The 115343-nt window shown below is 35.9% G+C and carries 84 protein-coding genes, 2 tRNA genes and 1 pseudogene; 51 read left to right on the plus strand and 36 right to left on the minus strand.

Features of this window, described 5'->3' with window-relative positions; genetic code table 11:
* The first annotated feature begins 418 nt into the window (after positions 1–418).
* Positions 419–997 (plus strand): TIGR00730 family Rossman fold protein, encoded by a 579-nt coding sequence (locus tag CG11_RS05085; protein ID WP_052593801.1) that lies wholly within the window; start codon positions 419–421, stop codon positions 995–997.
* Positions 998–1176: 179 nt separating this feature from the next.
* Here the strand turns inward: CG11_RS05085 and CG11_RS05090 are convergent, their stop codons facing one another.
* Positions 1177–2073: an amino acid--tRNA ligase-related protein gene (locus CG11_RS05090; RefSeq protein WP_076784499.1), complete on the minus strand. Its 897-nt coding sequence runs from the start codon at positions 2071–2073 to the stop codon at positions 1177–1179.
* Positions 2074–2330: 257 nt separating this feature from the next.
* Positions 2331–3269, minus strand: coding sequence for a dihydroorotate oxidase (locus CG11_RS05095; RefSeq protein ID WP_052593803.1), 939 nt, complete (start codon positions 3267–3269; stop codon positions 2331–2333).
* A gap of 98 nt (positions 3270–3367) precedes the next feature.
* On the opposite strand from CG11_RS05095, the gene pyrF reads away from it, so the two are divergent.
* A complete protein-coding gene (gene pyrF / locus CG11_RS05100) occupies positions 3368–4774 on the plus strand; it encodes an orotidine-5'-phosphate decarboxylase (RefSeq protein ID WP_052593805.1) in 1407 nt (468 codons plus the stop codon).
* Positions 4775–4818: 44 nt separating this feature from the next.
* Here the strand turns inward: pyrF and CG11_RS05105 are convergent, their stop codons facing one another.
* From CG11_RS05105 to CG11_RS05115, 3 genes are all read right to left on the minus strand, one after another.
* Positions 4819–6003, minus strand: a complete 1185-nt coding sequence (locus tag CG11_RS05105; protein ID WP_052593808.1) for a TlpA disulfide reductase family protein — start codon at positions 6001–6003, stop codon at positions 4819–4821.
* Positions 6004–6466: 463 nt separating this feature from the next.
* Entirely contained in the window at positions 6467–6841 is a 375-nt protein-coding gene (locus CG11_RS05110) for a hypothetical protein (RefSeq protein ID WP_052593810.1), read from the minus strand.
* A 1-nt stretch (position 6842) separates the two neighbouring features.
* Positions 6843–7145, minus strand: a complete 303-nt coding sequence (locus tag CG11_RS05115) for a DUF4286 family protein (RefSeq protein WP_052593811.1) — start codon at positions 7143–7145, stop codon at positions 6843–6845.
* Between the two features lie 260 nt (positions 7146–7405).
* Between CG11_RS05115 and CG11_RS05120 the strand changes: the two genes are divergently transcribed.
* The gene (locus CG11_RS05120; RefSeq protein WP_063833015.1) at positions 7406–9514 is read left to right on the plus strand and encodes a carboxy terminal-processing peptidase; all 2109 of its coding nucleotides are present in this window, start codon (positions 7406–7408) and stop codon (positions 9512–9514) included.
* Positions 9515–9635: 121 nt separating this feature from the next.
* Here CG11_RS05120 and CG11_RS05125 read toward each other — a convergent pair whose 3' ends face one another.
* Both CG11_RS05125 and CG11_RS05130 read right to left on the minus strand, forming a co-directional pair.
* Positions 9636–10886: a hypothetical protein gene (locus CG11_RS05125; RefSeq protein ID WP_052593815.1), complete on the minus strand. Its 1251-nt coding sequence runs from the start codon at positions 10884–10886 to the stop codon at positions 9636–9638.
* Positions 10887–10897: 11 nt separating this feature from the next.
* Positions 10898–12067 (minus strand): T9SS type A sorting domain-containing protein, encoded by a 1170-nt coding sequence (locus tag CG11_RS05130; RefSeq protein ID WP_052593817.1) that lies wholly within the window; start codon positions 12065–12067, stop codon positions 10898–10900.
* Between the two features lie 273 nt (positions 12068–12340).
* Between CG11_RS05130 and CG11_RS05135 the strand changes: the two genes are divergently transcribed.
* Positions 12341–13039, plus strand: coding sequence for a VanZ family protein (locus CG11_RS05135; protein WP_197043781.1), 699 nt, complete (start codon positions 12341–12343; stop codon positions 13037–13039).
* 63 nt (positions 13040–13102) lie between these two features.
* On the opposite strand, the gene CG11_RS05140 is transcribed toward CG11_RS05135, so the two are convergent.
* The 4 genes from CG11_RS05140 to CG11_RS05155 all read right to left on the minus strand — a co-directional run bounded on the left by CG11_RS05140 (position 13103) and on the right by CG11_RS05155 (position 19793).
* Positions 13103–13483, minus strand: coding sequence for a nuclear transport factor 2 family protein (locus CG11_RS05140; RefSeq protein ID WP_052593820.1), 381 nt, complete (start codon positions 13481–13483; stop codon positions 13103–13105).
* A gap of 154 nt (positions 13484–13637) precedes the next feature.
* A complete protein-coding gene (locus CG11_RS05145) occupies positions 13638–14582 on the minus strand; it encodes a YafY family protein (RefSeq protein WP_052593822.1) in 945 nt (314 codons plus the stop codon).
* A 222-nt stretch (positions 14583–14804) separates the two neighbouring features.
* On the minus strand, positions 14805–16124 hold the full coding sequence (locus CG11_RS05150; RefSeq protein WP_081909467.1) for a T9SS type A sorting domain-containing protein: 1320 nt from the start codon (positions 16122–16124) through the stop codon (positions 14805–14807).
* A 291-nt stretch (positions 16125–16415) separates the two neighbouring features.
* Positions 16416–19793 carry a methylmalonyl-CoA mutase family protein gene (locus tag CG11_RS05155; protein ID WP_052593826.1) on the minus strand — a complete coding sequence of 1126 codons (3378 nt, stop codon included), beginning with the start codon at positions 19791–19793 and terminating at the stop codon, positions 16416–16418.
* 472 nt (positions 19794–20265) lie between these two features.
* On the opposite strand from CG11_RS05155, the gene CG11_RS05160 reads away from it, so the two are divergent.
* From CG11_RS05160 to CG11_RS05225, 14 genes are all read left to right on the plus strand, one after another.
* Positions 20266–23988, plus strand: a complete 3723-nt coding sequence (locus tag CG11_RS05160) for a T9SS type A sorting domain-containing protein (RefSeq protein WP_052593828.1) — start codon at positions 20266–20268, stop codon at positions 23986–23988.
* A gap of 333 nt (positions 23989–24321) precedes the next feature.
* Positions 24322–25317: a hypothetical protein gene (locus CG11_RS05165; RefSeq protein WP_052593830.1), complete on the plus strand. Its 996-nt coding sequence runs from the start codon at positions 24322–24324 to the stop codon at positions 25315–25317.
* A 252-nt stretch (positions 25318–25569) separates the two neighbouring features.
* Positions 25570–27921 carry a hypothetical protein gene (locus CG11_RS05170; RefSeq protein WP_052593832.1) on the plus strand — a complete coding sequence of 784 codons (2352 nt, stop codon included), beginning with the start codon at positions 25570–25572 and terminating at the stop codon, positions 27919–27921.
* Between the two features lie 285 nt (positions 27922–28206).
* Positions 28207–29235, plus strand: coding sequence for a hypothetical protein (locus CG11_RS05175; protein WP_052593834.1), 1029 nt, complete (start codon positions 28207–28209; stop codon positions 29233–29235).
* Positions 29236–29239: 4 nt separating this feature from the next.
* Positions 29240–30877, plus strand: a complete 1638-nt coding sequence (locus CG11_RS05180; protein WP_052593836.1) for a hypothetical protein — start codon at positions 29240–29242, stop codon at positions 30875–30877.
* Positions 30874–31767 carry a hypothetical protein gene (locus CG11_RS05185; RefSeq protein ID WP_052593839.1) on the plus strand — a complete coding sequence of 298 codons (894 nt, stop codon included), beginning with the start codon at positions 30874–30876 and terminating at the stop codon, positions 31765–31767. Before CG11_RS05180 ends, CG11_RS05185 begins: the two co-directional genes overlap by 4 nt.
* Positions 31768–31998: 231 nt before the next feature.
* Positions 31999–34728 (plus strand): caspase family protein, encoded by a 2730-nt coding sequence (locus CG11_RS05190; protein WP_052593841.1) that lies wholly within the window; start codon positions 31999–32001, stop codon positions 34726–34728.
* 128 nt (positions 34729–34856) lie between these two features.
* Positions 34857–35927 carry an alkaline phosphatase D family protein gene (locus tag CG11_RS05195; protein WP_052593843.1) on the plus strand — a complete coding sequence of 357 codons (1071 nt, stop codon included), beginning with the start codon at positions 34857–34859 and terminating at the stop codon, positions 35925–35927.
* A complete protein-coding gene (locus CG11_RS05200; protein ID WP_052593845.1) occupies positions 35914–37284 on the plus strand; it encodes an SDR family NAD(P)-dependent oxidoreductase in 1371 nt (456 codons plus the stop codon). The genes CG11_RS05195 and CG11_RS05200 overlap by 14 nt, the downstream gene beginning before the upstream one ends.
* Positions 37285–37519: 235 nt before the next feature.
* Positions 37520–37592 (plus strand) — tRNA-Ala (locus CG11_RS05205).
* A gap of 267 nt (positions 37593–37859) precedes the next feature.
* Positions 37860–37930: transfer RNA gene (locus tag CG11_RS05210), tRNA-Met, on the plus strand.
* A gap of 328 nt (positions 37931–38258) precedes the next feature.
* A complete protein-coding gene (locus CG11_RS05215; protein ID WP_052593846.1) occupies positions 38259–39296 on the plus strand; it encodes a GTP pyrophosphokinase family protein in 1038 nt (345 codons plus the stop codon).
* 76 nt (positions 39297–39372) lie between these two features.
* The gene (locus tag CG11_RS29040) at positions 39373–40755 is read left to right on the plus strand and encodes a VOC family protein (RefSeq protein WP_063833016.1); all 1383 of its coding nucleotides are present in this window, start codon (positions 39373–39375) and stop codon (positions 40753–40755) included.
* Positions 40756–40811: 56 nt separating this feature from the next.
* Positions 40812–41795: an alpha/beta hydrolase gene (locus tag CG11_RS05225; protein ID WP_255351919.1), complete on the plus strand. Its 984-nt coding sequence runs from the start codon at positions 40812–40814 to the stop codon at positions 41793–41795.
* Between the two features lie 112 nt (positions 41796–41907).
* Here CG11_RS05225 and CG11_RS05230 read toward each other — a convergent pair whose 3' ends face one another.
* Positions 41908–42624 (minus strand): RluA family pseudouridine synthase, encoded by a 717-nt coding sequence (locus CG11_RS05230; RefSeq protein WP_052593851.1) that lies wholly within the window; start codon positions 42622–42624, stop codon positions 41908–41910.
* A gap of 682 nt (positions 42625–43306) precedes the next feature.
* Here CG11_RS05230 and CG11_RS05235 point away from each other — a divergent pair.
* Complete coding sequence (locus CG11_RS05235; RefSeq protein WP_052593853.1) at positions 43307–44605, plus strand: aminotransferase class V-fold PLP-dependent enzyme; 1299 nt, start codon at positions 43307–43309, stop codon at positions 44603–44605.
* Here the strand turns inward: CG11_RS05235 and CG11_RS05240 are convergent, their stop codons facing one another.
* Positions 44606–44971 carry a hypothetical protein gene (locus CG11_RS05240; protein WP_052593855.1) on the minus strand — a complete coding sequence of 122 codons (366 nt, stop codon included), beginning with the start codon at positions 44969–44971 and terminating at the stop codon, positions 44606–44608.
* A 131-nt stretch (positions 44972–45102) separates the two neighbouring features.
* Complete coding sequence (locus CG11_RS05245) at positions 45103–45696, minus strand: bifunctional nuclease family protein (protein WP_052593857.1); 594 nt, start codon at positions 45694–45696, stop codon at positions 45103–45105.
* Positions 45697–46574: 878 nt separating this feature from the next.
* Here CG11_RS05245 and coaE point away from each other — a divergent pair.
* A complete protein-coding gene (gene coaE / locus CG11_RS05250; RefSeq protein WP_052593859.1) occupies positions 46575–47186 on the plus strand; it encodes a dephospho-CoA kinase in 612 nt (203 codons plus the stop codon).
* A 25-nt stretch (positions 47187–47211) separates the two neighbouring features.
* On the opposite strand, the gene CG11_RS05255 is transcribed toward coaE, so the two are convergent.
* Positions 47212–48282 (minus strand): FAD-binding oxidoreductase, encoded by a 1071-nt coding sequence (locus CG11_RS05255; protein WP_052593861.1) that lies wholly within the window; start codon positions 48280–48282, stop codon positions 47212–47214.
* Between the two features lie 392 nt (positions 48283–48674).
* Between CG11_RS05255 and CG11_RS05260 the strand changes: the two genes are divergently transcribed.
* From CG11_RS05260 to asnA, 3 genes are all read left to right on the plus strand, one after another.
* On the plus strand, positions 48675–50240 hold the full coding sequence (locus CG11_RS05260; RefSeq protein ID WP_063833017.1) for a sialidase family protein: 1566 nt from the start codon (positions 48675–48677) through the stop codon (positions 50238–50240).
* A gap of 54 nt (positions 50241–50294) precedes the next feature.
* Complete coding sequence (locus CG11_RS05265) at positions 50295–51341, plus strand: aldehyde reductase (RefSeq protein WP_052593863.1); 1047 nt, start codon at positions 50295–50297, stop codon at positions 51339–51341.
* Between the two features lie 462 nt (positions 51342–51803).
* Positions 51804–52838 carry an aspartate--ammonia ligase gene (gene asnA, locus CG11_RS05270; protein ID WP_052594218.1) on the plus strand — a complete coding sequence of 345 codons (1035 nt, stop codon included), beginning with the start codon at positions 51804–51806 and terminating at the stop codon, positions 52836–52838.
* 97 nt (positions 52839–52935) lie between these two features.
* On the opposite strand, the gene CG11_RS05275 is transcribed toward asnA, so the two are convergent.
* Together CG11_RS05275 and CG11_RS05280 are read right to left on the minus strand one after the other, a co-directional pair.
* The gene (locus CG11_RS05275) at positions 52936–53511 is read right to left on the minus strand and encodes a hypothetical protein (protein WP_052593864.1); all 576 of its coding nucleotides are present in this window, start codon (positions 53509–53511) and stop codon (positions 52936–52938) included.
* A 260-nt stretch (positions 53512–53771) separates the two neighbouring features.
* On the minus strand, positions 53772–54767 hold the full coding sequence (locus CG11_RS05280; protein ID WP_052593866.1) for a hypothetical protein: 996 nt from the start codon (positions 54765–54767) through the stop codon (positions 53772–53774).
* A 455-nt stretch (positions 54768–55222) separates the two neighbouring features.
* Between CG11_RS05280 and CG11_RS05285 the strand changes: the two genes are divergently transcribed.
* From CG11_RS05285 to CG11_RS05300, 4 genes are all read left to right on the plus strand, one after another.
* The gene (locus tag CG11_RS05285; RefSeq protein ID WP_052593868.1) at positions 55223–55669 is read left to right on the plus strand and encodes a molybdenum cofactor biosynthesis protein MoaE; all 447 of its coding nucleotides are present in this window, start codon (positions 55223–55225) and stop codon (positions 55667–55669) included.
* Between the two features lie 3 nt (positions 55670–55672).
* Positions 55673–56581 carry a bifunctional molybdenum cofactor biosynthesis protein MoaC/MoaB gene (gene moaCB, locus CG11_RS05290; RefSeq protein WP_052593870.1) on the plus strand — a complete coding sequence of 303 codons (909 nt, stop codon included), beginning with the start codon at positions 55673–55675 and terminating at the stop codon, positions 56579–56581.
* Between the two features lie 97 nt (positions 56582–56678).
* Positions 56679–56861, plus strand: coding sequence for a hypothetical protein (locus tag CG11_RS05295; protein WP_052593873.1), 183 nt, complete (start codon positions 56679–56681; stop codon positions 56859–56861).
* 10 nt (positions 56862–56871) lie between these two features.
* Positions 56872–57933, plus strand: a complete 1062-nt coding sequence (locus CG11_RS05300; protein ID WP_156039666.1) for a YncE family protein — start codon at positions 56872–56874, stop codon at positions 57931–57933.
* Positions 57934–58003: 70 nt separating this feature from the next.
* Here CG11_RS05300 and CG11_RS05305 read toward each other — a convergent pair whose 3' ends face one another.
* On the minus strand, positions 58004–58759 hold the full coding sequence (locus CG11_RS05305; protein WP_052593877.1) for an outer membrane beta-barrel protein: 756 nt from the start codon (positions 58757–58759) through the stop codon (positions 58004–58006).
* Positions 58760–58876: 117 nt separating this feature from the next.
* Positions 58877–59809, minus strand: coding sequence for an outer membrane beta-barrel protein (locus tag CG11_RS05310; protein ID WP_052593879.1), 933 nt, complete (start codon positions 59807–59809; stop codon positions 58877–58879).
* Between the two features lie 220 nt (positions 59810–60029).
* On the opposite strand from CG11_RS05310, the gene CG11_RS05315 reads away from it, so the two are divergent.
* The 3 genes from CG11_RS05315 (at position 60030) to CG11_RS05325 (ending at position 67151) form a co-directional block, all read left to right on the plus strand.
* Positions 60030–60443 (plus strand): hypothetical protein, encoded by a 414-nt coding sequence (locus CG11_RS05315; protein WP_052593880.1) that lies wholly within the window; start codon positions 60030–60032, stop codon positions 60441–60443.
* A gap of 183 nt (positions 60444–60626) precedes the next feature.
* The gene (locus CG11_RS05320; protein WP_052593882.1) at positions 60627–66149 is read left to right on the plus strand and encodes an alpha-2-macroglobulin; all 5523 of its coding nucleotides are present in this window, start codon (positions 60627–60629) and stop codon (positions 66147–66149) included.
* A gap of 231 nt (positions 66150–66380) precedes the next feature.
* Positions 66381–67151 (plus strand): tetratricopeptide repeat protein, encoded by a 771-nt coding sequence (locus CG11_RS05325; RefSeq protein WP_052593884.1) that lies wholly within the window; start codon positions 66381–66383, stop codon positions 67149–67151.
* 114 nt (positions 67152–67265) lie between these two features.
* On the opposite strand, the gene CG11_RS05330 is transcribed toward CG11_RS05325, so the two are convergent.
* Together CG11_RS05330 and CG11_RS05335 are read right to left on the minus strand one after the other, a co-directional pair.
* Positions 67266–68309 carry an agmatine deiminase family protein gene (locus tag CG11_RS05330; protein WP_081909468.1) on the minus strand — a complete coding sequence of 348 codons (1044 nt, stop codon included), beginning with the start codon at positions 68307–68309 and terminating at the stop codon, positions 67266–67268.
* Positions 68310–68404: 95 nt separating this feature from the next.
* On the minus strand, positions 68405–69250 hold the full coding sequence (locus CG11_RS05335) for a GyrI-like domain-containing protein (protein WP_052593887.1): 846 nt from the start codon (positions 69248–69250) through the stop codon (positions 68405–68407).
* 27 nt (positions 69251–69277) lie between these two features.
* On the opposite strand from CG11_RS05335, the gene CG11_RS05340 reads away from it, so the two are divergent.
* Entirely contained in the window at positions 69278–69721 is a 444-nt protein-coding gene (locus CG11_RS05340; protein WP_052593889.1) for a hypothetical protein, read from the plus strand.
* Between the two features lie 29 nt (positions 69722–69750).
* Here the strand turns inward: CG11_RS05340 and mnmD are convergent, their stop codons facing one another.
* The 5 genes from mnmD to CG11_RS05365 form a co-directional block, all read right to left on the minus strand.
* Positions 69751–70413, minus strand: a complete 663-nt coding sequence (gene mnmD / locus CG11_RS05345) for a tRNA (5-methylaminomethyl-2-thiouridine)(34)-methyltransferase MnmD (RefSeq protein WP_052593891.1) — start codon at positions 70411–70413, stop codon at positions 69751–69753.
* Positions 70414–70647: 234 nt separating this feature from the next.
* Complete coding sequence (locus CG11_RS05350; RefSeq protein ID WP_052593893.1) at positions 70648–71586, minus strand: hypothetical protein; 939 nt, start codon at positions 71584–71586, stop codon at positions 70648–70650.
* A gap of 132 nt (positions 71587–71718) precedes the next feature.
* Entirely contained in the window at positions 71719–72666 is a 948-nt protein-coding gene (locus CG11_RS05355; RefSeq protein WP_052593895.1) for a hypothetical protein, read from the minus strand.
* Positions 72667–72944: 278 nt separating this feature from the next.
* Complete coding sequence (locus CG11_RS05360) at positions 72945–73580, minus strand: hypothetical protein (protein WP_052593897.1); 636 nt, start codon at positions 73578–73580, stop codon at positions 72945–72947.
* 2 nt (positions 73581–73582) lie between these two features.
* A complete protein-coding gene (locus tag CG11_RS05365) occupies positions 73583–75301 on the minus strand; it encodes a 1-acyl-sn-glycerol-3-phosphate acyltransferase (RefSeq protein WP_081909470.1) in 1719 nt (572 codons plus the stop codon).
* Between the two features lie 759 nt (positions 75302–76060).
* Between CG11_RS05365 and CG11_RS05370 the strand changes: the two genes are divergently transcribed.
* The 4 genes from CG11_RS05370 to CG11_RS05390 all read left to right on the plus strand — a co-directional run bounded on the left by CG11_RS05370 (position 76061) and on the right by CG11_RS05390 (position 80510).
* The gene (locus CG11_RS05370; protein ID WP_052593899.1) at positions 76061–77818 is read left to right on the plus strand and encodes a tetratricopeptide repeat protein; all 1758 of its coding nucleotides are present in this window, start codon (positions 76061–76063) and stop codon (positions 77816–77818) included.
* Between the two features lie 304 nt (positions 77819–78122).
* On the plus strand, positions 78123–78815 hold the full coding sequence (gene ung / locus CG11_RS05375) for a uracil-DNA glycosylase (protein WP_052593902.1): 693 nt from the start codon (positions 78123–78125) through the stop codon (positions 78813–78815).
* A 659-nt stretch (positions 78816–79474) separates the two neighbouring features.
* A complete protein-coding gene (locus tag CG11_RS05385; protein ID WP_052593906.1) occupies positions 79475–79987 on the plus strand; it encodes an OmpH family outer membrane protein in 513 nt (170 codons plus the stop codon).
* 1 nt (position 79988) lies between these two features.
* Positions 79989–80510, plus strand: coding sequence for an OmpH family outer membrane protein (locus tag CG11_RS05390; RefSeq protein ID WP_052593908.1), 522 nt, complete (start codon positions 79989–79991; stop codon positions 80508–80510).
* A gap of 139 nt (positions 80511–80649) precedes the next feature.
* Here the strand turns inward: CG11_RS05390 and CG11_RS05395 are convergent, their stop codons facing one another.
* A complete protein-coding gene (locus tag CG11_RS05395) occupies positions 80650–82146 on the minus strand; it encodes an FAD-binding oxidoreductase (RefSeq protein ID WP_052593910.1) in 1497 nt (498 codons plus the stop codon).
* Positions 82147–82470: 324 nt separating this feature from the next.
* On the opposite strand from CG11_RS05395, the gene CG11_RS05400 reads away from it, so the two are divergent.
* Positions 82471–82989 (plus strand): OmpH family outer membrane protein, encoded by a 519-nt coding sequence (locus CG11_RS05400; RefSeq protein WP_063833027.1) that lies wholly within the window; start codon positions 82471–82473, stop codon positions 82987–82989.
* 57 nt (positions 82990–83046) lie between these two features.
* On the opposite strand, the gene CG11_RS05405 is transcribed toward CG11_RS05400, so the two are convergent.
* Positions 83047–85179: a response regulator gene (locus CG11_RS05405; RefSeq protein ID WP_052593915.1), complete on the minus strand. Its 2133-nt coding sequence runs from the start codon at positions 85177–85179 to the stop codon at positions 83047–83049.
* 412 nt (positions 85180–85591) lie between these two features.
* Positions 85592–87757, minus strand: coding sequence for a T9SS type A sorting domain-containing protein (locus CG11_RS05410; protein WP_081909471.1), 2166 nt, complete (start codon positions 87755–87757; stop codon positions 85592–85594).
* A gap of 976 nt (positions 87758–88733) precedes the next feature.
* Here CG11_RS05410 and CG11_RS05415 point away from each other — a divergent pair.
* The 13 genes and pseudogenes from CG11_RS05415 (at position 88734) to CG11_RS05475 (ending at position 99450) form a co-directional block, all read left to right on the plus strand.
* A complete protein-coding gene (locus tag CG11_RS05415) occupies positions 88734–89252 on the plus strand; it encodes an OmpH family outer membrane protein (RefSeq protein ID WP_052593919.1) in 519 nt (172 codons plus the stop codon).
* Between the two features lie 445 nt (positions 89253–89697).
* Positions 89698–91332: a S41 family peptidase gene (locus CG11_RS05420; protein ID WP_052593921.1), complete on the plus strand. Its 1635-nt coding sequence runs from the start codon at positions 89698–89700 to the stop codon at positions 91330–91332.
* Positions 91333–91417: 85 nt separating this feature from the next.
* Complete coding sequence (locus tag CG11_RS05425) at positions 91418–93067, plus strand: S41 family peptidase (protein WP_063833019.1); 1650 nt, start codon at positions 91418–91420, stop codon at positions 93065–93067.
* 66 nt (positions 93068–93133) lie between these two features.
* Positions 93134–93484, plus strand: coding sequence for a hypothetical protein (locus CG11_RS05430; RefSeq protein WP_052593925.1), 351 nt, complete (start codon positions 93134–93136; stop codon positions 93482–93484).
* A gap of 77 nt (positions 93485–93561) precedes the next feature.
* Positions 93562–94077, plus strand: coding sequence for a GNAT family N-acetyltransferase (locus CG11_RS05435; protein WP_052593927.1), 516 nt, complete (start codon positions 93562–93564; stop codon positions 94075–94077).
* 45 nt (positions 94078–94122) lie between these two features.
* Positions 94123–94692, plus strand: coding sequence for a DUF4199 domain-containing protein (locus CG11_RS05440; protein ID WP_052593929.1), 570 nt, complete (start codon positions 94123–94125; stop codon positions 94690–94692).
* Positions 94693–94826: 134 nt separating this feature from the next.
* Positions 94827–95390, plus strand: coding sequence for a DUF4199 domain-containing protein (locus tag CG11_RS05445; protein ID WP_052593931.1), 564 nt, complete (start codon positions 94827–94829; stop codon positions 95388–95390).
* A 38-nt stretch (positions 95391–95428) separates the two neighbouring features.
* A pseudogene (locus CG11_RS05450) lies at positions 95429–96379 on the plus strand (glycosyltransferase family 2 protein); the annotation flags it as partial.
* Between the two features lie 106 nt (positions 96380–96485).
* Positions 96486–96935, plus strand: a complete 450-nt coding sequence (locus CG11_RS05455) for an RDD family protein (protein ID WP_052593933.1) — start codon at positions 96486–96488, stop codon at positions 96933–96935.
* Positions 96932–97390: an RDD family protein gene (locus tag CG11_RS05460; RefSeq protein WP_052593936.1), complete on the plus strand. Its 459-nt coding sequence runs from the start codon at positions 96932–96934 to the stop codon at positions 97388–97390. Before CG11_RS05455 ends, CG11_RS05460 begins: the two co-directional genes overlap by 4 nt.
* A gap of 14 nt (positions 97391–97404) precedes the next feature.
* Complete coding sequence (locus tag CG11_RS05465) at positions 97405–97878, plus strand: RDD family protein (protein ID WP_052593937.1); 474 nt, start codon at positions 97405–97407, stop codon at positions 97876–97878.
* Positions 97875–99020 carry a glycosyltransferase gene (locus CG11_RS05470; protein ID WP_052593939.1) on the plus strand — a complete coding sequence of 382 codons (1146 nt, stop codon included), beginning with the start codon at positions 97875–97877 and terminating at the stop codon, positions 99018–99020. Before CG11_RS05465 ends, CG11_RS05470 begins: the two co-directional genes overlap by 4 nt.
* A gap of 52 nt (positions 99021–99072) precedes the next feature.
* Positions 99073–99450, plus strand: coding sequence for a TerB family tellurite resistance protein (locus CG11_RS05475; protein ID WP_052593942.1), 378 nt, complete (start codon positions 99073–99075; stop codon positions 99448–99450).
* A 68-nt stretch (positions 99451–99518) separates the two neighbouring features.
* Here CG11_RS05475 and CG11_RS05480 read toward each other — a convergent pair whose 3' ends face one another.
* From CG11_RS05480 to CG11_RS05495, 4 genes are all read right to left on the minus strand, one after another.
* Positions 99519–100931 (minus strand): hypothetical protein, encoded by a 1413-nt coding sequence (locus CG11_RS05480; protein ID WP_052593944.1) that lies wholly within the window; start codon positions 100929–100931, stop codon positions 99519–99521.
* 460 nt (positions 100932–101391) lie between these two features.
* The gene (gene rfbD / locus CG11_RS05485; RefSeq protein WP_052593945.1) at positions 101392–102243 is read right to left on the minus strand and encodes a dTDP-4-dehydrorhamnose reductase; all 852 of its coding nucleotides are present in this window, start codon (positions 102241–102243) and stop codon (positions 101392–101394) included.
* Positions 102244–102266: 23 nt separating this feature from the next.
* Positions 102267–102821: a dTDP-4-dehydrorhamnose 3,5-epimerase gene (gene rfbC, locus CG11_RS05490; protein WP_052593947.1), complete on the minus strand. Its 555-nt coding sequence runs from the start codon at positions 102819–102821 to the stop codon at positions 102267–102269.
* A 330-nt stretch (positions 102822–103151) separates the two neighbouring features.
* Positions 103152–104126 carry a hypothetical protein gene (locus tag CG11_RS05495; RefSeq protein WP_052593949.1) on the minus strand — a complete coding sequence of 325 codons (975 nt, stop codon included), beginning with the start codon at positions 104124–104126 and terminating at the stop codon, positions 103152–103154.
* Between the two features lie 237 nt (positions 104127–104363).
* Between CG11_RS05495 and CG11_RS05500 the strand changes: the two genes are divergently transcribed.
* Positions 104364–106595 (plus strand): prolyl oligopeptidase family protein, encoded by a 2232-nt coding sequence (locus CG11_RS05500; RefSeq protein ID WP_081909472.1) that lies wholly within the window; start codon positions 104364–104366, stop codon positions 106593–106595.
* Positions 106596–106686: 91 nt separating this feature from the next.
* On the opposite strand, the gene CG11_RS05505 is transcribed toward CG11_RS05500, so the two are convergent.
* Entirely contained in the window at positions 106687–107163 is a 477-nt protein-coding gene (locus CG11_RS05505) for a hypothetical protein (RefSeq protein WP_052593951.1), read from the minus strand.
* 543 nt (positions 107164–107706) lie between these two features.
* Between CG11_RS05505 and CG11_RS05510 the strand changes: the two genes are divergently transcribed.
* Positions 107707–108801, plus strand: a complete 1095-nt coding sequence (locus CG11_RS05510; protein WP_052593952.1) for a serine hydrolase — start codon at positions 107707–107709, stop codon at positions 108799–108801.
* 145 nt (positions 108802–108946) lie between these two features.
* Here the strand turns inward: CG11_RS05510 and CG11_RS05515 are convergent, their stop codons facing one another.
* On the minus strand, positions 108947–111787 hold the full coding sequence (locus tag CG11_RS05515) for a T9SS type A sorting domain-containing protein (RefSeq protein ID WP_052593954.1): 2841 nt from the start codon (positions 111785–111787) through the stop codon (positions 108947–108949).
* A gap of 264 nt (positions 111788–112051) precedes the next feature.
* Positions 112052–114871 carry a T9SS type A sorting domain-containing protein gene (locus tag CG11_RS05520; protein ID WP_052593956.1) on the minus strand — a complete coding sequence of 940 codons (2820 nt, stop codon included), beginning with the start codon at positions 114869–114871 and terminating at the stop codon, positions 112052–112054.
* Positions 114872–115343 lie beyond the last annotated feature (472 nt).

Below are 115343 nucleotides of genomic sequence, written 5' to 3' on the forward strand. Positions count from 1 at the left end.
CAAAGAAGTAAAGTCCTTCAGCGCCGATGGTACTGCCTTATGGTGGGAGAGTAGGTCACCGCCTTCTTTTTTTTTCTTAAAAAGTCTGTTAAAAAGTTAGGAACAATATGCCAAAAGCGGCGATAAGATCTATAGGATTTTATCGCCGCTTTTTTGTTATTAGATAAAACGAAGATAGATTTATTGTTTAGTATTTGTAACAAAATAGTCTTTTGTTTGTTACAAAATCAAATAATGAATTTTTAGCGGACATTATTATTTTATGCTTTACATGGCATTGTATAAGTGTAAACTATTATCAATTAAAAAGGAGAAACAATAGAATTATACTCTGTTGATAACCAACCATGCAGCACTCAGGAAGTAAAGTGATGCAATTTTTCTGCAAAGTAATGTATTATTAAAAAATAAGAATTAAATGAAAGTATGTGTTTATTGTGCATCAAGTACAAAAATTAATGCCGCTTTTTTTGAGGCAACTGATAAGTTAGCTAAAGCATTAGTAAAGGAAGAAGTACAAGTTGTATATGGAGGAGGTGGTGTTGGTTTAATGGGGCAGCTAGCGGATACTGTATTAGCAGAAGGCGGTCAGATACAAGGTATTATGCCTCAATTTATGAATGAGGTAGAGTGGGGACATAAGAAAGTATTAGATTTTGTATACACTCAAACGATGCATGAGCGAAAAGCAAAGTTAATTGATGGAGTAGATGCGGTGATTGCATTAGCAGGGGGAACGGGAACCTTGGAAGAGTTGTTAGAAGCAATTACGCTTAAAAAGTTAGGATTGTTTACCAAACCAATTATTATTTTGAACACGAATGGTTATTATGACCCTCTAAAAGAAATGCTAGAACGCTGTGCAGAAGAGCGTTTTATGAGTCAAGAACATATGAAAATGTGGTCTTTTGTTGATCAACCTGAAGATGTAATCCCTACAATTAGGAGTACAAAAGAATGGTCTAAAAATGCAATTAAGTTCGCTGCTGTGAGATAATACAACAATGGAAAGACAAAAAAGAGATTACCACATTTTGTGATAATCTCTTTATAGTTTAAATCGCAAATCATCTTTGAAAAGAAATGTAATTAAACTAGGAATAGGTTGACTATGGAGAATACATAGCCAACCTAGATTTTACCCTAGTTGAAAATAGCGTTTACTATTTTTTAGAATTATTCCTCAATCAAACCAGATAGTTGCATTGCACGAATCATTCTCGTTACTCCAATGCCTCCACCAGAACGAGGGAAGAAGTTTAGTTGTAAAAATTCTTCTAATTCTGCTTCAACGCGTTCTTTTCCAAATAGATCAAATAAGCGTTCTGCATATTTACCCTCTTCAATGGTGTAGAAAGTATCCTTCATTTCTTGTGGGTTACAGCTTCTTTCTGCTGAGCCAATTGTTTCCATGCCATGTAAAAGAACATCTACTTTTTCTGAAATATTAGAATCTTCTTCATTTCTTTTCATATTCCAAAATGGACTAGTGTACTCTGGAAAGTGTGTCAAGAAGAAAACAGGACCGTGGTCTTTTCCTATTTGAGTTTCCTCTTCTCTGTCTAGTTCTTTTACTCCGTATGCTTTGGCAACTGCATCGTACTTGCCTCCAGGAAAATCCGTTGCTTTTCCAAAACCTAAGTATTCCAATAATTCTCCTTCTACTTTTATCATTTCATCAATTCCCCCCTTCAATTCAAATTCAAACATTGGAAAAATAATACAGTGGCGTCCATCTACAGGATCTGGTTCATTACGGTAAGAAGTAGATACACAAAAATAACCTGGTACATCAGGTTTATCTAGTAATTCATACTCCAACCACATTTGTCCAGTTTGAGGAAGTGGCCATACATTGCCATGGTAATTGTAGCTAGCAATGGTTTTTGGGTCTTCGCATGCTGCCATAATGCTCAAACGATTTTGAGTGTGTACTTCTAGGAAACCCTTTTCCAAAAAAAAGAGCCTCATTTTATTCACGACTTGTGAAAATAAATGAGGCTCAATGATTGGATACAATGAAGATTCCTTTCGTTTCTTTTCTAAGATTGCCAGCGGCGGATTTGCGATCATGATAGTTCGTCTTTTTTCTGTTAAAAATGTTTGTTTGCGATTAAATTGGCACGAATGTATGGCGGCAAAATTGACTATACAAATTTTATTTATTTTCTTAACATTTTTTTAACATATGCGCCATTTTTATAAGATGTTAGTAATTGAATTTAATTCAAATGGCTTTAAGTGGCTGATTATTAGTGCTTTATTTTGAAATAAAAAAGGTTTTAGAACAACTCTAAAACCTTTTTTTTAAGTGTTTGATAAACAGTGGTTTATTTGATAGATTGCAATTTTCCTTGAAAATCTTTGATTGACGTATAATTTTTTTGGAGCATCAAATTTTTTAATTCTTTTTCGATTCGTTCAAAACAACTTGTTCCTTCTTTCATATATTGAGTTCCGATTTGAACTGCAGAAGCACCACAAAGAATATGTTCAAATACATCACTTCCAGTTTTTGCCCCTCCAGAACCAATGATATCAATATCATCTCTGAGCAGTAAATAAAACTGGCGAACATTAGCCAATGCAGTCGGCTTGATATAGTCTCCGCCAATACCTCCAAAACCATCTTTAGGTTTGATGACTACTTGTTCTTGGTCAATGTCAATAACCAAACCATTCCCAATACTGTTGACGCAAGTAACAAACTTAATAGGATATTGATTGATAATTTCAGCCATTTGACGGAAATGAATTAAGTCAAAATAAGGAGGTAACTTAATGCCTAGTGTGTGCTGATCGAACTGACAAACTTTGTCTAAAACGTGTTGTGTACGTTCAAAATCATAACCTGTTTGGGGTTTGCCAGGAACATTGGGGCAAGATAAATTTAATTCAATGGCATCAATGGCATCAACTGAACTAAGATCTTGAAGCATGGTTAGATTGTTTTCTAAAGAAAGTCCAGCAACCGAGACAAAATAGGGTTTATTGTACTGCCTCATGTTTTTTGCCAAGTCAGCATAAAATTGATACCCTTTGTTGGGCAATCCCATAGAATTGATACTTCCTAAGTCATTTTCATAATATCTAGGACTAGGGTTGCCCTCTCTTAATTCTAGGGTAGAACTCTTGGTTAAGATTGCCGCCGAAAAACTTTTTCCAATATTTTCAAGTTCTTCTTTTGTGGTACATTTCGGACCAGAAGCATTATAAATACAGCTGTTCAAGGCGATTCCACCAATAGTGGTATTTAAATTAATTGACATAATACTTAAAAAGTTGAGATTGTTATTTTTTGATTTTAGTAAGATTAAATTACCTTTGCGCCAATAAAGGTACATATCCTAACCGAAATTCAATACTAATGAACAAAAAAGAGCTTGCACTTAAACTATTTGATTTAGGTGTTCTCCAGTTCGGAGAGTTTACCCTAAAAAGCGGCCTCCAGTCACCGTTTTATCTTGATTTTCGTCGAATTGTTGCTTACCCAGACATCCTAAAGAACATCAGTGAGTTGCTTTGGGATTTGGTAGCCGAATCGGAATTTGATCACTTATGTGGTGTTCCTTATGCAGCATTATCTCTTAGCTCGACGATGGCTGTTCTTCATTCCAAATCTATGATTGTGAAGCGAAAAGAACAGAAAAAGCACGGTACCAAAAAAATGGTCGAAGGTATTTATGAAGACAATGATACTTGCGTAGTTATTGATGATGTAATTAGTAGTGGAATTTCAATGATAGAGACATTGGAAGCCTTAGAGGGAGAGGGATTAAAAATTAAGCATGTGTTATCAATTGTTGATCGAATGCAAGGTGGAGCTGTTATGTTGAGAGACTATGGCTACGAAGTACGAACAGTATATACTATTCGAGAAATTTTAGAAATCCTTAAAGAAGGTGGAAAAGTCAATGAAAAACAATACACTGATACACTCGTGTTTATTGAAACCAATAGAATTGACTTTGAACAGGTTAGAGAGCGTAGGAAGCAAAAAAAATCTTATAGTTATAAGAAAATAGGAAAGGATGCCAAGCATCCTGTTGCCAAGCGTTTGACAGAAATTGTTCTTAAGAAAAAAACTAATTTGTGTTGTTCGGCAGATGTAAATACGTCAGAAGAACTTTTAACATTAGCGAAGGCTGTTGGACCCAATATCTGTATGTTAAAAACACACACAGATAATTTAAATGATTTTACTCCTGAGCTTATAGAGGAGTTGAAAAGTCTGGCAGAAAAGCATAATTTTTTAATTTTTGAAGATCGAAAATTTGCAGATATAGGACATATCGTAATGCAACAATTCACTGCTGCGCCGTTGTGTATAGCTGATTGGGCAGATGTTGTGACAGTACATGTTGTAGCAGGCTCTTCTAGTATTGAAGCATTAAAGGCAACTGGTAAATTAGATACAACGGCATTGATTGTTGTTGCAGAAATGTCTACCAAAGATACCCTAACAAGCAAGCAATATACTACTAAAGCTATCGAAATTGCGGAGCAACATAGTGATATTGTATTAGGGACGGTTTCTCAAAATTATCGTTCTGAACATCCAGGGATTATGATGTTAACCCCAGGGATCAATACCGATCGCAAAAAAGATGGTTTAGGACAAACGTATAATCATCCTGATGAAGCTTTTTCTAAGCGTGGTGTGGATATTATGATTGTAGGAAGAGGCATTTATCAATCGGATAATCCTGCTTTACAATCCGAAATTTACAAGAAAATTGGATGGGAGAGTTACATGAAACGTGATAACGAATAAAAAAATATAGAGGCTGTTTGATGTATTGTCAAACAGCCTTTTTTTTATGGTTGAATTTTGATAACTTCGATTGGAGTTGTGGTGGGGACTAGCCCTAAACCATATTTTTTTTCTAACTGATTTTTAATGCCTGAGATACCTTCTTTTAGGTCGATTTGAAAATCATATCTCGTTTCAGTATTTAAAGGTTCTTTTAAAATTAGTGGACCATAATCTAATTCATTGAGTATGCTAACTAGGGTTGTAATTGGCTTGTTAATAATGACAATTTCATTGTCAGTATAATCAAATCCTCCATGCCCATCTTCTACTTGTAAGGTAGTCTTACGAGCTAATAAATCGCTATTCAAAACGGTCACATGAAACACTTCTTTTTCAGCAGTATAGGTGCTTGTTTGAATGTTGTAATGTGCAAGCAATTTGTGCAACAAAAAGTTGAAGGGTTGTTCTATCGAATCTGGATCGCATTTGAAATGAACGTAGTAAACAGTAGAATCTATGTTGGCATCACTCACCAGATTAAAATTTGATCGGTTGGATAAATCTTTGACTAAATTTCTGATAGAAACAGCTGTTCGTTTGTAACCAGATTGATCTTTTTTAGTAAAACCTGAAGATGAACCTTTGTTGGCTAAGCAGGTTGTAATTTGGTAGTGAGCCCCTGTAAGTGTATCGGCAATAATAGTTTGCTTGGTTGCCTTTTTAGGCTTAGGTGGCGCTTCCTGATAGGTTCCTGCGATTAAATGTTCTAACTTAGAATCGGTCAAAGAGTACGTGCCTCCACTCCATAATAGCTCACCATTGGGATGGATAACAACAGCATAAGGAAGATATTGAACATCAAATTTTTCAAAAGTTTTGCCTAAAAGAGAGTCTGATTGATCTATAGCAAAATGCACATTTTGAAGGGTTCTACCATTTAAGCGTTTGAGTATTTTTTGCTCTTCTTCTTCCGATAATAATACAAAAACGGCATTATCTTTAAATTTAGGGGTAGATGCCAGTGTTTCAAAGTGAGAGAACCCTTTGATGCAAGGAGCACACCAAGTTGCCCAAAAGTCAATTATGATAAATTTATCCTTAAAATTAACTTCACGAAGGTCGGTATGCACCAATTTGCTTGGATAAAATCGTTCGTTGAGTCCGTTGCTTTTTGAGCTTACTTTTGATGCAGGGGAACATGCGACTAGGTACATAGCAATGATTACATACAAGATGATTTTTGTCATTTTGTCAAATTTTAGTTAGTGGGATAATATAATAATGGAGCCCTTAAAAGGGCATTAGAATGCTATCATTAAGAGATTAACGATATTGGATTAACTTATTACTTTGTGGATTTTGCCTTGCATAGTAATTGTGAATAGCATAGTAATTTTATAAAGTAAAGAACACTATGCCGTAGTGCAGTTAAGTAGTATCATTAATATCTACATAACATTCCAAGAGAATGGAAGAGTGGTGGCTGCAATAGTAGTAATTAAATATGAATTCAACCTAATTTAGAAAGTTAAAGTATCCTAATTATTCTAATTAAGTTTGTTGACAGAAAATGATACTAAAAAATTATTAGTATTAGACTATTTCTTTTCCGAAGGTAAAACATCAAAAAACATCTTATTCCTTACCAAGGTGTGTTTAGTAGATAATTATCAGTTTTTTGATGTTTTGAGGTTTTATGTTTGCTGATTATTAATAATCTATATGGATAGAATCTTGGTAAATTGTATAGGTTAAATGATACCCACTTTCAATATATGCTTCAGGTGTAGAAAGTGTTTTTCCTGATTCAAAATAAATTGAAAAAGCGCAACTACCTTCTCCGCCATTGTGCTTGACTAGAATATGTTCTTGGGTGTAAGGTTTTAGATCAATAATTCCTGCGGTTGTTAATCCTATAGCCCGAATACTTTGAATTGTTTCTGGGGATTGGTTGATAAAATCAGCACGAACATACCCAGAAGGAACATTGAAAAAAGGAATATTAAAGTAACCTTTTTCTTGGTTGATTAGAACGAAACCTAGCACTATGAGTAGCCCTCCAATTATAAATAGAAAACGCCTCATGCTATACAATTTCTAAGAGCGTTCTGTAAGCAACAAATTTACCTTGAAAACGTTCGGCATGATCTTTTTGTAAGGCTGGCGCTTCAGTAATTGTATATTGGTGCAACGTCTTCATGTCTTCACACGTATACTGAATAGCATAGGTGATACCGTCCGATTCGTCTTGACCCAGTACTTTGGCGATTTGATTGCTTTGAAAACGACCAGTGCGCATCACGTCAGGCATGTGTACTTCTTTCATCCATGTTAACCATTCGTCGTGTGCCTCAGGGTTGATTTTTACGGTAACATTATAAATGATCATAATTATTTTTTTAATCTGTTAAGCAAAAGGATACTGTCTTTTTAGTATCGTGCAAAAAACAAAAAAAAGGAGAATATTGTTAATTGAAAGACAGAATAAATGTATTTTAGTCCTTATTTTGTTAAATAGTAGTTAAATATGTTTGTTTATTGTTTATAAAATTATTTAGTGGTATAATAATCTCTATAAGGTTAAGTATCTTGTATTAGAACAAACAAATAATCTTTTCACGCTTAATATAATGCGCTAAAAGTCCCAATATGATGTTAAATAAAAAATATTTATTCGGTTTGGCTGTGACTTGTTTTGCCGTTTTTGCATTCACAACAGCAGACACAGATCCTGATTATCCCAACAAGGAATCCTTATTAATTGATGTTGTCTTACAAAGCTTGCAATACAATCATTACAAACCTGCAAAAGTAGATGATGCGTTGTCTCATAGAGCGTATGATATTTATCTTAAGCGAGTAGACAATGGCAAGCGTTTTTTCTTGCAAGAGGATATTGATGGCTTTGCAAAACATCGTGATTTGTTGGACGATTATGCTATGAAAAAGGATTTTAGCTTCTTTGATGATTTGCATAAGATTAGAGATCAACGAATAGAATTGGTCAAGGAATATTACAAAAAAATATTAGCGAAGCCTTTTGATTTTGATAAAGAAGAGAAAATTGAAACTTCAAATGAAAAAATGGCTTATGCAAAAACAGAGGAGCAATTGTATGAGCGGTGGCATCAATTGTTGAAGTATAGAGTTTTGTTGGATTTGGAGATCAAGCTTAAACGTCAAGAAAAAGCAGAAAAGGATGGTGACAAATCTGTTGAAATCAAAACCATTGAGGAATTAGAGGCTGCTTCTAGAGAAAAAGTAATGAAACAGTTTGATCGTTGGTCGAAGGATATTAGCCAAGAGGACAGAGATGATAAAATTGCAGCTTATATCAATACGATTGCTAATGTGTTGGAGCCACATACTGGATATTTTCCTCCTTTAGAAAAAGAAAATTTTAATATTCGTATTTCTGGAAAATTAGAGGGAATTGGTGCACAATTGCGCCAAGAGGATGGTTACACAAAAGTTGTTCGCATTGTTCCTGGATCTGCTTCATGGAGACAAGGTGACTTGGAAGTGAATGATTTGATTATCAAAGTAGCACAAGGAGAGGAGGAGCCTGTCAATATCGTTGATATGAAAATGGACGATGTTTTGCCAATGATTCGTGGTGAGAAAGGAACAGAAGTGCGTTTGACAGTTAAAAAGACGGATGGTACGATTGCCGTAGTGCCTATTGTTCGTGATATCGTGGTAATGGAAGAAAGTTATGCTAAGTCAGCAGTGGTAGAACACAAAAAAACTAAAAAACGTGTTGGATTGATTGATTTAAGAAGTTTTTATGCTGATTTTCAAGATCCTAGAGGTAGACGTTGTTCTCGTGATGTGAAGCGAGAAGTTCAAAAGCTAATTGCGGAAGGTATTGATGGAATTGTAATTGACTTGCGTTTTAATGGTGGAGGCTCTTTGCGTGATGTGGTAGATATGAGTGGTTTGTTTATTGAAACAGGACCAATTGTGCAAGTAAAAGGAAGAGATAGTCGTCCACACCCGTTAGAGGATAGAGACCCTAGTGTGTTGTACGATGGCCCTTTGGTAATTATGGTTAATTCTTTCTCTGCATCGGCTTCTGAGATTATGGCTGCTGCTTTGCAAGATTATGGTCGAGCAATTATTGTAGGAACATCTCCATCCACTTTTGGAAAAGGTACTGTTCAACGTTTCTTTGAATTGGATGCTGTTGTACCACAACGTTATAAAGATTTAGGGGAGTTAGGTTCTATGAAAATTACCATTCAAAAATTCTTCCGTATCAATGGTGGCTCTACTCAACTAAAAGGTGTTATTCCAGACATTATTCTTCCTGGGGTGTATTCTTATAGAAGTATTGGTGAAAAAGACGAAGATTTTCCAATGGCTTGGACTGAGATTGATCCAATTTACTATAAGAAATCAAGCATTAAAAAATTAGATAAGATCAAAAAGAAAAGTGAAAAACGTGTCGCTGCAAGCGAAACATTTAAAATGATTGATGAACGAGCGAAGTGGTTCAAGAGTTTGCAAGAGGATACTGAAATATCACTAAATTTGGATGCATATCGTGCCCAGCAAGAAAAGTACAACAAAGTTTCGGAGCAATACAAGGGGATTGATAAAGATATTCCTGCTTTAAAAATAGATGTACTTGCAGCGGATGCAGCTGTTCTTGAAGCGGACACCATTCGTGCAGAAAGTATCAAGAACTGGCACAAGTCTTTAAAGAAAGATCCGTATGTAGAGGAGGTTGTTCAAATTATAGGAGATTGGGATTAATTCATAAAATACGAATTGCTTTTTAGCAAGCTTTAGGCTGTAGAGAAGGGATAAATTACTTGAATGTAGTTTATCCCTTTTTTCTTAAGAATTATCTGTGATTTGGCAATTAGAAATTTTCTTAGGGTATTTTTAGCCCTGTAAAGATTCCCGTAGAGTCAGGGGTATATACAAAAAGGTTGGGGGTTTTAAATTGGTAATTATAATCCTTTTGAGGAACACAAAACCCTGTTATATCACAAATATAATATACTTTTTTATGGTAGGTTTGTTCATAAAATTGCTCATTATCACGTAAGGTGAAAATATGAATTCTAGTGTTTTCTAAAAATTCCTCTTGATTGATAGAAATGAAACCAAATTTACTTGAATTTTTAGGAGGCCAAGCAATTTCAGAGACCCCTTCATAACTATCAAAATCGTTTAGAATAGGTTTGTTTTTTTGAAGTTCTATATCGTACAAACAGATGGCATTTTGTTCTAAATCAGTATAAATCAAATAGCGACCATTAGGGGATAAAGAAGTTACTTGAGAACACAATAATTCATCATGAATTTTTGAGGGAATATCTAAGACATGCCCTTGTGCATCTTCTAATAGGTAAGCCAAACAGCCTTCTTCATGAGCATTAACTTCAACCAAGGTCTTATTTCCTTTGATTTTGTGAATGATTCCTCCTTTGTTTTCTTCTTCTTCGGCTTCGTGTAACTCTTCGTCTAGAATCAGTAAAAATTCTTCATGTTCCTTGTTCCATTTGTATTCTAATAAGTGGTTTTCTCTATAATTAATAGTGCCTCTAATTAGGATGTACCCTTCAAAAAATTCATAAAAAGAATGATTTTCAATGCGTTTGCTGTGTTCTGGCAAACCATAGCGATTATCAAACGAATCGATGCTTTCCCAAACCTGTTCAAAGGGAAAGGAAAAAATTTCGTAAGCAGGATTGCCAAAAGGGTGTCTTAGAATCACAATTTCTCTAGCTTGATACGCTAAACCATAGTCAAAATGTAGTTCAATAACGAGTTCATAATCTTCATCATTAGTGACATTCTCAAAATCAACATGTTCTATAATACCCTCTGATTTATTATTCAAAGGGATATAATGCGGCAACTCATTGGGATCGCTGATGTGGTATAAAAATAAAACAGGTTTAGACATAACTGCATTAAAAGCAACAAACCATTCATCGTCCAACCCTGTTTGGATTTTCTTGACATGAACATGACTGGTATCTTTAATCGCATGAAAGCCCTTTTCTCTAAAATGCTTTACAGCTACTTCTTTTATATCGCTAACACTTAATTTTGCTTGTTGAGTGCAAGATACTACTGCAAAAAGAGTACAAAAAAAGAGCAATTTAAACGGCATAAAAAATCATTTTACTGTTTGATGAACGAACGACGATAGGATTGATAAGTATTGCTTAGTTGAATGACATAGGCTCCTTGGTGAAGTGCTTGAACGTCTATTTGTAATTGATATAGTCCTTCATGGGGATCAATCGTTTGTTGTTGTACAATTTGACCAAGCGTATTAAAAATGCTTAAGGTATAAGAATTTTCTGAGTTTGGAGATAAAAAATCAAGATTCAAGTAATTCTTTGTTGGATTGGGGTAAATATTAAATCCTAAGAGTTCTTCAACAGGGAAATTAACAGCTCTTACGTCAGAATATAAAATATTGTTATACAAATCTAATTGTTGTAATCGATAATAAAATAAACCTCCTTTTTTACCATTTTTGATAGGTAACTTTTTGTCAACAAAAGTATAATTAGTAATGTCCTCAGCATAATTAGCAGCAGGAATAGTAGCAATGTCTTCAAAGTCAATTCCATTCAGACTGCGTTGTAGGGTAAAGGATTCACTGTCTTGTTCGCGAGCCGTTTGCCAATCAATATTAGCAGCATATTTCTTTTTGTCAGCAAAAGCATTGAATGTTAGCAATTCTATAGGAAGTAATATGGTCGAACAGGGAGCAGATAGATTAAAACCATCAAAAGAAGCATAGTAAGCGTTGGCAGGAGAAGATCCTGCATGTTCGCATTGTAATGTCATTGTACTTGCTGTTGCTACGAACGGCAGTTGTAAAGGCACCCAAGTACTAGCTGCCATAGGAATGCTATACGTTTGCGAAGTAGTACCGACTCTTACTGTTGGTAAGACAGGACTTTGATTAAAAAGACTGGAACCTGTTCCAAAACTAGCTCCACAAAAGTATAAAATATAAGAGTTGCCAACTGTTAAGCCAGTAATGGTTGTTTGCGCACACTCGCCTGCATTAATAGAGGCTAAACCAAGCCAATTGCCACCATCTGGAGAGTTGTCGGGAGTAACTTGAGAGGTTGTTAAATAAGAAGGAAAAGTCGTATTGCACAAATCTGGCGAGCCACTGCATCGAGTCCAACCTGTCGCATTGGTAATTTGATTGTTACCTATTGGGCTGCCATTCAGAGAACCATTGTTAACGGTTTGTGCCGTAGCAAGTACTGAACATAAAAAAATAGATAGTAAGCTTAGAAAAAAATGGGAATATTGAAGTAATAACATAGTCCTATTGTTTTGGAAAGTGAAGGAATAAAAGGACAGATATTTTAATTGGTTGTTGAGTAAGTGCTTGTTTTAGAGTTTTTTATTTAAGGAATGAGGAATGTTGTTTAATTCAAGTTACGGATACTTTATGAATTTTAAAACTATATTTTTAACTTTTTCCGTTGAGAGAGAGGTTGTTAACATATTGTTTTAACTTTGAAGCATGAGAATGAATTTGTAGGCTTATGTATATCATTATTTAACACCGTTTGAACTATGAAAGGTATCGTTATGAAAATAGACTTAGAATTGTTACAAAAATACAGCCTGCCATTTTTATTACTTTATATGCTGCTCATCATAATAGGATCTTTGTGGCCTAGGCTATCACGACATTATCAAACAGGTGAAATTAGTTCTGGGCAAATTCCTAAAGAGGGAGATAATTTTAAAATGGTTAATGATCCAGCAGTTTATCGTTTAGAGGATGGAACTAGGCGGCAATACAAAAGCGATACAGCTTTTTTTAATCATAGTAATAACAAGCCTTTTGATACGCCTTATGAGGATGGAGGTATCTTAATCTGCGACAAAGAAGTTGTTCTGAGTTTTCCAATGGGCGATTACATGCCCAAAGAACCTGGAGAAAGGGGAGAAGCTTATTTTCATAAAAACACTTGGCAACAGCTAAAAGAAAGTATCTTTAGAAGGGATAAACTCAGTCATTTTTTGGCGTATGGAATATTGGCTATCTTATGTTTGTGGACATTCCAATATTACCGTGTAGCGAGCGTCTTTGTATCAAATATTGGTGCTCTATTGCTTGTTATTTCGTTTGGAGCGGGAATAGAAGAACTTCAATTCGCTTATATTCCTGGTCGAGACAAAGAATTGTTGGATTTACTATTTAATGTTTTGGGAGGGGGAATAGGTCTGCTCATATATCATTATTGGATAAGAAAGTATTGCCAACAAAAGGTAAGAAAATAAAAAAACTCGAAAAACAAGCTGTTTTTCGAGTTCTGCTAAGTATACGTTAAATTAAAGTGACATCTATTGGACTTCTTGTGGATCAGGTGTGTAGAAGAACTCTTCTTTTACAATTTTGCCGTTATTCACTGTATAAACACAGATTTCATCCATGTCAATAGCCTGTGTCATTCCTTTCATAACGACATTCATATACATACCACAAGAGAAGAAGTTTTCGGCAACAATAGGATCTGTTATTGTGCTAGAGTTTATTTTTTCTAGCATATCTTGAAAACGTTCTCCTTTTTTGGCGATAGCATCCAACCCTTGAACAATATGATCTGGCATACCTTCTGGCTCTACACTCACAATATCAGGAGAATAAAGTTCCTTAACTGCTTGCTCGTATTTACCTTCACGGCATAGTTCTATTAGGCGATTGGCTACTTCTTGTGTTGTCATTGTGCTTTAATTTTAAACGTTAATAATTGGGTAATTCCCCTTTGAATAATTGTTATGACAAATATAAAATATGGTTATGACAACAGTATGTCAGTAGGAACTAAGAAAGCTAAAAAATGTTTATTTTTTTTAGAAAGAAGAATTAAAACAATAATTATTGATAATGCTCATAAAGTTCTGTTGCCAATTCTTTGATTCTAGACTGTAATGCTTGAGGTGCCAAAACAGTAGCTTGATTACCAAATTGTAACAACCAACGAGCAACAATTTCCATCGAAGAATTTAAAAATTTCATTCGAACAACTTCCTTTTCTTCGACTTGTTCTACAAAACCAAAGTAATACTTTCGGTTTTCTGCATGTTGCAATACGGATCGATTAAAGGCTACTTCTACTTTTTGAAATTGTTGTTGTTCCTTCCATGCTTTAGTTTGTTGATCTATATACATTTGCAGACTAATGTGCTCGGCATCAAACTGTTGGTCTAGTGCACGCAATTGTAAGATTCGATTTATCTTAAACGTTCGATAAGCCTGCCTATTTTGACAATAAGCGACCAAATACCAGTTGCTGTATTGATAATAACAACCAATGGGTTCTAATAAGCGGTTTGAAATACTTTTGTCTGCCTTTTGGTATTCAATTTTAATAATTTTTTTAGCAGCAATACTCTTGAATAAATCTTGAAGATAAGATTTGTTTTCCCACCACTTGAAATGAGAAAAGGCAATAGAATCCTCTAATACTTCCAACGATTGCTTATCGGTACTTCTCAAAATAGCCTTGATTTTCATCATGGCTCCTGAATAAGATGATTGTGTAGTTTCGTCGGTAATATCTCCGATAAACTTTTCGGCTGTAAGCAGTGCTAGGGCTTCTTCTTCATTAAACATAATTGGAGGGAGTCGATACCCATCCATAATAGAATATCCTACCCCCGGATCTCCTATGATTGGAATTCCCGCATTTTTGAGTGTACTAATATCTCTATAAACGGTTCTCATACTAATTCCAAAACGCTCTGAAATACTAGAAGCTTTTAGAATCTTTTTGGTTTGTAACAAAATTAACGTAGAAATGACCCGATCAAACTTATTCATAATGAAATGGTACAATTTATAAGAGGCACTTAAAATAAGATTTTTCGTTTAGAGTAACGATCATATCACTAAAAATAATAGTTAAAAACTATAAGTCAATAGTTCGTTGAAACCATACAATAGCAGTGCAGCTAACTACTAATAAGTATAATTCAATAAGAAAAACGCCTCCCCATTAAAATCATGAAGAGGCGTCAAGCGTAAGTTTTTATAGTTTTTTGTTTAGTGCTTGATTAGCTTAACAACAGAGTATCGATCATCAGAAGCAACCGTAAGGAAGTAAACCCCTGCTGGTTGATCTAAATCTAATGTTACTACCTTTGTAGAAGATATAGTTTGTTGATAAACCGTTTTTCCATTAATATCTGTAATCAAAATAGCTGCATTATGATTAGTTCCTAGGTCGATCGTAAACTGCCCTTTAGTTGGGTTTGGATAAACGTTTATTGAGGCAGCATCGCTAAGCTGATTTACATTTGATAATACGAAGCTATAGCAAGATGACAACATGGTACAACCATTTGCAGTTACTTCAACCGCATAGTCACCATTGGCTGTTGGCATAAAGACACTGTCTGTTGCTCCAGCAATAGGGGCATTAGCATTGTTACAATCAACCCATTGGTATGCAGCACCGATTGCGTTGGCAGTAAGCGTTGTGCCGTTTGTTGTAACCGAAGTGTCAACACTATTGATGGTTAAGTTAATGGTATAAATACTATCACAATTGCCACCAAAAGCGACCGTATCTTGGTACGTTCCACTCATTGTCCATACAGCACCACTAGGAGCGGTATAGCTACCACAAGCCACTTCATTTAACGTAGCTGTTGGAGGAGTACAATAGACTACACTAAGATCATCAACCCAAAGTGTTGTACTAGAGTTGGCACTACCTGGGCTAGAACTAGCGGTAGCAATCAACAAAATATAAGAAGGTATATTACCATTGGTATAGTTAAAAGGAACTGCAAAACGAGTCCAAGTACTAGTGGTACCATTAGGAACATCAAAGATCGCTTCAGATATGATATGAGCAGCAGAGCCACCTTGGTCAGGATTAGAAACATCAAAACTATCGTGCAAAATAGCTTGAATACGACCAATGTCTGTTCCGCCTTGGTTAAACTTAAACCAACCGACCAAACTATCTGGACGACCTACAAATGGAGAGTTAAAATCAGGATTGGTTGTTAGGGTATTGATATAACCTGCCGAAGGGTTGGTAGAAGGAGCTTCAATTCTTCCTGTTGTAGCTGTTGCATTAACTGGTGTGCCAAAGAAGCTTCCATTGTCCAACTTTAGACAATAGGTACCAGAATGTGGATTGTTATCTTCTCTAAAACAAGTTTGAGGTCCTAGATTTGCAAAACCACCACCAGTTTTATTACCGTTCCAATTGGTTGGCTCCTCATCGGAATTACCCACATTTTGCCAATTCTCAAAGTCTCCATTAGGAATGGTTGTTTGACCCAACAATAGGGTAGTAGAGAACATGCTTAGAGTCGTTAGCAGCATGCTTGCTTTTGAACGTATTTTCATGATTTCGTTTTTAAATTCTCATTTTTTGGGATTGTGAGAATGCATGAACAAATAAAAAATAATAAGGGTTTTTGCTTTATGCGCAGCAAAGGTACATTTTTTTTTTTTATAAAATCAAGCCTTAACTTTTGTTACATTATGATGACCTCATTTACAAAGGGTTGTGCTTGTAAATAATTATTAATCAAATGGTTGAGTTTTTTGGTGGGGGCTATTTTATAATAAAAAAAGACCCAAATCTTAAAGAAGATTTGAGCCTTTTAGTTGTTATTGTTTAAGAAAATGAGGCGACTACATATTACGTCGATATTGCCCACCTACTTCATATAAAGCAGTTGTAATTTGTCCTAAAGAACAGCATTTAGCCGCTTCCATCAATTCTTCGAATAAATTCTCATTATTAATGGCTGCTTTTTGCAACCTCGAAAGTGCTTTGGGGCTTTTAGCTTCATTGGCACCTTTTAAGCTTGACAGTGTTTGGATCTGTGCTTCTTTTTCCTCTTGGGTAGCACGGATAACCTCGTCAGGGATAATTGTTGGTGATCCTTCTTTAGATAAGAACGTATTCACACCAATAATAGGGAATTCACCAGTATGCTTGAGCGTTTCATAATACAAGCTTTCCTCTTGAATTTTTCCACGTTGATACATCGTTTCCATAGCCCCTAAAACACCACCACGTTCTGTAATTCTATCAAATTCCATCATAATGGCTTCTTCTACCAAATCCGTTAATTCTTCTGTAATAAAAGAACCTTGCATTGGATTTTCATTCTTAGCCAAACCAAATTCGTGATTAATAATCAACTGAATGGCCATTGCGCGGCGAACAGATTCTTCTGTTGGTGTGGTAATGGCTTCGTCATAAGCATTGGTATGCAGAGAATTACAGTTGTCGTAAATAGCATATAAGGCTTGCAGCGTCGTACGAATATCGTTGAACGAAATTTCTTGAGCATGCAAAGAACGTCCTGATGTTTGAATGTGGTATTTTAGTTTTTGAGAACGAGCGTTAGCACCATATTTCTCACGCATCGCTTTTGCCCAAATCCGTCTAGCGACACGACCAATGACAGCATATTCAGGGTCAACACCATTAGAGAAGAAGAACGATAAGTTCGGTGCAAATTTATTGATGTCCATTCCTCTAGACAAGTAGTACTCTACAAAGGTAAATCCATTGGCTAAGGTAAAGGCAAGTTGTGAGATTGGATTTGCCCCAGCTTCGGCAATATGATACCCAGAAATAGAAACAGAGTAGAAGTTGCGCACATTTTTATTGATGAAATATTCCTGAACATCTCCCATCAAACGCAGTGAAAACTCCGTAGAAAAAATACACGTATTTTGAGCTTGATCTTCCTTTAGAATATCAGCTTGAACCGTACCCCTTACAGAGGAAAGTGCTTTTTGTTTTAATTCTGCATAAACACTTGGCTCCAAGATTTCATCTCCAGTAACTCCCAACAGCATTAATCCTAATCCATTGTTTCCTTCAGGCAATTCTCCCAAATACACAGGACGTTGTAAACCTTTGTCGTCGTATTTTTCTTTTTTTCTAGCCTCAACTAAGGCTTCTAAGTTATTTTCCTTGATGTACAACTCGCATTGTTGGTCGATAGCAGCATTCATAAAAAAGGCACACATGGCAGCTGCAGGACCGTTAATTGTCATAGAAACAGAAGTAGTTGGAGCGCACAAATCAAATCCTGAGTATAATTTTTTAGCATCATCCAAGCAACAAATATTAACCCCAGAATTTCCTACTTTTCCATAAATATCTGGACGATAATCAGGGTCATCACCATACAAAGTCACCGAATCAAATGCTGTTGATAAACGATGTGCGGGCATATCTAAAGAAACGTAGTGAAAACGTCTATTGGTACGTTCTGGATTTCCTTCCCCTGCAAACATACGAGTAGGATCTTCCCCTTTGCGTTTGAAAGGAAATACACCAGCTGTATAAGGAAACTCACCAGGTACATTTTCTTGTAAGACCCATTTTAAAATTTCTCCCCAACTTTTGTATTTAGGAGTAGCAACACGAGGAATACGAGTATGAGAAAGAGAGGTTGTAAATGTTGGAACACGAATTTCTTTGTTTCTTACCAAATAAACAAACTCATCGTTAGCGTAAGCTTTTACTTTGTCATCCCAGTTGTTTAGGATTTTTTTATTTTGACCATCTAGATTTAGTTCAACCTCATCGTATGCTTTTTGAACGGCTTCTAAAACACTTTTATCTGCTTCTCCTTGATTTTCTAATACCTCTAATGTTTTTTTGATGCCATAAAGTTTGCCCGCAACTTCAGATTGTTGTTCTGCTTTTTCGTTATAATTTCGAATGCTTTCCGATATTTCAGACAAATAGCGAGTACGCTTAGGCGGGATGATGTATATTTTTTCACTCATTCCCTTTGTGATTTCAAAGCTAGACTTTAGATCTGCATCGGTACGTTCTACAATGGTGTCAATAATGGCACGATACAATTGATTCATACCAGGATCGTTAAATTGAGATGCAATGGTTCCAAAAACAGGCAATTCCTCATCTTTGGCTTCCCAAAGGTTGTGGTTGCGTTTGTACTGTTTTTTTACATCACGCAAAGCATCTAGAGCACCACGTTTGTCAAATTTGTTCAAAGCAATAACATCAGCAAAATCAAGCATGTCAATTTTCTCTAACTGAGATGCGGCACCATATTCTGGTGTCATCACATAGAGAGACATATCGGAAAAATCCGTAATAGCGGTATCCGATTGACCAATACCAGAGGTTTCTAAAATAATTAAATCATATTCTGCTGCTTTTAAGATGTCAACGGCATCAGCAATATATTTAGAAATAGAAAGGTTGGATTGGCGAGTAGCTAACGAACGCATGTAGACGCGATTGTTTTTAATGGCATTCATGCGAATACGATCACCGAGTAAGGCACCGCCTGTTTTTCTTTTAGAAGGATCTACAGAAACAACGGCAATTGTTTTGTCGTCAAAATCGGTTAAGAAGCGACGAACCAATTCATCTACCAAGCTAGACTTTCCAGCACCTCCTGTACCCGTAATCCCTAAGACAGGTACTTTTTTAGTCGGCGCTTGTTGGCGAATATCCTCTAGCCAAGCATCAGCATGGTCGCCCGTATTTTCTGCCGCAGAAATAAGGCGAGCAATAGAATATTTATTTTTTTGTTTAAAATCGTTGAGTTCTCCATTGATATTTTGACCAGTAGGGAAATCACATTTTTCCAACAAGTCATTAATCATGCCCTGTAGCCCCATTGCACGTCCGTCGTCAGGAGAGTAGATGCGGGCAATACCATAATCGTGAAGCTCTTCGATTTCGGTTGGGAGGATAGTTCCACCTCCACCTCCAAAGATCTTGATGTGTCCAGCACCTTGTTCCTTTAATAGGTCATACATATACTTGAAGTATTCGTTGTGACCTCCTTGGTAAGAAGTGATAGCAATTCCTTGCACATCTTCCTGAATAGCAGTATCTACAATCTCTTGTACCGAACGATTGTGTCCCAAATGAATGATTTCTGCTCCAGAGCGTTGCATGATTCTACGCATAATATTGATGGCAGCATCATGTCCGTCAAATAATGCAGCAGCAGTCACCATACGAATTTTATGTTTGGCTTGATAAGGTGCGACTTGTTCCATAATATACTGTGAGTTTTTAATTTTTTTGATTCTCAACTCATACGAGTTGTAATAAACAACAGATTGGCTTTATCAACAATAAAAACAAGTTATTGTTTGGTTTTGTATGAATTGAGAGGTCTTGTAAGTTTGCTGCAAAGGTACATTTTTTTGTGCTATTTTGAGTGTTAATACTTCGTTGATTTTTTAGTTTTTCATAGGGAAATATAAAAAAGCATCTTGTATTGGTTTGATTATCAGATTTTTAGATTAGAAGTAGTTGGAATTGCATCTTGCTGATAATCAAATTGATACGTTTTTCAACGAAGTAATGGAGTGTAATAATTGAAGTGGAAATATATCCTTATTGACTTAAAAAGCTTTTTTTTATTGTATATTACTGACACTTCCCCCTAAAGTTTGCTTACTGTAAAACAACTCTTTACAAAGAAAGTAAACGAACCAATAACTTGTTTTATTAAAAATAAATGTGATGAAGTTATTCTATAGGGGCATTGTATTTTTTCTATTGTTATTGTCCATACAAACAACAAAACTTACCGCACAACATCTAACAGGATTTATACCTACTAATACTGCTACCCATACTGCTACCCAAAATGGTTCGTGGTTTGATCCGACGACTTGGAATACAGGAACTGTTCCTAGTGATGGGGCTATAGTGGTTATTCCTGCGAATATTACCGTTACGTATGAGGGGAATTCGACGGCACATATTTTTGCCATACGAGTAGATGGTACTTTTAATTGTATACAATCTAATAGCAGTCAAACCTCTCAGTTGATTTTTGATACATTTATAGGGATGAACACTTCTGTAGTGACATTTCGGGCAGGTAACCCAACTGATGGAGCGATAGCTGTTGAAATTCGACCTTTTGATATAGAAGCACATAAGTCAGGAACTAGCGGTTTTGCCCAAGTATGGAATGCCAATGCCATCAGTTATTACAGTGATGGTGAACCAACTTATGAGGTGACTTATAACGTAGGACCAGATGATCGATTTAATTCTTATGCAGATGCCTTGTTGGGAAATACTTCGGTAACCGAAATATCTAGAAATCTAATTAATGATGGTGTGGGGGTATTAGGACGTTATCTTTGGGATCCAGAGCAGTTGTCGTTAGGACTTGTTGTTATGGGAGAGTTGGAAATTGTTGGGCAGGAAAAAACAAACATGATCAAATTAGGGGCGGATGCTTTGAGAAATCAAGCGTTGATAGAGTTAGCTAGTACTCCAATTGGTTGGAATATTGGCGATAGTTTGGTGGTAACAAGAGGGGGCAATCAATCAACTTTGGCAAATGGTGAGGATTTGGTAGCGATTCAAGCAATCAATGGAACAACCATTACCTGTACCAATAATCTAACTAAAAATCACGAAGGAAGGGTACAGGATAATCTGCATTGTTATGTGGGAAATTTGAGTAGAAATATTCAATTTAAATCAACAGTTTCTACAATTATCCACCAACGAGGGCATTTGATGGCGATGCACAACCCAACCAATATTCAAATCAAAAATGCCGCCTTTGTGGATATGGGGCGAACCGATAAATCAAAACTACTCAATGATTTTTTGTGGGCAAATTGGGTACAGCCCAAAGTGTTTAAATCTAAAATATCTGCCTTAGGACAAGAATGTTCGGAGTTAAGAAAGGCTCCTGTAGCAGATATTACAAACATAAGAGGACGCTATTCTATTCACTTGCACCGCACAGGAGCAAATCTAGGGGCAAATATGGTTCATGTGACAGGGAATGTCGTTTGGGGGAATCCTGGGTGGGGAATTACACACCACGATTCACATGCCACGGTTTCGGATAATGTTGTTTACGATGTAACAGGTTCGGGAATTGTTTCTGAATCGGGGAGTGAAACAGGTTTTTGGGATAATAATTTGGTCGTAGATGTTAAAGACGGACACTCTACAAGTCCATATCATGCTGCTTTGTTTTATGACGATTATCTGTTTTCGGGGCAAGGTTTGGGGATGAAAGGGCGTGCGGTCGTTTGTCGAGGAAATGTTATTGCGAATGTCAAGCAAGGCGTAGGAGTAATGAATATGAATCCTGTTGTCAATCATTTGGACAGGGTAGATGCTAAGGCGCTTGCAAGTGTTAGACCGAACTATTTATTTGATCAGTTTCCTTTGTGTAGTGGGGGGTATAGTAAAGAAGGAGATGGAGTCATGCCCGTAGAAGTGGCTTTAATTTTAGAAAATACAACGGTCATTAGTTCTAATCAAGGTTTGCGCTCTATAGAGCGGGATATGGGAGTTAATCATGAATCTCGCTCGGTATTCGACGGTTTTATTGCTTGGGGGGTAAACCAAGGTTTATCCATCACTTATCAAGCCGATTATTCCTTCAAAGATGTGTTCATTTCTGGAAAGAATGCTAGCTCGATAGGTATGTATTTGTGGAAACATTCACACAATCATGTTTTTGAAAATATAAAATTAGTTGATTTGGGTTATGGAGTTACTGTTTCTAAACTAGTTGAAAGTGGAAATGGTGCCTTAAAAACTCGTAACAATGGTTTTACTCCTTGGTACTTTGTAGACCTAGTCTTAGAAAATGTGGGGGTATTTTATCAACTTGAAAAAGAAAATCCTGCCACCACAACTGTTTATGATGAGCACAGTGATAATCCGATTCATCTAAGTTCTTCAGAAATTACCAGTCGCCCAACAACATTTACGATTTTAGATAGTTCAGGTTTAGTGGTCGATTATAATACGGGGGATTTTCGATTTGAAATAGATGGTGTTATTACAGATGATTTGGGCAGTTACGACATGGGAATCAAGCAGGCTTGGGCGCAGGGGAATTTGCGCTTAGACTATCCTACTCGAATTTATGAGTTTGCTTCGCAACAAAAATTTGAAGATTATCTTAGTATCAATGGTGTTTATAAAGATACCGCAGATAATGATCAATTGTACTTTATTATCAATGAAATCCTCCCCAATCGACGAACGTACGACTATACTTCTTTTCCCGTGCGTGTAAAAATTATGAATGCTCCTTCTAGTTTGCTTTCAATGGCATTGATTGAGTCACCCGCTAATTTTTTGCCTACCAACCGTCTAATAAGCCGATTGGCTACAGTAACTCAAAGTAGTACCAACATAGGACTAACTTACAATGGAACGAGCATCAATGCTGGAGCAACAAAAGCGGTCGATGGTAATAACAATGGTCGCATCAATGCACAAATTTTTCAACGAGGTTTGGTGCCTGTCGGAAGTTTCTCTGAAACACTTGTAGAACAAGAGCCTTGGTATGATTTAGATTTGGGAGAAATTAAGCAAATTGATTTTATTGATATTTGGAATACAGTAGAATTAAATGGAGCCAATATTGAAACCTTATCTCCCCATTTTCAGAATTTTTATGTTTTAATTTCTGATTCTGCCTTTACATCGACAACAACTCTTGCCAGTGCACGAGCATTGGCAGATTATGAATATTTTAATGGAAATGGCGTTGCCCGAAAATTCTCATTAGATCACCTAAACGCTCAAGGCAGATATGTGCGAATTCAAGCAGTAGGCTTGAATAAAATTGCTCATGCAGAAGTAGAGATTATTGGTAGAAAATTACCTCCTCCTAGTGCTATCTTGCCAATAGAATGGATGTCGTTTGAGGCAAATCGTATTGATAGAGAAAGGGTAGATTTAGGCTGGGTTACTAGTTCTGAGTTTCATAATCAAGGGTTTGATATTGAGCGGATGTTGGCACATGAAACTATGTTTACCAAAATAGGGTGGGTAGAAGCTTCAGGGACAAGTACAACACCAACTAGGTATCATTTTGGGGATAAGAATGCCTATCAAGGGATTAGTTATTATAGACTCAAACAAATTGATTTTGATGGGGCAACAACTTATTCTGAAATTAGGGTAGTAGCGGGTATAGGGACTTTGGGCATAGGGTTTGGACTTTATCCGAATCCAGTTCAGGAGGCGTTTTTTATTGATTTGGGAGAGAAATCAAAAGGTGCTAGAAAGGCAACTGTATCCATTTTTGATGGGCGAGGACAACTAGTCTATCAAAGAAACCATTCCATTACAACTCAAGAATTATTAAAAATAACACTCGTAGAGGATATTCCAGCAGCAGTCTATTGGTTGTCTTTGAAGCTAGATAATGGGGAAGTGTTTAAGACTCGATTTATTAAACAATAACTAAGGTGGACAGAGCAAGAGTGTTTGCCAAAATAAGAGCTGAAATGAAACAGTCTGAACTTCAAACGATATTTTTTTGTTGAAAGAAATAAGGAAATGGATAAAAATAAGGCTGAAAAGTTCTAAGTTTAGAAATTTCGTTATATTAGTAATGTCTACAACTGGACTAGTTTTTGGTAAATTAGATACCAATTAAATATAAATAGACGTTATTAAAAGTAATCGTTCGTTGAACCCACGGAATAGCAGCGTAGCTAATACTTAATAATAACACAACTAGATCAAGCAATACATTAAGCATCTATTCTTGTTAGGTTAAAAACCCTGTATATTTTGAAAATAGAAATTTCTCACGATACACTAGCTAAGACGGTTTATGATAAGGCATCAGCAGAAGACAGAATGCGTCTTATGGTGCTTAATTTAATTCAAGCCAAACATCGATTTTTTAACGAAGAACATGCTTATTTGACTTCAGATGAGCTTAAGGTAATTGCCCCTTTTGAAGAACAGTTGGAGTTGACAACAGAGGAAAAAGCTTTTTTGACTCGAAGCAAACTACGGGCACAAACCAAAGTGACGCTTGTGGTATTAAGCTTTATTGTGGTGGTGGTGGTTTTAATTTGGTTTGTTGTTTATTATCGTAGTAATAATATCAAAATAGAACAAGTCAACAACCAACTTACAGCAAGTCAAGATAGCTTAAAGAGTGTCAATAACTCCTTGGGAATTCGATTGGAGGAATTGCGCGTAAAAGATAGCATTCACGAGTCGTTAACGGAAAGAATTGGCAATGACCAGCAGATTATCAAAATGACGAATAAAGAGCTGCAAGATGCTTTGAACGAGTTGTATATTCTGAACGAAAAATTGAAAGAAAGTAAACGCAAAGTAGAGCGGGAACGTGATGGTCTTAAAACTGACAAACAAGCCTTAACAGAGCGTTTGAAAGAACAAATAAACAAGCAGGATAAAATTATCAAAGAAAAATTGAGCGAGGTTGAGCAATCTCAAAAATTAAGTCAACGTGCTAATACCATTCTTAATAGTACAGAAACTCCAACCGAAGCGCAATACAAAGAAGCCTTTCAACTGGCTCGTTATGCTTGGGAAATGAGCCGTTCGAATAGTCAAGCTATGGATGTGCTGAATCAGATTAATAACAGTAAGATGCGAAAAAGAAATAGTGGTTTCTTAGGAAAAAATAGACCTAAAAACACTTACACTTATCGACAAATAGAGGACATGATCCAAAAAATAGATCAAAAATATAAATATGGTAAATTGACCAATAAGGAAGTGCAAAAAGTTTTGCGTAGCGGAAGTTAGGTATTGGTACAGTGTATCGGATAAAAAAAGCCTCAGGGAGAAAATTTTCCTTGGGGCTTTTTTAGCAATTACTGATAAAGTAAAAAATAAAGATGTTAAGCTAGGAAAGCCAATTTTGAAGAGTTCTTTTTTTTTGTCATATTTACAAATTTTCAAAAAAGCCCTCCTTGGTCTTGCATCTTATGTGTTTTTTACAAAGCATTTGGAAATGTATTGGAGCGAGACTTGTCAAAGAATGTAAAAAGAATAGTAATGAAGTTGTTCAAAATCAACGACAAATTTTATGATTATTTGATTGTAATATTGTCAAGTATATTTTTAGTTTATTTTTACGGACCATTACTGATAGCTCCTAATGAATATTTATTTAATAAATACGGAGATGGTTTTAGTCATTATTTTAACTTTGTTACCTATGCCAAATATAGCCAAAGTTATTTTGAACACACCATTGCTAACTATCCATATGGAGAGCAAATTATTTATTTGGATGGTCAACCGTTCTTTGGTGCTTTGACAAAGATACTAATTTCGATATTCCCTTTTTTAGGCGATTATACGGTTGGTATTTTGAATGGCTTGGCTTTGTTCTCGATTTGGTGGACACCATTGCTATTGTATGGAATTTTAGCACGTCTAGGAGTACAGCGTTTTTTGGCAGTTTGGGGAGCGATGGGCATTCTTTTCTTAGAACCACAAATCTTTCGTTTAACAGGGCACTATTCTTTATCTTATAGCTGCGCAATACCGCTCACTCTGTATCTGTTGTTGCGAATCTACGAACAGATACAAACAACGTTTTGGGCGGGACTTTTATTCTTTTTTAACCTTATGTGGTTGTACACGCACCCTTATTTAGGCTTAATGTGCTGCATGCTAACAGGGGTAATTCTTTTGTTTTATTGGTGTTATAATATTCGATCCCTTGCTACCAGTGTTAGGTATTATATATTGGGGTTTGTAACAGGCATTTTACCTACTGTTATCTTTAAATTAGTGACTAGCCTGACAGATACTCATGTTGCCAAACCGATTGACGTTTACGGTTTGTTTGAGTACTGCGGAGAACCAGAAGATGTATTTTTGCCCAATCATCCTCCATTTAAAAAAACGGCAGAAGAACTACTTGGATACCCCTTGAATCAAACTTGGGAAGGGTGGTCATATATTGGTATTGTAACAATGCTCACATTAACCTTAGTTTTAGTAATTAAGCTGGTTAAATTTATTTTGAGGCGCAAAAAAGTAGAGGAAGACAAGATGCATACAGTTGTAAAAATAGCATTTTGGGCATCTATTCCGATTTTATTGTTGTCTTGGGCCTATCCTTTTATTCAATATCCCTCTTTATTAGAATATGTCAATCCTATCAAACAATTTCGCTCTTTGGGACGATTTTCATGGGTATTTTATTATGCATCAACCTTAGTGAGCATCTATTATATTGGAGCTGCTGCTCGTTTTCTGAAAGAAAAAAAACAGGCTATTTTAGCCGCTTTATTGCTGCTGTTAGCCCCCATGTTGTACATGGTTGAAGGGTATAGCGCTCATGCAGAAGTAGCTACCAATTTGACCCTGCATCCGAACTATTTTTTAGAAAAAAATCGCCCAGAAGTCTTGAAAGATGGATTGGAGCAAATTAATGTTGAAGATTATCAAGCAATATTGCCTTTGCCTTATTATTATCTAGGGTCAGGCAATTTTTACCGACCTGTTTTGGGGGGAACAACACATTTCTCTATTCTAACCTCTGTGCATACAGGTTTGCCTATTGCTACTGCATTTGTAGCAAGAGCCGATGTTTGGGAAAGTCGGAACTTAGTTCAATTATGTACTGCTCCTTATTATGATAAAAAAATACAATCGGATTTTCCTTCTAAAAAGCCATTTTTGATTACTCGTTCCAATTATATGGAGCCTTTGACAGAATATGAGCAAGCAATTTTTAATCGGGCTCGACTTATTTCTATTGACAAAGAAGGGTATGCTTTATATTCCTTGGAATTTGATGATTTGTTTGTCCAAGAGAACGATGAGGTATTGGAAACATTCCAGCAAAAAATGCCTTCTCTACACCCAAAGGGAGACTGGCTAGTAGAGGATAGTACGGCAACGGTTTTTTATGAAAATTTTGAAAATCAACCTTCCAAGTATGCCTTTAGAGGGACAGGGGCTTTCAGTGCTCCTAAGTCAGGTTCTGGAGTCTTTTTGAAGATGCCTTTAGAAGAACAAACCACTCCTGTTACTTATCAAATAAAAGCATGGGTATTTAATGGAGAGATTGATGCCATGAATTATGTGTTTATAATAGCTTTTGGAGACGATGGTGCTGGTTATCGGCAGGAACTTGGGCAAACTAGACCTGATCGAGCTGCTGTTATCAATGGAGATTGGTCGTTGATTGAGTTTAGTGTAACAGTACCACCTAATAAATTTAAGACATTGCACTTAGACCATTATTGTGGGCTGTTGTCCAAACAAACTTTATATGTCGATGAGGTGTTAATTTATAGTGGAGAGGGGGATGTCTACAAGGTGGTTCGTGAGGAAAACAATCAAGTTAAGGAGCTTATTTATAATGGTCATCAAATACTTAGAAAGTAGGAGCATAAATGGTAACGTGTAGAATATAGCGATACTTAATGTGAAAAATCGTGCTAAGTTGATTATTAGTAAAAAAAAAAGTTTAGATGATTAAGTTGTTGATAATTAGATAAATAAGAGGTTGTTTTGGAGCTTATGTAACAATGAAGCAAAAAAATAAGCTTATTGTAGAGGCTTGTGTTTGAGAGGCAAGAAATAAAATTATTAAATGAAGTGGATGTATTTTTATTTCCTCTCTAATAAAATGCTTAAATTAGAGATCAAAGAGATATTTAACGATTAAAAATGAAAATAGAGCTATCACACGATTTATTAGCCAAGAAAATTTATGACAAGGCTTCTACAGAGGATAAAATGCTGATCAAAATCAGGAATTTTATTAAGAATCGTTTTGCCTATTTCAAAGAAAATAAAGTGCTGTTGTCTAGAGAAGATTTGGATTATATTAGTCCTTATTTGAAACAATTAACTTTAGAACAACATGAACTTATTTTTATAGATCGTAGCAAACAAGCTTTAGTGCTTCAACGAGCTGTAATTATTGGAATCGCGATTGCTGTCGTATTTGTAATTACCTACTTTATGAATAAGACAGAGCAAGTAAAAGTAGAAAACCAAGAGCTTTTGGCAAAACAATTATTGGAGTATAAAGAAATAGAAGCAGAGGCACAAGCATTATCTAGTGCTTTGGTAGAAAGTAGAGAAGGTTTGGATGCAACTAAAGAGGAATTGCGTTTGGCCTTGTTGAAGTTGCAGCAGAAAAACGATACTTTACTGCACGATTATGCTTCTTACAAGGTTCATCACGATGATGATAAAGAGCAATTGTTGCAAGAATTAAAAATTGCACAATCTTCTAAATTGAGTGAATTGGCAGCTCCTATTGTCTACGATAATCGGAAATATGCTTTTCAGTTAGCTAGAAAGGCGTGGGAACTGAATCCCGAAAATCAACAAGCTATGAAAGTCATTTATCAAAGTGTTGATGCTACGCTCGAAACGCCTTTTTCTAAACAGAAAACTCGAAACTATATTAAATGGAATGCTAAAAAATGGGGAGAGTTGAGTGATAAAAAAATGCGAGCTATTTTTAATCCTAAAAATGCTGTTGTTGCAGACAATAAGGAGAAAAAAATTGCCGAACAAATTGAACAGGTGACAAAAGAACCTGAGCCGCCTACCATGAATTTTGTCCCCGAACCTCAACGACAACAAAAAGTGCAAGCTGAAATTAATAAATTGCAACAAAAATTACAAGATCAAATTCAGCAACAACCCCCAAAACCCAAAGGACCTATTAATTTTCCTAAATAAGACCATGAAATTAGAGTTATCACACGATTCATTAGCTAAGACGATTTATGATAAGGCTTCTGCTGAAGATAAAATTCTTATTAAAAAGCGAAACTTTATCACAAGACGTTATGAATACTACCAAGCATCGGGCGTCTTGCTGGATTTAGAAGGTGTGCAATATGTTCTTCCTTATTTAGACAAGTTAAGCTTGAATAGTGCTGTGCTGGCGTTTATCAAAAAAAGTGAACGACATACCAAACGTAGGCAATTTATGATTAGAACTACTGTACTAGCTAGCTCTATAGTCTTACTGATATTTGGAATACAGGCTTCTGTTGTCTTCTTTAGTTTGCAAGAGAATTTAGAAAATAAACAGGCGCTTCAGTTAGAGTTAAAAGAAATTCAGAAACAACGAAGTATAGCAGAAAATAGAGCGCAAACATTGCTTAATGGAGCAGGTTCTATTAGTCAACAAGATTTGCAAGATGTCGATGTTGTTAAACAAATGATCATTCAATATGATACTTTAGGAAAACAGCATATGAATCTGGCACGACAAAGAGATTTGGCTCAGTCTGCTGCCTTGAGCGACCTAGCTAAAAAAGCTTTGGAACAAGGAGATCCTACTTATGCCAATCAATTGGCTTCAAAAGCTTGGGAGTTGAATCCAGAAAATAAGCAGGCTTTAGAAATGATCGCAACAATTAATCAAAAAAATCAAATTGCTTTTTCCGAATTACCCGTAGAGCAACAGGCTTCATACGTCAAACAATCCCAACAAGTAATGGGGAGGTTGGGTGAGGATGATTTTCGAGCAATCTTTTCGGAAGATAATAATGTTATTAAGAACCATAAGGCTACGGTTTTGCAAAGTGTTGTTTCTTCTAAGAAAAATAATAATATCAATAATAACGACGGTGCACCTGCCAAAACACCAGTATTACACCAAGTTATTCAGCAGAAAAAGCCCCCAAAAGATGATTTTAACAATTTGAAGAAACCAAAGAAAATCACTCCTATAAAGCCAATTGATGGCAAAAAAGGCGAGGAGGATAAGAAAAAAATCATTTCTCCTAAAAATTCTAAAATCAATGGGGAAGATCCTAAAAATAACACGATAACCAAAAAGGACAAAATCAATTTTCCCAAGCCGCCTAAAGATGATATCCTAATCAAGGATAACGCCAACATAAAGACACCTATCCAGCAAAAAAAGGACAAAATGAACGCTCCTAATTATGACGATTGTTCTGTTGTTGCAAAGGAGGCAAATCAATGGTTTAGAGTTCAAAGTACATCTAATTGGGCGTTGCAAATGATGGCGAACAACAACCAACAATTGTTTATTCGTTTTGTTCCAAGTGGGCGAGAAAGCAATATTCCAAAGCTTACACAACTAAAGGTGTTGTTATCTAATGGTCAAACGAAGGTGTTAAACTTAATCAATCCGCAGCATAAAAGGAGTGGTGCCGTTGTTTATCAGGTTAGTATTGGGATGAAGGATACAAAATTTATGAAAGGGCAAAAAATAAGAGGGCTTTCATTTGGGTTGGATGTAGGACGTTTAAACCCTTCTTCGATTTTTGATCGAGAACGACCATTGCTGCTTGATGGTGCAACACAAAACAAATTATTAGGAATCAGTAAGTGCTTATTATGAAACTAGAATTATCACACGATAGCTTAGCCAAAAGCATTTATGATAAGTTTTCTGCGGAAGACAAGATGCGGGCACAAATTCGCCAATTGTTAAGAGAGCGTTTGATTTATTATAAGGATTATCAAAGGTTATTGACAAAGGATGATTTGAATTACATTGATCCGTATATTGATTCTATAGAGTTGGGTAAGGAAGAGTTAAATCTTGTCAGAGAGAGTCAACAAAAAATAAAACGCAGAAAAAAGCAAATCACGTCTGTTGTTGTTGGTGGTATTGTTTTGTTAACTATTTTTAATTTAATTACTCGATCGTTGAATGGTAAAAATGCAGTTTTGCTAGAAGAAGAGGAAGAAGAGATTAAAATCTTGGCAAGAGAAGATTCGCTGAAAAAAGCTGCTGAAATGAGAGCAGATACCTTATATCAGCAATTGATGGCACAAAACCCTGAATTTACCAAAGAATTAATCGCTAGTTTTGATACTTTGAAAAGCACTAAAAAAGTAGTAGAAAAGGAACGAAATATTGCTCAATCGGCTACGCTTAGCGCGTTGGGAGAAGCAGCAATGGAACAAGACGATAAAAATTATGCTTTTCGATTGGCTGCCAAAGCTTGGGAATTAAATCCAGAAAATAAACTAGCTTGTGAATTGTTATACAAGATTAGTAGCAATTCTAATTATGACGAGGATTATCAAGAAGAGCAAGTCACACAACTCAGTAAAAAAGAACATCACACGTATATTGCGAATTTAATTGCGAAAGAACGGAATGAGAATGGTCGTGGAAGATTGGATGAACAAAAGATGCAACTAATTTTTAATCAACAAAATACGGTTGTTCAGAAAAAAGAAGAAGGTGTTCGCAAGAGAATAGAACGTTACATTGAATAATATCCCGTTGCTTTTTAGTCTTAAGGTTAGTGGAGTGTATCTGTAATGACGGTTGTATGATTTTATTGGACTACTTCTGCGTAGTTTCAATGGAGTAATGAGCTAACATTATTTAGAAAATCTTTGTTAAGTACTAAAATTAACTTGTATGCGTTCAAGGTGTTGGTTTTGAGGTGTATGTGTTGAAGGTGTGCTCTTGTTTTGCTCTCTAAACTCTAATATTATTTTCAGATGGAAAAAAAAAAATGTTATGCATTGTTCATTGGTATTAATACTTATGAGAATGAAAAAGTAGCTAATTTGAGTGGCTGTATTCAAGACGCCAAGCGGTTGTTAACTTATATTGAGTCTAATCTGAATCAGCAAAAATATGAACTAAGGGCAACAACTTTGTTTACAGGTTCTAATACACCTCCAACACGCCAGAATATTATAGATAAAATAGAACAGCATTTGGGACAAGCTAAAAAAGGTGATATGGTCTTGTTGTTTTATGCTGGGCATGGCTCAAAAGAAAAAGCACCGAATGGATTTAATGAAGCAGATGGAAATTTTCAGACTTTGGTTCCTTGTGATGCTCGTAATACCGATGAAAATGGCATTGTGATTCGAAATATTTTGGATAAGGAAATTCGTTTTTTGCTGCATGAATTGTGGGAAAAAGAGCAACCAGAAATCATCTTTATTCAAGATTCTTGTCACTCTACAGGAGCATCGAGAGAATCCGAGCAACTGGCAGTTGTTTTAGATGAGTTGAAAGAATTGGAACAAGCCCTTCAGGAAGAAAATGAACCAGAACCAACGTTAGCAGCCCCACAGCCTAGGTATACCGCTCCCACAGATTTTGAAAAGCGAGGAGATGTATGGTCCAATGCTACCCAAGAAGACTTGGTAAGAACATATACGGGCTTGCGAAAGGCTTCTACATGGATAGATGCGGTTTTATCTTCTAGCAATGAAGTTGCTTCTATTGAGTTGCCCATGGCTGAACATATCCACTTAGCGGCTTGTGACAAACATCAATTTGCCTATGAAATACCATTGCAAGGCGGAGTATTTACAAGTCATTTGTTAGATATTTTAGAAGCCTCTCAGAATGCCATTTCTTATCAAGATTTGTTTAATCGTATCAGAATGAATATTGGCGGGGTCTACCAACAGACACCAGACTTGTATGTATATAGCCCTAACTTTAAGAAGCGTCACGAAATCTTTTTGGGTGATTTGTTGGTGCGTGGAGCAGTGCCTGCACAACGAGACATAGATGCGTTTGATGGGTTTTATCCTGTCGTGCCCAAAGGAAGAACGGAGTGGCAAATTAAGGCAGGAGAATTAGAGTTGTTGCCTAGCTTGGATGGTAAGATAAAAGCAATACCAATTGAGGTATTTCTACAAGACCAACAACCTACGGGGCAATCCAATGCAGTGATTGATTATGTCGCATCGGGTTATAGTCGAGTTACTTTAATAAATGCGACATTCGACCGTAGAAAACATCGCAATCAGCTTTATGCAAAAATTCCATCTAGGTATATGCGCCGATGGAGGGTTGCGATTTGTGTCGATACAGGACAATCAGGAGGCAATACAGTTGTCCTATTTGAAAATTACGCTCCAAGAAAAAGCTTGAAAAACTTTCAAAGTGATGGAGGTCCTGCCATTAGGATGGCTCCAAAAGTTGATACAGCAGATTTTGTTGTCAAGGTCGCCAAAGGGTGGTTGGCTTTGTATCAAAAGGATGGCACATTCATTTTTTATGCAACGGCTTTGCAGTACGAAAAGGAGGGGAAAAGAACAACAATTCCTATTATTAAGAAAGAAGGAGAAGCAACGTTGTATAAATATAAAAATGGAAAAGAAACCCTTTTAGATTGGACGGGAGATTATCATATAACGAGCACAGAAAAAGCTTCTGTAGCTCCTATATTTGAATATTTGGCTTTGGTGTATCAAAAAAATCCTAAAAAAAATATTCATGTCTTTTTTGAAGAAACCGTAGGACAGAATGCTTTTACCCAATTTCAGGAGACTCAGCAAGATGTTTTGGAGTATTATGCCCCATTTATTAATTGGACAAGTCCAGAAAAAGCAGCGTATATCTTAAAAACAGAGTCTGATGGATTTGCTGTTTATCCGTATCGGAATGGGGTAGAAGGCAGAGTGCCTGCTTTTCGAAAAACATCAAGTTTAAGCATAAAAGATGGCTATCGGGTTATATTATCCCTACAAAAAATCTGTAAATGGCAAACGGTTTACCATTTATATAATAAGTTGCAGGAAACTACAACAGCAAACCATCAATTTGAGTTTGAATTCAAATTGTATCATGCCGCCGCAACAAAATCTAGAGATTTAGAGCCTAATCGAATACATAGTACGGTGTGTTTGAAAAGTTGGAACACGGATCATTTTGAAGATGTATCGCGTGGTTTGAGTCGGTCGTTAAATGAGTTGAATACAGGAGGAAGTCCCATTCGGTTTTTGTACAATCCTTTGTATCCTTCTACAGTTCTTTTGGATTTTGATTTGGCAATTCACCACTTGAAAGGATCGGAAAATGTATATGTTTCAACGTTATTGCTAGATAGCAATTATGCTATTTTACCTTTACAGAAGGCAATGGGGAGTAATTTATTACCGCCCAAAAACTTAAGCACAGATAAAGGAGGAACATTGGTGTTGAATGGATTGGAGTTGCATCAGCCGCCGCAAATGAAGCACTTTCCTCAGGAAGTAGAGGCAGTGGTATTTTACCTAAAAATCTTTATTGCCTACCAGCGTTTTGATATATCTGGGTTACTTCAGACAGGTTTACCTGCTCCTGCCCCTAAATTAGCAGAATATGCTTCTGCCCAAGAAGGTACTAGAGCAATGTTGAAGAAACCACCGAAAACAGAAGATACAGGTAGTTGGATGTCGTTTACAATTCCTATTTTAGTGCAACGTGAGGAACGACCTTAAAAAATATGTTCGTTGTCGGAATTTTGTGCGATTAGAGGATATTGATAGAAATTTGGGTCAAGGGTATATTTATGATGCCATTTGAGTGATGAAGAAAAGTTAGCTGCAAAGAAAAAACTAAAATAACTATGAAACGACCATTGGGTTACTTGATGACCATTGCTGTTATAATGAGTGCTTGTGCTGGGAAATGGGTGCCAGAAGGAGAGCAGTCGGTGAAACGATATCGGATCGCTTTTGGGTCTTGTGCAAAACAAACAAAAGAGCAGCCAATTTTGGATGCAATTGTAGACAATAAGCCTGATGTGTTTATCTATTTGGGTGATAATATTTATGGCGATACTCGAGATATGGATGTCTTGCAAAAAAAATATGATCAGTTGGCTGCCAAACCAGAGTTTCAACGCTTAAAACAGGCTACGGATATATTGGCGACTTGGGATGATCATGATTTTGGTGAAAACGATGCAGGGCGATATTATCCATTTAAAGAGGCTTCTAAAGAAATTTTCCTCAATTTTTGGGAAGAACCTAAGAATTCAGAGCGTTGGAAGCATAAGGGGATATACCATGCTGTTCGCTTAAAAGATGCGCCGATTGATATTCAAGTTATTTTATTGGATACTCGGACGTTTAGAGATAATTTGACAGCACGGATGAAAGAAAAAAATACTCCTTACAAAAATGATTATCAACCAACAATATCTCCTGATTCAACGTTTTTGGGAGCAGAGCAATGGGCTTGGTTAAAAACAAAATTAGAAGAAAAGGCGGATTTAAGAATCATTGCTTCTAGCAATCAGTTTTCACACGAATACAATGGTTGGGAGTCTTGGACGAATGTACCCCACGAACGCAAAAAAATGGTGCAGCTTATCCAAGAAACCAAAGCCAAGGGCGTGGTCTTTTTATCTGGAGATGTACACTGGGGAGAAATATCTAAATATGAGAATGCGCATACTTATCCAATCTATGATATTACATCAAGTGGATTAACACAGAGTTGGCATGACATAGAGCCCAACAAAAATCGAATTGGGTTTCCTATTCGAAAGAATAATTTTGGTTTGATCGAAATTGAAAAACAAACCAAAACTAAATTGATATTCAAACTGAAAAACAAGAAAAACTTAGTTGCAGTACAGCATAGTATTGATTTATCAGAATTAGATTTTACTTTCAAACATGACGGACTTTAGGAATAAATATGGTTTTTCTTTAGAGGAATGGGAGACTTGTTTGTCTGTCTTGAAGCAGTTAAAAGATAATCCTTTGAAGAATCCAGACAATCAATCTTTTGGAAGTTTGATTACAAAGATTCATAAAAATGCTAAAAAGCAATTGAAACAAGTTGTCGAACAAGAAAAGAAATCTACGGATATTAGTTTGATGAAAAAGGCGGTTATTTCCAAACAGGCATTGGAGGGCAAGACTTTTTTTGAACACCAAGAACAGGAGGCGCCCTTTTATACTTCGTTTCAAAAACCCAAGAATTGTTATAGTTGTAATGTTTTGTATGATAAAATGCATTCTTTTTATCACCGTTTGTGCCCAACTTGTGCCGCACTAAATTATAAGTATCGAACCTTATCGGTTGATTTGACCAATCGGAATGTGATTTTAACTGGAGGGCGAGTAAAGGTGGGGTATGCTTGTGCTCTAAAGCTGTTGAGAAGTGGTGCAAATTTGGTGTTAACAACACGTTTTCCTGCTTTAGCGTTGGAACAATTTAAGAATGAACAGGATTATGCTACTTGGAAACATCGTTTGTTGGTTTATGGATTGGATTTGAGAGATTTAAAAGCAGTCGAAGCATTTATAGATTTTTATCAAAAAAACTACTCTAGCTTAGAGGTTTTGATTAATAATGCAGCACAAACAATTCAATATCCTATTAGTTATTATCAGCCTTTGATCGAAAAAGAGCAAAATTTATTAAAGGCTGCGAATAGTAGTGGCTTGATTGCTAACTTGACGCCTGTTGGAGAACAACAACAGCCTATCAATTGGTTGGATGAATACCAAAAAGATTTGCCTATGAATCGTTTTGGTCAACCAGTGGATTTTCGAGAAAAAAACAGTTGGAATGCGACTTTGGAAGAGGTTTCCATGTTTGAATTATTAGAAGTAAATTTAATCAATCACATTAGTCCTTACTTACTAATTAAAGCTCTAACACCGCTGTTTAAGACCTCTAGTTTTGAGTCAAAATTTATCATTAACGTGAGTTCTTCGGAAGGGCAGTTTAGCTATGAGAATAAAACCATTTATCACCCTCATACCAATATGACAAAGGCGGCTTTAAATATGCTGACAAGAACATCTGCTTCGGCTTATGCTAAAGCACAAATTTATATGAATAGCGTTGATGTAGGATGGGTATCTACAGGAGCCCAAGAATCGAAACGACAAGCTCAATTCGAGGTGGGCTACATTCCCCCATTAGATCCTGTTGATGCAGCTGCTAGAATCTTACACCCCATTCAAGCGGCTTTAGTGGATAAAGAATATTTTGTAGGAAGTTTATTAAAAAATTTTAAAATTGTAAATTGGTAAAATATTAGGTTTATCATTAGAACCATTTTTTACAACAACTAATACTCCGCTGATTATTATTCGCTACGCTCATGAGAGCGCAAGCTTAGTTTTTTAGTTTTTCTACGAACCCGCAAGCTCACGAAGTAAAAATATGGAAGTGCATCTTGTTGATAATTAAATTAATATGATTTTTTTAACGGAGTAATGAACAACAATTCTGTTGAGATATCTATGGCGCAAAAAAAATGGATAAGAGCTGTTAGCATAATTGGAAATGCGCCTGCCTTGCACGCAGGAGGGTGTGGGTTCGAGTCCCATGCAGTTCTTATCTTTTAAAATTGTTGGCGCAAAATGTATACGTCTTTTTTCAAAAAAACAGGGCAAGAATTACTCGCATAATGGGAAATGTGCCTACTAGCTCTGTAGGAGATATGAGTTCGAGCCTCATGTAATTCTTCCCTTTTGGTAGATTGACGCTAGCATAGGGCAAAGGCTGTTAGCATAACAGGAAATGTACCTGCCCGTCAAGCAGGGGATATTGGTTCGAAGCCAATGCAGCTTTTGCCTTTTTGAAGAAACTGTAGAGTTGACAAAGACTATTGGTGTAATGGAAACACGGCGGTCTCATAAATCGCAGCTATAGGTTCGAGTCCTGTGTAGTCTTTGTTTTATTATGGGAGTATTTTTGAACTTCTAGATGTAATTTGGGTTGTTATGATAATGTTTAATAGATCGAATCTTTTACTTCCTGATGGTTTGTTTGTGCTAATAGACTATTTAGATTATATTTGATGTGTAAAGAGATTTGAATTTTTCCCTTTTATACAACAGTTCGCTGAAACTGTGCCAGTAGTAGTAAAATAGAGCTGTTTTGGGCATATAAATGACATGACCCAATTTAAAATATCCCAAAGGTTAGAGCTGTTTAGTGCCAAAATCGTTGCGTATAAGGGAGTAATAAACTACTACTTATTAAAACTCAATTATCATTTATGGAAAAATCCGAAATAAAGGAGCGATATTTTCAATTACAACCACTTTACGAACGATTAGGAGTCAATGCTACCCAAGCAATAGAAGGTTTTTTAAATGCTGAAGAAATTACTTATTTGAATGTTTCTTATAGAATAAAGGAGTTTAAGTCCTTCTTTGAAAAGATAGGTAGGAAGCAGTATCTCAACCCTTTTGATGAAACCGAAGATTTTTGTGGTATACGTATTATTTGCTATTACAACCAAGATATTCAAAAAATCAAACAAATCATTCGGGATGAATTTGAAATTATTCGCAACGAAGACAAGTCAAGCATTCTAAAAGTGAGTGAATTTGGTTATCGCTCTACGCATTATATTGTCAAAATAAAAAAAGAGTGGTTAGGGGCACCAAACTATAGAGGTTTGGAAGATTTGAAGATTGAAATTCAAATTAGAACAATCTTGATGCATACTTGGGCGGAAATTGAACACAAGCTGAATTATAAAAAAGAAATTGAAATTCCTGATGAATTTGTACGAAAGCTATATTGGTTGTCTGCAAAATTTGAGGAGGCAGATTATCATTTTGAAATTCTAAAACAAGATATTGACACGTATCGAAAAAAGTTGCAAAAGGAAATTGAAGATGAGGGCGCTTTTCAACTAAATCAAAAAGTGAATATCGATAGTTTGAATGTATTTTTAAACCATTATTTTAAAAATCGAGAAGAGGAACCAAGTTACATCGATCATTTGTTGTTATATCACTTGCATAAGCTAGAGGTATCTTTTGAAGATATGAGAAATGCTATAGAAGAGTTGAAAGCTTGGACGGATTTAATAGCTGCTGATATTAAAGAGATTTATCTAAAAGATATTGGTGCCAAGCGAAGAAATATTCAAGGAGCAGAACTGATGCTGTGCTTGTTGGATGTTTATATTCCAAATTTTATGGAGCAACGATTTAAAAAGAAAGAGTTGGTTCCTTCGAGAGTGGCTATTATTAAAAAATGGCAACACAAGTTAGAGCAAAAAAATGGCTCTATTTTAAATTAATCGGAAGTATTTACCTCACTTATTAGGCTGATATTTGAATAACTAATTTATCCTTTTACTTAACTATTGACCATACATGAAATACGTTCATACCAATATTATCAGTAAAGATTGGAAAGCTTTGGCTGGATTTTACATTCAAGTTTTTAACTGTAAACTGCTATTGCCGCAGCGAGATTTGTCTGGTGAATGGCTGTCCAAGGCGACTGGTGTTCCTAATGCTCACATCAAAGGAGCTCATTTAAGACTGCCTGGCTATGGTAAAAATGGACCAACGCTAGAAATTTTTGAATACGACAAAATGGAAGCAGCAGCAGAGTCTATGCCGAATCGAAAAGGCTTTGGTCATTTAGCTTTTGAGGTGGATGATGTGCATGAAGTAGTGGAAAAAGTACTAGAATTGGGAGGTAAAAAATATGGAAGAATTGCGACAAAATCTATCCCTGATTTGGGAACCTTGACTTTTGTCTATGTTCAAGATCCAGAAGGAAATATAATTGAAATACAAAATTGGGGGACAACACTCCCAGTTAAAGAGGTACCTAAAACTTCTGAAGAACCGGTTCAGTTGCCGATGGACAAAGATGCTGTATTGACAGTAGAAGGAAAGGAAGAAGATCGAGAAGTATCTCCTAAGACAACATTAAACGAGCCATTGTCTGACAATTTAGAGACACCTATTTCTAAAAGGGCATTATTAGATGAGTTGCAACGTGATTTAGATGCTTCTAAATATGATTTAGAGGAAACAAAGCAGGAAGTAAAGGATTCTAAGGAAGATGCCAAATATCAAGAACGAAAAGTGAAATCGGGACTAAAATATGACCCTGATTCAGAATTGGTAATTCCGAAGAGTAAAAAAGAGTTGTTGTCAGAATTAAAAGATGAAATGCAACTTAATCCTAAAAAAGAGCTTGTCTTACCTAAAACTAAATTACCACTAGAAGAGGATACGACCAATTCTAAAGAGGTTAAAAAACAGGTTAAAAAAATAGAATTGCCTCCAATTCCAGCTGATTTGAGGGTGGAGTACAAAAAAGATAGAGTAGTGACTGTATTGGATTTAGAGCATTTGAATCTAAGTATGACTTCTGATCAATTGGCACAAAATCTTTGGTCGTTTTCTAATTTAAATCCCTCCGATAATGAAGAAAAAACTTTTTTAGAATGTTTGGGGGAAATTTATAGGGCAGACTTAGTACCACTCAAAAAGCAGTACAAAGCGGAAGACAACAATGAAGAAAATGAAAAAGCATGGGCATTAACACCGAGGCTTAGGGATAGTTTGAAGCATTTTTTAGGGCAATGCGAGGAACATAAAAATGCCTTAGAAGATTTGAAGTTAGAACAAATTAACTCAAGCCCCAAAGCATGGGTGGAAACCTATCAAAATTTATTGTTATTAACATTAGCCGTAGAAGAAAAGGGGGGCACAGAATTGCGCTTGGGATATTTATGAAAAAATAATGGATAAAAGTTTTTATAAAATGCTATCCAGTGAATGCGATTTACTGCGTGAGCACTTTGCTTTTAGTTAGTTGCGCTGCTACTGCGTGGTTTCAACGGAGTATTAGATTATTGTACATTAAAAATAAGATCATGCCTAGCCTTTCGTATTATATTGTTACGACTGTTTTAAGAATCAAGGGACTAAAGAAAATTTTTGCACAAGACCCTATTCCGTATGAAAAACTCCGAAAAGAAGATATTCATATACCCAGTAAACGTGTGTTAAAAGGAAACGCTAGTACTCAATTTAAGGTTTTGAATACTTTGGTAACAAGCCTTGTTCCTAAAAAATACAATAATGATCAATTTTTGCTGTTGTATTGCCCAGGAGGAGCCTTTGTAAGTGGACCTAATCTGCTAAGCTGGGACAGCTTGGCGAAATTGGTGCGAAATACAGGAATCAATGCTTGGATGCTAGATTACCCCAAAGCACCCGAGGCTAAAATTCTAGAAACAACTCAAAATATAGATGCTGTTTATGCCAAAGCTTTGGAACAATATGATGCTTCTAGAATTATCTTGATAGGAGATTCAGCAGGTGGCAATCTTATTCTAACGCTAACACAGCGATTGATAGCCAAGCAGCAACCTTTGCCAAGGCGATTGATTGCCATTAGCCCTGCTTTTGATGGTAGTATGACCAATCCTGAGATTGATCGTGTTGATCCTTATGATTGTATGTTAAGTAAGAAAGGTGTGTTGTCGGCAAAAAGAATGTGTCAAGGAAATTTAGACATTAAAGATCCAATGCTATCACCACTTTATGGAAGTTTCAAAAATTTTCCGCCCGTTGATTTATTTATGGGAGAATACGATGTTTTGTATCCCGATCAAAAATTAGGTAGAGCAAAAATGGAACAAGAAGGTGTTGATTTGAACGTTACAATAGGGAAAAAAATGCCGCATATATGGCCTTTGTTGCCAGTGATGAAGGAAGGAGTCAACGCATTGAAAAAAATTGAAAAGATCATTCTTCAACAAATAAAATAATACCCGTTGTCTATGTTTTATAACTTGTATTGTTTGATTAGCGTGAATCAAGAATGGAACTGAGTTCACATTGCTAGTGAACTCAGTTCTATTCGAAAATATCTAATTATTGTTATAATTCATCTACAATATGGGCATACATTTGCCATACCTGATCTTTTTCGGGGAGGGGAGCTGTAATGACAATAGGCTCTTTTTTTACAGGATGGACAAAGGACAATTTGTTGGAATGAAGGTGAATGACTCCTGGATCTGTATTAAATTTAGAAGCACCATATTTTTTATCCCCACGAATGTTGCAACCTATTCTAGCCAGTTGCACTCGAATTTGATGCGAACGTCCTGTAATCGGCAAAATTTTTAATAAGTGATGATCTGCTAGCCCACCCAAATATTGATACGATAACTCAGAGCGTTTAGCACTCTTGTATTTTTGTTTGTTGTACGCATTCGTAACATTTCTTTCCGTATCCTTTGATAGATAATGTACCAACGTATCTTCTAGTTCCAAAGGACGGTGTTCTACTACTGCAACGTATTCTTTTTGAACCTGTCTATCTTGAAATAGTTTGTTCATTCTAGAAAGTGCTTTGCTTGTACGAGCATAGACGACCACACCACTAACAGGGCGATCTAAACGGTGGATAACTCCTAGAAAAACGTCACCAGGTTTATTGTATCGGCGTTTGATGTAGTCTTTGACAAATTCCGTTAGAGGTAAATCACCTGTTTCATCTCCTTGCACCAACCAACCTGCTGGCTTATTGATCGCAATAAGATGATTGTCTTCATAAATAACTTGGATGTTATGTTTTCTGAAAATATTCATAAGAAAATTGTAGTCAATATTGTAATGTATTGCAATAACCCTTGCAATTTTAAAGTGAATTTTAAGTGCTAGAATATTATATAGCCTAAAGTACGCTATTTATTATGACACATATTTATAATAAAACTGTATTTAATTTTCAGTTTTTCAATAAATAATGAGAAAAGCACCTTATCTTAAGTCAGTAGTAGTACAAAAAGAAATATTTAGTAGAACCATCGTATGATTATAGATTATTTGTCTTATAAGACAATATAAAACCCATTATAGAACATTGAGTTTAACTACTTGATTTAGTTAAAGTATAAAAAATCATATTGGTACTATTTGTTATTTATTGAAATAAAGCTACTTTGCTACTTACTAAAGCTTAAAATCAGCACAAATTTAGCAATAAATTTAAAGAATATGATATAAGCTACTCGGCATTTGTAAGAAGAAAAGAATTTATAGTTCGATTTATTAATGTTGCGAGACTTTTTGCAGAGCTTGCCTCATTCGAGAGCAAGCATCAAGTTACAAAATGTTATAGTAGCCTATTGTTTGCTATTTTTAGTTTGATGATAAAACTTGTTTTGTAAACAATTTTGAAGAAACTAACCCAATGTGTCAAATAGGATTATTGAGCAGATTGTAGAAGGTGTTGTTGCCTATTTATTTTTTGACCCCAAACCATCTAACCATGAACAATAGACGGACTTTTTTTAAACAAATGATTGGAGCAAGTGCTTTCGGTTCTTTTTCTATGCTTAGCGAAACAATTGCCGCAGAAGAATTGACCGAAACAATTGACGAGTTAACAAGCCTTCCTATAGAAGCAGCTATTCAAGGAGAAGATTTATGGAAACGAGTACAAATGGCTTATGCTGTATCTAAGAGTTACTTAAATCTTAATAACGGTGGCGTAGCTCCTCAACCTACGATTGTCCTGAATGATCAAAAAAAATATTTGGAACAAATCAATCAAATGCCTTCGCATTATTTGGCGCGTGAACTACCCAAAAATCGGTTTATTTTGCGAGAAAAGTTAGCCCAACTAGGAGGTTGCTTGCCCGAAGAAATTGCACTGATGCAGAATACAACAGAAGCCATGAATACGGTGATGTTGGGAATAGATTGGAAAGCTGGAGACGAAGTTATTGTATCTAAACAGGATTATTCTACTGTTAAATTAGGATGGGAACAATTGTCTAAGCGATATGGCATAAAGTTAATTTGGGTCAATTTGCCAACTCCCATAGAGGATGACAAGGCTATTTTAGATATTTATTTGTCAAAAATAACAACCAAAACACGATTTATCAATTTAACGCAAGTCATCAATTGGACTGGACAAATTATTCCCGTTGCAGTGCTTGCTCAAATATGTCTGCATGCTCGTAGTAAAGGAATTTTTACCTTGGTTGATGGTGCTCACTCCCTTGCTCATCTTGATTTTAAGATAAGCGACTTGAAGTGCGATGCCTTTGCTAGTTCACTCCACAAGTGGTTGTCGGCTCCAATTGGGACAGGAATGCTCTACATTAGAAAGGATAAAATAGCTTCCGTATGGCCAATGTATCCGCATGACTTCAGTCAAACTTCGGTGATTGAGAAATTTGAACATAAAGGAACCATTTCTTTGGCTAGAGAAGAAGCAACGCACATTGCTATTCAGTTTCACCACCAGATTGGTATTAAACTAAAAGAAGCTAGATTGAGATATTTAAAAAATTATTGGGCAAAAGAACTACAACGTAGTAAAGAGGTGTTGTTTTATACTTCTTTTCAAGATAAATATGCTGGTGGGATTGCTTTGTTTGGAACGCCTAGTAAGAATATTGATTTAATTTCTGCAAAATTGGAACGAAAATATAGAATACACCATACTCGAACTAGCTTGGAAGGAGTAGAGGGGATACGAATTTCGCCTAATGTATATACTTCTACTAGTGACTTAGATCGTTTTTTAGAAGTGATCACAGGCTTGCTTAAAGAATGATTAAAAAAGAAGGAGCAGCCCCAAAAGAAAGGGAAAGATGCTGATGATAGTTCCTAAAATCAATAGTGTATTTCGAATAGAAGTATTGAGTTTACCGTTAAAATAGTAAAAAATCAAAATTTCAATAACCCAACCTGCTAGGTAGGCTACATTCGCAAATAAGCCATAGGGTAGTGCAGCATACCACAAAATTTCAGTCCATTTAATGGAGGGGTGTTGAGATAAAATAGCAAAACTGCTTAACAAACCACTCAACCCAACAATTATATTGTAGGGAATGCGTCGAATTTCCCACCACCGAACCATTTCTAAAATTCGTTGATCTTGTTGAATTCCAGAGTTGTCTAGTAAGTCATCATTTTCCATTGTTATAGGAAGTAAGTAAGCGGTCAAAAATAATCCTATATTTTGTTATTATTTTTTTGAACGATTACTTAAGTAAAATAAAAAACCACTCTAACAGGAGTGGCTATTCATAGAACTACAAGGAAAAGAAACTAAGAAGTTTCTCTTTTGTTGAGCTCATCTCTAATTTTGGCTGCTTTTTCGTAATCTTCTGATTCCAAAGCACTTTGTAGGATGGCATTTAGTTCTTCAACACTTTGTTCTGCCAATGTTTTTTCTCTAGGTTGGCGGTCAGAACGTCTATTTTTAGCACGTTGTACTTCTTTTTCTGTTTCTTCTTCTAAAATGATTCCTGCCTGTTCCAAAATAAACTCAAAGGTGTAAATGGGGCAACCAAATCGAACCGCCAAAGCCAGTGCATCGGACGTTCGAGAATCAATTTCGGTTTGTTTCCCATCTTGTAGACAGATCAAGTTGGCATAAAAAATACCATCAATTAGATTGTTGATGACAATTTCTTTAATTTCAATATTAAAATTTGTCAAGGTGTTTTTGAACAAATCATGTGTCATTGGGCGACTAGGAGCCATACCTTCCATTGCAACAGCAATTGCTTGAGCCTCAAATTCACCAATAACAATAGGTAACCTTCTGACACCATCTTGTTCACCTAAAACAATAGCGTAATTTTGCGTTTGTGCTAAACTATGAGAAAGAGCAACTATTTCCAGTTCTATTTTTTTCATTAAAAATTATTCTTTGGAGCTATGAATGGAATTGTAGATGAAGTTTTGGAACAACTAGTGCAATCCATTTCTTTAGTCTTAATAAAGCCAAGTCCAATTTACTTGTGCTTTATTGAGTGTTTTTATAAAAATCTATTTGTTGTTTTATCAAGCAAGTAACTGCTTTGGGATAAAAAAAAGCATGAAAATGTTGAAAAACAGATGCTTACTTTGTTGTCCTAACAAGAAAAGCGCTTATTTTGTTATTTTCAGGTGCAAAAAATACGGCTTTTTTTCCTAAGAAAAAATTATTAGGACTAATAATGATTCTTACAAATGAAATTGTAGCTAGATAAGGTTCGCTTTCTTATTAGAATGGAAGAGAAAAATAAGTAATTGTTCAAAAAAATACGCAGTAGCAGCGTAGCTAAAACAGCCTTCTTTTTGCGCTATTCTTCATCAGAAAAACTTGTCTTAGCTCGCTAAGCCTTCCTTTTTCTTCTTGGATTAGCAAAAAAATAATCCCATTTTTTGTTCTTATTTTTTCTGACCGCTTACTAAAAAAAAATCGCATCTTTTAGGACACGATTTAACTTTGATTGTCTTGTTTTATTTGTTCGGGATAATTCAAGACTATTGTTACATGGAGTTTCAAGGGAATTAGTTTCCACTTGTGTTTGGTGTTTAGGTTTTTAGGTAAGGCAACCAAAATTGCCTTGTCATCTTGTATTTATCTTATGTGTTTGGTTTGTTATTTATTAATGCAGGAAATATAAAAGTGTTACCATTTTAAGATAAAAATTAGCACTTAATTTCTATTTTTATACAATACTAAAAAAAAGCTATTTTGAATAATTTGATTACCAGGCTTATAGGGTTAGAGTCGTAAAAAAATAAAAATGTTAAAAGTAGGTATTACAGGCGGTATTGGTAGTGGGAAATCAACAGTTTGTAGGCTGTTTGAAAAATTTGGGATTCCAGTTTATTATGCAGATGATCGAGCAAAATGGCTGATGAATTACCAAGAAGAGGTAAAAAATAAATTAATGGAGCATTTTGGGGCAGATGTTTACCAGAGCGATGGACTCTTAAACAGAGCGCACTTGGCAGGAATTGTATTTAAAGATGCTAGCCAACTAAAAGTGCTGAATAGTATTGTGCATCCTGCTGTTTTTAAAGATGGTCAACAATGGCAGCGTGAGCAGGAATCGTTAGGTGTTGCCTATACTTTGAAAGAGGCTGCTTTATTATTTGAGACAGGATCTTATGCTGATCTAGATAAAATTATAGTCGTCACAGCGCCAGAAGATTTGAGGATAAAACGAGTAATGGAGCGGGATAATAGCACCGAGGAAGAAGTACGAGCTAGAATGAATCAACAAATGCCTCAAGCCGAAAAAGAAAAAAAAGCCGATTACATTATTAAGAATATAGCGTGGGAAACATTGAATGTACAAGTCTCTGAGTTGCATGAAAAATTATTGTATTATGCCAAAAGACCCAAACAATAACTAAGTGGCTAAAAAGCATTCTAATTTAAGGTTGTGCCTCCTCGTAATACCGATAGTATCGCGCTATATCTACTTCTGCATCTAAGCTTTTTTCGCCTTCTAAATAAGCTACAAACTCTGCCGCAAAAAGAGGGCTTAGATACGAACCTTTGGCTCCCATGCCATTAAATAAATAAAGTGCTTTGAAATGTGGATGCTGCCCAATAAACGGACGGCGATCTCTTACCGTTGGACGGACTGCTGCGATGTGTTCTACCACTTCAAATGGAAGTTTTAAGATACGTTCTAGGCGTTCTATCAGGCTTTTTTTCGCTTTGGGGAGTGGAGAAATGGTTTTGTAATCTCGGTTATAAGTGCTACCAATCCAGTACAAATCTTCTTTTAAATGAATGATAAACACACCGTGTTTGACCAATTTATTAGGCGCAGGATAGTTAGGGATTTTAACCAGTAGGATATCCCCTTTGGCAGGGGCAAAGGGGAGATAATTGAAGTAAGGATTTTGAATGGCTTGAAATCCTTCTGCAAAAATAATACGCTTGGCCACCATATCTTTGTAAGATACCTGATTTTGTTCAATAACCAAGGATGCGTAATCAAACTGTTCTTCTAAGTAAGACTGCTCTTTTTGTAGTAAAGTTTGATAGGCTAAGACTAAGTCTTTGAGGCGCACCCGACCTGCTTGTTGAAACTCTACACCATTTTGAATATCGGTTAGAAAATTTTTGTAGAAATCTAAACGAAACCCATTGGTGACATAATCAGCAATATCAGGATTGCTAGAACGAACCAACCAATCGTTTTCTGTTTTTATCGAATTAAAGAGCATGGCTACTTGCTTTAGCTCCAAGATAGGAATATCAAGTTGTTGCTCCAATGCTCGGTAGGTTGTTATGGCAAAAGGGATAAGGTCGTCAATACGCCAACTCTTAACAAAATTGCGCCCAGTAATCGGATTGATTAGCCCCGCAGCAACCATTGAGGCAGCTTGATGATGCTTATGGTCTATCACCAATATTTTCTTTCCTTGTTTTAATAAAAAATGAGCCACTAAAGTGCCTGCGATGCCTTGCCCTACGATGATATAATCGTACATTCGTCTAAAATTATGCTATACTACAGATATATATTTTACTTTTGGTACTCCACACAAAGAGTATATACAAAGTCTTGCACAAATATAGAACGCTTTTGTAAAAGAATGGGTTGAATAAGGGGATTATTCACTAATTTGATTGCTTAAAAATCATGAGTAAACCATCTTTTAGGGGCAAGTTCTAATCTTAATTTATAAAAATTGATAGAACTGAATTGGTTTTGCTAAGCTTTGAAATACCTGATAATAGTCTTTGCTGAATAATGGCGTAAGTGGTCAAAAATTATAATAAAAACGCCTTTTATTTAGCCCTAATCAAAGTGCAAAAAAGAATAGGGTGAATCTATAGTTTTGAGAGACAATTGCTTATTATTATAAAATATATTCTAATTATGAAATACACATTTGTAGCCTTTTTATTACTCTTATCTACGATTGTTCTGCAAGCTCAGAAAAATCCGCATAAAAATATAGTCATAGGTACTTCTTATGAGCCCAACGAACCAACAATAGCTTTGCACCCCAAAGACCCTAATATTTTGTTGGGTGGTTCTAACATTTTTAATTTATACCGTTCTGAAGATGGCGGCAAAACATGGGAGGAAAAAACGTTGCGTTCTACCTATGGAGTTTGGGGAGATCCTGTTATTATTCCAGATACAGCAGGCAATTTTTACTTCTTTCATTTATCTAATCCCGAAGAAGGAAATTGGATAGACCGAATTGTTTGCCAAAAAACCAGTGATAATGGAAAGAGTTGGACAAATGGCTCTTATATGGGGTTAAATGGAGCCAAAGCACAAGATAAGCATTGGGCCATTGTCGATCCTAAAACAAATTATATTTACGTTACTTGGACGCAGTTTGATAAGTATGGAAGTACGAGTTCCAAAGACAAAAGTTCGATTATGTTTTCTATGTCCAAAGATGAGGCAAAGACTTGGACTAAAGCAAAAAAAATTAATGAAATAGATGGAGATTGTTTGGACGATGACAATACGACAGAGGGAGCGGTGCCTACGGTAGGTCCAAATGGAGAGCTGTATGTGGCTTGGGCAGGTCCCAAGGGGTTGGTGTTTGACCGATCGTTGGACGGTGGCGAGACGTGGTTAGATAAGGATATCGCCATTGATCCAATGCCAGGAGGGTGGACTTATAAAATACCTGGGATTTATCGTTGTAATGGTTTGCCTGTTACTACTTGTGATATTAGTGGAGGAGCTTATAACGGAACCATTTATGTTAACTGGACGGATCAAAGAAATGGTACGGACGATACGGATGTCTGGTTGTCTAGTTCTACTGACAAAGGCAACACATGGTCTAAGCCTGTTCGAGTCAATAACGATGCTCCTGGAAAACATCAATTCTTAACATGGATGACGGTAGATCAGACCAATGGATATTTGTACTTTGTGTTTTACGATCGAAGAGATTTTGATGACGAACGAACAAATGTTTACATGGCTCGTTCCACAGATGGAGGAAAAACATTTGTGAACTTCAAAGTCAACGACAAGCCTTTTTATCCCAACCAAGGAATTTTCTTTGGGGATTATAATAATATTGTTGCTAGGGGAGCCGTGGTTCGACCTATTTGGACACGCTTGGACGAAACCCGATTGAGCATCAAAACAGCATTAATTGATGTTGAGGCTATTCCTACCAATGCTACTGCACCAATGGTTGCTCAAGCGAATCACGAGGATGTTGTGCCACCAAATCCTAATATTTTATATGTATCGTTTAAAATTCCTAAGAAAACAAAACTTAGCTTGTTTGTATATAATGAAAAAGGGAAAAAATTAAAACGACTTTTTAAATGCAAAACATTTGAATTTGGTAAACATATTGAAGCGTTTGAAATTCCAAGTTTAAAATTGGAAAAGGGCACTTATTCTTATCAACTAAAAGAGGGAAAAACTGTTATAAAAGAAAGAACCTTTGAAGTGCAGTAACTTAAATCGCTTTAGAAGGTTCTATCTCAAAATAGTTATAAAAATATATACAAAATGATTGATAAAGAAAGACCTGTACTAGTAACTGGAGGTAGTGGATACATTGCTTCTTGGGTGGTTAAACAGTTGTTAGAACAAGGCTATAAAGTAAACGCTACTGTTCGAAACAAATCTAAAATTGCCAAAGTTGACCATTTGCTGAAGTTGCAAAAACAGTTTCCTGGAAAGTTAGAATTATACGAAGCAGACTTACTTAAAGAAGGCTCATTTGCTGAAGCGATGAAGGATTGTGCTTTGGTTATACACATGGCTTCTCCATTTAAGGTGAACGTAAAAGATCCTCAAAAGGAGTTGGTAGATCCAGCTTTAAAAGGTACTCGAAATATTTTGCAGACCGTTAATAATACGTCAACTGTTAAGCGTGTTGTATTGACTTCTAGTGTTGTTGCTATTTATGGAGATGCTTCAGATATTGAACAAACTGAAAATGGTGTTTTTACAGAAGCATATTGGAATACAACTAGTTCTCTAAAACATCAGCCTTACAGTTATTCTAAAACTCTGGCGGAAAAAGAAGCTTGGAAATTTGAAGGGGAACAACAACGTTGGGATTTGGTGGTCATCAATCCTTCTTTTGTAATGGGACCATCGTTGAGCGATAGGACAGATGGTGAAAGTACCAACTTTATGATCCAGTTACTTTCGGGAACGTTTAAATCGGGAGCCCCTTATTTGGCGTTTGGTTTTGTTGATGTTCGAGATGTTGCCGCTGCTCATATTTTGGCAGGAACCAAAGAAAGTGCTTCTGGTCGCCATATTACCTGTGCGACAACAAAGACAATGTTAGATGCAGCAACTATTTTACGCCGAGAGTTTGGGGATAAATATAAATTGCCATCGAGACAATTGCCCAAGTTCTTAATGTATTTGGTTGGCCCTTTTGTCGGGTTTTCTTGGAAATTTGTTCGAAATAATGTTGGGATACCGATGAAGTTCGACAATAGCTATAGCAAAAAAGATTTGGGATTGGTGTATAGAGATTTGTCAGAAACATTTAAAGATCAAGTGGAGCAATTGGTGAAAAGTGGTCATGTGAACTAGTTTTTTGCTTCAAATTTTGCCAAAAAATAAAAAAATGAGTGCAAGACTATTGCTTTTTTCAAAATGTTTATTTAAACTTGTATAACAACTATCGAACAAAACGATAAAATATCTACATGAGAATAATTAATAATAACACTTTTAATAATAATAACTTCTACTTTTCAATTAAGAATAGTGAGAGCTAAAAGTGTGTATTATAAATCAATATATCTAAAGAGCTTGAACTGATTCAAGCTCTTTTTTTTTTGCCTTATTGAAACCACATTCTAATGAACCAAACCATACAATTTAAGACAATGTTACCAGTATTTTTTTGCTCTAATAATAACAATAATAATTATTTAACTAACAGATTTCATTCGAGCTGACTGGTATTCGTATATCTATAAAATAATAAAAGCTTGGATGATTCATCCGAGCTTTTTTTTTGCTTCAAATTTTAATAAAACATCAATTATCATGAAAACAGAGACAAAAGTTCTAAAAAAAGTAAGCCTAGGAAAATTGGAAACAGAAAAAGCAGTAGAATTTGTAAAAAGCACATTTTTGACCGCTTTATCAGATGCATTAGAGTTGACAAAAGTATCAGCACCTGCTGTTGTTTTGACAGGAACGGGAATTAACGATGATTTGAATGGCATAGAACGACCAGTGCGTTTTCCAATCAAAGATTGGGCTGAAAAAAGAGCTGAAGTGGTACATTCTTTGGCAAAATGGAAGCGATTGCGATTAAAAGAATATGAAATTCCTGTTGGAAAAGGAATCGTGACCGATATGAGAGCATTGCGCCCAGACGAGGTATTGTCTCCTCTGCATTCCATTTATGTCGATCAATTTGATTGGGAAAAATGCATTCATACGAAGGATCGAACGCTAGAAGTTTTAAAGGCAACGGTTCAGCGGATTTACCAAGCATTGAAACTAACGGAATTAAGAGTTTCTGAAACTTATGATCATTTGACTCCTTTTTTGCCTGAACAAATTACCTTTTTACACAGCGAAGATTTGTTGGCTAAATACCCTAGCTTGAATGCCAAGGAACGGGAGGATGCTGCTGCAAGAGAATATGGTGCTTTCTTTTTAATTGGGATAGGTGGTGTTTTGCAAGATGGAAAAAAACACGATGGAAGAGCCCCCGATTATGACGATTGGTCTACGACAACAAGCGAAGGTAAGAAGGGGTTGAATGGTGATATTGTTGTTTGGAACCCTATCTTAAAACGTTCTTTTGAGTTGTCATCAATGGGCATTAGAGTAGACGAAACAGCTTTGATGCGGCAATTAGAATTAGAAGAAAGCTTGGATCGAAGGGATTATTACTATCATCAACTTTTACTAAAAGGCACGTTACCCCAAAGCATAGGAGGAGGAATTGGACAATCTAGATTGGCAATGTTGCTGCTTCAAAAACAGCATATTGGTGAAGTGCAAGTTAGTATTTGGACGGATGAAATTCATACGGCTGCGAATGTTAGAGGGATTCAGTTGTTGTAAAAGCAAAAGATTAATTTAACGTTGATTTATGGACAAAAAAAAGGCGGTCTATCCATGTGGATAGACCGCCTTTTTTAGCTATGATAAACAAATGCGCTTATTCTGCCGCATTAACTTTTACAGTTCTATTTAATTCTTTACCTGTATCATCTTTTAGACGGAATGTATAGGTTCCGTTATCTAAAGATTTAACATTTAGAGCTTTGTAGTTATTTCCTTCTGTGATGTCAAATTGATTGTTTGCAACCATTGCATAACCTTCTTCGTCGTACATCTCAATTTTCAAACTTTTAGCATCTTCTGTTTCGATACCAAATATAAACATACCATTTTCTACAGGTTCATCAGACATTGTAAAGTTAACATCTAGCAACTGAGCTTCTTTTTCTGCTCCCATTAGAGTAGAATTGATGTTCATAATGTGTTGAGCATCGGCATCTTCTGAGTTCATGGCTTGAGCAGTAGCAACGATATCACTAGTTTCTAGCTTAATCATTTGTCCTTCAAAGTTGACTTCCAATACTTTAGATTCAGCTTTGCCTGCTCTGGTAAGCGTAGCACTTTCGCTGTCTAATTCAGTTGGTTGCATAGTTGGTTGATTGTTGTTGCTACAAGATGCAGCAAATAATATAGTTAATAAACCTACAAAAAAGATATTGGTGTAATTTTTCATTTTATTACAATTTTTACGGTTCTGTAATTTTTGATTTGTCTTAAACAAGTTTTCTATTGACGAAAAGACAGTTGTTAATGTAAGTAAAAACAAAAGTATTACCTCAAAAGTTTCTTTTTTTCTTTTTTTTTTGCTGAAAACTTAATTGTTAAATTAGGTATATTTATTATAATGCAATAATATATTTGATAACTAACAAGAACTTATTGTATCTTATGATATGTTATTCGGTCGTAGGAATCAAAGTCCTCTGTTTACGGTCAATTTTCAGACCTCCATCCTTTATAAAATAAATTCTTGCTAGTTCTTATGCTACAGTCGTGTACATCACAGTACGCTTTTCCTGCACTCAGTCGCATTTGTTCTACAGGTTTTAGCATTGCCCAGTCGTCTATAATGGCACTAATAATAAACGCTCCAGGGTGCAAGGTGCTTTTGGCTCGTACAATTGGATAAGCTTGTGCTTGGCGTGCTTCTGTCTCGAAATACTCATTGGCAAAACAAGCAATGGCTACCATGTCTTTTTGACTATTGGTGGTATTATAAAAAGTGGTTGGAGTTCCTTCAGGAAAGTCTAACAACCCATTGTGACCATTAAAAACAACTAAATCTGCACCACCATGAATGCTAATGGTATGATCGGGCAAAGCGATTGTGGAAGTATAATTATTGGACATTGCTCTAAAAAAATCATTTAGTGTTGCCAACATTTTATCTCCACGATAAGCATCCGCTACCAAATAAACAACTGCTTTATTGGGGTAAGTTCTTTTAAAAACAACACGTTCCAAAACGGTGGAATCATGATAAATGTTTTTAGTACTTTGCAATAACGTCCATGTTTTTTTCTCTTTGAAATACCGCTTCATGCCAGTGCTAGTTGCCCAGTATAGATTGGAACGCAGGCTAAATCCATTGCCCAATGAGGCTGTAGTCGGAACGATACCTTGATGTTCATTGTCGCAAAGAGGAACAAATACATGAACAACTAAAGGGATGTTTTGACTTATCTTTTTGTTTAAGTTTTGTTCAATTTTTGTTCTAGTAAATGTAGAAAAATCTTCTAATCTAGGAGGAGTCTCCTTTTTTGACAAACTAGTGTCTATCGTTTTTGTTGGAATACTATCGTTGATAAGACTATCTTTGCTCTGATGGTGGCTTGAAGAGACTTCCTCTGTTTTATTGGAAGAGCTACAAGAAGCAGTATGAATCAGCCCTAAGAATATTAATAGTAACCCGTAGAATTGTGGCATCATAAGAAAGCGTTTATGGACATAACGAAATTATACTGAAAAAGATACATCTTTTAGGTTTTAAACGTACAGTGCTTGTAGAGATGGTAGAATTGATGTTAAATAACCTTTATTGATGAATTCAATTTAAAAATAAAGAAAAACGAGTAGAATATACGTTCTTTGTACGAACAGACGAATAGGAAGCATTTTCGTAGAAATTTGTGAAATGCCTACTAAAAATCACATTTACACAGCCTACTATTTCTAAACAACTTCTTAGTAATAGTAGTTCGTTGATTTTTTACTTTTTTACCAAAAAGATAAAAAAGCACATTTATATTAGTTTGATAATCAAAATTTTAACACAAAACACAACAAAGATGCAACTTGCTGATTATCAAGCTAATAAAGTTTTTTAACGAACTATTGAGTAAAGCAGGTGTAAATAAATAGACTAAAACAGAAAATAACATATTATGAGTCGATTAAAGTTGCCTAAAAAAGTATTTATGCAAGGAGGCATACCAGCTGCTTTTATAGGTCAATCTATTGCCAAACACCAAACTAAAACAGATATTGGTGCACACAATATATTTTTGGGACAAGTGCGAGCAGATGTAATTGAGGGCAAAGAAGTCCAAGCTATAGAGTATAGTGCTTATGAAGAAATGGCAGAGCAAAAAATGCACGAAATCAGAGAACATACATTCGAGCAATTTGAAATTACTTGTATGCACATTCATCATAGCTTGGGAGCCGTAGCAGCAGGCGAAATATGTTTGTTCGTTTTTGTATCTTCGCCCCACCGAGCTGTGTGCTATGAAGCTTCTCGATATATCGTAGAAGCGATAAAAGCAGAAGTTCCAATTTTTGGAAAAGAAATTTTTAAGGATCAAAGTCATCAATGGAAAGTAAATAAATAGAGTATGGTTGATATAACACACAAATCCAATACATTGCGTATGGCTGTAGCACAAGCTATTGTAACCGTCAGCCAGCAAGCTACAATTGATGCTATTGTAAATAAAACAGTTCCCAAAGGAGATGTTTTTGAAATGGCAAAGGTAGCTGGTCTCTTTGGTGTAAAAAAAACGTCTGATTTGATTCCAGATTGTCATCCTTTGCCGATTGAGTATACCAATATCAGTTATGAAATTGAAGGTCTACAATTATTGATTACAGTAGAGGTAAAAACAATTTATAAAACAGGTGTAGAAGTAGAAGCAATGCATGGGGCATCTTTGGTTGCCTTGACGATGTATGATATGTTAAAACCCATTGATAAAGGAATTGAAATTAATACAATCAAACTCTTGAAGAAAAGGGGAGGGAAATCAGATTACAAAGAAAAACACCCCAATGGTTTAACTGCTGGTGTTGTTGTTTGCTCCGATTCAATTTCCGCAGGTACTAAGAAAGATAGAGCGGGTAAAGCCATCATACACAAATTAGAGGATTGTGGTGTTGAGGTTGTTGCCTATGAGATTATTCCTGATGAAGTAGACGAAATTCAGCGCCAAGTAGCTCTGTTGCACGAGCAAGGCAAGGATTTAATTATTTTTACTGGAGGTACAGGACTATCTCCTAGAGACGTAACCCCAGAAGCTGTTTTGCCTTTGTTGGATCGAGAAATTCCAGGGATTATGGAAGCTGCCAGAAGTTATGGGCAAGATCGAACGCCTTATGCGATGTTGTCTAGATCTATTGCTGGAACCAAAGGAAATACATTAATATTGACATTACCAGGATCTACAAAAGGAGCAAGCGAATCTATGGATGCCTTATTCCCTGCTTTGTTGCACATCTTTGGAATTATGAAAGGAAAGCAACATTGATGGATTGGTCAATAGCTACTTGGAAAAACATTTTGTAGGATATTAATTTTTGAGAATTCAATAGTCTGATAATTGAATACAAAATAAATGAAATCATATGCTTTGGAATTATATCATTTTAATTTTATGTATTCTGCTCATTTATCGTTGGTGGCAGATGAAACGCTCTATTCGCAAAGGTGATTATGATTATAGTTACTATGAAGAAGGCCCTTATGGTGAACGCAAAAGAACAACCAGTTGGCTAGATAAATTAAAAGAATTATTCAGAATCAAATAATAAAATCAATATGAGACGTTTATGGTACGGTTTGATGGGATGTATGCTTTTTCTTTCGGCATGTACAGAAGAAAAGCCACCAAGTAGTTCTGGAACTTACTCGGAGGGAGTATTTACAATTAATGAAGGGGTATTCGGGCAAACTTCGGGCACTATAAGTTATTACAATCGAACGAATGGAACGGTACAGCAAAAAATCTTCAAACAAGTAAATGGTCGTGATTTGGGAGATGTGGTACAGTCAATGAGTTTTTATGAAGATAGGGCTTATATTGTTGTTAATAATTCAAATAAAATAGAGGTAGCTGATGCCAATACATTTGAAGAAAAAGCTCAAATTACAGGCTTGCGGTTGCCTCGATACTGTTTGGCAATATCTACGAATAAGGCGTATGTAACAGAGTGGGGGGATGATGGATTGACTGGAACAATTGCTATTTTGGATTTAAATACACACACCGTTATCAACCGAATTGCAGTAGGTGTAGGACCTGAGCAACTTTTGTTTAAGGATGCCAAACTCTACATTACTCATGTCGGTGGCTATGGAACTAATAATATTGTAACAGTACTTAATACTGTTACAGACCAAATTGAAACAACTATCTCTGTTTTTGACAAACCTAGTGCTTGTGTGGAAGATGTAGATGGTTTTATTTGGGTGGCTTGTGCTGGAAAAGTAGCTTATTTGACTTATCCAACAATAGATACTGCCAATAGTACAGCAAGTGGTTTGATTAGGATTAATCCAACAAACAACGCCATTACTAAAACAATTTCGTTTGGAAAAGGCAAGCCAATTGGTAATTTAATCATCAATACGGCGAACAAGGAAGAGCTTTATTATAGCAGAACAAGCCAAGTTTGGAAATATCACATTGGGACAGATGTAGAAGAAAGCCTATTTAATGGAAGTTTTTATGGTTTAGGGTTTGATCCTGTTACCAACTATATTTATGCAGCAACTTCTGTTGGTGTTAATGCAGCAGAAGCACAACGTTATGATACCAATGGAATGTTAATAGACGCTTATACGGTAGGTGTTTTTGCTAATGGATTTGTATTTAAGTAGTGCATTCTTTGTTTAAGGCAAAAAAAAATGCGCTATACTGTTGGAGTATAGCGCATTTAATATTTTGTTCTTAGTTAAAGCTCAAAGTATATTGAAAGCCAAGGTTTAAACCAACCATTAAATTCCAAGCTGCACCTCTTTCTGGCTCTAAGATGCTACCAGAAGTAGGGAACCCTGCGTATCTTGCTACATCATCTCCTTCAGGATTAGTTAGCGAAGTCTCTAGGTGGAATAAAAGTAAAACTCCCATTTGATCGTTGATGCGGATTTTACCACCAACTTCAACTGTCAAACCTAAAACGAAGTTTTTGTAGATTTCTGCTTTGTCACTAGATAAAAACTTGTTGATATCTCTATAGTTTCTAGAATCATCTCTTGGGTTGTTAGCAGACCCGTAGTTTCTACCAATAGCGCTAGACAAGAAATCAAAGTGAGGACCAAAACGGAAAAATGCAGAAGATGGTGCCGTTGGATCGCCTCCTACACGAAGTAATAAAGGTACTCTAACATAAGTGATTTTTCTGTCGTATTTGATTTGATCGTCTGCTGACGTATTATCATAATCTGTTGTATAGTTTTGTCCTAGTGCAGCAACACCAATACCTGTTGCAACACCAATTCTTTCACTAAAGTTATAGCCAATTGTTAAACCTGTTTGGAAAGCGAATGTAGGTTGAATGTTTAGTGCTTGTCCTTCGGCTAAATCTTCATCATTTAGAATAAAAGATAGACCTGGTGTAAATCCAGCAGTAATTTCTAAGCCCTGTTGAGCAAAAATATTGCTAGACAAAAATAAGGCTAAAGCCAAAAAAGTTAAGTTTTTCATATTGTTATGATTTTGTTAATAGCTTGATTAAACTACTCAAAGTTAGTAAGAATTTTGAGGAATCAAATTATAGTTTTGCTTTTTTTTATCCCTTAACAGAATTGCTTTTAAAGCGATTTATTCAGGACTATAGGTATAAATAATACCGATTTGAAAACCAGCCATAACATTCCATGTAGGACTCCTAAAAGTAGCATTTTTGTCTGCTTCATCTGTATAATTGGGAAAAACAGCATCGAAAGGAGTTTCCTCTAGGGTACTTTTGTTGGCATCTACTGTTGCCTGGCTAGGACTGGTAATTGGATTAGCGGTGACCAAGTAATCTCCGCGATTTAAGTTGTGGGCAAAACTAGCAGCGCCCTCTCCTTCGGGATTAGATGAGCCTTCAACATGAAGCAATAACGTCATTTTTAAGTAGTCGTTAATTCGAATTTGAGCACCAACTTCGGCAGTGATTCCAGGTACAAAATCTCGATAAATTTTCTCTTGCCTCCCCAGACTAATAATGCCATTTGTGGCTTCATTTTTTTGGTACAATGTAATTTTTTGACGCAAATCAATACCACCTTTGTCATACTGACTAAAACCATTGAGTCGTTCGTCTTTGTAGATAGCAGTTGTCAAAAAATCAAAATGAGGACCTAAACGAGCAAAAAAGCCAGCTGCACGATTTGGGTCAGTACTAATTTCTAGAAGCAAAGGGACGCGAACATAGTTGGCTTGGCGAGTTATTGGGGCTCCCAAATTAGGATCTTTCAACTTACTAGTAGGCAATGTTGCTCGATTGTGTACAAATGAAGCAGTATGTTGTTGATAGCCTACTCCTGTTGAAACGCTAAAAATTTCTGTGATACCATACCCTATTAAAAAACCGGTATTGTAGGCAAAGGCAGTTTGTAAATCTAAACTAGAGCCTTTGTCCATATCCTCGTTGTTTAGTGCCATAGAAAGACCAGGGGTAAAATGTAGGCCAAGCTTTAGCCCTTCTTGGGCATAACTAAGTGTATAGGTACAGAAGAAGATACTTATTAATAAAAATAGGTTTTGCATGTTGTATAAGTCTTTTAATACGAATTTACTAAGGGGGGACCAAAAGTGTATTAAGGGCAGCGCAAGGTAATAAGTTTTATCCTTTAAACCAACTAATCAATGGAACTACCAAATACTCAAACAAGCAAATAAATGTGAAACGCTTTGTTTATTTTGGCGTATATTGTGAGTAAGAAGTGTTGATATAGTGGTTTTTTATAGTAGTTAGCCAATCGTCAATATGAAAAAAAATGGACTCCTTTATTATTTTATTTTAATATTCCTCGGCAGCTTTATCCTGTTATGTTCGGCTCAAGAAGAAGAAAAGAAGCTGTGGGGCAAAATTCATGCACCTAGCGCAGCATACCAAATTATGCTCTATCAAAAAGATAGAATAATGCATCAAGCTCCTGAGATTTTAGTATATTTTCAAAAGAAAAACAGCAAAACAGCCCATCCCATTGGAAATATTTTATTGCCTGAAGATAATCGAAATCACCTTACATACGAGTATTATTGGTCTGCTCAAGAGCAGTTGACTTTAATTGTTAATTGTGATAAATGTATGATAGAGCAGCGAACGTATTCTATTCATATTCATAAAAATCAAGCAATTTTAACTCAAGTGATAGACAATGCGAAACGGAGTGCTTAAGCATATTCAGTTTTATGGTATTGCTTTTTGTTAGAAGGAGGTGTTGTTGATTGTCATTGTAACTTATTTGGCGTTTGTAAACATTACAAAACGTATAACCAATGTTATCAGCAGTATTTAACAAATAAAACATAGAACCAAACATTTTCTAAAAATCCTTAATTAGTAAATCAAATGAATACAATGAAACTAAGTATTTTGTTCGTTGCTTTAGCCTTGTTGCTAGGAGCATGCACCACAGAACAAAAGCCAACACGAATCCAATATAATCCATCTTACGATGATTATTTATCAGCTTTTACAGATGGCGAAATCTCTAAAAAGTCCAGTATAAAGGTAGCCTTTCAAGAAGAGGTTACAGCTTCTGTTTCAACTCCTATATATCCCAGCCCGTTCTCTTTTGAGCCCCATTTGAAGGGCGAAGCTGTTTGGAGTGACAAACAGACGATTGAGTTTATCCCTTCAGAAGACTTAAAGTCAGGACAGATCTACACAGCAACTCTGAATTTATCCGATATATTGCCTCAGATCCCAGCAGACTTGTCTAATTTTGTCTTTCAATTTAAGGCAAAAGATCAGTTTATTAATGTTAGTCCTTTGGCGAGTACTGTTACCAAAGATAAAAACAATACTTGGATGCAGTTAAAAGGGCAGTTGATAACACACGATGTCGAAGATATAGAAAGTATCGAAAAGGTTTTGACAGCGTATAATGGAGCTACTCAATTAGAAATTATTTGGGAGCACCAAAACAATAAGAAGCACCTTTTTAGTATTGAGAACTTACCTCAAAAAGCAAAAGCTTACCCTATTACTTGGAAGCTCAATGGAAAGCCTGTTAATTCAACGACTACAGAAGAATATTCCTTTACAATTCCTTCTGAAAGTGAATTTATACATACCAATACTTATCGCTATAATGAACCAGAACAGCATATTGTATTGGAGTTTTCAGATGTTTTGGATGCAGAACAAAACTTAGAGGGCTTAATTCAATTGGGAGGCAGAAATTTAAAGTACGCCATTGAAGACAATAAAATTAAACTGTTTACAGATGGAAACTTTTCAGGAAAAAAAGAATTAAAAATCTCTAGCGAGATTAAAAGTATACTGGGCAAGAAGTTGGGAAAACCGTTGACAGAAACGATTACTTTTTCTGATACAAAGCCGCAAGTAAAATGGGTAGGAGATGGAAATATTATTCCCAAATCTAAGTCGATGCCTGTTGTATTCAAAACAGTAAATCTAAATGCCATAGATGTGCGTGTTATCAAAGTAAGGGAAAAGAATGTCAAGCAATTTTTTCAAGTCAATCACATAGATGGTGATAGCGAGTTAAAACGTGTCGGAACAGTTGTTTTGGAGAAGAAAATTCCGTTTAAAACCAAAGGATTGGACTTAGCAGAATGGACGAATCACTCATTGGATTTGGCGGATTTGATTACGCCCGAACCAGGTGCGATTTACGAAATTGCTTTAGGGTTTAGCCAATCGTATTCTTTGTATCCTTGTGAAAAATCGGATAGAGAGGAAGCACATTATGACGAGGTAGATATGATGGCATTGCCAAAGAATTGGGATAGCCCGAATTATAGCAGTAGCTATTGGGATAATTACGAAGATGATTATGATTATGGTGATTTGGAAAATCCTTGTAGTCGTTATTATTATCGTCCAAATTTGGTTGCAAAACGCAATATATTAGCTTCTGATTTGGGAATTATTGCCAAGCAGGGAGACAATGGTAATTTGTTTGTTGTTAATAATTTGCAGACCACAGAACCACTTAAAAATGTGGAATTAGAGTTCTATGATTATCATCAAGAATTGATCGGAACCACAAAAACGGATAAATCGGGTATGGCTCGCCCCAATTTGGCTAAAAAACCATTTTTCTTGATAGCCAAGTATGGTGATCAAAGAGGTTACTTGCGGTTAGATGATGGATCTGCGCTGTCTATGAGTCGCTTTGATGTCGCTGGAAGTACTTACCACAATGGTTTGAAAGGTTTTATTTATGGAGAACGTGGCGTATGGAGACCAGGAGATGAGTTGTTTTTGAACTTTATTTTAGAAGACAAAGACAAGACACTCCCAAAGAATCACCCTGTTGTATTTACATTAAAAGATTCTAGAGGTTCTATCGTGGTCAAGAAAACAACAACCAAAGGCGTGAATGGCGTGTACAATTTTTCTTGTCAAACAGATGACGATGCACCAACAGGAAATTACTTGGCTACGGTTCGTGTAGGAGGAGCAAAATTTAGTAAAAATATTAAAATAGAAACCATCAAGCCCAATCGACTTAAAATGGATTTGGACTTTGGAGTAAAAGAATTGTCAGTAGAAAATAAATCACTTGATGGAATATTGACGTCAACATGGTTGCACGGAGCGGTTGCTAAAAACCTAAAAGCAAAAGTAGAGGTGACGTTATCAGAAGGAAAAACAAAGTTTACAAAATACGATGAATATGTTTTTCATGATCCCGCTAGAGAATTTTCGCCAGAAGATAAAGTCATCTTTGAGGACAAACTTGATGAAGCGGGAAAAGCAAACGTAAAAGCAAATATTGTGGCCTCAAGACAAGGTCCAGGAATGCTAAAGGCAAACTTTAGAATGCAAGTTTTTGAGCCAGGGGGAGATTTTAGTATTAGTCAATTTGCAATGCCTTATCATCCATACAAAACGTATGTTGGAGTACGTGTACCGAAAGGGGATGAGGCTAGGAATATGTTGCTAACAGATGTAAAGCACAATATAGAGATTGTCACATTAGATAAAGACGGAAATCCTGTGGATGAAGAAGATTTGGAGGTGAAACTGTATAAGTTGGATTGGAAATGGTGGTTTGATAAAAATCGAGATGCCGTTTCGAGTTATCGAGGAAAAGTATATGGAACAGAGGTTGCCACAGGAAAAGTATCGACTAAAAATGGTCGAGGAACTTGGGAAATGGAAGTGAAGTACCCTAATTGGGGGCGTTATTTAGTTCGTGTTTCAAATGGTAAAAAAGGACATAGTACAGGAAAAGTCTTTTATATAGATTGGCCAGGATGGGCAGGACGTTCAACAGAGAATGATCCAGGAGGAGCAACTGCTTTGAATTTTTCGGCAGATAAAAAGACCTATAAAGTAGGAGAGGAAATTACTTTAAATATTCCAACAGGAAATGTAGGGCGTGCACTTGTTTCTATAGAGAATGGTACAAAAATCGTGGAAGCACATTGGGTAAATACCAAGAAAGGAACAACACAATTTAGGTTTAAAGCAACCAAAGAAATGGCACCCAATGCCTATGCATCGGTTTCGTTGTTACAACCTCATGCTCAAACCAAAAATGATTTGCCAATTCGAATGTATGGAGCAATTCCATTGTCGGTAGAAGATCCTAAGACACATTTAGAGCCAGAAATGGTTATCCCTGACGAGTTGCGTCCTGGTCAAGAATTTGCTATGTCGGTCAAAGATCGACGAGGCAAAGCGATGGCATATACTGTGGCTATTGTGGATGAAGGTTTGTTGGATTTAACTCGTTTTAAAACACCAAATCCATGGCATACATTTTACCAACGAGAGGCACTAGGGGTAAAAACTTGGGATATGTACAATGATGTTCTCGGTGCCTTTGGTGGAGATGTTAAAAGCTTATTGAGTATTGGTGGAGATGGGTTTAATGCCAACAAAGCAGGGAAAAAACCTGACCGCTTTAAGCCTGTTGTTTTGTACATGGGACCATTTTACTTGAAAGAAGGAGAAACAGCAAATCACAAATTTACAATGCCCAATTATGTTGGGTCTGTTCGTGCCATGGTTGTTGCTGCTCATGAAGGGGCATACGGTGCTGCCGAAAAAGCAATTCCAGTTCGCCAACCTTTGATGGTTTTGGGAACAGTACCTCGTGTATTGGGAGTAGACGAAACATTCCGACTGCCAGTAACTGTTTTTGCTATGAAAGACAATGTGAAAAATGTAGATGTTACAATTGAATGCAATGATTTGTTAGAAATTAAAGGAAGCAAAAGCACTAAATTGACGTTCAAGCAACCCGGAGATGATTTGGCTTATTTCCAGTTAAAAACAAAACCTAGAGTTGGAACAGGACATGTAAAGATCACTGTTAGTAGTGGCAAAGAATCGGCAGTGTATGAAACAGATGTTACGATTAGAAATGCTAATCCAAGAGAAACATTGGTCGCACACCAAACTATTGAAAATAACCAATCGTGGAAGCAAACGTACCAACCAATTGGCATGCTTGGTACGAATAATGGCGTGCTGGAAGTTTCTTCTATTCCTGCTATGAATTTGGGCAAACGATTGAAATATTTAATTCGCTATCCGTATGGATGTGTTGAACAAACCACGTCTTCAGTCTTTCCACAAGTGTACTTAACGTCTTTGATGGATTTGCCTCAAACAAAAAAAGAGGCAATCAATACCAATATCAAGGCGGGGGTGAAACGATTGTATCGTTATCAAAACCCAAGTGGTGGAATGGCTTATTGGCCAGGGCAAGCCGATGATATGTGGGCGACCAATTATGCAGGGCATTTTATGATAGAAGCTAAAAAAGCAGGTTATACGGTAACGGACGCATTTATGAATAAATGGATTGCGTTTCAGACAAGTGCTGCTCAAAAGTGGACTGCAAAAGGAACTGTTGGCGATGATTTAACGCAAGCTTACCGCTTGTATTTATTGGCTTTAGCAGGAAAACCAGATTTGGGATCTATGAATAGGATGCGTTTAAAACAAACAACAGCTGATGCCGTGGCAGCACGCTGGTATTTGGCTGCTGCTTATCATATTGCAGGTCAAAAAGATGTGGCTAAAACATTAGCGGCTAAAGCTGTGTTAACTGCCTTGCCTTATAAAGGAAGCACAGGAGCGACAACGTTTGGTTCAAAATTCCGTGATCAAGCGTTGATTTTACAAGCGTTGAGTATTATGGATTTGCGTAATAATGCCAATGATATTGTGAAGGAAATTACCTCAAAATTGGCTTCTGATACTTGGTTGAATACTCAAGAAACAGCACAAGCATTGGTTGGAATGGCAAAATTTGTAGGCCAAGGAGGTGTGAGTAGAGAATTAGTGTTTGAATACCGTTTAGCGGGTGGCAATTGGCAAACACTGAAGAGCAAGAAACCAATTTGGCAATTAGATTTAGATGGCGAACAGGCAAAAGAGGTTGAATTTAAAAATACAAGTGGTGCTGTGCTATTTGCTCGTGTGATTTCAGATGGTATTCCTGCGGCAATGGATGAAACAGAAACAGCAAAAGGTTTAGAATTAAAGGTTGTATATGTGGATATGATGGGGAACAAAATAGACCCCTCCAACATTTCGCAAGGAACAGATTTCAAAGCTCAAGTAACGGTTAAAAATACAGGGGCAATGGATTACAATGAATTGGCCATTCATCAAGTATTCCCTTCTGGATGGGAAATTCATAATACACGTCTAACTGGTGCTACTGCAGGGGGAGACAAGGCAGAATATTTGGATATTCGAGACGATCGAGTTTATACGTTTTTTGATTTGAAAAAAGGCAAGAGTAAAACGTTTCATGTTTTGCTCAACGCAAGTTATTTGGGACGTTATTATTTGCCAGCTTTATCTGTTGAGGCAATGTATGATAAAAGCATTCAAGCTCGCAAACGTGGGCAATGGGTTGAGGTAAATAAAATGTCTGAAAAATAGGCTTTACTCTATTGAAAATCAATGGAGTGTTAATAGCTATTAGCTATGCAACCGTTTTCTTATTTTATAAAGACCATTGGGACTCGTGCCTGATGGTCTTTTTATTTGTAGTAAATAATGTATATATTACCTTTTTTCAATAGAATTACTTTTGAGCAAACTATTTAAAAACTCAAGAGTTTGTTGAAAGCACATAATAACAGTGTTGCGAACTACTAAAAAACTAAAACCATGAAATTAATACTAATGACCTTGTTAGTCCTTAGCTGCTTTTGCAGTGTAACTGCACAAAAAAGAAGTACATTTGAAGAAGCTGAAGATGCTTATTTCTCATTTCAATATAAAGATGCTGCCCAATTGTATACAACATTGTTAATAGAAGATGATCCTGAGTGGAATTATTACATCTATTATCGCAGGGCTTATTGTTATTATGGTTTGAAAGAGTATGATAAAGCGCTTCAAGATGCTAAAAAAGCATTAAGAATTAATAGCAAAAATGACAATTACAGAAAGGTGAAAGGGCAATCTTTTTGGTTGATGGCAAGTATTTTTTCAGAGCAAGGTGCCCATGAAAAAGCTGTCGAGTATTTGACATATACTTCTAAAATTTTAAATGAATCGCTTATTTGGAATAATATAGGATATAGTCAATTAAAGATAGAGAAGTATGAGGATGCTTTAGAAGCATTTAACAAAGCGTTGGAACTGAATATTGAAAATCCATATAGTTTTAGTAACCGTTCTTTTGTTTATCTTAAATTAGGGCAATTGGACAAAGCACAAGAAGATCTAAAAAAAGCCTTAGAGTTCGATCCTTACAATCCATATGCCTATAAATACAAAGGAATACTCCATCTTGAATTGGGAGAATCGGATAAGGCTTGTGAGGCGTTTAATAAAGCCAAAGAATTAGGTTACGAAACATTTAATTTAGGGCAATCGGCAGATTCTGAAGAAGTAAATGATCTAATAAAAGAACATTGTGCTACTACTAAATAACAGGACTTAAAAAATCCATATATTGATAATATGGAATTGAATAAAGGAAGATAAAAAGGAACTTCTAGTTCCTTTTTATTAAATTTTCTAATGGATTGGTAATTCTTTTAGCCATTATTGGCGAGCAGCTTCAATCAAACGTTTGGCATTTTCTCCTGCTACTTGCCAAGACAAACATCGAACACTACCCCCCATTCGGCAAACTAGACTGGCATCAATCGGCACTACTGTTTTTGAGCTGTTACGTTGAATGAGTTGTATGGCTTGGTCATCAGTTGCATTACCAAAAACAGGTAGATAAATATGATGCTTGGTAACAGTACTATTGATGTGAACACCGCAAGAGGAACCAAACCTAGCGTCCCAAATAGTTGTGTCTCGAATGGTAGGAACTTTTAGCAGCTTAATACCAGGAAAAGCCGTGCGAAGTTCATCGTGAATGAGTTGTTGATAAGCAGGCTCATTGTAGTCTGTTACGGCTATCGTATTGTTGTCAATAAACATGACTTGACCATCTGCATGTGCCAAACCATTAGGGTCGTCATTAGGAATAATGGCAACTTCATTCAGTCCTAATGCTTGTTTAAGGTAAGCCTTGGCAGCTTGATAAGTTAAGTGATTATCCTCTAAAAAACGATCGGATAAAATGGCTCGACCATTGTAATTATCTACAAAATTACCACCATCTAGGGTATAAGGGCTTGTAGAAAACTTGATTTTGTATTTGTTGGCAAAAGCATTGAATTTCTCCTGAACATAGTCGGCATCTGCTTGGTTTCCTTGTGCCACAGCGGCATATCTAAATTGAATGGGAGCGTAGGGCATGACCATAGAACAATCTCTTAGCCAAATATCTTCTAAATTTTGTTGCAACAAAATATCCTCAGGTAGATGTTGTTTGAGGTAATCAATTGTAGCAGCATCTCCCAACACAATGACGTTGTCTTTTCCCAAGATATGTTTGGCATAAGCAATGTCAAAGGCTACAATATCATCATAGGCATCAGCATAATAATGGTTATGAATAGATGGTGGTGTAATAACCAATAGCATTTTGTCGTCGTCTATTTGATTGGAATAAGGGAGGCTGTCCTTTTGACAACTTGTTAATGAGAATAGGCTAAAAAAAAGACTCGTGAACAAATTCATTGATTGCATGATTATTTGATTTGGATGGTTAATAATTAAGTACCTTCCAAAGGTAGTAGATTGTAAAACTAATTGGGTAGTCCAAAATTGCCAACTTGAATTACTTAAATAGGAATGTAAATATGAGTCAAAAAATCAGCTTCATTGGTAGTATGATTTTGGTTGTAATAATAATGTTCGATAATAGCACCAGTAGAAAAGTTGCCCTCATTTTCCAAAAGCCAACCTCCAAATATAGTATTGTAAGTAACATCTATATTGTCATAACTTCCTTGGTGTAAAAAACGCATATAGGTATTCGCTCCAATCGTTTTGGTTGGGGATTGTTGGGCTGTCCAATCTTTAGGGCAGCTCAAACAAGCATCATAACGACAAATATCAGGGTGTGTAATATCAATATCGTCAAATATTAAACCATATTCTTGTGCTCTTGTTAATTCGGGGTAAGTACGAAACAAATCTTCCCAAACTACCGCAATCTGTTGGTTATCATAGGTTCCTTGATGGGTTTTGAAAACGACCCGAATAGGAGGTAATTGTATTTTTTTAGCATCCAATGCTTGTATATCTTGTTGAGGATATTGGAGTTGTTGTTGATATTGATTCAATAGTTGTAATAGTTCTGGACGCTTAGAACTTGGGGCAATGTTATATTGTTTTTTAAAGGCTTTTCGAAATGCTTGCAAATCAGCATAACCGACTTCTAAAGCGATATCTGTAATACTTTTATCAGAATAATGCAGTAACTTAGCAGCATTTTCTAAACGAAGTCTTTTTTGATAACTTCCAATTGTTTCTCCAAACAAAGATTTGAAAATTCTTTGCAAACTTCGATAAGAATAGAATGAAATTTGTTCCAATTCTTTGATGGCAATAGGTTCATTATAATGACTGCGAATATAATCCAGTACAGGAACCAAACGATAAAAGTAGGGAGTGTGTGTATCCATAAGATAGTCCGTGTTAATGAGAAAACCATGACAAAAAAAGAAATTCAGCATAAAATACAAACATTGATTGATTCGGGACAGGGCGAAAATGTATATATCGCTCTTTATATGATGGTCAATCAGTTGAATATGGATTTGTTAGAAGCGATTAAAAGCTTGGAGCCCATAGACTATGAAAAAGAGTTTGCTAGCCCTAATGATTTTTATTGTAGCGTTCGAATTGCAAATATATGGGTAGAATACGAATTTATAGAAGGTTATGTTCCTTATATGGGGACTGCCGCTACTGCTTCTAGAATGGTTAGTTATTATGATGCTCCAACAGATAGCACAGAAATTATTGATAGTTTGGCAGAGTTTTTACCAATCCAAGATGAAGATAGCCCCGAACGAGTTCGAGAAATTGTCTTAGAAGATTATCAAGAATTAGCACCGTTACTCTTGCGTTTATTGGACGGAGAAAAGTTATAAATAGACTAGGGTTCTAATTGGGGTGGGGCTTACTTTTTGGTAGCACGCGTCATTTCACGTTTTCCAATAGGACCGGGAATTGCTTCTATATCAAACCCAATTTCTTTCAAACGACGTTTAAAAACTCCTTTTGCACAATAGGTGGTAAGGACTCCCTTGGGTTTTAGAGCTTGGTACATTTGAGTCAGTATAGTTGTTTCCCATAGTTCAGGCTGAACACTAGGAGCAAAAGCATCATAGTAAATAATATCAAACTGATTTTGAGCAGTTATATCTTCAAATCGACCAACTTGTTTGTAGAATTTGAAGTTAGGAGCACATTCAAGCCACTCATTGGTTTGGGCATGCATATTTAAGAACTGTTGTTCTTTGTCTTGTGCGTTTAATAACTCCGCATAGTTTAATTGTTTTGCTATTGCTTCTGAAATAGGGTAGGCTTCTACTCCAGTATAGTGAATTTGGAGTTCTAATTTAAGAGCTTCCAAATAAGTCATAAAAGCATTTAGACCAGTTCCGAATCCTATTTCTAAGATGCTCAATTCGTTTTGAGTTGTAGCTTTGTGCTTCAGGGCTGCTTCTATAAAGACGGTTTGTGTTTCTTGAATAGCACCATGAATGGAATGATACGTAGCCTCAAATTGGGCTGATTGAATACTGTTAGAGCCGTCTTCGGTTTTTATAATTGTCGCCATAGATGTAGAACGATGAATGAATTTAAAAAATCAAAAAATGAAAGAGGTAAGTCGCATTAGATGTATTTTGGATGGGAAGTAATCGTTCAGAAAAAATTATACAAATCAATCTTATTTTTAGCTATATTTTTCTAGTGACCTACTTAAAAAGAGCATTGTTAATCGATTAACAATGCCCCTTTTTATTACAAATATATGAATTGCAAATTATACAGCGACCAGTGCGTCAAGTGCTTATTTTTTGACTAAAACAACTGTTTTAGAAGTTGCCCAGAATGTTTTCTTGTCTAAAATAGTAACAATACCATTTTCAATTTTATAAGAATTGGGATCTCTAGTAGGGAGTAGGTATTGAATTTCTCCACTGCCACAGTCGATTTCTAGGTTATTAAAATAATCGAATTGTGTGCCCAATTTTTTTACTTGTGATTGATATTCAAGTGTTAGAGTTTTAGCACTTAACAGTCTCAGTATATTATTTCTGCGCAAGATTTTCTTATTGCCACAAGCAATATATGCATTGGCATCTTCTTCAATAAAGGCATTTTTACTCTGTAAATCGCTAAGTGTTGCCTCTAGTTCTTCATTAGTACGTTCTAGGTTAACCGTTTTAATTTTTAAATCTGCATAAGCAGAAGCAAGTTTTGATTCGGTAGCAGCTACCTCTGTTTCCAATTTATTGAGTGCAACTTGCATATTGCCAATCGTCGTTTGCGTTTTGTTAACTTCGGCCTCTACTTCTGTAAATCGAGTTTCTAACTGAGCAATCATTTTTTTGAGTTGTGCGTTTTCCACTTTAAAGGCTCTAGCCTTGGTACGGAGACGTCTAGCTTTTTTATCGGCTTCAATATTAGCATTTTTGAGTGACTGCAAACGCACCATAATTGCTTGTTCTTTGGTGGTCCCTTTTGCCAACTCTTTTTGTTGGATCAATTTATCCATTTCTTCATTGCGTTGCGCCATTTCTCTCAACGTTTGATCAATAGCTGATAATGTTTCCATTGCATCCGCATATTCACCTTTAATAAGGCGTTCTTCTTGTTCTAAAGTTCCTAATTGTTGATTTAACAACTGTTGCTCTTTTTGAGCTTCTGCTAATTTAGATTGATAATCTTCACAACTGGTTGCTAAAATGGTGAAGAATAGGAATCCTATATATAAGGTTAGTCTCATAAGTATTTTTAATCTTGTTAGATATTAAAGGGGAGCAGAAATAGCTGCTAATGGGATGATTTTATAATTTGAAGTTGTTGTCTAAAAATAAATATAGGCAAGGAATAATTGACTATTAAGACAGTAAAACTATTAGTTATTTTTTACCAAAACAACTGTTTTGTCGGTAGCCCAGAAGACTTTTGAATTTTTAATAACAAGGACACCTCCTTGTATTTCGTAAGAACTTTCGTCACGAACAGGCAAGACATATACGATTTCGCCATCGGCACCGCAATCAATTTGGTCGTTGTTAAAATAGTCAATTTCATCCCCATTTTCACGCACAGATTGTTGATACGTTTTGGTTAACTTTTTCATACTAGTCTTACTTAGAATACCAGCTTTGCGCAAAGCTCTTTTATCGCCACAAGCAACATACGCTTTCGCTTGTTCATCGATAAAATCATTTTTTGTTTCTAGATCAGCAATAGTTGTTGCCAATTTTTCATTGGTTTCAGTCAATGCAGCATTTCGTTCTTGCAAATCTTTATACGCATCATCTAATTGACCACTTTTTTCCGTCAATTGCCCCTCCATTTTTGCCAAAGCAAGTTCCATATCATCAATAATCGTCCGAGCTTCTTTTAGATCTTCTTCTTTTTCGATGATTCTCGTTTCTGCTTGAGCAATCATTTTTTTGAGCTGTTGATTTTCAATTTGGTACGAGCGCATTCTTTTTTGCATTTTCTTTGCAGCATCTTTGGCAGCTTCGTTGGCATCTCTTAATGCTTGCAATTTGGCGATAATTGCCTGACGTTGAGATAAGTTACCACTAAACTCTTTTTGTTGAGTCAAGCGTTGGATTTCTTTCTCATTATTGGCAATGGTTCTTAAGGTATCTTCAATAGAATTTAAGGTTTCAATAGCAAGAGAATATTCTCCACGAACTAATCGATCTTCTTCTTCTAATTCATGTAGACGTTTTTGGTCCGCAGCATTTTTTTCAACCAATGCTTCGTATTGTTCTTGGTAATTGTTACAAGAACTAAAAAATATTCCCACCAATACAACTAGGAGAACTACATTAGATAATTTCATAAGATTATAATTTGAATGGTATCAGTTTTTTGTGAAGTTGTTTATAAAATAGTCATTCGCTAATTATTGCCTCACAAACGAATTGAGTTAAAAATTGTTGTGTTGGTTAGCAGCATCACAAAGCACTCACAAAGTATTTTAAAGGTATCATACAACTATTATTAATACGATAGTTATTCTTAACGCCTTTAATCGTGTGTTGTTAGGGTGGTGCTATTGGTGTTGTTTTAGCGAATTACAGTTAAAATGAAAATAAGTATATTATCCAAACGAACAACTTATTCTTCATTGTATTTTATCAGGTTCCAATATTGGTTGATGTTGGTAGATTCTAACATAACTTTATTGTCTTTTCGATATGCTCTACCATCCGTAATATTAAGCATAATTTTGTCGTCTGGGTTTTCCATAAACATAATTAAGTACCCATTAGGGTCGATTCTACCTTCAATCATTTTTCGAATATCAGAAGTATTTATTTTAGCAATAAAACGAATGCCCGCACTATCTTTATTGATTTCAGCAAAACTAAAAGCAATGACTTCGGTTTCGCGATTGCCATAGTCAATTTTACCAATAAAGGTACTCTTCGTCAATTCTTCTAAACTAATATTGTCAGAACTGATCGAATCAATCAATGTTGGAACTTGATCCTTGTATTTGCCATTAGGATAATCCGCAGCATATTTTTTGTAATTATAAACCGTATGTTTTTGTTTGGCAGCATACCAAGCAAATTCCTCCTTGTGCGTTGCAACATCGGCAGCATATTTACTATCAGGATAGACTAATAAAAACGAATCTAAAGCAGCACTTGAATTTTGACTTAAAGCCAATTCCCATGCCTTGTCTTCTTCGTTAGAACAAGCTGTTAAAAAAGTGAAAATGAATAGATAAAATAGTAGTGTTCTCATTATTACTTTATGTTAGTTACTTCAATGTGTTCTGATAAATGATACCCCAATAGGCGATTATGGTAGTAAAGCAAAAGGTTAAGATTTTCACTTTTGATCTGTTGTTTTTTATCAATAAAGAGTGCTTTCTGCACGTGAAAAATGCCAATATTATCAATTCCATGCTTGATTAATTCTTGGACACTTCCATTTTTAACAACATTCGACAAGCGAACTTTGCCAGCTAGATTTAATTCTAAAAGGCGATTTCGAAGCAATTCAATATTTTTTTGAAATACTTCCAATGCAATTACTCTATCTTCTTTAGGAAGCCTTAATATACCATATAAATCCAAACTAGGGTACTTTTTCATAAAGATATTAAAAGCAGTATGCGCCACCAAATGGCTGCTCAAAACAACATTCTCTCTAGAATAACGCTTGACAATTTGTTTGGCAAGCATTTTAGTGTATTGAGCATTGCGTTGTTGATCGTTCTGAATGATTCCTCCTGAAATAAAGTAGCCTTCCAAGTCAACAATATTGCCACGTTTGTCTAAACTTTGTCCATTTTTGTTGACAAAATTTCCCAAAACATCCATTGGTTGCCCAAAGTTAACGACAATTTCAGAAGTAGAAGAGAAAAATTTCCAGAAAAACTTTAAGAAATTATAAGCTCCACCAAACGCTTTTTTCTCGATCAGATACAATTCTTTGCCCGTACGCTCTAAATGTGAATTGATTAGATTTTTGGCTTCTAAAACACAATGGTAATTTAATACAACAGGAACAATAAAGATTTTGTTGTCGGCTTTGCTTTGAAATAAGTTGCCTTGAGCATCAATAGCTGTTCCAAGCAAGCCCATTTTTAATTTGTCTTCTAATGCTCCAGAGCGAGAACGAGTGCCTCCAGGAAAGAAAATAGAATGTACTCTACGCTCCATATTGAGCTGCGAGTATGCTTTTAGGGTTTCTAAGTAAAAGTCATTCTTTTTGCGGCGATCTAGACCATAAGCACCCAGTCTAGGAAAAATATAACCTAAAATTTTATTGTATAAATTAATTCCTGCGCCATAAGTAAATGCAGAGAGCCCAATTTGATCGGCTGCCCAACCTACCAAAATAGAATCTAAATTGCTAAAATGTGTTGGAACCAAAACAATTGTCCCCTGAGGAACCAAGGCACGAATGGTCTCTACATCACCAACAATTTGGAGTTTGTCTTGGAGTCTTTTTTTAGAACGAAAAATACTAGACGCATTTAAAATGGTACTAAATAATTTGGGCAAAAATTTTTGAGCCATTTTGTAAGTAGAAATCTTGAAGTTGCTCATGATTTCTCGCAAATAACGTTCTGTAATTCTTCTTAACAAACGATGGTTGTATTCCTTGACATCAGCTTCTGTTTGATCTAAGGACTTTCGAAGCAATTTTTTTCGAATGTCATTCCAAAAATCCATCTCATCAGGCGGATCTACTTTCCAAGGTTCGTTAACGATGCGCATCCGTTCCAAGTAGAGTACTTTGGCAATGGCTTCGCTCATACTTTCCTTTCTTTTTTTGTTGATGATCAGCTGAGTTGTAAATTCAGAAGCATATTTCATAAACTCTTCTCTCTCTTGGCTGAGTTTATGAATCGGCCAACTCGTCATTTCCTCTACCATTGGCATGGGATAATTGACAGGTTGCAAGTCAACAGGTACTTTTTTTAATTCGATTACTTCTTCGGTTTCTTCTGCCATAAAATTTTATAATTCCTGAGCGTAGTAAACATTCTTGATATAGGGCGAATGACTACTGCATTGCTTTTGTAATAAAGATGCTGGAATACGCAAACTATGCAACGTTTTGTTAATTGTAGTTTATCTTTCTATTAAATATCCAGCAAATGTTAGGAGGTATTAATGTATTGTAACCGTCCTTAGCTAACTTACACAAAATTAGTGATTACTTTTATATTGTAGCAGCATCTATTTAATTAATCTTGTACAAGCAAAGATAAAGTTGTTTTAAAAAGAAGCACAATTCTATAAAAAGATTTAAAATCTATCTTTTATCTTTTGTAGTTAAAATACGTATCTTTTAAATTGATATTTGATTTTAGTGTATTGATAATTAGTTTTTTATGTACTTTTGTTTTGGCTGGTCTGTCTAAAGTTGAAACGTATAAAGAAACAGCTAATGTGATTGTGCAAAATTGGAGGAGGCTCCATATAGAATAAATTTAATTTAGATTTTTTTATCTAAAAACTATTACATAACTTACAAGGGTAATGAGTCTATTTGTTTGACCTCATGGACAGCGAATGTTTTGTTGAATTTTTTTCTTTTAAAAGAGGCAAAAGGAGTGGTTTTTATTTTATTGATTATTAGCTACTTAAGGTTTGTTTGGGCGAGGAGAGAGTTTATTTAGCTTAAAATCAAATCGGATTTCATTACAACGTCATAAAACAGACACATAATTTGATTTAGAAAACACTCACGATACGAATTTAATACTTATGACAGAAAAGGAGCTCATTGAGAGAGAAGAACTACTGGAAGACATCTTGGATGCCCTAGAAGATGGAGATTATGAAGAGGCAGAAGATTTAGCAGATGAAGCAATCGAAGCTTTCCCCGAAGAAGCATTCGGTTATTATTATGTTGGTGAAGCCATGTTTTTGCAAGGAGATATTGATGATGCTATTGAGTATTATCAACAAGCAATAGAAAAAGCTTCTGATAATCCTGACTACAAAGCACGATTGGCTTTGATGCATGCAAAGTTAGGAGAAGAAGAAAAAGCAAAACAAATTTATAAAAGCATCTTAGAAGTACACGATGACCATGTAGACACTTTGGTTGCTATGGGGGTTTACGCTAGCAATGAAAACGATTTTAAAGGTGCCTTAGGTTACTTAGATAAAGCTTTGGAAGCGGCACCTGATTATGATGTAGCTTATAAAGTTAGGGCTATTGTGCACACGAGTCTGGGAAATTACTCAGAAGCATTGGAGGATCTTTCTAAAGCACTAGAGAAAAATCCTGATGATAGAGAGTTATGGTTGCAAAAAATTAATTTGCACAATATGAGCGGTGATGCCAAAGCAACTGAAGAGGCCTTTAAGGCTTGGATTGGTCAAGATCCAGAGGATGCCAATCGCTACAAGAGCCAAGGAGAATTTTATGCAGAACAGGAGAAGCATAAAATGGCAGAAATTGCTTACACCCATGCCATCGAAAAAGAAATTTATGGCGATTTGGCAGCACTAAATTCTATTTTAGGAAGAGCTTGGGCTCGCTTGCATCAAGGCAATTCTGCAGGTGCTATAGAAGATTTTAGTCGTGTGATTGATTTGGATGCCAAATTGATTGATTCCTATATTGGGATAGCTGAAGCTCGTGTGAAGGAAGGTTCTGTAGATGCGGCCATTACTTACTTGGATTTAGGATTGGATATTGTCTTAGACGACAAGTGGATGTTGTACAATAAAAAAGGAATTATCTATACCCAAGCAGAAAATTGGGATGCCGCAGCTGCTGCTTTTCAAGGGTTGTTAGAAATGGATGATGAAGAAATCAATGCAGAAGGGCATTTTAGCATGGGAAAAATGTACCAAGCAAAAGGAGATTTAGAAGCTGCTTTTAGGTCTTGGCGCAAAGCTAGCGATATTTTTCATCTGGAAGCCGAGGAGTGTATTGAAAAATACTGTACGCCATTTTTGAGTGTGGAATTAAAAGAAAAAGAACACACCTTATTGGACGAAATGGAAGGCGTTTTTAAAGCAAATAAACTATCATCAGTTCTTAAACCTACTTTCAACAAATTCTGGAAGGTCAATATAAAAACGACTAGTTCTAAGAATCCAATGTTTGCAAAGATACCAGCCAAAATGGAAAAGCAAATTATGGGGTTGTTGGAAAATATTTGTTTGGGATTGGATTACAAAGGACTACTTATGCTTAATCCTGGACAAGAGGCCATTCGTATGTTGTACAAAATTAAAAACGAAGGGACTAAAACAGTGATTATTAATGGAATTCCATTAAATGGGACTTTTGAACGCGAATTTACATTGAGTATTGACGGGCAATATTTGTCCCTAAAAGGATTTGGAGACGAAGAAGCAGATGTTGACTTATACTTGGAAGCTGTTGATACTAGTAATTTGCCTCAAAAAGTAGAAGCAGAGTTGAAAAAACTAGCCAAAAATGGCGACTTGGATTTGATGAGTGATGAATTTAAAGCTTTGTTATTTGATCAATTGTTGACGTAAAACCACTATAGAATAAAAGGTTGGTAGATTTAATATTTATCAAAACCATAACCGTAGATAGGGAAGTTGCACTTAATGTGACTTCCCTGTTTTTTATTTATAATAGTTGCTCATAGTTGACAAAATATCAAAAGACAAAAAATAGGCTAAAACTAGATGTTTAGCCTATTTGACTTTTTGTCTTGACATAGATGAACATAATGCACAATTTACGATTGCTAAAGATGGCGTGTTGAACTTGCATTGTGACTCAAAAAAACATATATTAGCAACCTATTAAATTACTTAAAAAATCACCTAAAATATGGCTGCAATAAAGGATGTGAAAATAGAAGCAACTTGGAAAGAGGCATTATCTGAAGAGTTTCAAAAAGACTACTTTGCTCAAATTAAAAGTTTCTTAAAAAACGCAAATGCTGAAGGCAAAACAATTTATCCTCCTGGAAATTTGATTTTTAATGCCTTTAATAAAGTGCCCTTGCCAGAAGTAAAGGTTGTTATTTTGGGGCAAGATCCTTATCATGGTCCTGGGCAAGCACATGGCTTATCTTTTTCTGTTCCTAAAACAGCTAAAATTCCACCATCTTTGCGAAATGTATACAAAGAATTGTTGGAGGATGTGCCTGGTTTTGAAAAGCCCAAGCATGGGAATTTAGAGACATGGGCAGATCAGGGGGTTTTTCTATTGAACGCTTTCTTGACAGTAGAGCATAAAAAAGCAGGTTCGCACCAAAAAATTGGTTGGGCAAACTTTACCGATGCGGTTATTAAAAAAATCTCTGACGAGCGAGATGGTGTGGTTTTTATGCTTTGGGGAAATTTTGCTAAAAAGAAAGCTGCTTTAGTTGATGCTGAAAAACATTTGATTTTGGAGGCTGCACATCCCTCGCCATTGGCGGGACCAGCTTTTTTAGGCAACCAGCATTTTTCTCAAGCGAATGCCTATTTAGAAAAACAGGGAAAAACACCTATTGACTGGATTTTGCCTGTTGAATAGTGATTAGATAGTATGATTGTGTTTTGTCTATACACTAGTCTCTTTTAGTTTTTCTTTTGGTGTCTCAATTAGCTATGAAGCGTTATTATCAATGATTGGTACAATTGCCAAGTGAGGGAGAAATAGAGTATTTTTTTTAAACTTATGTTAAAAGCATACTCCATCTGATAAAAAAGCCCCAACTTTGCGTATTCCTTTTGTTTTTTATTATAAACTTGGCAACAATCTTGTTAGGTATAAGGAGGGAGGACTCAAACCTAAACCTATAAATGGAATTTTGGTTTTGAGAGGGGAAGCACCAAAAAACGCTTGAAAATACTATGAGCTAATTCTGACCGACAGTTAGTTCTTATTATAAATTTTTAATACTCCGTTGATTAGCTTCGCTGCTACTGCGTGGTACTTCGTGAGCGCTTTGCTTTTAGTTAACTTCGCTGCGCTTATGACCTTGGGCTTTTGTGCTACTAGTACAAGCCTACTCGGCAAGCTTAGTTTGGGTTCTACGAAAAATATAAAAAAAACATCTTGTATTAGATTGATTATTAGTATTTTAATATAAAAATCAACAAAAGACATCTTGCTGATAATCAGTTTAATAAGATTTTTAAATGGAGTAATGAATTTTCGAACAACTTTTTTAATCTAAATAAAATACTTTTATGAAACAATTATCATTGCTAGTGATTTTGCTGATGTTTGGTTTGTCTACACAAGCTCAATATTCAAAGGTTGCTTATGTTGATATGGAAAAAATTATGAGTTCTGTTCCTGAATACGAAACAGCACAGAGAGAATTGGAACAACAGGCAGAGCGTTGGAGACAAGAAATCGCAAAGGAATACGATCAAATAGAAACAATGTATCGCGAATACCAAACTCGTGAGCCTTTGTTAAGCGATGAAATGCGTAAAACCAAACAAGATGAAATTGTGAATAAGGAGAAAGCAGTGCGTAGCTTGCAAAAAGCACGCTTTGGACCAGAAGGGGAGTTGTTTAAAAAACGTCAAAGCTTGGTAAAACCAATTCAAGAAAAAGTCTATAATGCGATCCAAAAGATTGCAAAAGATAGAAAATACGATTTTGTTTTTACTGCTCCAGATGGTGCTACTTTGATCTTTGCTGCGGATGACAAAGATTTAACAGCAGATGTCATTAAAAGCTTAGGTAAATAAGATGAATAAATATTCTAATTTATTAGCCCATATCTTGTGGATGAATGTGTTGTTTTTTGGGGTAACTTTTGTTGTGCAAGCACAAGGACCAATTGCTTATATTGATACTGATGAAGTCATTAAAGCAATGCCAGAATATAAAAGTACTCAAGTTGCTTTGGAAACATTCCAAAAGCAATTGGTCAAACAATTGGATGCAGAGAAAAAAGCCATTGCCAAATATTATACCGATATCATCGAACAAGTAAAAGTTGGGGCGTTAACTCCTAAACAGCAGCAAGATGCAGAGGTGAAGCTGCAAAAAATGCAGGAAGACTTGGATAAAAATACTTTGGAAGCAGACCGTCAATTACTAGCAAAAGAAAAAAACTTATCGAAACCAATGTATGAAAAATTCGAACAAGGAATTGCTAGTGTTGCCAAAAAAAATGGATATGCTTATGTCTTAGATAAAAAGACTCTAATGGCGTATGGTGGCGGAATTGATGCTACCCAAAAATTGAAAAAAGAATTAGGGTTGTAAATCCTAATAAAAAATTGCTATTTATTGTATTGGTAATTAAACGGATTAATCCTATTTATAAGATAACCACATCTTGCTCTTAGCAGAATGTGGTTATTTCTTTTTCTAAGGAGCTACACAAGATTAGTAGCCATTCATTCTAATAGGATTGTTCTAATAGTGTTGTTGTGTTTGGAGATGGATTAGTTGGTAATGTTTGTAAGTCAAATAATTCATTGAGTAGATTATTTTGAAGCAAATGTTTAGGGTCATACTTTTCTTTTAATACAAGTAGTTGTTCTATTGCCTCTGCATACATTTTTTTGAGAATATTTTTGGGGCAAATTACATTCTTAGTAAGGTGTATTTTACCTTGATATTCATGATAGCAAATACTACTAATCTTTTCTAGCGTTTTTCTTACCGTGTCGTAATCACGCAAAGCAAGCCCTTCAAAGGTCATGGTAAATAAGTAGCTTTTTTGATTGGAGTTGGAAGATGAAAATAAACCCGTTTTGCTAGGAGGAACATGGGCTCCATCTATCATAACAGTATGGAGTTGATGTTTTTTTAGGAGATGCATACAATTTTGAACAAATGCTTCGTACTTCAATCGATCCGTTTCAGAATTCGTTGAACAAGGAATAGCATAGGTCACCTGCAACATATTGAGTTTTATATTTAATTTTCTAGCAATTGCTTTGCTAAATGTATTGGTTTCCATAACAAAAGATGCTTCATAAGGAGAATCAATAAAAATAGCTTCTTCATTGGCTGATTTGCCAATTATCTTGTAGTAATAATCCCAAGATAATTCCGCAATTTTTGGAAAGAAATGCATCAAAAAGTCCCCTATAACACGAGAAGGGTTTTTAATTTGGTGTACCAAAGTTGGATTACGGGCTGTTGTATCTATCCAGTTGTGTTTGGCTAATAAGGTACACAAATTTCCTTTTTTATGATAAAATACAGCACAAGAGCCTTTCCAGTCTTCTTCTTCTCGCTGGTCAAAATTCATTTTAGGGTTTAAGAAGCGAACTCCTTTCGTTCGATCAAACCTTCTTACAATTGAGCAAAAAGCAGGATTTTTTCCAACATACACCACACGTTCTTCTATTTCAATAACAATTCCTATTGTTCCCATTCCCGTAATAGCACCATAGAATAAGTCTTCATTTTCTGAGCGGCTTGCGTATAGAATGTCTCCATTAGGAATGATAATTTTGAAGGAGATTATTTGGTTGATTTCTTTGCCGTATGTCGCCGTCATTCTAGAGTAGGTATCGCACGAAAAGCTGCCTCCAACAGTTATATTGCTAGCAGTAGGAACAACAGGGGGAACATAGCCTTTTGGGACGATGGTCTTCATGACTTGCCCCCATGTAACACCAGGCTGTGCTAGAATTCGATTGTTTTCTAGGTCTAAGTGTAGTTGATTGAGCTTTTTACAACAAATAATATGTTGATGCTGAAATGCATTGTTAAAGGACAAACCTGTACCCATAATTGAGTAGTTGATGTTGTTCTTATGAAAATACTTGACCAATGTTTGTAGTTCCTCTACATGCTTAGGCTTAAATATTTTGGCATAAATTTCATGATAACCGCTGTAACTTTTTATCTTTTTTTCTTCACAAAAAGGGATTTGATGAGACATAGTATTGGGACAATTGTATGTTTTGGGAAATGATGTTAAACAATGACAAAAGTCAGCCTTATTGAAGAGAAAGTAAATACGGAATTACCATGATTTAGATGTCCGTAATTTTACGGAGTAATTGCCTATAGTAATTGATTATTAGTTGTTTTTATTGCCTTTGAAGCTGCCTTAGGGTTAAATTTTGTTAAAAAGTATAGAACTAATATTAGGGTATTGTTAAGGGCCATAATATTGTCAAAATAGCCTTTATTTTTACGCTTATTAAATCAAAATAAAGGATCAATATAAATGCTATATGATTCTATCAAAAAAGACATCACAATGAAAAATAGTAAAATTTTAATTGCTTTTTTTACCCTTATTTTATGTTTCCATTGGGCACCCAAAAGTGTTGCTCAAACAATTGCTTTTGTCGAAACAGAGAAAATTGTTCCCGAAATGGAGGCTTATAAAAAAGCAAAGTCAGAAGTTGAAGCTTATGGGCAACAATTGCAAAAGCTATTCAACAAAAAACAGCAAGATATGGAAGCGTATTATGCTGAAGTAATGGATTCTATAAAAAAAGGGTTGATGACTCCTAGGCAACAACAAGAAGCAGAAGCTAAATTGCAAAAAATGAGACTCGAATTGCAAGAAGATGCTCAAAATTCAGATCGAAAATTGATGGAAAAAGAAGCAACATTAATAGAACCAATTTATAAGGAATTTAATGAAGCAGTTGCCAAGGTAGCGGAAAAAAATAACTATACGTATATACTAGATAAGCAGATGTTGTTGTACTCGAAAGGAGGAATTGATGCAACTGAAAAAGTAAAGACAGTCTTGGGAATTAGTTGGTAATTAGAGATTGCTATACGGCATTTGCCCCCTAAATATAATTGTTGTTTAGGGGGAGGCTTAAACCTCTTTCCATTTTCGAATGATCTGTTCTATTTCTTGAGCAATAACAGGCTTGCTGATGTAATCATTCATTCCAATGCTCAAACATTTGTCGCGATCTTCTTGCATAGCATTGGCTGTCATGGCAATAATAATAAGTTGAGAATGGTTAAGACTGGAGTTATTTCTAATTGATTGGGTCGTTTCGTAGCCATCCATTTCAGGCATTTGAATATCCATAAAAATTAAGTCATAGGTGGTATTTTTAAGTTTTTCAAGTGCCTCTAAGCCATTGTTGCTGATATCTGCTTTATATCCTAACTTTATTAGAACTTTACCGATAACCTTTTGGTTGATAAAATCATCTTCGACAATTAATATTTTTAATGGAATTTGCTTACCAAGTAAGGTGTTGAAGATCGTTGCCTTTTTTCGAGTGGCTTGATCATCAGATTTTGAAAATATATCGGTGAGCGTTTGTAATAAATGATGTTGCTTTAAAGGTTTTCGGATAAACGAGACAAATAATTTATTGAAGTTTTTAAAATTTGGTTTATTACCAGAACTAAACAAAATTAGAGGAAAAGGAGCTTTATTTTTTTTGAGTTCTTGTGCCAATTGAATGCCATCTTTTTCAGGCATATAAGCGTCTAATATAGCTAAATCCAAATCCTTTTTTGTTTTAAAAACTTCCATTGCAGCAGCGGCAGAATCTACCACATAGGCTGTTATTCCCCACTTTGTTAGCAGGCGTTTGATCACCCAACGGTTGGTTTCGTGATCATCAACAACGAGTATTTTTTTGTCTCTTAGAATTCGAATACTAACTTGATCAAGAGGCGGGACTTCTTCTAATCGAGGAACATTGATGGTAAAAGAAAACGTCGAACCTTGTCCTTCTTCACTTTCCACCCAAATTTGACCGCCCATCATTTCTGCCAAAAACTTGCTGATGGCTAGTCCTAAACCTGTTCCACCATATTTTCGTTGGTTGGAATTATCTACTTGTGTGAACGCATCAAACAGTTCGAGTTGACTTTCTTTCGAAATCCCAATTCCTGTGTCTTTAACACTAAACATTAAGTCGATATGATGGTTGGTTGAGGCAATTTTTTTTATAGTAACCAAAATTTCACCTTTATTAGTGAACTTAATGGCATTGCCAATCAAATTAATTAAAATTTGACTAAGTTTTCCGTGATCGCCCAAGATATAAAAAGGAACATTAGGCTCTACCCAATAGTTTAGTTCTAATTTTTTGTCAATCGCTTTTGGCGCATTAATTTCCAACGCTTCTTCGATACATTCGATTAGTGAAAAAGGCTCTTGCAATAACTGATTTTGTCCCGATTCAATTTTTGAAAAATCTAAAATTTCATTAATAATAATAAGCAGCCGTTCACCGCTGATTTTGATAGCATTAAGCAACTCTTCTTGTTCCATTGTTAGCTCCGTATCATTAAGCAAATCTGTCATACCAATAACGCCATTCATGGGGGTTCGAATTTCATGACTCATATTGGCAAGAAATTGTGACTTTGCTTGCGTGGCTTGTTTGAGTTCTTTGTTTTTTTGCTGCAAAATTTTCCGATCTAATTCAAAGCGACTTTTGAGGATATGAATGATTTGCCCTATCAATAAGGTAGTAAGGACTGTGGTAACTGTCATTGCATTTGTCAAACTTTGAGGGGTGGGCTTAGTCGGAAAGATATTAGGATGCACTTTCTGTATGAAGATAAAGGTTCCTAATGTAATTAACGACAATGTAATACCAATCCAACGATGACGAGGTGGCATTACAATCATAAAGATGATAAAAGCAGCTATAAAAACAATGGGAATATCGCTATAAAAACCCCCTAAATAATACCATAAAAAGGAAATAACGATTAATGTGAAAAGTACGAATGGAAACACCAAAGCTTCAAACCATCCTTTTGCCGTTGACAAGGCATAAATGAGCGCATAAAAAACAAAACAAATAGAAAGTGCTACTTTGGTGACTAATGAAAAACCAAAAATATGTGCTGCAATAAAGAAAAAAATACAAACAAAAGAAGAGTAAAAGTTTACAATATTAAATATACCCTCTTCCAAAGAAAGATTTTGGTGGGTTTTGGGAAAAAAATGTTTTAGTGGAAACTTTGACATGAAAAACTCTTATTGTTTGTTTAGGACAACTTGGGCGAAAAAAATACAGTGGGGGAGATAATCATATCGTTCAAAGGTAAAATAAACAAAAAAATGCGTTTTTGCTTTTCTTTGAACAGATAAATTGAAATATATTTTTGTGTCTAGAAAAAAAACACTCAGAAATTATTAGGTATTCACTTTATGGAGACATCTTGTGCGACCTATATTCTAAAGCCAAATTTTTAGGCAAAAAATAACACCAGTGCTCGTTGATTGGTGAGAGAGGATTATAAGACTTGTTTGGATGTATGGGACAGAAAACTAGAAAAGTGCCATAAAAAAGCGCAAAAATTGACGGACAATTTTTGCGCTACAAATATTTGTTTGGAATTGATGGCAGTGTTAGAATGTTCTTACAAGAAACAAAACTCTATTGTTTGATCACTTTTTTGGTTAGGTTACCTTGTTTTGTTTTGGCAGTTAGAAAATACGTTCCAGGAGGAATTGTTTCCAAATTGATCGTTTTTTTCTCTAGCATAACTTGCTCGCTTTTAAAGGTCATCAATACACGACCAATTGCGTTGGTCAAAATATATTCTACATCCTGAGCAACATCTAGCTTCAAATCAATTGTCAGTTCTTTGATGGTAGGATTTGGTGTAATGACTAGAGATATATTGGGAGAATTTTCTACCATAGCAATATTGGTTGTCGTAGAATCTGGGGTTAGGTGAATTCCTATGGAAGGCACAAAGTCGGTTCCAAATCCAGACCAATAGCTAGTTGGGCTAGTCGCAGGTACATCTGAGACAATAAGAGGAGCAGGGTTGATAATAGTATCGGGAGCTGTTCTAAAAGTATTCAAAGCATAATTGCTGGCATGAGCTCCTAACCAAAGACCTGTCTTTAGGGTAACCGAAGCAGGTCCTCCCATTGCAGCAGGTTCTTCTCTAATGGCAATATAATACCAACCATCATCATCTAAACTTGTTAGAGGGTTCCCTATGGCATCGACAAAATTAGAAGCAACACCAACGCCATAACTAGGTGCTGGTAAGGTATCTAGTCCAGAAAGTGTTACTTGATTACTACCAACTAGTGTTAACTCATCCATATCTAGAACCCCATTAGCGGCAGTAGCTCCTGACCCATCTCTTAATCTATAAATGTTAACGGCAAGCGTATGCGAGGCAGGGCCAACATAGCCATTATCAATATAGTAACGGAACTCGATAGAGTCAATATTAATGGCATTACTTTGTCCCTTTGGAAAATAATAAACAGATCCCCATTCAAATAATGTAATATTACTGGTTTGTCCTGGAGGTGTTGTTCTTGGGAAAAATGCTCTACTTACTGTCACTCGACCATCTGATCGTAGGGCTCCTTTGGATATAAAAGGTGTGGTCGTTGGTGTAATATCAAAAGTATGGTATACGGTATCGTTATAAGTAAAGGCATCGGCATTGTCATGACTTACCCAATACTTGACACGATAGCTACCTGCACCGTTGTTGCTGATAAAGTTAATATCTTTTAAACCTTTTGTAAAAGTAGAACCTGTATACTCGCCTGCCAATAATGTATCTAAATTCATTGTGTCTAAATAGACATTAGGAGTCATGTTATTAGCAAGGTCATAAAAATCAATGGATAAATACATCTTGGGATTATCAGAAGGATAAATGGTTTTGCCTCCATAGTTGATGAGTTTGGCACCCCAAAACCACTCCTTTAGATTGGTAGGATCTATATTGGATAAAGCTCGATATCTGCTGCCTCCAAGTCTAACGATATCCGATTTTCCTAACCTAGATGTATTAAGGGTACTTGGTCGTCCTATTGCAATATCATAATCTGGAGCGATTTCGATGGTAATATCATCTATCATGGCATAGTAATAATAAGTATCGAAAACAAATCGAAGACGGCATTGTGACAAATTACTAACCCCTGCCGTTACATTGGGCATAGGAATGGCAACAAAATCAGCAAATTCTTCTAATTGAATTTCTCTATAATCAAATGGGTCGCTCCATGTTGCTCCATCGTCTGTTGACATAGAAACACTCAATTCATTGGTAGCAGAGTTGTTGGCAGAGTATTTCGAAAAGAACTTAATAACAAGTGCTGAGTCGGTATATCCTGATAAATCAATTCTTGGTGAAATTAGTTCGCCACGATGTTGTCCGGGAGAAGATCCTACTCCAATAGAAGCTGTACTATCATTGTCCATGTAACCTGAATCAAAAATAGCAACACCATTGGTTTGGGAAGGAGATGGCAATGGTGTTGCTGGGGCGGCAAAAGGAGGGTTGGAATAGTAATCTCTTGAATAGCCGAGTAAGCTTCTTTCCCAAAAAGCATTGCCAGGGCTTGTGCCTCCCCAGTTTTCATAAATAGAAATAGCTGTCCAAGCTGTAGAAGAGTAAGGACCAATCGTATCTTGTATAAATGGATTTTGAAATTCTGCATCTGCTACCCCTACAGTAGTTCCGACGCCCCAAATCTTAGTTTGGGCATTCAAATCTAAAAAAGATAGACTTGTTAGTACGAGTGTCAATATACAAGTGAAAAATAGATTAAGTTTAAACATGTAATTACGAATATTGAAGTGATGAATAGAAAATAGACACCTATACTTTTGTGACTATTTTTGTTTGATAATTGAATTTCTCTAGTCTTATCTTGGCTTCGCTATTAGTCGGTTGAAAATGCTGCAAATAGACGGGGATTTTATAGTAGTTATCCTTGGATAAATGGTATTGTTTTGATAATTAATAAAATGATAACCACTAGATAGGGGGCGACATAATGACCAAACTAGTGCGCTTACGTAACATAAGAACTAGTTGAGGATGTAATTAAATAGTGTAGTTAAGTATTTGTCTTTATTAATAGGTGTTTATTGTTGCCTGCAAATTTAATGGATCGTACTAATCGTAGCAAAACAGTTTTGAGTGTATTTTATAAGATTCAGCCTTGTTTTTGTTTTGTTTTTGTATTGATAGTTAGTTGGTTATGTGTGTTTGTTTTTTTGTTTTTTTAAATTTGTATTATTTTATAAGAAACTAGAAGGGAGAAAAAAATAACGGGATGAGTGTATGATGATGAGGAAGTTAGAGAAGATAAGTTTTGCTAAAAGATAAGATTTGAGCTATTTATAAAGCATTAAAAACAAGAGAGATTATCTAGTTATTTTATTGGTTTTTAGGGTTTTATATTTTAAAAGGTATTTTTTTTTAACTTAATTAGGGCAAATGCGCTTGAATCCGTACTTTTGCACACGAAAAAAACTATACTACAAACTGTTTGCTTACGTTAAATATAGTTAAAGTATCCTTTATAGATTTTGTTAGAACTCTCAAAAGGGGCTTTCAAGGGTTGAAATACTCATTGACTGTTACTGTCGTTCCAAAAATGGTACGCAATATGTATATATCAAATTGAAAGATACTTTATCCTTAAAATAAAATCAAAGAGGTAAGGAATTGAAATAAGCTGTTCGAGTTGGGACAGTTTGTGGATGACAACAGATTATAAATTACAAATTAAAATTAAAAAGAACCAAGATGAAGAATGTCTTAAATCTATTATCAGTTTTAACCGTGATTGCATTTATGGCATTGGGTACAACTGCCAATGCTCAAAAAATAGCTTATGTTGATTCTGACGCCATTGTTCCTGAAATGCCAGCATACAAACGTGCTAAATCAGAAGTAGAAGCTTATGGGAAGCAATTGCAAAAAGTGTTAGAAGGAAAACAAAAAGATGCTCAAAATTACTATCAAGAGATCATGGAGAAAGCACAACGTGGTGAATTGACTCCAAAGCAAGAGCAAGAAGCTCAAGCTAAATTGCAAAAAATGCAAGAAGATCTTCAAAAAGAAGCTGCTGATGCAGATCGTAAATTGGCAGAAAAAGAAGGTGAATTAACAGAGCCTCTTTATAAAGAATACAAAGCTGCTTTGGAAAAAGTTGCTAAAGAAAATCAATACAATTACATCTTAGATAAGAAAATGCTTTTGTATTCTGATGGTGGTATTGATGCTACAGAAAAAATCAAAACTGCTTTGGGAATTTCTTGGTAAGTTTTCAAAACGTTATAAGATATTTAAAACTATAGTCCCTTTTGTGAAAGGGACTATTTTTGTTTATATTAGATTCTATTCTCCAATACTTCATGGAAAAGTTGCTAAGCTTATTAAACTTGGTTGGTAAGCATATAGAATGATTAAAAAATTGTCGCTATATTTTGAATTTACTTTAGACTAAAACTAAAACGAAACAAGTAAAGCAATTCACTTCATGAAGTACTCATTCTGCAACTATATAAAAGCGTGTAATTAAACAATATTTCGTAGAAAAATCGTATCCATTTATTTGATGAACTTCGTTTCATGAGTGCTGTGCCGTTGTTTTCTTGTTGTTACGATAGCAAAGCGAGCTCATGACCGCAGCGAGTAACAAAGCGCTCACGAAGTACCACGCAGTAGCAGCGAAGCTAATCTACGAAGTACTAATTAAACTATATATATGAAAAAGTATCTCCAAACTAAATGGCTGTTACTCTTACTCATCGGTGGTGGTGTGGCATTGGCCACTAGTGGTCGATTTCTAAAAATTTCTCAAAGTATGGAGAATTTTGCGGCGGCCTATCGCATTATTAATAATCAATATGTCGATGAAACAGATCCCAACCAACTTATGCGAATCGGAATTGATAGCATGTTGGGGCACATGGATCCTTACACCAACTATTTTTCTGAAGCCCAAATGGTACAGGTGAAAATGGGGGTAAAAGGAGGATGGGATGGTATTGGTATTGAATTGACCAAGAATGATGAACAAATTGTGATCAAAGAATTGGTAGAGGATACTCCAGCGGAAGAGAATGACTTGAGGGTTGGAGATGTTTTGCTTAAAATAGATGGCACAGCATTGTTAAATCGAAAAATAGAGGATGTTTCTCAAACTCTACAGGGAAAAGCTGGTACCAAAGTGACGATAGAGGTAATGCGCCCTTCGACAGGTAAAGTAAGAGAGTTGACCATTGAACGTACTAAAGTAACGAAAAAAAATGTGCCTTACTATGGTATGTTGGATGATGAAACTGGTTATATCGTCTTGACAACATTCTCTCAAAGGGCTGGGGGAAATGTACAAGATGCTTTTAAAGCATTGCAGTCAGAGCACAACCCTAAACAGGTGATTCTTGATTTAAGAGACAATGGTGGTGGTTTTTTGATAGAGGCCGTAAATATTTGTAATATATTTTTAGACAAAGGGAATGAGATTGTTTACACCAAGGCCAAGATTCCTGAGTGGGATCGCTCTTTTAAGACTTTGAATGCACCGATTGATACTGAAATTCCGCTAATTGTGCTAATGAATGGTAGCTCTGCTTCTGCCTCAGAAATTGTAGCAGGGGCGTTGCAAGATTTGGATAGAGCGGTGTTGGTTGGTCGTAATTCATTTGGCAAAGGTCTGGTGCAAAATACAAAAGATATAGGGTATAGCTCTAAGGTCAAATTAACAACGGCAAAATACTATATTCCTAGTGGGCGTTGTGTGCAGGCATTAAATTATAAAGATGGAGTGTCTGTAAAAGTAGCTGATTCTCTGCGTCAAGAATTTGTTACTAAGAGTGGTCGAAAAGTGTACGATGGAAAAGGACTAGAGCCAGATTTTTTGGTCAAAGAGCCTGAAAAAAGTGTTTTGTTAAGTGCGCTTATCAAAGAAAATCTCATTTTTGATTATGCGAATAAATACCGAGACGAGCACGACTCTATTATTGCTGCTAAGGAGTTTAGTTTGTCAGAGGAGGCTTTTAATGATTTTGTCTTATATGCGACAGACAAATGGCTCAAGTATCAAACCAATACGGAAAAAGCATTGGACAAGCTAAAAGCGCAGGCTCAAAAAGAAGGAACTTATCAAGAGTTAGTAGCACAATTTGAGAAGACAGCAGCAAAAATTAAAGCAGAAAAGGCGAATAGTTTCCAAAAAAATAAACTGGAAGTAAAACAGTATTTAGAACAGGAAATTGTCGGTCGTTATTATTATATGACAGGGCAAGTAGAAAACCGTCTGGCTAGGGACAAAGATGTTGCTGAAGCTATCAAACTATTCAAAGATAAAGCACGTTTTGAAAAATTATTAAAACCTTAGCAGACTAGGCACTTAGTCACAAACCTTTCTGATTTTACGTTTTTAATTTGTAAACCTACCTTCCAATCGAAAATAATCTTGTTATATGAACTTGATACATCAATTTAAGAATAAAATAGTACTTAGTTTGATCATGGTATTTGGTCTGCTGGGAATTTCCACAGAACTCAATGATTTTGAAATTGCTAAAAATCTAGAAATTTTTTCTAACATTTATCGTGAGTTAAATACGTTTTATGTAGATGAGGTTGATCCAGAACATTTGATGGAAACGGGAGTAAATGCTATGTTGAATAGCTTGGACCCTTATACGACTTATATCCCCGCTGATGAGGTGGCACAGTTTCGTTCTACAATAACAGGCAAGTATGGAGGAGTAGGCGCTTCTATTCTAAAAGGAAAAGAGCATATTATTATCTCATTGCCTTATGAGAATGGTCCCGCCCAGAAAGCAGGATTAAAAGTAGGAGACAAAATGTTAGAGATCAATGGAAGAAGTGTTGTTGGTGCTAGTATGCGCGATATTAGCACTCAAATGAGAGGTGTACCTAATTCTGAAGTGACAATAAAAGTGGCTCGTGAAGGAGTTGCAAAGCCGTTGTCGTTTACACTAACGAGAGAGGAGATAAACGTAACCAATACTCCTTATTATGGAATGTTAGAAGATAATACCGCCTACATCGTTCTGAATTCTTTTTCAGAAAATGCGGGCAAGAATGTGGCAAATGCATTGACTACACTTAAGGAAAACCACGAGGTAAAAGGAGTCATTTTAGATTTGCGTGGTAATACAGGGGGGCTGTTGACAGAGGCGGTCAATGTCGCCAATGTATTTTTAGACAAAGGATCTATGGTGGTACAAATTAAAGGTCGAGACAAGGCTACACAGCAAGTATTTCGCACGTTAAACAACCCTATTGATAATGAAATACCTGTTTGTGTTTTGATCGATCGTTCTTCTGCTTCTGCATCAGAGATTGTAGCAGGGGCGATTCAAGATTTGGACAGGGGAGTTATTGTTGGGCAACGATCGTATGGAAAAGGTTTGGTTCAGAATACGAGAAATCTGAGTTTTGGTGCTAAGATTAAGTTAACAACAGCTCGTTACTATATTCCTAGTGGTCGTTGTATTCAAGCGTTGCGATATAAAAATGGAAAACCAGAACAGATACCCGATTCGCTCCAAGCTTCTTACGAAACAATGGGAGGACGCACCGTTTACGCTGGTGGAGGAATTAAGCCCGATGTGTTTGTCGATAATACTGCGTTTCTAAAAATTATGTCTACCTTAAACAAAGACTTATACTTGTTTGATTTTGCCGCAGCCTATGAATTGAAAAATAAAACCATTGCGAAGCCAAGTGAATTTGAATTGACAGACGAAGATTTTGAAGCATTTTTGATGTTTCTAAAAGAAAGAGGATATGTCTACAAAACAGAAACGGAAATGTTGTTGGAACAACTTGAAACAAAGGCAGAAAAAGAAGCTTATGCTCAAGTCTTAGCATCTGAATTGGAGGACATCAAAGAGGTGTTGTCTACTTCTGGAGAAGAAGAATTGAGGAAACAAAAAGGACGCTTGATGCACTTGTTACAACGTTATATTGTTACCCGTTATTATTACGAAAAAGGCTCTTTGGAAACAGGAGTGCGTTTGGATGAGGAAATTAAGGCGGCACAAACTATGTTGGCGGATAAAACAATTTATGAGCAAATTCTAACTCCTGCAAAATAGCAATTGTTTATGGGGGGGATGAGTGAAAATCAGACAGTATAGGACGGCACAATATTAGAAAACAAGATGGAGGAAGTACTTAATCAAAGACATTTCTTAGATGCACCAGTTTTTTTTGATGGATTAGAGCCCGTTGTTCTAGGATTTGGTGGTCCTATTGTTTTTTTGATAATATTTGTAGCTATCCATAGAACTAAACTTGCCAAAAGAGCTTTAATTTTGTTCGCCTTATTGCTGTATGTTTTTTCTGTTTTAACTGGAGCGGCATTGTTCGATGTGATTGGCAATAGACCTTCTGCTTTTGTTGCTGCATTTTGGGCTCCACTTGCGTATTGTGGTTTGGCAACGGTTTTGTTGCGTATCTTTTACAAACCTCCAGAAGTAGAGAATTCAGATTATGATCATCTAATTCATTGATGAAATGATAAGCATGAGGTCATTCACAGCATTGTGAATGGCTTTTATTATAATACCTATTGAATAGGAACAAAACGATGCTAGAAATAAAAAAAACAAATCTATCTCAGTTAAATGAGATAATCAACTTGTATAGAGCTTGTGGACAGAAAATGCTTGAACATGGATTTGACAACTGGGGAGATTTTTATCCACCTGTAGAGCTCATTCAACAAGACATTAAAAGAGAGGCGTCATTTTCATTGTTGGATGACGAACGATTGTTAGGCGTAATTGTTTTAGATGCAGTACAGCCGCAACAATATGATGCCGTTGATTGGCAGTATCCTAATGAAAGCTGTTTGGTTGTGCATCGTTTGGCAATAGCTGTCGATCAACAACGAAAAGGCTATGCTCAAAAATTGATGCTATTTGCCGAAGAATATGCTCAAAAAAATGCTTACACGGCTATTCGCTTGGACGCTTATAGTATAAATACAGGTCTCTTGAAATTTTATCGACAACTAGGCTATCAAAGCACTAAAGAAACTATATCTTTGGGGACAAAATGGAAACATCCTTTTATGTGTTTTGAAAAGAAGGTACTTGGGTAGCCAATAACATGGTTGCTTCAAGTTGCAAATGATTAAATTAATAGAATGACTAGAAGTACAAGATTAGGGGTGATGGCTGGATTTTTATCCATGATGTTTATCACCTTATTATATGTCATCGATCCAACGTTATTGGTTGATGGCTATGAGCGATTTACATTGTTATTGTTTGTGTTGACAGTAATTTATGCTATACAGCAAGAACGACAGACAACTTTAACCGTGCGAAGTATTGAAGATTTGAAGGAGGAACATCCCGAAAAAATAGACGATAGTGGTGATTTTGCTTCGTTTGGGGAGTTGTTACAAATTGGTTTTAGAACATATGCCATTGCTTATTTTATAAAATTTGCTTTTGTCTATTTCCTATTTAACTATTATGACCCGACTCTAATTGAACTGGTTCGAGATGCTAGTGTAGAGGTATATAAAAACTTCCAAGATTTTTCTAATGATACACAAGAAATCATTGAGCAAAAAATTGCAAAATATAGAGAAGGAGAATTTGGACCTAGCTTGCGTGATCCAATTGGGATTTTAATAGAATTGTTAATTGGGCTATTGGTTGCTTTTGTAACAGCTTTGTTTTTTAAACGAGATCGACCTGATTATTAAAATACTTGTTAGGAATTTTGGCAGCCCGAAAAAGCCTGCTACTATCAAAAGGTTATAAAGTTTAGTAATTAGCTGTGCGGCTAGCTAAGCTTGCGATTTCACGAAGTATTGAAAGTTTAAAGAGAATTAAAATTATGGATATAGTAAAACATGGATTAAAATTTGCCGCAGTTGGAGGGCTTTTGTACCTATTGGGAGTTTATTTAATTCATTTGGGAGGTTTGGATTTTACCTCCATTTCAGAGTGGTGGTTTCGAGGAATTTTGGTGTTTTTTGTTATCTTAAGTATTGTCCTTCGCAAAGGAAGCAACAATGGTTATTTAAGTTTTTTGGAAGGGTTCAAAATAGGAATGATAACTACTGCTTTTTTGGCAATTTTTATAGCTATTAGTACTTGGTTGTATTGTGATTATCTAAATCCAATGTATACGGATAATTATGAACAACAATATAGAACCATGCATTACGAAAAAATGATGCGTCGTTATATTGCTGAAACTTGGAATAGAGATACCATTACACCTGGGGCAATTGATACCATTCAGAGGGGGCTAGATTTGAATATAAACAACCATGTTGGATATTTATTTACGACAGGAGGGCAAGTACAGAGCAATTTTTTGTACAGCTTTTTTTGGGGGATTATGATTAGCTTTACAGTAGCTTTATTGGCTAGAAATGTAAAAGAGGAAGTTTGATGCAGTACCAGATTTATTAAAAACGAACCAAAATACAGATGAATCCAAATATATCAATCGTCATTCCATTATTAAATGAAAGCGAATCTTTGCCAGAACTAGAAGCTTGGATTCGGAGGGTGATGGAAGCGAATCATTTTTCTTATGAAGTCATTTTTATAGATGATGGAAGTACCGATAACTCATGGGAGGTAATAGAAGGGCTAAGGCGTTTAAATCCTAATGTTAAAGGTCTGAAGTTTCGTCGAAACTACGGTAAGTCGGCAGGGCTAAGTGAGGGATTTAAAGCAGCCATAGGAGATGTGGTGTTTACCATGGATGCAGATTTACAAGATTCTCCCGATGAATTGCCCGAAATGTATCGAATGGTGACGGAAGAAGGCTATGATTTGGTTTCGGGATGGAAACAAAAGCGTTTCGACTCGTTTATCAAAAACAATACCAGCAAAATTTATAATTGGACGACCCGAAAAATGTCTGGCATTCAATTGCATGGCTTTAATTGTGGATTAAAAGCTTATCGAAAAACTGTTGTTAAAAATATAGAAGTATACGGTGAAATGCATCGTTATATTCCTGTTATTGCTCATAATGCAGGTTTTACTAAAATCGGCGAAAAAGCAGTCAAACATCAAGCTAGAGTACATGGTGAGACTAAGTTTGGACCAGCTCGTTTCATCAGAGGACCATTAGATTTGCTTTCAATTATGTTTGTTGGTCGTTTTGGGAAGCGTCCCATGCATTTATTTGGTCTTTGGGGAGGTATTTTATTTGCACTAGGATTTGTTTCGGCAGCAATTATAGGTTTTACCAAATTGTATTATTTGGGACAAGGTGCTCCAATGCCTCTAGTGACCAATTCGCCTTATTTTTATATTGCCTTGACTTGTATGATTATGGGAACCCAGTTGTTTTTGACTGGCTTCTTAGCTGAATTGGTTGCTCGAAATGCACCGACAAGAAACCAATATGGCGTTGATCAATTTCTTGGATTGGATAAACACAAAACGATGGGAAAGGTCAATTTAGACGTGCTAGAAGCTCTTTTGGAAAAGCAAAGAACTTTAATACAGGAAGATTTGAAAAAATAAATAAATGGAAGGAGATGAATTGTTAGATGATAATCAAACTTCTTTGTTTGAAAACCAAATGGTTCATGCTTCTTTTAAACAACGATTGTTGGCAATGGGAATTGATGTATTCCTATTAATGAGTGTGTATGTTTTGTTTAGTGATTTGATCTTGATAATGACCGAATCCTCTTTTTTGTACCAATACTTACAGTTGCTATCTTATCTTGGTATTGCTTGTTACTTTGCGATAGGAGAGAGTAGTCTACGGCAAGGGACGATTGGCAAGCAATGGATTGGAATAAAAGTAGTCGGTCATCAAAAACATCGAATAGGATTTGGGCATGCTTTGGCAAGATTTGTTGTCAAACTGTCGTTAAGTCCGATTTTATTAGTGCTTCTACTAACCAATAAGACTCAAAATTATGGGGGCATTCTAGGAACGTATGTAATAGAGCATAAAAATCAAAAATGAATACGGAATTACTAGACGACTTAGACTATTTAGAAGAAGCATCCAAAACGCAAATTTATATTGGCTTTTGGACACGCTTAGGAGCTGCTCTTTTAGATTTAATCATACTTTCAATTATACACTCATTTTGGAGTGCTATCCTTGGAATGGTAGGTCTTGTAATACCAACGATTATTAATGAAGTAGACTATTTTGGAACTGCAGCAATTTCTTTTTTATATTTTCCACTGATGGAGTCTAGCAAGTGGCAAGCATCTATTGGCAAGCAAATTTTTGGAATAAAAGTAGTTGATTCAAAAGGAGAAGGCTTGAATTTTGGACAGGCATTGCTTCGACTTTTGGCAAAAGGGTTGTCTTGTAGCATTGCTTATCTTGGTTTTGTTATGATTGCTTTTACAAGCAAAAAAAGAGGCTTGCACGATTTAATTGTAGATACTTATGTTGTGGAGCGATAAAGAAGGTAATTTTTATGAGTGATGAGTTATTGGATGAATGGTCGGTAAATCATACTTTGCCCAAAGAAGAAGCACAATTGATTTCTGTGGGAGCAACATTGCGTATGATTGCTTTCTTTTTTGATTTAATAGTAATCATCATTATTAGTGTATTTATTGCTGGTTTGGATAGTATTATTAGCCTAATTTTGCCTAGCAGCAGTGCGCTTTTAATTCATGAAATTTTGTATTATGGAAGCCTATTGCTTTATTATCCTTTATTTGAATCAAGTAAATTACAGGCATCCGTTGGAAAATTTATCGTTTCTATAAAAGTGGTTAATAAAAAAGGAGAACGGATGACTTTGTTAAGAGCATTGGGACGCCTAGGAGCTAGTATAGTTGCAACCATAACGTTTTTGGGTTTATGGATGATTGTATTTACCGATAAACGAGGTATGAATGATATTATTAGCGAGACCTATGTTGTTAAAAATGAAAAAAAATGAAAATAGTTATTATAGGTCCAGCACATCCTTTGCGTGGAGGACTGGCAGAGTTCAATGAGCGGATTGCAAGAGAGTTTATAGAGATGGGTGACGACGTACACATCGTGACGTTTAGTTTGCAGTATCCTAATTTCCTTTTTCCTGGCAAAACACAATACTCAGAAGAACCTCAACCTGTTGATTTGGATATTGACGTTGCTATGAATTCCGTGAATCCTTTTAACTGGCTGGCTGTTGGCAATAAAATCAGAAAGATGCAACCAGATTTGGTAGTCTGTCGATTTTGGTTGCCTTTTATGGGACCTTGCTTGGGAACGATACTAAGACAGATAAAAAAGAACCGACACACTAAAATTGTCTCTATTATTGATAATATAATTCCACACGAAAAACGAATTGGAGACAAGACCTTTGCGAAGTATTTTGTCAAACCCGTAGATGGTTTTGTGGTGATGTCTCGTTCTGTAGAAGCCGAGTTGCAAGCATTTATTACCCAACAACAAAAGGTAGTATATATTCCACACCCTATCTACGATAGTTACGGAGCGCATTGGGATAAAAAAACGGCTTGTGTGGCGTTGAACATTCCTTTTGAACAGCCTTATTTGTTGTTTTTCGGATTTATTAGAAAATACAAAGGACTGGATATCTTATTAGAGGCAATGGGGGATCCTAGGATTCGAAATTTAGGCGTCCGATTAATTGTGGCGGGAGAGTTTTATGATAGTGAAGCGGTTTATCGAGAATTAATAGAAAAGCACAATCTACACGATTTACTAATTTTGCGAACAGATTATATTCCTAAAGATGAAGTAGGCGCATATTTTGGAGCCGCAGATATGGTGGTTCAGCCGTATAGAACGGCTACTCAGAGCGGTATTTCTCAACTAGCTTATCATTTTGAAGTCCCTATGTTGGTGACCAAAGTAGGAGGTTTGCCAGAAGTCGTCGAACACAATAAGGTAGGTTATGTCGTCGCTCCTAATAATGCAACGGAAGTCGCAGATGGCATTGTTAATTTTTATCAAAATAACCGAGCTGCTGAATTCAGAAAAGGGGTGCAAGCACGCAAAGCCGATTTCTCCTGGGCAAGTTTGATCAATGGAATAAAAGCGTTGATGTCGCCTAGCAATGACAAATAGTTTTATAATAAGATAGGATTATACCAATACCCAATCATTAAATAAAATAGAAATGGAACACAATCACGAAAAATTATACGAAGCATTTGGAGAACTACTTTATGTCGTAGCAATGGCAGATGGTTTGATTCAAGAAGAAGAAATTAGTGCCTTAGAAAACGTTTTAGCAGAACATCCTTGGGCAGCAGACATTAAATGGTCTTTTAATTATGAGCGTAAAAAACAGCGCCCAATAGACGAAATATATGCCAAAGTACTCGACTATTGTACCTATGCTGGTCCTAATCCAGAGTATCAGAATATGATTGACGTAATGGAGGCGATGGCAAAAGCTAGTAATGGGATAGATGAAGAAGAACAGGAAGTAATGGAAGGATTTACCACTACATTGATTCAAAAATTTAAAGCGGATATAGAAGGCATTCGATAACAAGCGAACAACTTGAACTTCTAATGCTACTATTTGGAGCATAGAGGTTCAAGTTGTTCTACGATTGATTATTCATCAGCTCCTTTGTCTAGGTCTAAGTCCATTTGCTTTTTTAAATCATCCAAAGGATTGGGTTTTTCAATAACAGAGGTAGGAGGTGAGGAAGGATTGGTGTTGTTTGTATTGGCATTGTTAGTAGAACCTGTATCCTGATGATGGGCATCCGAGGTTACCACGGTAGTAGCAGGCTGTGTTGTTACTACTGTTGTCGCAGGTTGTTGTGCTGCCATCATATATACAGGTTGTACGTTATTCTTAATATCATCGCTGTTGGTGGAATTGAATAAGCTAGAGATAATTCCTTGAATGCTAGACATAATGTCAAAAGTGAAGGTGTCGCTATAACCAACAAAAAAAGCAACCAATAATGGCAATAAATCGTTTTGACTTTTGCCTGTTAAGACCAAACTAAACAACGCTAAATAAATCGCTGCTCCCATAACTATTCCCAAGACAGGGCGAATGATAACCCATTTTAGAGGATCTCCAAAGTTGTAAATAGGCTCTTTGTAAAATTGTGTTAGCATGGCTGCGAAACTCCCAATAAAACTCCAAATACACACACCTAAAGGAATGCCTAATAATGGATAATCTTTAATACTTTTCCAGCTGACTTCCATTTTATATAAGGTAAACAGTAGAATGATAAAAGCCAATAAGATAAGTGCCATTCCAACCAAGAAACTTCTTTGAGTCCTTTTAGCCCGCTCTTCATCTTCCTTTTTTAAGGCAAGGATGCGTTTCTCACTTTCTTTCATCTCGTTAAAGATGCTAATCATATAAACCGCAGAACTAATGGAGGCTTTGGCATTGTCATCGTTATCATCCGCATTATTTTTTTTATCTTCTAAGATCATCTTTTGTTCAGAAGCTTTGATCTGGTTGAGTTCTACTTCTGCTTGATCATAAAATTCTTTAAATCCAATTTTATTGACAATAACCGTAATTTGCTCATCCATTTGCATGGCTTTGTCTGTGATTTCGGGAAAAATAGCATCGATTCTTACTCGATCAAAAGCAAGTTTATCTGTAATAATTTGTAGTTCGGTGACCGTACTTTGAGTAATATTGCCACGTTCCAACTCGTTGAGTTCTTCCAAGAGTTGATTGTATTCATCTGCTTTGTTTAGATACTCTTTTTGGTAGGGTAATTCAGCACTTTTAGCATTCATCAAAGCTTTGTGCAAATGACGCAAGTTGGATAAGTTTTCTCGAATGTCTTTTATCAATGCATTGGCACGGGTTTCCACATTGGCATCACGCCCAGGTACTGAAGTTTTGCTCCAATTTAGACTCTTTTTGAGAACAGGCTTAGGTGTTTTGGTTTGCTGCACATTCACAGCAGGAGTCACTTGTTGGAGTATAATGGGTTGTTGCACTTGCTGCATTTGTTGTAGTCTGTTGGGATTGTTCGTAGGCATTGTTTGTGGTTATTAATGGTTTGGTAAATGGACAAAAAAGGAGATTGGCTTTTATCAACGACTATTCAAGTTAATAAAAAAGAGAATGTATAGCAATAGTAACCCACTAATTTTTTGTTTTATTTTGATACTTTGAGAACGGATGACGTTCTATGATAGTCCAAAAAGGCAGTTGTTATAGCCGAATAGAAGAGAACCAGAGAGGAGTGAGGACTAGGTTTTATAAATCCACGAAGCATTGTAATCTATAAAACCTAGGTTATAAGTAATCGTTCAGAAAAACTATACGAAAAACAACCTGCTTTTTGCGCTACTCTTCATCGAAACATCTTGCTTTAGCCCGCTACTACGAAGTAGCACCGCAGGTAAAGCTGCACTGTTCCTCATCAATTAGCACTAAAAATAAGCCTATTTTTTAGCTATATTTTTCTGCCCACTTACTTAGCAGAAATGGGTAGAATTATAACAATTCTAAGCAAGCTTTTAAACTCTCTCTCCAATAGGGAATCTCTAATCCAAAAGTTGCTTTTATTTTGCCTTTGTTCAATAAGCTAAAATGAGGTCGTTGTGCAGGAGTTGGATAATCTTTGGTTTCGATAGGATTTACTTGACAATCAATTTTTTCTAATTCAAAAATCGCTGTTGCAAAATCAAACCAAGAGCAAACGCCTTCATTACTATAATGATAAATCCCTGTAAATTCCTTAGGATTTTGGTTGATAATGTCCAACATGGCTTTGGCCAAATCTCTAGCATAAGTAGGGCTGCCAATTTGGTCAAAGATAATTCCTAATTGATCTCTATCATTTCCCAAGCGAATCATCGTTTTGACAAAGTTGTTCCCAAAGGAGGAATAAACCCAAGATGTGCGCAAGATCAATGTTTCAGTATGATTGCCTAAGGCTAATTTTTCGCCTTCCAATTTGGTACGACCGTACACACTTTTGGGGCTTGTTACATCTTGCTCCTTGAAAGGAGTATTTTGATGATTATGATAGACATAATCGGTAGAAATTTGAAACAATCTTGTAGCGTGTTTTTTGCAGGCGGTAGCTAAATTTTTAGCCCCCATTGCATTAACAAGATAAGCCGTTTCAGTATCGGATTCTGCTTGGTCAACAGCTGTATAAGCAGCACAATTGATACAGTAATCAAAATTATGGGTATCAAAGAAAGCATGAACAGCTTCTTCATGACCAATATCCAAGTCTTTTTTATCTACAAATATAAAGGAGAATTGAGGATAAGCATCTGCTAATGCCTGCAATTCACTCCCAACCTGCCCATTGGAGCCTGTTACTAGAATATTCATGTTTGTTATTTTATATCAACGTATTAAAAAGTGAAACTTCCTCGATGTTGTCCAAGTACAGGCAGTACCAAATCTTTTTCAGACAATTGTGCTTTGCTTAAATCAATTTTCCAATCAATATTTAGTTGAGGGTCATTATAAATCAAACCACCTTCACTTTCTTTGTTGTAAAAATTATCACATTTGTAAAAAAACTCTGCTGTTTCAGATAGAACAACATAACCATGTGCAAAACCTCTTGGAACAAAAAGTTGCTTTTTATTTTCAGCACTCAATTCTATAGCATAAGATTTGCCATAGGTAGGAGAGCCTTCTCGCAAATCGACAACAACATCTAAGACCGCACCTTCAATCACTCGAACTAATTTGGCTTGAGCGTGTTCGCCTAGTTGATAATGCAACCCTCTCAAAACGCCATAGGTTGATCTAGCTTGGTTATCCTGAACAAAGATGGCGTCAATTCCTCCTTCTTTAAAATGGTTGGCGTTGTAGCTTTCGTAAAAATATCCCCTATGGTCTCCAAAAACTTTTGGTTCAAAAACAATAAGTCCAGGAAAATCGGTTGTGATAAATGGCATAGTTTATTTGCTGATTTTTTATCAGTGCTATGAGACAAAAAAGGTTCTGGATAGCATCTGTTAACAATAAATTTTCTCTTTGAGCGTAAAAATAAAAAAATATGAGAAAGCACAAGGAGTTATTGAATGAATACTCTATTGATTTTTTACGTTGTTACTTTGTGCGTCTTTGTTACTTGCTGTGCTGCGTGATCGGGTTGGGTTCATAGAAAAACATAAAAAAGCATCTTGTATTCGTTTAACTACGTTGCTACTAGGTGGTACTACGTGGGTGCTTAAACCACGGAGCAGCAGCAGAGCAACTAACTATTGTTATAAACAAAATGCTATTTATTGTTCAAAGCAAGGAAATTGATCCATCAAGAAATCTAAATAAAACACATCGTAGCTTTGAAAACCTTTTTGGAAAGAAATCTTGACTTGATCAATTTCAGCTTTTTGAAGCTGCTTTAAATCGCTCTTATTGATAGCAAAGCTACATTGATAAAAGGTGACATTATCAACTACTTGTGGCGCTGCGCCTGGATAGGTCATTAAAAAATATTCTTTTCCTTCCATCGTTCGCAAGACCATAGCAGAATTAGCTTTGATAGCGCCAAATTTTAGTTTTGCTTCTCTACTAGCCACATACAAATTAATGTTCAAAGCCATTCCTCCTTCAGAGCTTTGACTCAAAAAACCTTCACAACGGATAAAATCCCCTTCTTGAATGAATTTTCTATATTCGTCGGGAGTGTATGTAAAAAACGGACGGGCATCTAGACCTCTTTTTTGTACTCCTGTAAACTCATCAATAACATCAAAAGCAAATCGACAGTTTTCGGCACTTTCTGGATGTATTTTATTTTCTGTTGTAATCGTTGGCGTTTTGGCTAATAACTTAATTTCTTCTTCCGAGCTTAGTTTTTGCTGTGGACGTTTCTTTTTAGAATTATTGCTAGAAGGCGTTTTACTAGTATCAACTTGGCTAACAACTGTCGGAGACTTTTTCTTTTTGTTGCTTTTCTTAGCTTTGGCAGCGGTTACACGTTTTGATGGGGTTGTTTTTTTTGAAGCAGATTTGTTATTTTTTATAACAACTTGTTGACTACTATTTTTTTGAGCTTTTGCTGCTTTTTTTCTTTTTTTTGGATTTTCTAATTCCTTTATTTTAACCACTCCTTTGTTGCCAATGGGTGGAGTAGAATCTTGCTGTATAGGAATCAAAAAAGTAGGGTTGGATGGTTCTTGTTCTGAAACGGTAGCAGTAGGTAGAGGGCGAAAGATAAAAGATAGTATCCCAAATATTAAAATGAAAAAACTCATATAGTCGATTAATTGTATTAAAGAGTATGTCTAAATGTTGAATTTTGGCTACGAACGTTTTTAGATAGGTATAAATAGTTGCACCGAGACCAATAAAATGAATGTTCTATGCGCACAAAATTACATACTTATTTTTGTCTTATTAACGAATAACTATTAAATTGTTGCAAGACCTTTGCCAAAATATACTTTAAGAATTGATAAAAAGGCTTTTGTACACCTAAATTAGAAAATAATATGAAATATAAGGTATTAATATTCAGCTTAGCTTTGTCTGTTGTTGCCTGTAATCAAAAAAACAAAAATAATTCAGAAACAGTAGATAGTCATTCAAAAGTACCCAATACTGTTCCTGCGCAACATTCTACAGCTTACTTGGAAGATCCTGATAATATAAAGATGAAATACCCATTGACAAGAAAAGATGCTATAGAAGATGACTTTTTTGGTGTAAAAGTCAAAGATCCCTACCGATGGCTAGAGGATGCGGTTACAGAGGAAGAGGACAAGGAGGTTAATAAATGGGTTGCTGCTCAAAGCAAATTAGCCGAGGTATACCTAAGCGGAATTTCTTATCGTGATGACATCAAAAAACGCTTGACTAAGTTGTATGACTATGAGCGTGAATCTGCCCCTTTTAAGGAAGGAGGGAAGTTATATTTTTATAAAAATGATGGGAAGCAAGATCAATCTGTTGTGTATAGAAAGGATACTTGGGATGGCGAGGCGAAGGTGTTTATTGATCCCAATACGTTTTCGGATGATGGAACGATTTCTTTGAGTGGCTTGAATTTTTCGAAAGATGGAAAATTTGCTGCTTATAGGACTTCTGAATCAGGTTCTGATTGGGGAACGGTATACATCAAAGATGCAACTACAGGAAAACAGTTGACAGATAAAGTAGAGTGGTTGCGTTACTCTGGTTTGGCTTGGTACAAAGACGGTTTTTTCTATAGTCGTTATGGCGATAATAGTGGAACAGATAAGTTCACACAGAAAAATCAATTTCATCAAGTATATTATCATAAAGTTGGCACCAATCAAGCTGATGATGAGCTAATTTTTGCAGATCGTACACAGCCCAATCGAAATTATGGGGTATCGGTAACAGAAGATGAAAGCATTTGGATTTTGACGGTAACCGAATCGACAAGTGGCAATGCTTTGTATTACAAAAAAGCAAGTGAAGAATCGTCTAGCTTTATCAAATTGGTTGATGATTTTAAACATGATTTTTATGTAATTGATAATATTGGGAACAAATTGTTGGTCTATACGAATTATCAAGCACCCAAATATCAAGTTATTGAAATTGATTTGGAAAAGCCAGCCGCTAAAAATTGGAGACCGTTGATTCCTCAGAAAAAAGGAGCAACTTTGAATGGCGTACAAGTTCGAGGTGGTCGTTTGGTGGCTCGTTATACCAAAGAAATTACCAATGTTTTGTCGGTTTATGAAATGAATGGGACTTATGTAGGAGATGTTGAAATTCCTGAAATTATTAGCAAAACAGCTCCTGTTACCTTGAGTGGAGTATCTGGTAAAAAAGCAGATGCCGAGGGCTATTTTACAATGTCCTCCTTTACATTGCCATCTACCATTTGTAAAGTAAACGTCAAGACATTAAAATCAGAAGTCTGGAAACGCCCACAAGTAGATTTTAACCCCGCTGATTATGAAATTGAGTACACGCATTATACTTCAAAAGATGGTACTTCTATACCGATTAGTATCGTATACAAAAAAGGACTAAAGAAAGATGGCAACAATCCTACGTTATTGTATGGTTATGGCGGCTTTAATATTTCTATTTTGCCAAGCTTTGCACTCAAACGTTTGCCTTTTTTAGAAAAAGGTGGAATTTATGCTGTTGCTAATATTCGTGGTGGTGGCGAAATGGGGCAAGAATGGCACGAAGCAGGTACCAAGCTAAAGAAGCAAAACGTCTTTGATGATTTTATTGCTGCTGGAGAATTTTTAATTGCACAAAAATATACTTCCTCTCAAAAACTAGCTATTGAAGGTCGTTCTAATGGTGGCTTATTGGTTGGTGCTTGTATGACACAACGTCCAGATTTGTACCGAGTGGCTTTGCCAATCGTAGGCGTACTGGATATGATGCGTTATCACCAATTTACAATTGGACATTTTTGGGCATCGGATTATGGACGTAGCGATGATTCTACTCAATATAAAAATCTGTTGAGTTACTCGCCTGTTCATAATGTTAAGCCTGCCGAATATCCTGCCACAATGGTTATGACAGCAGATCATGATGATCGTGTTGTTCCAGCGCATTCCTTTAAATTTGGTGCAGCACTACAAGATCAAAATATCGGAAAACTGCCTATTATTATCCGAATAGATCGCAAAGCAGGACATGGTTCTGGAAAGCCAATTACCAAAGTCATCGAAGAGGAAGCAGATAAAATTGCTTTCTTGATGTTTAATTTAAAAATGAAATGGTAAGTGGGTTTTCAAATAACCGATAGATAGATTGTCTATTTTTAAAGATGGAGCGATAGGAATTTCTTATCGCTCCATTTTAGTTGAGGGAGACTTATTTGTTTTTTTGCTCTGCTTTCTTTTTTGTTGGTTTTTCCCTATGTTTTTTTTGAGCAACAGCTCCTTTAATAAAAAAGTATAGAAGAACAATAAATGGAGCTAATATTAGGGTTATTCCCGCAATCCAAAGACCAGGAAGCATGAAGACAAAACCAAGGATGGTTAAGGTGATGGCAATAATAAAATAGATGGATACAATAGAAATTAATAAAGCCCAAATACCTTCGTAGTCATTTTTTTGATCTGGACGGCGGTGCTTCTTTTGTTTACTTTTAGAACGGTAAGATTGAAGAGGCTTGTGTTGTTTAGAAGAAAGTTTCCTTAGACATTTTCGTCGTTTTTTATAGGTTCTTTTCTTTGTTGTTTGATTTGTTTTTTGAATAGGAACCAAAGCAGCTTGTAAGGGGAGAGTAGGAAGAAGTAGGCATAAAACAAGAAACAAGGGGTATAGATATAAATATAAAATTTTCATAATCAAGTCAATTGGTTGTTAATGTATTAGAATCGGTTAAGCTAGGAGGTTCAAAAATAAAGCCAAAAATTGAATGTTTGTTCAATTTTTGAATATTTGTTTAATCTAAAGTAAGAAATAGGTTACTAGGAGAGAGGATGAGTTGTTTATCGCAAGACTTAAAGAATAAGAATGTCAAATTGGAGCTATTGTAAACAGAACGATGATAATGAATAGAATGATAATGAATTTTATTTATTTTGTAGCGTACTTCAATAGTTCGTTGAAACCACGCAGTAGCAGCGAAGCTAAACTAATATAAATGTGCTTTTTTATCTTTTTGGTAACTAAGCTTGCGATCTCACGACCGCAGGGAGCTAAAAAAGTAAAAAACTAAGCTTGCCGAGTAGGCTTGTGCTAGTAGCACAAAAGCCCAAGGTCATGAGCGAACCGAGCATAGCGAGCTCACGACCAAAGGGAGTAACAAAGCGAACTACCACGAAGTAGCACCGTAGGTAATCAACGAACTACTAGTACTTAAAACGATTACTAAAAACAGCCATTATGTTAAAGCCTCACTTTTCTATTGCACATTGTTGCCTATTTATTTTACTCCTAATTACTTTAGATTCTTGTACTTTAGGTCGATTTGTGTTTTATAATTTCGCAGACATTCAAGATCATAAGAAATTTCCTAAAAGAGTATTAGAGAAACCAACAACATCCTTCTCATTCGAGAAACGTCCTAACAAAGAAGGCGCAAAAATAGATAGCTTAGAAGCTATGTTAGCAAAGAATAAGACAGTGGCTTTTATGGTTATTAAGAATGATACCATTATCTATGAAAACTACTTCAATAAATACGAAGAAGCTTCTATTGTACCTTCTTTTTCTATGGCAAAATCAGTTTTGTCTATTCTAATTGGTTGTGCTGTAGATGATGGATTAATTCAGTCAATAGAGGAACCAATGACGAATTATGTCCCAGAGTTGAAGCAAAATGGTTTTGAAAAAGTAACCATCAAGCACTTGCTTCAAATGACTTCTGGATTGAATTTTAATGAAGGTTATTTTAATCCTTTTGGACATGTGGCAACATTTTATTACGGACTGAATTTGAGAAAAAATATGAGCAAATTAACCTTAAAACAAAGCCCAGGTAAAAGCATGGAGTATGTCAGTGGCAATACTCAGTTGTTAGGGTGGGTATTGGAACGGGCATTGAAAGGGCAAAGCATAACGAATTATTTGCAAGAGAAAATATGGAATCCTTTAGGAATGGAGTACGATGCTAGTTGGAGTATTGATAAAAAGAAAAATGGGATGGAGAAAACATTTTGTTGCCTCAATGCAAGAGCGAGAGATTTTGCTAAAATTGGTCGTTTGTATCTAAATGAAGGAAATTGGCAAGGACAGCAAATTGTATCAAAAAATTGGGTACATCAGTCCACTCGATACGATTTTTCGGATGGTGCGGCTAGAGACTATCAATACCAATGGTGGATTCCCAGTCGATATGGGGATTTTATGGCGCAAGGAATACTTGGACAATACATTTATGTTAACCCTCAAAAAAATCTAATTATTGTTCGATTGGGAAAAAACTATGGAAAGGTAAATTGGACAGACTTTTTTATGAGTATTGCTGCCCAAAATTAAAAAGCTTGGTGACCTCCGTCACCAAGCTCGCGATATATACACTAAATCCTCCTCCAAGAACTAAGTGAACTATTTTTTTTGGCAAAAATTAATTTCTACACAAATTTAAGTATTATACATTATAAAATAAAAAATATTTTCATTTTTATTTTAAAATAATGAATTGTGTTTCTTGTTGACCACTTATAAACGTACTTAAAACATAAGTTCCAGCTGATAAATGTTCCAAATTTGCCTCATAATTGACGTTTTGCCCTGTTTTTTGGGCAAATTCATAAACTACTTGTCCTTGTAAATTATATAGGGTAGGGCGCAGTGATTGCTCTGAAGCTAACTCAAATACGATGCTAAATTGACCATTAGATGGATTTGGGAAGATGCTCAACGAATTTTTATTGTCCATTTCAATTGTTTGAGTGCTAGAGACAACACTAATGTTAACGGTTGCTGTTTGTGTACAGCCATTAGCATCTGTTACTAAAACAGTGTACGTTCCCGTTGTTAAACCTGTCGCTACATCACTGGTTTGCTGATTGGCATCATCCCATTGATAGGTATAAGGAGCCGTGCCTCCTGTCGCGGTAACGCTTGCGCTACCATTAGAAAAAGCTGCTGTTGTTAAGACAATTGGATCTGGTTCCGTTAGGTTTACATTGACTGTTTTGCTTAGTCCATTGGCATCAACAACGTTAAATTGATAATTGCCTGCAACATCATTTACGATAACAGCGCCTATTGGCATGGTAGAAGGAACGCCATTGATTGTATACGGCGCAGTACCTCCCATCAAGATAATATTAACAAGACCAGAATCGCCATTACATTGAGGAAGTTGATAGAAACTTTGAGGGGATGTAATAAGACCATTTAGGTATTCTGTGGCGCCCATATCAACGGTGTTGTTGTTGATACGAGGAGAGCCGTAGTTGTCGGTGTTAAAAATAGATGGAATACTATCATTGTTTCCAGCGTCAATAGCAGGAGAGGTGTTTTGTAGGGTTAAGTCTCCAAACATAGTACTTGTAAAAAGTGGATCACTGTCTAAGTTATTGGCTCCTGATACATCAGGCGATAAGATGACATTATTATCGATATTGCCATCAAAATAAATTGAATAATTTAGATCCACCAATGTATTAGCAGTTGTGATTTCGTGGATTAAAGGACCTGTTGTTGGTTGAGATTGCCAAAAAATAGAATTGCTAATATTGGTAATGGAAGGGGCTGAACCTCCAACATTTTGGTTGTATGCAACAAACGATTTTCCGATAGTGGCTTCTTGATCTAGGAAGCTAGAGTTGGTAATTTGAGTGTTTAAAACGCCACCATTAAGTATATCGTTGCAAAGAGCTCCTCCGAAATTATCAGAACTATTGCGAGCAAATATATCGTTGATATAGGCTGTGTAGGACCAACTAGAATCGGAACGATTAAAAACAGCTCCTCCTCTAAAATTCACCATATTGCTAATATAACTATTCGAATTAGATAGGAAATAAGAAGTTGCTCCTAAGATAGCTTCTTGAAAAATAACTCCTCCATCGGCAGTACTAGAAATAGTTCCATTAGAAAAGATAACAAAGTTTTTTTCAAATAAATGATTGATACTAGCATTGGTCGTTGTATTGTAAATAACTCCTCCGCTTACACTACCACACCCTTCTACGGTATTACTAGAAAAACTCAAATCTAGTATACTAAAAGAGTCAACTGAATTGTACAAGACACCACCAGATTTATACGAAGAAATGGATGTGAATTTATTATTTTCAATATTTAAACCAACGATACTATTGCTAGCTTGATTGTAAAAAATACCTCCAGAACTATCTGCTTCGATGGTGTTAAATAAGTTGTTGTTGATATTCAAGTTACTACTACCATTGTTATGAATGGCATAAAAAATACCACCATCTACAGCTCTATTGGTCTCAAATTCATTATCCTCTGCTGTTAAGTTGTATGTCCCTTGTGTGTTATTGGTGTAGATAATTCCGCCATTTTTGATAACTTGGTTACTGGAAGTTTTGTTAGAAGAGAAATTAACAGAAGCGGTACCACTACTGAGAATATTGTTGTAACAAACACCGCCATTATTAGCCATATTAATTTTGAAGTAAGAGTTGTTTAAGGTCGCCTCTATGTAGCCATTATCTGCATTGTTATACAAAACAGCTCCATCTTCTGTACAAGTGTTGTTTTCATAGCTATTATGAGTTAAATTAATGTTGATTACTCCTGAGGCTGCATTGTTGTAACAAACCGCTCCGTATTGAGCACCATTAAACTCAAATAAACTTGCATTTACTAACAAATCGGCAGCACCACCTTGGCTACCATCATTGTATATAGCTCCTCCATGATCGTCAGCATTATTGTGTTTGATAATGAGTTGGTTTAAATGAGGATTAGAACCATTGCCCATACCTTGACCGTTATTAAAAATACCAGCTCCCGAATTGTGTGGGAAACTAGCGCCAGATGCCTGCCCTTGCTCAATGATAAAACCGTCTAAGACAGCGCTATTGGTAATCGGACCATTGGCAGTTGTTCCATCAAAATAAACCACATGAAAGGCATTGTCGGTAGGATCTAAAGAAAGTCCAATGTCTCCACTTAGAATGGTTTGATGTGCCTTGTTGCGTTGCGAGAAGAGAGTTTCAGTGCCTTGGAATTGACCGTGTATCGTAATATTTTTGCTGATATAAAATGTTTTTTCTCGGTCAATTGTACTTCCTGAGTTATCTGTATCGACAGCAAGCGTGGGGTAATAGGTTCCTGCTGCTACCCAAATGCTATCTCCTGCATTGGCAGCATTAATAGCAGGTTGAAGTTCTTGAAAAGCATCTGCCCAAGAAGTACCATCATTAGCACCTGAAGCGTTGATGTTTACATATATTTTGTTTTGAGAAAAAGCATTAAAATTCATCGAAATGAATAGGAGAAAGAAGAGTGTAGTAGGGGTAATAAACTTAGTGTTTGTCATGATTTTGAATAATGATTTTTATTTTGAAATATTTACTAGCTAAACCGAGTAAAAGAAAGAGTACCCTACCTTTTTTTGTTTTTTTTAGGCGGTTGTTCTTAGAATTTATAAGTGTTTTTTATGTGGTTTTTGTTTGAAAATCAGATGGTTGTGGTTGTTTGTTCTTTGGGCTGATTTTTTCCTTTTTAGTAGGGAAAGAATATTGTACTATGTGGTCGTTAACAGGCAATAAGTAATTTTTATCTATTTAAATCTGGGACTTTATTAGTTTAAAACAATGAATTGATGCTCTCGTTTTTGGTTAATAAAAGTGCTTAATAGATAGGTTCCCGCAGGTAACTGTTTTAAGTCAACTTCGTAGTTGATATCTTGACCTGTTTTTGCTGGAAATTTATAAACACATTGCCCTTGTAGATTGTACAAAACGGGATGAATTTGTTGTGCAGAAGCTAAGTTAAATACAACTTGAAATTCACCGTTGCTAGGGTTGGGGAAGATACTCAAAGTATTTGCTTCGTCCATTTTAATTGTTTGAGTGTTGGAAATAATACTGATATTAACGGATGCTGTTTGCATACAACCATTAGCATCTGTCACGCTGACAGTATATGTTCCTGTTGTTAGACCTGTTGCAACATCACTTGTTTGTTGATTGTTGTCGTTCCATTGATAGGTATATGGGGCTGTACCGCCACTAGCTGTAACACTTGCACGACCATTAGAAAAGCCTTCAATACTCAATACAATAGGATCGGGCTCTGTAATATTGATATAAATCGTATCTGTTTTTCCAAGACTATCTTCGAAGTTGTATTGATATGTACCAGCTGCTAGACCAGAAAACGTATTAAAAACGGGATCAAGATAGGTGACGCCATTGATTTTTAAAGGAGGGGTAGCTCCCAAAGTTTTAAATGAAACTTCTCCGTCCATGAGACCATTGCAAGATGTTTGTTCGTGACCTAAAAATCGTATTTCACTGTATAAATTATTGATAGTTTCTAGTGCTCCTAAGTCAATAATTGTATTGTAAATACGAGGCTGACCATTGTTGTCAACTGTAAAAATAGAAGGAATGCTATCGTTGTTTCCTATATCAATAGCAGGAGAAAGGGCGGCTAAAGTCAAATCGCCACTTGGTTCGTTATTGAATAAGGGATCTCCCTCAATATTGTTGCTGCCAGTAACTCCGAAAGGTAACGTAACTATTCCATCTGGGTTGTTATCATTATAAAGCGAATGGGTAAGGTTAATTTGCCCACCATTGGTATTTATTTGAGAAAGAGCACCACCTAGGTGATAAAAAATACTATTGCTAATAGAGATTGTATTGACACTAGAAAAGGCAAAACTACTAATTGAACGAGCTCCTGTAGAAGCATAATTTTCATTAAAAGTGCAGTTGATTATTTGGGTGTGAAGGGCACTATTCGCTTCTCCTTTATGGTAAAAAACACCGTCGTGTTCACTTCTGTTAACATGTAAAATATCGTTGACTAGAGTGGTGTTTCCTGTGGCTGCATTGTATTGATTAAAAAACACCCCTCCTTTGTTAATCGCTTGGTTAAAGACATAGTCATTGCCAACTGAAAGCAAATTGCAAATAGAGCCAGAGCGAGTATTTAGAAAAGATACAGCACCATTAAAAGCTGTATTGCCAGTAATGGAATTATTTTTTAACTGAATGTCTAAGCTAGAATTGTTAGTCAACATGTCGTAAAAAATTCCTCCTAAACTTGCATTATTAGATTCGAATTGGTTTTTGATGATTTCAAGTTGGAAAATACTACTAGAATCTCCGTTGTTAAAAAACACCCCTCCATTTCCATTGGCGGTTGTATACTCAACTTTATTTTGAGTGAAGAACATATCTTGCCGAGAGGCTTGGTTGGCTGTTGTATAACAAATTCCTCCAGAAGAATTAGAACGATTGTTTTTAAATTCGTTGGTCGATAGATTGATGGTCGAGTAGGCGCCATTATTGTTAGTATTGTAAAAAATGCCTCCTAGATTGCTGCTATTATTATTGCTAAAAGTACTATTATTGATAGTAATTGTTGTGTTACTGGCACTTGATTGATTGCAAAATACTCCTCCGTGATTTACAGAAAGATTGTGCTCAAAAAAAGAGCTATCTACCATAATATTGAGACGACTATTGGTAGCAATATGATTATAGTAGACAGCACCATCATAAGCTGAATTGTTGTCAAATTTAGTTTTCATTGTAACAATATCAAGCCGACCACTGTTAGTTGAGGAACTGTAAAGCCCTGCCCCAGAATGTGTAGCGGTGTTGTTGGTAAAAGAACTGTTGTGAATAGATATATTTACAACCCCAGCATTACTGTTATTAAAAATGGCACCCCCATTTTGAGCAGTATTAGAATGAAATAGAATCTGTGTTAAATAGGGATTGCAAATGCCGCCTTGAGAACCATCGTTATACAAGGCTCCTCCTTGTGCACTAGCAGAGTTGTGATGCAGGAATAAGTTTGTTAATACAGGGTTGCATTCATTGCCAATGCCTTGACCATTATTAAAGATACCTGCTCCTACATTGTGTGGAAAGTTGGTGCCAGAAGCTTGTCCTTGTTCTATGATAAAACCATCTAAAACAGTATTGTTGGTAATTGTACCATTAGCAGTAGTTCCATCAAAATAAACGACATGAAAGGCATTGTCAGTAGAATCTAATGGACTTCCAATGTCTCCACTTAGAATGGTTTGATGTGCTTTGTTGCGTTGAGAGAAAAGAGTTTCGTTCCCTTGAAATTGACCATGTATGGTAATATTTTTGTTGATGTAGAATGTTTTTTCTTGGAAAATTGTATGCCCTGAGTTGTCTATATCCACGGCAAGAGTGGGATAGTAGGTTCCTGCGGCTACCCAAATGCTATCTCCTGTATTGGCAGCGTTAATGGCAGGTTGAATTTCTTGAAAAGCATCTGCCCAAGAGGTGCCATCATTCGCACCCGAAGCATTCCTATTTACATATATTTTATTTTGAGCAAATGCCTCGAAAGTGATGAAAGTTAATAGGAAAACCAGACCAAAAGGGGAGGGGAATTTAATGGTTGTCATAGTTATACGGTAATCATTTTTGTTTTGAAATATTTAAAAGTTAAACCGCATGAATGAACAGAGTACCCTACCTTTTTTATTTTGAGAAAAAGAAAACCTTGGAATTTAAACGTGTTTTTTTGTGTAGCTTGTGCTTGATAATCAGGTGATTGTTTTTTGAGGTGTTTTTTGATTTTTGCTGTTTAGATAAAAAGATTCGATAGCTCACTATTGCTAAAAAGAGTATGTGCATCTAACATTAGGTACTTGATTTGTTTACAATAATGAACGGATTTTCTCGTTTAGGAGTAGCGAAAAGGAGAAAAGGTTTGTATTGTATTAAGAGAATAAATTTGATCGTTGTTATAGTTGTTGGATAGTAATTTTTGTTTAGAAATAGTTTTAAACAGCTTCCTAAAACCCAACTAGAGAATGAAGAACTGATTGTTTTTATTTTTTATTAATTTTGTCATGAATCTAGTTCTTAAATAAT

The organism is Aureispira sp. CCB-QB1, from assembly GCF_000724545.1.
Lineage (GTDB): Bacteria > Bacteroidota > Bacteroidia > Chitinophagales > Saprospiraceae > Aureispira.

Coding starts and splice junctions, on each gene's coding strand:
- CG11_RS05085 (WP_052593801.1), top strand. CDS start 419: ATGAAAGTATGTGTTTATTGTGCATCAAGTACAAAAATTAATGCCGCT.
- CG11_RS05090 (WP_076784499.1), bottom strand. CDS start 2,073: ATGATCGCAAATCCGCCGCTGGCAATCTTAGAAAAGAAACGAAAGGAA.
- CG11_RS05095 (WP_052593803.1), bottom strand. CDS start 3,269: ATGTCAATTAATTTAAATACCACTATTGGTGGAATCGCCTTGAACAGC.
- pyrF (WP_052593805.1), top strand. CDS start 3,368: ATGAACAAAAAAGAGCTTGCACTTAAACTATTTGATTTAGGTGTTCTC.
- CG11_RS05105 (WP_052593808.1), bottom strand. CDS start 6,003: ATGACAAAAATCATCTTGTATGTAATCATTGCTATGTACCTAGTCGCA.
- CG11_RS05110 (WP_052593810.1), bottom strand. CDS start 6,841: ATGAGGCGTTTTCTATTTATAATTGGAGGGCTACTCATAGTGCTAGGT.
- CG11_RS05115 (WP_052593811.1), bottom strand. CDS start 7,145: ATGATCATTTATAATGTTACCGTAAAAATCAACCCTGAGGCACACGAC.
- CG11_RS05120 (WP_063833015.1), top strand. CDS start 7,406: ATGATGTTAAATAAAAAATATTTATTCGGTTTGGCTGTGACTTGTTTT.
- CG11_RS05125 (WP_052593815.1), bottom strand. CDS start 10,886: ATGCCGTTTAAATTGCTCTTTTTTTGTACTCTTTTTGCAGTAGTATCT.
- CG11_RS05130 (WP_052593817.1), bottom strand. CDS start 12,067: ATGTTATTACTTCAATATTCCCATTTTTTTCTAAGCTTACTATCTATT.
- CG11_RS05135 (WP_197043781.1), top strand. CDS start 12,341: ATGAAAATAGACTTAGAATTGTTACAAAAATACAGCCTGCCATTTTTA.
- CG11_RS05140 (WP_052593820.1), bottom strand. CDS start 13,483: ATGACAACACAAGAAGTAGCCAATCGCCTAATAGAACTATGCCGTGAA.
- CG11_RS05145 (WP_052593822.1), bottom strand. CDS start 14,582: ATGAATAAGTTTGATCGGGTCATTTCTACGTTAATTTTGTTACAAACC.
- CG11_RS05150 (WP_081909467.1), bottom strand. CDS start 16,124: ATGAAAATACGTTCAAAAGCAAGCATGCTGCTAACGACTCTAAGCATG.
- CG11_RS05155 (WP_052593826.1), bottom strand. CDS start 19,793: ATGGAACAAGTCGCACCTTATCAAGCCAAACATAAAATTCGTATGGTG.
- CG11_RS05160 (WP_052593828.1), top strand. CDS start 20,266: ATGAAGTTATTCTATAGGGGCATTGTATTTTTTCTATTGTTATTGTCC.
- CG11_RS05170 (WP_052593832.1), top strand. CDS start 25,570: ATGAAGTTGTTCAAAATCAACGACAAATTTTATGATTATTTGATTGTA.
- CG11_RS05175 (WP_052593834.1), top strand. CDS start 28,207: ATGAAAATAGAGCTATCACACGATTTATTAGCCAAGAAAATTTATGAC.
- CG11_RS05180 (WP_052593836.1), top strand. CDS start 29,240: ATGAAATTAGAGTTATCACACGATTCATTAGCTAAGACGATTTATGAT.
- CG11_RS05185 (WP_052593839.1), top strand. CDS start 30,874: ATGAAACTAGAATTATCACACGATAGCTTAGCCAAAAGCATTTATGAT.
- CG11_RS05190 (WP_052593841.1), top strand. CDS start 31,999: ATGGAAAAAAAAAAATGTTATGCATTGTTCATTGGTATTAATACTTAT.
- CG11_RS05195 (WP_052593843.1), top strand. CDS start 34,857: ATGAAACGACCATTGGGTTACTTGATGACCATTGCTGTTATAATGAGT.
- CG11_RS05200 (WP_052593845.1), top strand. CDS start 35,914: ATGACGGACTTTAGGAATAAATATGGTTTTTCTTTAGAGGAATGGGAG.
- CG11_RS05215 (WP_052593846.1), top strand. CDS start 38,259: ATGGAAAAATCCGAAATAAAGGAGCGATATTTTCAATTACAACCACTT.
- CG11_RS29040 (WP_063833016.1), top strand. CDS start 39,373: ATGAAATACGTTCATACCAATATTATCAGTAAAGATTGGAAAGCTTTG.
- CG11_RS05230 (WP_052593851.1), bottom strand. CDS start 42,624: ATGAATATTTTCAGAAAACATAACATCCAAGTTATTTATGAAGACAAT.
- CG11_RS05235 (WP_052593853.1), top strand. CDS start 43,307: ATGAACAATAGACGGACTTTTTTTAAACAAATGATTGGAGCAAGTGCT.
- CG11_RS05240 (WP_052593855.1), bottom strand. CDS start 44,971: ATGGAAAATGATGACTTACTAGACAACTCTGGAATTCAACAAGATCAA.
- CG11_RS05245 (WP_052593857.1), bottom strand. CDS start 45,696: ATGAAAAAAATAGAACTGGAAATAGTTGCTCTTTCTCATAGTTTAGCA.
- coaE (WP_052593859.1), top strand. CDS start 46,575: ATGTTAAAAGTAGGTATTACAGGCGGTATTGGTAGTGGGAAATCAACA.
- CG11_RS05255 (WP_052593861.1), bottom strand. CDS start 48,282: ATGTACGATTATATCATCGTAGGGCAAGGCATCGCAGGCACTTTAGTG.
- CG11_RS05260 (WP_063833017.1), top strand. CDS start 48,675: ATGAAATACACATTTGTAGCCTTTTTATTACTCTTATCTACGATTGTT.
- CG11_RS05265 (WP_052593863.1), top strand. CDS start 50,295: ATGATTGATAAAGAAAGACCTGTACTAGTAACTGGAGGTAGTGGATAC.
- asnA (WP_052594218.1), top strand. CDS start 51,804: ATGAAAACAGAGACAAAAGTTCTAAAAAAAGTAAGCCTAGGAAAATTG.
- CG11_RS05275 (WP_052593864.1), bottom strand. CDS start 53,511: ATGAAAAATTACACCAATATCTTTTTTGTAGGTTTATTAACTATATTA.
- CG11_RS05280 (WP_052593866.1), bottom strand. CDS start 54,767: ATGATGCCACAATTCTACGGGTTACTATTAATATTCTTAGGGCTGATT.
- CG11_RS05285 (WP_052593868.1), top strand. CDS start 55,223: ATGAGTCGATTAAAGTTGCCTAAAAAAGTATTTATGCAAGGAGGCATA.
- moaCB (WP_052593870.1), top strand. CDS start 55,673: ATGGTTGATATAACACACAAATCCAATACATTGCGTATGGCTGTAGCA.
- CG11_RS05295 (WP_052593873.1), top strand. CDS start 56,679: ATGCTTTGGAATTATATCATTTTAATTTTATGTATTCTGCTCATTTAT.
- CG11_RS05300 (WP_156039666.1), top strand. CDS start 56,872: ATGAGACGTTTATGGTACGGTTTGATGGGATGTATGCTTTTTCTTTCG.
- CG11_RS05305 (WP_052593877.1), bottom strand. CDS start 58,759: ATGAAAAACTTAACTTTTTTGGCTTTAGCCTTATTTTTGTCTAGCAAT.
- CG11_RS05310 (WP_052593879.1), bottom strand. CDS start 59,809: ATGCAAAACCTATTTTTATTAATAAGTATCTTCTTCTGTACCTATACA.
- CG11_RS05315 (WP_052593880.1), top strand. CDS start 60,030: ATGAAAAAAAATGGACTCCTTTATTATTTTATTTTAATATTCCTCGGC.
- CG11_RS05320 (WP_052593882.1), top strand. CDS start 60,627: ATGAAACTAAGTATTTTGTTCGTTGCTTTAGCCTTGTTGCTAGGAGCA.
- CG11_RS05325 (WP_052593884.1), top strand. CDS start 66,381: ATGAAATTAATACTAATGACCTTGTTAGTCCTTAGCTGCTTTTGCAGT.
- CG11_RS05330 (WP_081909468.1), bottom strand. CDS start 68,309: ATGCAATCAATGAATTTGTTCACGAGTCTTTTTTTTAGCCTATTCTCA.
- CG11_RS05335 (WP_052593887.1), bottom strand. CDS start 69,250: ATGGATACACACACTCCCTACTTTTATCGTTTGGTTCCTGTACTGGAT.
- CG11_RS05340 (WP_052593889.1), top strand. CDS start 69,278: ATGACAAAAAAAGAAATTCAGCATAAAATACAAACATTGATTGATTCG.
- mnmD (WP_052593891.1), bottom strand. CDS start 70,413: ATGGCGACAATTATAAAAACCGAAGACGGCTCTAACAGTATTCAATCA.
- CG11_RS05350 (WP_052593893.1), bottom strand. CDS start 71,586: ATGAGACTAACCTTATATATAGGATTCCTATTCTTCACCATTTTAGCA.
- CG11_RS05355 (WP_052593895.1), bottom strand. CDS start 72,666: ATGAAATTATCTAATGTAGTTCTCCTAGTTGTATTGGTGGGAATATTT.
- CG11_RS05360 (WP_052593897.1), bottom strand. CDS start 73,580: ATGAGAACACTACTATTTTATCTATTCATTTTCACTTTTTTAACAGCT.
- CG11_RS05365 (WP_081909470.1), bottom strand. CDS start 75,301: ATGGCAGAAGAAACCGAAGAAGTAATCGAATTAAAAAAAGTACCTGTT.
- CG11_RS05370 (WP_052593899.1), top strand. CDS start 76,061: ATGACAGAAAAGGAGCTCATTGAGAGAGAAGAACTACTGGAAGACATC.
- ung (WP_052593902.1), top strand. CDS start 78,123: ATGGCTGCAATAAAGGATGTGAAAATAGAAGCAACTTGGAAAGAGGCA.
- CG11_RS05385 (WP_052593906.1), top strand. CDS start 79,475: ATGAAACAATTATCATTGCTAGTGATTTTGCTGATGTTTGGTTTGTCT.
- CG11_RS05390 (WP_052593908.1), top strand. CDS start 79,989: ATGAATAAATATTCTAATTTATTAGCCCATATCTTGTGGATGAATGTG.
- CG11_RS05395 (WP_052593910.1), bottom strand. CDS start 82,146: ATGTCTCATCAAATCCCTTTTTGTGAAGAAAAAAAGATAAAAAGTTAC.
- CG11_RS05400 (WP_063833027.1), top strand. CDS start 82,471: ATGAAAAATAGTAAAATTTTAATTGCTTTTTTTACCCTTATTTTATGT.
- CG11_RS05405 (WP_052593915.1), bottom strand. CDS start 85,179: ATGTCAAAGTTTCCACTAAAACATTTTTTTCCCAAAACCCACCAAAAT.
- CG11_RS05410 (WP_081909471.1), bottom strand. CDS start 87,757: ATGTTTAAACTTAATCTATTTTTCACTTGTATATTGACACTCGTACTA.
- CG11_RS05415 (WP_052593919.1), top strand. CDS start 88,734: ATGAAGAATGTCTTAAATCTATTATCAGTTTTAACCGTGATTGCATTT.
- CG11_RS05420 (WP_052593921.1), top strand. CDS start 89,698: ATGAAAAAGTATCTCCAAACTAAATGGCTGTTACTCTTACTCATCGGT.
- CG11_RS05425 (WP_063833019.1), top strand. CDS start 91,418: ATGAACTTGATACATCAATTTAAGAATAAAATAGTACTTAGTTTGATC.
- CG11_RS05430 (WP_052593925.1), top strand. CDS start 93,134: ATGGAGGAAGTACTTAATCAAAGACATTTCTTAGATGCACCAGTTTTT.
- CG11_RS05435 (WP_052593927.1), top strand. CDS start 93,562: ATGCTAGAAATAAAAAAAACAAATCTATCTCAGTTAAATGAGATAATC.
- CG11_RS05440 (WP_052593929.1), top strand. CDS start 94,123: ATGACTAGAAGTACAAGATTAGGGGTGATGGCTGGATTTTTATCCATG.
- CG11_RS05445 (WP_052593931.1), top strand. CDS start 94,827: ATGGATATAGTAAAACATGGATTAAAATTTGCCGCAGTTGGAGGGCTT.
- CG11_RS05455 (WP_052593933.1), top strand. CDS start 96,486: ATGGAAGGAGATGAATTGTTAGATGATAATCAAACTTCTTTGTTTGAA.
- CG11_RS05460 (WP_052593936.1), top strand. CDS start 96,932: ATGAATACGGAATTACTAGACGACTTAGACTATTTAGAAGAAGCATCC.
- CG11_RS05465 (WP_052593937.1), top strand. CDS start 97,405: ATGAGTGATGAGTTATTGGATGAATGGTCGGTAAATCATACTTTGCCC.
- CG11_RS05470 (WP_052593939.1), top strand. CDS start 97,875: ATGAAAATAGTTATTATAGGTCCAGCACATCCTTTGCGTGGAGGACTG.
- CG11_RS05475 (WP_052593942.1), top strand. CDS start 99,073: ATGGAACACAATCACGAAAAATTATACGAAGCATTTGGAGAACTACTT.
- CG11_RS05480 (WP_052593944.1), bottom strand. CDS start 100,931: ATGCCTACGAACAATCCCAACAGACTACAACAAATGCAGCAAGTGCAA.
- rfbD (WP_052593945.1), bottom strand. CDS start 102,243: ATGAATATTCTAGTAACAGGCTCCAATGGGCAGGTTGGGAGTGAATTG.
- rfbC (WP_052593947.1), bottom strand. CDS start 102,821: ATGCCATTTATCACAACCGATTTTCCTGGACTTATTGTTTTTGAACCA.
- CG11_RS05495 (WP_052593949.1), bottom strand. CDS start 104,126: ATGAGTTTTTTCATTTTAATATTTGGGATACTATCTTTTATCTTTCGC.
- CG11_RS05500 (WP_081909472.1), top strand. CDS start 104,364: ATGAAATATAAGGTATTAATATTCAGCTTAGCTTTGTCTGTTGTTGCC.
- CG11_RS05505 (WP_052593951.1), bottom strand. CDS start 107,163: ATGAAAATTTTATATTTATATCTATACCCCTTGTTTCTTGTTTTATGC.
- CG11_RS05510 (WP_052593952.1), top strand. CDS start 107,707: ATGTTAAAGCCTCACTTTTCTATTGCACATTGTTGCCTATTTATTTTA.
- CG11_RS05515 (WP_052593954.1), bottom strand. CDS start 111,787: ATGACAAACACTAAGTTTATTACCCCTACTACACTCTTCTTTCTCCTA.
- CG11_RS05520 (WP_052593956.1), bottom strand. CDS start 114,871: ATGACAACCATTAAATTCCCCTCCCCTTTTGGTCTGGTTTTCCTATTA.